106 protein-coding genes, 3 tRNA genes and 1 other RNA gene (2 of these 110 only partly in view) are annotated in these 114099 nt (G+C 61.9%); 81 read left to right on the top strand and 29 right to left on the bottom strand.

The genetic code is table 11. The features are described 5' to 3' along the window. The 6 genes from truB to AB0O87_RS08910 all read left to right on the top strand — a co-directional run. A protein-coding gene (gene truB / locus AB0O87_RS08885) for a tRNA pseudouridine(55) synthase TruB (RefSeq protein WP_363514318.1) crosses the window boundary here: on the top strand, window positions 1–717 show its 3' portion. 177 nt of this gene lie to the left of the window's left edge; 717 of the gene's 894 nt are visible here — the last part of the coding sequence; its start codon lies off the left edge, out of view; the stop codon is at window positions 715–717. Next, window positions 714–1082 carry a hypothetical protein gene (locus AB0O87_RS08890; RefSeq protein ID WP_363514321.1) on the top strand — a complete coding sequence of 123 codons (369 nt, stop codon included), beginning with the start codon at window positions 714–716 and terminating at the stop codon, window positions 1080–1082. Before truB ends, AB0O87_RS08890 begins: the two co-directional genes overlap by 4 nt. Window positions 1083–1137: 55 nt before the next feature. Beyond that, entirely contained in the window at window positions 1138–1575 is a 438-nt protein-coding gene (locus AB0O87_RS08895) for a hypothetical protein (RefSeq protein ID WP_363514324.1), read from the top strand. Then, entirely contained in the window at window positions 1572–2522 is a 951-nt protein-coding gene (locus AB0O87_RS08900; RefSeq protein ID WP_363514327.1) for a bifunctional riboflavin kinase/FAD synthetase, read from the top strand. The genes AB0O87_RS08895 and AB0O87_RS08900 overlap by 4 nt, the downstream gene beginning before the upstream one ends. A 171-nt stretch (window positions 2523–2693) precedes the next feature. After that, complete coding sequence (locus AB0O87_RS08905; protein ID WP_363514330.1) at window positions 2694–4838, top strand: DEAD/DEAH box helicase; 2145 nt, start codon at window positions 2694–2696, stop codon at window positions 4836–4838. 202 nt (window positions 4839–5040) lie between these two features. Then, window positions 5041–6069 (top strand): 6-phosphofructokinase, encoded by a 1029-nt coding sequence (locus AB0O87_RS08910; protein WP_363514333.1) that lies wholly within the window; start codon window positions 5041–5043, stop codon window positions 6067–6069. A gap of 28 nt (window positions 6070–6097) precedes the next feature. Here the strand turns inward: AB0O87_RS08910 and AB0O87_RS08915 are convergent, their stop codons facing one another. Together AB0O87_RS08915 and AB0O87_RS08920 are read right to left on the bottom strand one after the other, a co-directional pair. Then, entirely contained in the window at window positions 6098–8395 is a 2298-nt protein-coding gene (locus tag AB0O87_RS08915; protein WP_363514336.1) for an FUSC family protein, read from the bottom strand. Window positions 8396–8540: 145 nt separating this feature from the next. Beyond that, window positions 8541–10640, bottom strand: a complete 2100-nt coding sequence (locus AB0O87_RS08920; protein ID WP_363514339.1) for a S9 family peptidase — start codon at window positions 10638–10640, stop codon at window positions 8541–8543. Between the two features lie 155 nt (window positions 10641–10795). Between AB0O87_RS08920 and AB0O87_RS08925 the strand changes: the two genes are divergently transcribed. The 4 genes from AB0O87_RS08925 (at window position 10796) to AB0O87_RS08940 (ending at window position 14985) form a co-directional block, all read left to right on the top strand. Beyond that, window positions 10796–12157: an inorganic phosphate transporter gene (locus AB0O87_RS08925; RefSeq protein ID WP_363514342.1), complete on the top strand. Its 1362-nt coding sequence runs from the start codon at window positions 10796–10798 to the stop codon at window positions 12155–12157. Then, entirely contained in the window at window positions 12154–12489 is a 336-nt protein-coding gene (locus tag AB0O87_RS08930) for a peptidase (RefSeq protein WP_363514345.1), read from the top strand. Before AB0O87_RS08925 ends, AB0O87_RS08930 begins: the two co-directional genes overlap by 4 nt. Before the next feature lie 53 nt (window positions 12490–12542). Next, window positions 12543–13463, top strand: coding sequence for a phosphodiesterase (locus tag AB0O87_RS08935; protein WP_363514348.1), 921 nt, complete (start codon window positions 12543–12545; stop codon window positions 13461–13463). 61 nt (window positions 13464–13524) lie between these two features. Further along, window positions 13525–14985 (top strand): aspartate ammonia-lyase, encoded by a 1461-nt coding sequence (locus AB0O87_RS08940; protein WP_363514351.1) that lies wholly within the window; start codon window positions 13525–13527, stop codon window positions 14983–14985. 72 nt (window positions 14986–15057) lie between these two features. Here AB0O87_RS08940 and AB0O87_RS08945 read toward each other — a convergent pair whose 3' ends face one another. After that, window positions 15058–15927 carry a fumarylacetoacetate hydrolase family protein gene (locus tag AB0O87_RS08945; RefSeq protein WP_363514354.1) on the bottom strand — a complete coding sequence of 290 codons (870 nt, stop codon included), beginning with the start codon at window positions 15925–15927 and terminating at the stop codon, window positions 15058–15060. An 89-nt stretch (window positions 15928–16016) separates the two neighbouring features. On the opposite strand from AB0O87_RS08945, the gene AB0O87_RS08950 reads away from it, so the two are divergent. From AB0O87_RS08950 to AB0O87_RS08975, 6 genes are all read left to right on the top strand, one after another. After that, the gene (locus AB0O87_RS08950; RefSeq protein WP_363514357.1) at window positions 16017–17258 is read left to right on the top strand and encodes a PrsW family intramembrane metalloprotease; all 1242 of its coding nucleotides are present in this window, start codon (window positions 16017–16019) and stop codon (window positions 17256–17258) included. A gap of 234 nt (window positions 17259–17492) precedes the next feature. Beyond that, window positions 17493–17861, top strand: coding sequence for an FKBP-type peptidyl-prolyl cis-trans isomerase (locus tag AB0O87_RS08955; RefSeq protein ID WP_363514360.1), 369 nt, complete (start codon window positions 17493–17495; stop codon window positions 17859–17861). Window positions 17862–18039: 178 nt separating this feature from the next. Then, entirely contained in the window at window positions 18040–18594 is a 555-nt protein-coding gene (locus AB0O87_RS08960) for a YceI family protein (RefSeq protein ID WP_363514363.1), read from the top strand. 128 nt (window positions 18595–18722) lie between these two features. Beyond that, complete coding sequence (rpsO, locus tag AB0O87_RS08965; RefSeq protein WP_363514366.1) at window positions 18723–18992, top strand: 30S ribosomal protein S15; 270 nt, start codon at window positions 18723–18725, stop codon at window positions 18990–18992. 181 nt (window positions 18993–19173) lie between these two features. Next, on the top strand, window positions 19174–20055 hold the full coding sequence (locus AB0O87_RS08970; RefSeq protein WP_363514369.1) for a hypothetical protein: 882 nt from the start codon (window positions 19174–19176) through the stop codon (window positions 20053–20055). Then, window positions 20048–20362, top strand: coding sequence for a transcriptional regulator (locus AB0O87_RS08975; protein WP_363514372.1), 315 nt, complete (start codon window positions 20048–20050; stop codon window positions 20360–20362). Before AB0O87_RS08970 ends, AB0O87_RS08975 begins: the two co-directional genes overlap by 8 nt. Window positions 20363–20375: 13 nt before the next feature. Here the strand turns inward: AB0O87_RS08975 and AB0O87_RS08980 are convergent, their stop codons facing one another. Further along, window positions 20376–21380, bottom strand: coding sequence for a 2-oxoglutarate and iron-dependent oxygenase domain-containing protein (locus tag AB0O87_RS08980; RefSeq protein ID WP_363514375.1), 1005 nt, complete (start codon window positions 21378–21380; stop codon window positions 20376–20378). Window positions 21381–21526: 146 nt separating this feature from the next. Between AB0O87_RS08980 and efeU the strand changes: the two genes are divergently transcribed. The 3 genes from efeU to efeB are packed head-to-tail and all read left to right on the top strand — an operon-like array spanning window position 21527 to window position 25002. Next, complete coding sequence (gene efeU / locus AB0O87_RS08985) at window positions 21527–22471, top strand: iron uptake transporter permease EfeU (RefSeq protein WP_363514378.1); 945 nt, start codon at window positions 21527–21529, stop codon at window positions 22469–22471. Further along, window positions 22468–23700 carry an iron uptake system protein EfeO gene (gene efeO / locus AB0O87_RS08990; protein ID WP_363514381.1) on the top strand — a complete coding sequence of 411 codons (1233 nt, stop codon included), beginning with the start codon at window positions 22468–22470 and terminating at the stop codon, window positions 23698–23700. Before efeU ends, efeO begins: the two co-directional genes overlap by 4 nt. A gap of 6 nt (window positions 23701–23706) precedes the next feature. Next, window positions 23707–25002, top strand: coding sequence for an iron uptake transporter deferrochelatase/peroxidase subunit (efeB, locus tag AB0O87_RS08995; RefSeq protein ID WP_363514384.1), 1296 nt, complete (start codon window positions 23707–23709; stop codon window positions 25000–25002). A gap of 5 nt (window positions 25003–25007) precedes the next feature. Here the strand turns inward: efeB and AB0O87_RS09000 are convergent, their stop codons facing one another. Beyond that, complete coding sequence (locus AB0O87_RS09000) at window positions 25008–26138, bottom strand: acyltransferase family protein (protein WP_363514387.1); 1131 nt, start codon at window positions 26136–26138, stop codon at window positions 25008–25010. A gap of 85 nt (window positions 26139–26223) precedes the next feature. Between AB0O87_RS09000 and AB0O87_RS09005 the strand changes: the two genes are divergently transcribed. Next, window positions 26224–27453 carry an LLM class flavin-dependent oxidoreductase gene (locus tag AB0O87_RS09005; protein WP_363514390.1) on the top strand — a complete coding sequence of 410 codons (1230 nt, stop codon included), beginning with the start codon at window positions 26224–26226 and terminating at the stop codon, window positions 27451–27453. Window position 27454: 1 nt separating this feature from the next. Beyond that, complete coding sequence (locus AB0O87_RS09010; protein ID WP_363514393.1) at window positions 27455–28099, top strand: FMN reductase; 645 nt, start codon at window positions 27455–27457, stop codon at window positions 28097–28099. Between the two features lie 64 nt (window positions 28100–28163). Here AB0O87_RS09010 and AB0O87_RS09015 read toward each other — a convergent pair whose 3' ends face one another. Then, window positions 28164–28340, bottom strand: a complete 177-nt coding sequence (locus AB0O87_RS09015; protein ID WP_363514396.1) for a DUF5302 domain-containing protein — start codon at window positions 28338–28340, stop codon at window positions 28164–28166. Window positions 28341–28488: 148 nt separating this feature from the next. Between AB0O87_RS09015 and AB0O87_RS09020 the strand changes: the two genes are divergently transcribed. Further along, window positions 28489–30429: a glycosyltransferase gene (locus AB0O87_RS09020; RefSeq protein WP_363514399.1), complete on the top strand. Its 1941-nt coding sequence runs from the start codon at window positions 28489–28491 to the stop codon at window positions 30427–30429. 31 nt (window positions 30430–30460) lie between these two features. On the opposite strand, the gene AB0O87_RS09025 is transcribed toward AB0O87_RS09020, so the two are convergent. Continuing rightward, window positions 30461–31771: a UDP-glucose/GDP-mannose dehydrogenase family protein gene (locus AB0O87_RS09025; protein WP_363514402.1), complete on the bottom strand. Its 1311-nt coding sequence runs from the start codon at window positions 31769–31771 to the stop codon at window positions 30461–30463. Window positions 31772–32133: 362 nt separating this feature from the next. On the opposite strand from AB0O87_RS09025, the gene AB0O87_RS09030 reads away from it, so the two are divergent. The 5 genes from AB0O87_RS09030 to AB0O87_RS09050 all read left to right on the top strand — a co-directional run bounded on the left by AB0O87_RS09030 (window position 32134) and on the right by AB0O87_RS09050 (window position 37557). Then, entirely contained in the window at window positions 32134–34410 is a 2277-nt protein-coding gene (locus AB0O87_RS09030) for a polyribonucleotide nucleotidyltransferase (RefSeq protein WP_363514405.1), read from the top strand. 218 nt (window positions 34411–34628) lie between these two features. Beyond that, entirely contained in the window at window positions 34629–35657 is a 1029-nt protein-coding gene (locus AB0O87_RS09035; RefSeq protein ID WP_363514407.1) for an aldo/keto reductase, read from the top strand. A gap of 69 nt (window positions 35658–35726) precedes the next feature. Continuing rightward, on the top strand, window positions 35727–36329 hold the full coding sequence (locus tag AB0O87_RS09040) for a histidine phosphatase family protein (protein ID WP_363514410.1): 603 nt from the start codon (window positions 35727–35729) through the stop codon (window positions 36327–36329). A gap of 53 nt (window positions 36330–36382) precedes the next feature. Next, the gene (gene dapB, locus AB0O87_RS09045; protein WP_363514413.1) at window positions 36383–37123 is read left to right on the top strand and encodes a 4-hydroxy-tetrahydrodipicolinate reductase; all 741 of its coding nucleotides are present in this window, start codon (window positions 36383–36385) and stop codon (window positions 37121–37123) included. A 23-nt stretch (window positions 37124–37146) separates the two neighbouring features. Further along, the gene (locus tag AB0O87_RS09050) at window positions 37147–37557 is read left to right on the top strand and encodes a hypothetical protein (protein WP_363514416.1); all 411 of its coding nucleotides are present in this window, start codon (window positions 37147–37149) and stop codon (window positions 37555–37557) included. Between the two features lie 14 nt (window positions 37558–37571). Here AB0O87_RS09050 and AB0O87_RS09055 read toward each other — a convergent pair whose 3' ends face one another. From AB0O87_RS09055 to AB0O87_RS09065, 3 genes are all read right to left on the bottom strand, one after another. Continuing rightward, window positions 37572–37997: an OsmC family peroxiredoxin gene (locus tag AB0O87_RS09055; protein ID WP_363514419.1), complete on the bottom strand. Its 426-nt coding sequence runs from the start codon at window positions 37995–37997 to the stop codon at window positions 37572–37574. A gap of 84 nt (window positions 37998–38081) precedes the next feature. Beyond that, window positions 38082–38654, bottom strand: coding sequence for a DUF4395 domain-containing protein (locus tag AB0O87_RS09060; RefSeq protein WP_363514422.1), 573 nt, complete (start codon window positions 38652–38654; stop codon window positions 38082–38084). After that, window positions 38651–39088 (bottom strand): thioredoxin family protein, encoded by a 438-nt coding sequence (locus AB0O87_RS09065; protein ID WP_363514425.1) that lies wholly within the window; start codon window positions 39086–39088, stop codon window positions 38651–38653. The genes AB0O87_RS09060 and AB0O87_RS09065 overlap by 4 nt, the downstream gene beginning before the upstream one ends. 113 nt (window positions 39089–39201) lie before the next feature. Here AB0O87_RS09065 and AB0O87_RS09070 point away from each other — a divergent pair, with 113 nt between their 5' ends. The 3 genes from AB0O87_RS09070 to AB0O87_RS09080 are packed head-to-tail and all read left to right on the top strand — an operon-like array spanning window position 39202 to window position 41245. Beyond that, window positions 39202–40011, top strand: a complete 810-nt coding sequence (locus AB0O87_RS09070; RefSeq protein ID WP_363514428.1) for a thymidylate synthase — start codon at window positions 39202–39204, stop codon at window positions 40009–40011. Continuing rightward, window positions 40008–40484 (top strand): dihydrofolate reductase, encoded by a 477-nt coding sequence (locus AB0O87_RS09075; RefSeq protein WP_363514430.1) that lies wholly within the window; start codon window positions 40008–40010, stop codon window positions 40482–40484. The genes AB0O87_RS09070 and AB0O87_RS09075 overlap by 4 nt, the downstream gene beginning before the upstream one ends. Beyond that, window positions 40484–41245 carry an SDR family oxidoreductase gene (locus AB0O87_RS09080; RefSeq protein ID WP_363514433.1) on the top strand — a complete coding sequence of 254 codons (762 nt, stop codon included), beginning with the start codon at window positions 40484–40486 and terminating at the stop codon, window positions 41243–41245. Before AB0O87_RS09075 ends, AB0O87_RS09080 begins: the two co-directional genes overlap by 1 nt. A gap of 10 nt (window positions 41246–41255) precedes the next feature. Here AB0O87_RS09080 and AB0O87_RS09085 read toward each other — a convergent pair whose 3' ends face one another. Beyond that, window positions 41256–41756 carry an NUDIX hydrolase gene (locus AB0O87_RS09085; protein WP_363516174.1) on the bottom strand — a complete coding sequence of 167 codons (501 nt, stop codon included), beginning with the start codon at window positions 41754–41756 and terminating at the stop codon, window positions 41256–41258. 150 nt (window positions 41757–41906) lie between these two features. Here AB0O87_RS09085 and dapA point away from each other — a divergent pair, with 150 nt between their 5' ends. The 13 genes from dapA to dapF all read left to right on the top strand — a co-directional run bounded on the left by dapA (window position 41907) and on the right by dapF (window position 55234). Further along, complete coding sequence (dapA, locus tag AB0O87_RS09090) at window positions 41907–42884, top strand: 4-hydroxy-tetrahydrodipicolinate synthase (RefSeq protein WP_363514436.1); 978 nt, start codon at window positions 41907–41909, stop codon at window positions 42882–42884. A 53-nt stretch (window positions 42885–42937) separates the two neighbouring features. Then, window positions 42938–44614: a ribonuclease J gene (locus tag AB0O87_RS09095; RefSeq protein ID WP_363514443.1), complete on the top strand. Its 1677-nt coding sequence runs from the start codon at window positions 42938–42940 to the stop codon at window positions 44612–44614. Window positions 44615–44688: 74 nt separating this feature from the next. Further along, window positions 44689–47409, top strand: coding sequence for a DNA translocase FtsK (locus AB0O87_RS09100; RefSeq protein ID WP_363514445.1), 2721 nt, complete (start codon window positions 44689–44691; stop codon window positions 47407–47409). Continuing rightward, on the top strand, window positions 47409–47984 hold the full coding sequence (gene pgsA, locus AB0O87_RS09105; protein ID WP_363514448.1) for a CDP-diacylglycerol--glycerol-3-phosphate 3-phosphatidyltransferase: 576 nt from the start codon (window positions 47409–47411) through the stop codon (window positions 47982–47984). Before AB0O87_RS09100 ends, pgsA begins: the two co-directional genes overlap by 1 nt. Then, on the top strand, window positions 47981–48469 hold the full coding sequence (locus AB0O87_RS09110; protein WP_363514451.1) for a CinA family protein: 489 nt from the start codon (window positions 47981–47983) through the stop codon (window positions 48467–48469). Before pgsA ends, AB0O87_RS09110 begins: the two co-directional genes overlap by 4 nt. Before the next feature lie 141 nt (window positions 48470–48610). Then, on the top strand, window positions 48611–48919 hold the full coding sequence (locus tag AB0O87_RS09115; protein ID WP_363514454.1) for a helix-turn-helix transcriptional regulator: 309 nt from the start codon (window positions 48611–48613) through the stop codon (window positions 48917–48919). Between the two features lie 18 nt (window positions 48920–48937). Next, the gene (locus AB0O87_RS09120; protein ID WP_363514457.1) at window positions 48938–49162 is read left to right on the top strand and encodes a DUF3046 domain-containing protein; all 225 of its coding nucleotides are present in this window, start codon (window positions 48938–48940) and stop codon (window positions 49160–49162) included. 269 nt (window positions 49163–49431) lie between these two features. Continuing rightward, entirely contained in the window at window positions 49432–50481 is a 1050-nt protein-coding gene (recA, locus tag AB0O87_RS09125) for a recombinase RecA (protein WP_363514460.1), read from the top strand. Beyond that, on the top strand, window positions 50481–51260 hold the full coding sequence (locus AB0O87_RS09130; RefSeq protein WP_363514463.1) for a regulatory protein RecX: 780 nt from the start codon (window positions 50481–50483) through the stop codon (window positions 51258–51260). The genes recA and AB0O87_RS09130 overlap by 1 nt, the downstream gene beginning before the upstream one ends. A gap of 49 nt (window positions 51261–51309) precedes the next feature. Further along, entirely contained in the window at window positions 51310–52857 is a 1548-nt protein-coding gene (gene miaB / locus AB0O87_RS09135) for a tRNA (N6-isopentenyl adenosine(37)-C2)-methylthiotransferase MiaB (protein ID WP_363514466.1), read from the top strand. Then, window positions 52854–53768, top strand: a complete 915-nt coding sequence (gene miaA, locus AB0O87_RS09140) for a tRNA (adenosine(37)-N6)-dimethylallyltransferase MiaA (RefSeq protein WP_363514469.1) — start codon at window positions 52854–52856, stop codon at window positions 53766–53768. Before miaB ends, miaA begins: the two co-directional genes overlap by 4 nt. Window positions 53769–53802: 34 nt before the next feature. Then, entirely contained in the window at window positions 53803–54330 is a 528-nt protein-coding gene (locus AB0O87_RS09145; RefSeq protein WP_363514472.1) for a dihydrofolate reductase family protein, read from the top strand. A gap of 25 nt (window positions 54331–54355) precedes the next feature. Continuing rightward, on the top strand, window positions 54356–55234 hold the full coding sequence (dapF, locus tag AB0O87_RS09150; protein ID WP_363514475.1) for a diaminopimelate epimerase: 879 nt from the start codon (window positions 54356–54358) through the stop codon (window positions 55232–55234). Window positions 55235–55258: 24 nt separating this feature from the next. Here dapF and AB0O87_RS09155 read toward each other — a convergent pair whose 3' ends face one another. Next, the gene (locus AB0O87_RS09155) at window positions 55259–55900 is read right to left on the bottom strand and encodes a methyltransferase (protein WP_363514478.1); all 642 of its coding nucleotides are present in this window, start codon (window positions 55898–55900) and stop codon (window positions 55259–55261) included. Window positions 55901–55967: 67 nt separating this feature from the next. Here AB0O87_RS09155 and hflX point away from each other — a divergent pair, with 67 nt between their 5' ends. Together hflX and ssrA are read left to right on the top strand one after the other, a co-directional pair. Continuing rightward, window positions 55968–57479 (top strand): GTPase HflX, encoded by a 1512-nt coding sequence (gene hflX, locus AB0O87_RS09160; RefSeq protein ID WP_363514481.1) that lies wholly within the window; start codon window positions 55968–55970, stop codon window positions 57477–57479. A 117-nt stretch (window positions 57480–57596) separates the two neighbouring features. Then, window positions 57597–57966, top strand: a transfer-messenger RNA (tmRNA) gene (gene ssrA, locus AB0O87_RS09165). A gap of 67 nt (window positions 57967–58033) precedes the next feature. On the opposite strand, the gene AB0O87_RS09170 is transcribed toward ssrA, so the two are convergent. Together AB0O87_RS09170 and AB0O87_RS09175 are read right to left on the bottom strand one after the other, a co-directional pair. Next, window positions 58034–58603 carry a hypothetical protein gene (locus AB0O87_RS09170; RefSeq protein WP_363514484.1) on the bottom strand — a complete coding sequence of 190 codons (570 nt, stop codon included), beginning with the start codon at window positions 58601–58603 and terminating at the stop codon, window positions 58034–58036. An 18-nt stretch (window positions 58604–58621) separates the two neighbouring features. Further along, window positions 58622–59419, bottom strand: a complete 798-nt coding sequence (locus AB0O87_RS09175) for an inositol monophosphatase family protein (RefSeq protein WP_363514487.1) — start codon at window positions 59417–59419, stop codon at window positions 58622–58624. 158 nt (window positions 59420–59577) lie between these two features. Here AB0O87_RS09175 and AB0O87_RS09180 point away from each other — a divergent pair. Further along, window positions 59578–59653, top strand: a tRNA-Lys gene (locus tag AB0O87_RS09180). A gap of 235 nt (window positions 59654–59888) precedes the next feature. After that, window positions 59889–61508: an Ig-like domain-containing protein gene (locus AB0O87_RS09185; protein ID WP_363514490.1), complete on the top strand. Its 1620-nt coding sequence runs from the start codon at window positions 59889–59891 to the stop codon at window positions 61506–61508. 61 nt (window positions 61509–61569) lie between these two features. Here the strand turns inward: AB0O87_RS09185 and AB0O87_RS09190 are convergent, their stop codons facing one another. Next, window positions 61570–62355 carry an IclR family transcriptional regulator gene (locus AB0O87_RS09190; RefSeq protein WP_363514493.1) on the bottom strand — a complete coding sequence of 262 codons (786 nt, stop codon included), beginning with the start codon at window positions 62353–62355 and terminating at the stop codon, window positions 61570–61572. 103 nt (window positions 62356–62458) lie between these two features. On the opposite strand from AB0O87_RS09190, the gene AB0O87_RS09195 reads away from it, so the two are divergent. Genes AB0O87_RS09195 through AB0O87_RS09205 form a run of 3 tightly spaced genes read left to right on the top strand, consistent with a single transcriptional unit; the run spans window position 62459 to window position 65079 of the window. Next, on the top strand, window positions 62459–63232 hold the full coding sequence (locus tag AB0O87_RS09195) for a CoA transferase subunit A (RefSeq protein ID WP_363516177.1): 774 nt from the start codon (window positions 62459–62461) through the stop codon (window positions 63230–63232). 1 nt (window position 63233) lies between these two features. Further along, entirely contained in the window at window positions 63234–63908 is a 675-nt protein-coding gene (locus AB0O87_RS09200; RefSeq protein WP_363514496.1) for a 3-oxoacid CoA-transferase subunit B, read from the top strand. Continuing rightward, the gene (locus tag AB0O87_RS09205; protein ID WP_363514499.1) at window positions 63895–65079 is read left to right on the top strand and encodes an acetyl-CoA C-acetyltransferase; all 1185 of its coding nucleotides are present in this window, start codon (window positions 63895–63897) and stop codon (window positions 65077–65079) included. Before AB0O87_RS09200 ends, AB0O87_RS09205 begins: the two co-directional genes overlap by 14 nt. Before the next feature lie 16 nt (window positions 65080–65095). Here AB0O87_RS09205 and AB0O87_RS09210 read toward each other — a convergent pair whose 3' ends face one another. Beyond that, entirely contained in the window at window positions 65096–65395 is a 300-nt protein-coding gene (locus AB0O87_RS09210) for a hypothetical protein (protein ID WP_363514502.1), read from the bottom strand. Window positions 65396–65612: 217 nt separating this feature from the next. Here AB0O87_RS09210 and AB0O87_RS09215 point away from each other — a divergent pair, with 217 nt between their 5' ends. The 7 genes from AB0O87_RS09215 (at window position 65613) to ilvC (ending at window position 74396) form a co-directional block, all read left to right on the top strand. Continuing rightward, window positions 65613–66869, top strand: a complete 1257-nt coding sequence (locus tag AB0O87_RS09215; RefSeq protein ID WP_363514505.1) for an MFS transporter — start codon at window positions 65613–65615, stop codon at window positions 66867–66869. A gap of 65 nt (window positions 66870–66934) precedes the next feature. Continuing rightward, window positions 66935–68341 (top strand): trehalose-6-phosphate synthase, encoded by a 1407-nt coding sequence (locus tag AB0O87_RS09220; protein WP_363514508.1) that lies wholly within the window; start codon window positions 66935–66937, stop codon window positions 68339–68341. Window positions 68342–68394: 53 nt separating this feature from the next. Continuing rightward, window positions 68395–69192, top strand: a complete 798-nt coding sequence (gene otsB / locus AB0O87_RS09225; RefSeq protein WP_363514511.1) for a trehalose-phosphatase — start codon at window positions 68395–68397, stop codon at window positions 69190–69192. A 9-nt stretch (window positions 69193–69201) separates the two neighbouring features. Next, complete coding sequence (gene ilvD / locus AB0O87_RS09230) at window positions 69202–70920, top strand: dihydroxy-acid dehydratase (protein WP_363514514.1); 1719 nt, start codon at window positions 69202–69204, stop codon at window positions 70918–70920. A 51-nt stretch (window positions 70921–70971) separates the two neighbouring features. Then, window positions 70972–72774 carry an acetolactate synthase large subunit gene (locus AB0O87_RS09235; protein WP_363514517.1) on the top strand — a complete coding sequence of 601 codons (1803 nt, stop codon included), beginning with the start codon at window positions 70972–70974 and terminating at the stop codon, window positions 72772–72774. Window positions 72775–72777: 3 nt separating this feature from the next. Continuing rightward, a complete protein-coding gene (ilvN, locus tag AB0O87_RS09240) occupies window positions 72778–73287 on the top strand; it encodes an acetolactate synthase small subunit (RefSeq protein ID WP_363514520.1) in 510 nt (169 codons plus the stop codon). 80 nt (window positions 73288–73367) lie between these two features. Then, window positions 73368–74396, top strand: coding sequence for a ketol-acid reductoisomerase (gene ilvC, locus AB0O87_RS09245; RefSeq protein ID WP_363514523.1), 1029 nt, complete (start codon window positions 73368–73370; stop codon window positions 74394–74396). A 255-nt stretch (window positions 74397–74651) separates the two neighbouring features. Here ilvC and AB0O87_RS09250 read toward each other — a convergent pair whose 3' ends face one another. The 3 genes from AB0O87_RS09250 to AB0O87_RS09260 form a co-directional block, all read right to left on the bottom strand. Next, a complete protein-coding gene (locus tag AB0O87_RS09250; RefSeq protein ID WP_363514526.1) occupies window positions 74652–75281 on the bottom strand; it encodes a hypothetical protein in 630 nt (209 codons plus the stop codon). Between the two features lie 171 nt (window positions 75282–75452). Further along, a complete protein-coding gene (locus AB0O87_RS09255) occupies window positions 75453–75707 on the bottom strand; it encodes a toxin (protein WP_363514529.1) in 255 nt (84 codons plus the stop codon). Next, on the bottom strand, window positions 75700–75969 hold the full coding sequence (locus AB0O87_RS09260; RefSeq protein WP_363514532.1) for a ribbon-helix-helix protein, CopG family: 270 nt from the start codon (window positions 75967–75969) through the stop codon (window positions 75700–75702). Before AB0O87_RS09260 ends, AB0O87_RS09255 begins: the two co-directional genes overlap by 8 nt. 524 nt (window positions 75970–76493) lie before the next feature. Here AB0O87_RS09260 and AB0O87_RS09265 point away from each other — a divergent pair. Then, window positions 76494–77051, top strand: a complete 558-nt coding sequence (locus AB0O87_RS09265) for a hypothetical protein (protein WP_363514535.1) — start codon at window positions 76494–76496, stop codon at window positions 77049–77051. A gap of 289 nt (window positions 77052–77340) precedes the next feature. On the opposite strand, the gene AB0O87_RS09270 is transcribed toward AB0O87_RS09265, so the two are convergent. Then, window positions 77341–78027: a hypothetical protein gene (locus tag AB0O87_RS09270; protein ID WP_363514538.1), complete on the bottom strand. Its 687-nt coding sequence runs from the start codon at window positions 78025–78027 to the stop codon at window positions 77341–77343. A gap of 980 nt (window positions 78028–79007) precedes the next feature. Beyond that, entirely contained in the window at window positions 79008–81842 is a 2835-nt protein-coding gene (locus AB0O87_RS09275) for an FAD-binding and (Fe-S)-binding domain-containing protein (protein ID WP_363514541.1), read from the bottom strand. A gap of 72 nt (window positions 81843–81914) precedes the next feature. Between AB0O87_RS09275 and AB0O87_RS09280 the strand changes: the two genes are divergently transcribed. The 4 genes from AB0O87_RS09280 to serA all read left to right on the top strand — a co-directional run bounded on the left by AB0O87_RS09280 (window position 81915) and on the right by serA (window position 85178). Continuing rightward, window positions 81915–82577, top strand: a complete 663-nt coding sequence (locus AB0O87_RS09280) for a GntR family transcriptional regulator (protein ID WP_363514544.1) — start codon at window positions 81915–81917, stop codon at window positions 82575–82577. Window positions 82578–82628: 51 nt separating this feature from the next. Further along, window positions 82629–83114 carry a hypothetical protein gene (locus AB0O87_RS09285; protein WP_363514547.1) on the top strand — a complete coding sequence of 162 codons (486 nt, stop codon included), beginning with the start codon at window positions 82629–82631 and terminating at the stop codon, window positions 83112–83114. Next, window positions 83111–83446, top strand: coding sequence for a hypothetical protein (locus tag AB0O87_RS09290; protein ID WP_363514550.1), 336 nt, complete (start codon window positions 83111–83113; stop codon window positions 83444–83446). Before AB0O87_RS09285 ends, AB0O87_RS09290 begins: the two co-directional genes overlap by 4 nt. A gap of 127 nt (window positions 83447–83573) precedes the next feature. After that, window positions 83574–85178: a phosphoglycerate dehydrogenase gene (gene serA, locus AB0O87_RS09295; protein WP_363514553.1), complete on the top strand. Its 1605-nt coding sequence runs from the start codon at window positions 83574–83576 to the stop codon at window positions 85176–85178. A gap of 64 nt (window positions 85179–85242) precedes the next feature. On the opposite strand, the gene AB0O87_RS09300 is transcribed toward serA, so the two are convergent. Further along, entirely contained in the window at window positions 85243–85785 is a 543-nt protein-coding gene (locus AB0O87_RS09300) for a TetR/AcrR family transcriptional regulator (protein WP_363514556.1), read from the bottom strand. A 94-nt stretch (window positions 85786–85879) separates the two neighbouring features. Between AB0O87_RS09300 and AB0O87_RS09305 the strand changes: the two genes are divergently transcribed. The 12 genes from AB0O87_RS09305 (at window position 85880) to pepN (ending at window position 99755) form a co-directional block, all read left to right on the top strand. Then, the gene (locus tag AB0O87_RS09305; RefSeq protein WP_363514559.1) at window positions 85880–87415 is read left to right on the top strand and encodes an MFS transporter; all 1536 of its coding nucleotides are present in this window, start codon (window positions 85880–85882) and stop codon (window positions 87413–87415) included. An 81-nt stretch (window positions 87416–87496) separates the two neighbouring features. Next, the gene (locus tag AB0O87_RS09310) at window positions 87497–88552 is read left to right on the top strand and encodes a 3-isopropylmalate dehydrogenase (RefSeq protein WP_363514562.1); all 1056 of its coding nucleotides are present in this window, start codon (window positions 87497–87499) and stop codon (window positions 88550–88552) included. A gap of 47 nt (window positions 88553–88599) precedes the next feature. Next, a complete protein-coding gene (locus AB0O87_RS09315) occupies window positions 88600–89700 on the top strand; it encodes a branched-chain amino acid aminotransferase (RefSeq protein ID WP_363516180.1) in 1101 nt (366 codons plus the stop codon). 566 nt (window positions 89701–90266) lie between these two features. Then, window positions 90267–90884: a hypothetical protein gene (locus AB0O87_RS09320; RefSeq protein ID WP_363514565.1), complete on the top strand. Its 618-nt coding sequence runs from the start codon at window positions 90267–90269 to the stop codon at window positions 90882–90884. Window positions 90885–91010: 126 nt separating this feature from the next. After that, window positions 91011–91787 (top strand): fumarylacetoacetate hydrolase family protein, encoded by a 777-nt coding sequence (locus tag AB0O87_RS09325; RefSeq protein ID WP_363514568.1) that lies wholly within the window; start codon window positions 91011–91013, stop codon window positions 91785–91787. Further along, window positions 91784–93043 (top strand): MFS transporter, encoded by a 1260-nt coding sequence (locus tag AB0O87_RS09330; RefSeq protein WP_363514571.1) that lies wholly within the window; start codon window positions 91784–91786, stop codon window positions 93041–93043. The genes AB0O87_RS09325 and AB0O87_RS09330 overlap by 4 nt, the downstream gene beginning before the upstream one ends. Continuing rightward, the gene (locus tag AB0O87_RS09335) at window positions 93040–93804 is read left to right on the top strand and encodes a class I SAM-dependent methyltransferase (protein ID WP_363514574.1); all 765 of its coding nucleotides are present in this window, start codon (window positions 93040–93042) and stop codon (window positions 93802–93804) included. The genes AB0O87_RS09330 and AB0O87_RS09335 overlap by 4 nt, the downstream gene beginning before the upstream one ends. A 53-nt stretch (window positions 93805–93857) precedes the next feature. Continuing rightward, entirely contained in the window at window positions 93858–95363 is a 1506-nt protein-coding gene (gltX, locus tag AB0O87_RS09340; protein ID WP_363514577.1) for a glutamate--tRNA ligase, read from the top strand. A 103-nt stretch (window positions 95364–95466) separates the two neighbouring features. After that, window positions 95467–95541 (top strand) — tRNA-Gln (locus AB0O87_RS09345). Window positions 95542–95625: 84 nt separating this feature from the next. Beyond that, window positions 95626–96120 carry a hypothetical protein gene (locus AB0O87_RS09350; RefSeq protein ID WP_363514580.1) on the top strand — a complete coding sequence of 165 codons (495 nt, stop codon included), beginning with the start codon at window positions 95626–95628 and terminating at the stop codon, window positions 96118–96120. An 85-nt stretch (window positions 96121–96205) separates the two neighbouring features. Next, window positions 96206–97219: a DNA topoisomerase IB gene (locus AB0O87_RS09355; protein WP_363514583.1), complete on the top strand. Its 1014-nt coding sequence runs from the start codon at window positions 96206–96208 to the stop codon at window positions 97217–97219. A 49-nt stretch (window positions 97220–97268) separates the two neighbouring features. Then, window positions 97269–99755: an aminopeptidase N gene (gene pepN / locus AB0O87_RS09360; RefSeq protein WP_363514586.1), complete on the top strand. Its 2487-nt coding sequence runs from the start codon at window positions 97269–97271 to the stop codon at window positions 99753–99755. On the opposite strand, the gene AB0O87_RS09365 is transcribed toward pepN, so the two are convergent. Both AB0O87_RS09365 and AB0O87_RS09370 read right to left on the bottom strand, forming a co-directional pair. Then, on the bottom strand, window positions 99752–100276 hold the full coding sequence (locus AB0O87_RS09365; protein WP_363514589.1) for a GNAT family N-acetyltransferase: 525 nt from the start codon (window positions 100274–100276) through the stop codon (window positions 99752–99754). The genes pepN and AB0O87_RS09365 overlap by 4 nt on opposite strands. A gap of 2 nt (window positions 100277–100278) precedes the next feature. Continuing rightward, a complete protein-coding gene (locus AB0O87_RS09370) occupies window positions 100279–100917 on the bottom strand; it encodes an MBL fold metallo-hydrolase (protein ID WP_363514592.1) in 639 nt (212 codons plus the stop codon). 150 nt (window positions 100918–101067) lie between these two features. Here AB0O87_RS09370 and AB0O87_RS09375 point away from each other — a divergent pair. After that, window positions 101068–101140 (top strand) — tRNA-Glu (locus AB0O87_RS09375). Between the two features lie 531 nt (window positions 101141–101671). Here the strand turns inward: AB0O87_RS09375 and AB0O87_RS09380 are convergent. Next, window positions 101672–102328: a hypothetical protein gene (locus tag AB0O87_RS09380; protein WP_363514595.1), complete on the bottom strand. Its 657-nt coding sequence runs from the start codon at window positions 102326–102328 to the stop codon at window positions 101672–101674. 777 nt (window positions 102329–103105) lie between these two features. On the opposite strand from AB0O87_RS09380, the gene AB0O87_RS09385 reads away from it, so the two are divergent. Continuing rightward, window positions 103106–104119: a TerC/Alx family metal homeostasis membrane protein gene (locus AB0O87_RS09385; RefSeq protein WP_363514598.1), complete on the top strand. Its 1014-nt coding sequence runs from the start codon at window positions 103106–103108 to the stop codon at window positions 104117–104119. Here the strand turns inward: AB0O87_RS09385 and AB0O87_RS09390 are convergent. Both AB0O87_RS09390 and AB0O87_RS09395 read right to left on the bottom strand, forming a co-directional pair. Next, window positions 104105–104839, bottom strand: a complete 735-nt coding sequence (locus AB0O87_RS09390) for a response regulator (RefSeq protein WP_363514601.1) — start codon at window positions 104837–104839, stop codon at window positions 104105–104107. The genes AB0O87_RS09385 and AB0O87_RS09390 overlap by 15 nt on opposite strands. Continuing rightward, window positions 104836–106110: an ATP-binding protein gene (locus AB0O87_RS09395; protein ID WP_363514604.1), complete on the bottom strand. Its 1275-nt coding sequence runs from the start codon at window positions 106108–106110 to the stop codon at window positions 104836–104838. Before AB0O87_RS09395 ends, AB0O87_RS09390 begins: the two co-directional genes overlap by 4 nt. Before the next feature lie 152 nt (window positions 106111–106262). Between AB0O87_RS09395 and AB0O87_RS09400 the strand changes: the two genes are divergently transcribed. The 3 genes from AB0O87_RS09400 to AB0O87_RS09410 are packed head-to-tail and all read left to right on the top strand — an operon-like array spanning window position 106263 to window position 109394. Then, complete coding sequence (locus tag AB0O87_RS09400) at window positions 106263–107285, top strand: tripartite tricarboxylate transporter substrate-binding protein (RefSeq protein WP_363514607.1); 1023 nt, start codon at window positions 106263–106265, stop codon at window positions 107283–107285. Further along, complete coding sequence (locus AB0O87_RS09405; RefSeq protein WP_363514610.1) at window positions 107282–107875, top strand: tripartite tricarboxylate transporter TctB family protein; 594 nt, start codon at window positions 107282–107284, stop codon at window positions 107873–107875. The genes AB0O87_RS09400 and AB0O87_RS09405 overlap by 4 nt, the downstream gene beginning before the upstream one ends. A gap of 1 nt (window position 107876) precedes the next feature. After that, window positions 107877–109394 carry a tripartite tricarboxylate transporter permease gene (locus AB0O87_RS09410; protein ID WP_363514613.1) on the top strand — a complete coding sequence of 506 codons (1518 nt, stop codon included), beginning with the start codon at window positions 107877–107879 and terminating at the stop codon, window positions 109392–109394. Between the two features lie 54 nt (window positions 109395–109448). Here the strand turns inward: AB0O87_RS09410 and AB0O87_RS09415 are convergent, their stop codons facing one another. Next, a complete protein-coding gene (locus AB0O87_RS09415) occupies window positions 109449–110762 on the bottom strand; it encodes an LLM class flavin-dependent oxidoreductase (protein ID WP_363514616.1) in 1314 nt (437 codons plus the stop codon). Continuing rightward, window positions 110759–111961: a PLP-dependent transferase gene (locus tag AB0O87_RS09420; protein ID WP_363514618.1), complete on the bottom strand. Its 1203-nt coding sequence runs from the start codon at window positions 111959–111961 to the stop codon at window positions 110759–110761. Before AB0O87_RS09420 ends, AB0O87_RS09415 begins: the two co-directional genes overlap by 4 nt. A gap of 189 nt (window positions 111962–112150) precedes the next feature. On the opposite strand from AB0O87_RS09420, the gene leuC reads away from it, so the two are divergent. Both leuC and leuD read left to right on the top strand, forming a co-directional pair. Next, complete coding sequence (gene leuC / locus AB0O87_RS09425) at window positions 112151–113617, top strand: 3-isopropylmalate dehydratase large subunit (RefSeq protein ID WP_363514621.1); 1467 nt, start codon at window positions 112151–112153, stop codon at window positions 113615–113617. Continuing rightward, window positions 113617–114099: the 5' portion of a 3-isopropylmalate dehydratase small subunit gene (leuD, locus tag AB0O87_RS09430; protein WP_363514624.1), read on the top strand. Its footprint extends 114 nt past the window's final position; only the first 483 of its 597 coding nucleotides appear in the window; the start codon lies at window positions 113617–113619; its stop codon lies beyond the right edge, outside the window. Before leuC ends, leuD begins: the two co-directional genes overlap by 1 nt.

Consider the following 114099-nt stretch of genomic DNA (forward strand, 5'->3'; position numbering starts at 1 on the left):
TACATCGTGGGGGCTGACAAGACCTACCAGGCGACGATCCGGCTGGGACAGACAACGAGTACTGACGATGCCGAGGGGGAGGTGTGGGCCACCGCTGCCTCCGCCGACTGGGATTCGGTGACGGATGAGAGCGTGCGGTCAGGTATCGCGGCACTCACGGGGGCGATCTCACAGGTGCCAAGCTCTGTGTCGGCGATCAAGGTTGACGGCCGCCGTGCGTATGATCGCGTGCGGGCAGGCGAAGAAGTGGTGTTGGCGGCCAGAGAGGTCGTCGTTTCCCGCTTCGACCTGCTCAGCATGCGTCAGGGAGATGGGGTGCTCGACCTTGATGTGATTGTCGACTGCTCATCCGGAACTTATATCCGTTCGCTGGCACGCGACCTGGGCGCCGCGCTGGGAGTGGGTGGTCACCTGACCTCTTTGCGGCGAACCAGAGTTGGCCCGTTTGATGTCACAGATGGCGTCGAGCTCGAGGCGCTGGAAGGTGCAGCAACGCTGACGCCAGCGGCGGCTGCCCAACGGCTGCTGCAGACCTTGGAGATGTCGCGAGAAGAAGCACGCGACCTGCGCCACGGTAAGCGTCTCGCTGGCCAAGCGGGGCGACTCGATGGCGCTATTGCGGCGGGAATCGATCCAGACGGCGTACTGATCGGCATCATGGAGAAGAGAGGCGCCGACCTCAAAAGCGCAATGAACATGCCGGGGGAGCAACAGTGATCCTGTGGTTTACGATCGCGCAGATCGGCGTAGCGGTCGTCGCAGGGCTGTTCTGCCTCATCGTGGGAATGATCGGCCGCCGCCCCAGTGACTTCACCGTCGGTGCCCTCGCCATCATCGAGGCATTGCTGATTGCGCAGGTCGTCGTCGCGATCGTCGCTCCGCTCGCAGGCAATGCGCCAACAGGAGATCTGCTCGAGTACTGGGTGTATCTGGTCTCTGCGGTGCTACTCCCGGTCGGAGCCGTGCTGTGGGCGCTGATGGAGCGCAGCCGATGGAGCACGATCGTGCTCGGAGTCGCGGCTTTCGCCGTGGCGATCATGCTCTGGCGGATGCAAGTCATTTGGACTGTGCAAATCGCCTGAGCGCAGATGAGGGGGAAGTCCGACCCTCTCTCGCGGCTCTATGATTGAACGCGCTATGAGCTCCACTGCCCCTTCCACGCGGATGACCGGAATCGGTCGCGTCCTCGTGATCATTTATGCCGTGATGGCTCTTGCGGCGACCGGTCGTAGCTTTGTCCAGATCGTTCGTCGATTCGACGAAGCGCCGCTCGCCTACTCGCTGTCAGCGCTTGCAGCAGTGGTCTACATCCTGGCCACGCTCGCGCTCGTCCTCGCTCGGCGACGGGGCTGGTACACCGTGGCGTGGATTGCGATTGTGTTCGAACTCACCGGCGTCGTTGTCGTCGGACTGCTCAGCCTCCTGATGCCAGCGCTGTTTCAACACGAGACTGTGTGGTCCCTGTTCGGCCGGGGCTATCTCTTCATCCCGCTGGTTCTCCCCGTGTTCGGCATTTGGTGGCTGCGTACACACCGTCCGGTCCCTGTCGAGCAACCAGTCGAGGTTGCCGCGTGATTGTCTTTCGCAGCCCGCACGAGGTGCCGACCGATTTCGGGCCAAGTGCCGTCGCCATCGGCAAATTCGATGGCGTTCATGCCGGTCACCATGTCGTCCTTGCTCGCTTGCGCGAAGCAGCGGCAGCGAAAGGCAGTCGAGCGGTCGCCGTCACATTCGATCGCAACCCGCTGGCGATCATCCGACCAGATCGTTGCCCGGAGAACGTCGTCACGGTCGAGCGAAAGCTCGAGCTTCTCGGCGAGCGGGGTCTGGACGCGACGCTTCTGCTGACCTTTGATGAGGAGCTCGCTGCGCGGAGCGCTGAGTCATTCGTCATCGACATCCTGGTCAACGCACTGCAAGTCTCTACTGTTCTTGTTGGTCAGGATTTCAGGTTCGGATACAAAGGAGCGGGGACGCCGCAGCTTCTGCGCGAACTCGGACCGCAGTACGGCTTCGACGTGGAGGTCGTCGACGATGTGTACCTTCCAGGGTCTGAGCGACGCGTCTCGTCCAGCTGGATTAGGGAGTTGTTGGTCGAGGGCGATGTCGCGGCTGCGGCGAAGGTGCTGGGGCGCTACCCCGATGTGCGCGGTGTCGTCGTCCACGGTCTGAAGCGTGGTCGAGAACTCGGGTTTCCCACGGCCAACCTGTCAACGATCGTCGATGCTTTCGTGCCAGCCGACGGTGTGTACGCCGGGTGGCTGGTCGACCACGACACTGGCATCCGGCACCCCTCCGCGATCTCCGTTGGCACTAACCCCACGTTCGACGATGTCTTGGTACGTCAAGTCGAGGCGCACGTGCTGGGGGAGACCGGTCTCGACCTCTATGGGCATGACGTCAGTGTCGAGTTCGTTGAGAGGTTGCGCGGGATGGTGGCGTTTGAAGGCATCGACAAGCTCATGCAGCAGATGGCGGCAGATGTCACAGACGCTGCTCTCGCACTCGGAGTCACATCGTAGAAGCGTGATGACGTAGAATGACTATCGGCTCCCGTCGTTCCTCGCGCATTTTGCGCGCTTCGATGGGAAGAAGGTCCACTGTTCGTACGGTCCTGGCTCACGCCACACGCGGACAACGAGAACGGCTCGCGGCTTCATGGGGAAGCCAGAGCCTTCACGCTCAGGAGGAGCATGCCGACTACGGCAACCGCCGCCACGCGGCGCAAGAAGACATCTCGTCGTGACGACGAAGCCCCCCTCATCCCGATTCTCGCGCGCAAAGTGCGCGAGATCGAGGCGAAGTCTCAGAGGGGAAAGCTCGGACCGACGAACCGGGTGAAGTTCCAGGTCATCGCGTTCCTGGTGCGCGAAGAACGCGCTCGGGTCAAGGCTGATGCCGAGATCGGTGACCCGGCGCGCGTCGAGCTGCTCAAGCGTCTGGACGGCGTGGCCACGATCCTGGCGAAGACCGCTGCCCGTGACACGTCTCTCATCCAGCTTCTGGAAGCTGACCAGGCCACATCACCCGTTGCCAAGCGCATGCGACGCGACTGGTTGCTCGAATCTGGAGCTGAGTTGGCGCCGGAAGAGCTCATCATTGCTGATGCGGCGCCCGTGCAGATTTCCGTCGTGCCTGCCGCGATCGCTGAGCGTCAGGTCACTCCGCCCTCCGTCGAGGCGCGCCAGTTGGCTAACCCTTTCCTCGCGCCCGATCTGACCCCGCGCCCGAAGGAGACGCCGCGTCGTCGTCTCGATGGGTGGGAACTCATGGGCCCGCTCTACAAGGCGTTTGAAACCGGTGCAGGTGGCTCCGCCGCATCGATGGATCTGCCGCCGGCACCGGAACAAGATCATGTCTCTCCCAAGGGACGCGAAGTCATGGTGCACCAGTCCCGCTTCCTGGAAGCAGTCAAGGCAGGACACCGTAGCTTCCTCCTCGCGGATGAGCCGGGCCTCGGAAAAACCGCGCAGTCTCTCCTTGCGGCATCGGTCGCTGGGGCGTATCCGTTGCTTGCCGTCGTGCCCAACGTGGTGAAGATGAACTGGGCACGCGAGGTGGAGCGGTGGACACCGCAGCGTCGCGCAACGGTCATCCAGGGTGACGGCACCGATATCGATGCCTTTGCTGACGTGTTCATTGTGAACTACGAGATTCTTGACCGGCACTTGTCATGGCTGGCATCTCTCGGGTTGCGCGGCATGGTTGTCGATGAGGCGCACTTCATCAAGAACCTCACTTCGCAGCGCTCCCAGAACGTGCTCTCGCTCGCGGCTCAAGTTCGTGAGCGCACGCCGGGGCACGACCCCCTCATGCTCGCTCTCACCGGTACGCCGCTGATCAACGACGTCGAAGACTTCGATGCGATTTGGCGCTTCCTCGGCTGGACGACCGGAGAGAAGCCTGGTCCCGTGCTGATGGAAAAACTGGACGCTACCGGGTACACCCCGGCGGACAAGGCGTTCTACCCCGAGGCGCGCGATGCCGTGATCTCGATGGGTATCGTCCGTCGTAAGAAGAAAGATGTGGCAGCTGACCTGCCAGACAAACTGGTCGCTGACCTCCCCGTCCAGCTTGACGATGAGTTCGGCCGCAGTATTCGCCAGGCAGAGCGAGAGCTGGGGGAGCGGCTGGCAGCGCGATACCGGCGCATCATCGAGGCGCGTGGAGATCGCGGGTTGGCACCAGGCGAGATCGACGACGACATTGTTCGTCTTGTCGCGCAGAACGAGCTCGAGGAGTCAAAGGCTGCCGGCGCCGGAGGCGACAACGTCTTTACGATGGTTCGTCGAATCGGGCAGGCAAAAGCCCAGCTCGCCGCCGACTACGCGGCGCAACTGCAGCGCTCCGTCGGCAAAGTTGTGTTCTTTGCGAAGCACATCGACGTCATGGATCAAGCAGAGGCGCACTTCGCCGCCGTTGGCATCCGCTCGGTGTCGATCCGTGGGGATCAGACATCGACCGTACGTCAGCAGGCGATTGATGACTTCAACGGTGACCCGAGCGTGGGTATCGCCGTGTGCTCACTGACGGCGGCAGGCGTCGGTCTGAACATGCAGGCGGCATCCAACGTCGTGCTCGCTGAGCTGTCGTGGACCGCCGCTGAGCAGACGCAGGCAATCGACCGTGTGCACCGCATCGGGCAGGATGAGCCGGTGACGGCATGGCGCGTGATTGCAGCGCACACTATCGACACGAAGATTGCTGAGCTCATCGATCAGAAGCAGGGACTTGCCGCGCGCGCTCTCGATGGAGAAGCTGTCGAAGAGTCTGCTGCCGAACCGGTGCAGCTGGCAGCGTTGATGCACCTGTTGCGTCAAGCGCTGGGCAACGCCTAGTCCTCAAAAAGATCGATTTTTAGAGGCAGTTCCGCGCCGCCATCGAGGGATCTCGGGAATTTTCGCGATATCGAAGATTTGCGTTGTCAAGATTTGCGCTTTTCGTTCTCCTCGAATGGCGCGACGATGCGCGGGGGCGCTATGGTCGATCGAAGGCAGCGTCGCCTGTTCCCCCATCTCCTGAACGTCTGAAGGCACCAGCATGAAGATCGGCATCCTGACGAGCGGCGGCGACTGCCCCGGACTCAACGCGGTTATTCGCGGCATCGTTCTCAAAGGCACGACGTCATACGACCTTGAGTTCGTCGGCATCCGCGATGGTTGGCGGGGGCTCGTCGACGGCGACTTCATGCCTTTAACGAGGCACGAAGTGAAGGGTCTCTCCAAGGTGGGCGGCACCATCCTCGGCACCAGCCGCACGAACCCCTACGAGGGTGAGCGTGGGGGAGCAGAGAACATCGCCAAGACGCTTTACGGCCACAAAATTGATGGCATCATCGCGATCGGTGGTGAGGGCACTCTCGCCGCCGCTGACCGGCTCGCGAAAGACGGGATCAAGGTGGTCGGTGTCCCGAAGACGATCGACAACGATCTGCAGGCCACGGACTACTCCTTCGGTTTCGATACCGCGGTCAACATTGCGACAGACGCGATGGACAGGCTCCGTACTACTGGCGACTCGCACCAGCGGTGCATGGTCGCCGAAGTTATGGGGCGCCACGTAGGGTGGATCGCTCTGCACGCGGGCATGGCTGCAGGCGCTCATATCGTCTGCATCCCCGAGGTGCCGATGTCTATTGACGACATCACCAAATTGGTCACCAGCGCACACGACCGTGGGCGTGCGCCGCTGGTCGTCGTCTCCGAGGGGTTCAAGCTTCTCGGTATGGATGAGGCATACAGCGACAAGGGTCTCGACGCTTTCAACCGTCCGCGTCTCGGGGGGATTGGCGATCTGCTTGCCCCCGAAATCGAGCGCATTACGGGTATTGAAACGCGCGCCACCATTCTTGGGCACATCCAGCGCGGAGGCTCGCCTTCCGCTTTCGACAGGGTCCTTGCGACGCGCCTCGGCATGCACGCCGCTGACGCGATTGTAGAAGGCGCCTGGGGAGAGATGCTGGCTATGCAGGGCACCGACATCGTGCGGGTACCTTTTGCTGATGCGCTGGGCGAGCTGAATACGGTTCCGCGCTACCGGTATGACGAGGCCGCTGCGCTCTTCGGATGAGCGCAACGTAACACTCGCGGAATCAGGGTTAGCTGCGGGATCGGTTTCGATGCCATCTGGCCGAGAACGTCGAGGTCAGTATCGCCTGTGCATACTGCGAGACAGTTCCCGTGTTGCCGGCGATCCGCCGGAGTGCCCAGTTGATACGGCCAAGTGCGAGGACTGCGTCCCGCGATGCGACGTCGCCTGAGGCAAGGTCGTTCAGGTAATCGACGACGTGAGTATGCGACTCGCCGAGGGGCGTGCGGCGAGCATCTTGCTGGTCCCCTGACAGGCTCCCACTCGAGTGATCGGCGTGCAGCACCGCGTGAGCGGCAACCATCGTGGCAGAGACCTCTCTCACGGCGCTGTCGACGGCGGGGTCCATCGCCGCATCCTGTGCGGGCTCTGGCACCACGCCGATTTGGGCCTGCACAAGACGAGCGGCACCCCGTGTAGCGACATGCATCAGGTGGACAGCATCGATCTGAGTCAGCGATTCATCCGGACCAGTGACGATGAGGGCGGCCGATGAGGAGACGACCGCTTGCTCGAGATCAGACTGCACGCCCTCAAGTCTTTGTAGCGAGCGCATCAGATCTGTGCGGCTTCCCTGCCACCTGGTGCCCACCTGTGCAAGCAACTGACCGAACGCGTCAAAGTACGCGTCGACCTTTTCGAGGAGCACGACTCGCGAGTTGGTCGACAGGATGAGGTAGGCACACAGCACCCCGATCGCCGCGCCGGAGATTGTCTCGATCAGCCGAATCTCGAGAATCGACCCGTCGAGTACGCCGAGTATTCGATAAAGCGAGACGAGCAAGGTTGTGATGAAGGCGGAGGAGTAGAGGTAATTCAGCGGTCCAAAGTACAACATGCCGAACACTGCGACGAGGCACACCGCTACTAAAAGGTCAGTAGTGTGCCCGACGAGCGTCACCGCCCCGATACCGATCACAATGCCGATCGCGGTGCCGGCGACGCGATGATACGCCCGCGTCAAAACGCTGCCGCGTGTCGTCGCACCGATAAAGATGACGAACGCCGTCATGACAGCCCAGTACCAGCGTGATGCGGAGATTGCCTCACCAACCCCGGCGGCAACGCCAGCGGCGATCATCGCCTGCAGCGCCATGCGGCTGGTCGGTTCCCAAGAACGCCACGGCACCCAGCGCCCCCGAAGACCGAGTGCTGCTGGCTGCGCAGCTGATGCGTCCTTTTGTGCGACGGCTGGCGCGACCTCGAGCTGTCGAATGCCGTCGCTGAAGGCGGCCGTGCTCGGAGCCTGGGGGAGTGGGCGCAACGAGCGCGGCTCGCGCGGTCCGCGGGTCAGGTCTATCTCGCGGAGGCGTGCGTGGGAGACCACACTTCGAGCGAGAAGGTACGTCTCCACATCAAGAGTCACCGCACCGGTGCTGCCGAGAAGCTCCTCTGCAGCGGCGCGCGCAGCCCGCACGCGGATCGGCTTGGTGCGCTCATCGAGCACAGCAGAGAGAGCGGTCTGTGTGTGCGTCCGTCGTGGTTCGAAATCGGAGGCGTCCAGTTGGGGGAGATCAGCACGCTGAGCGCGCTCGTAACACGCCTCTTCAATATCGACACGGGCATCGAGTACTTGACCAGCGAGCGTCTGCTCATCAATGCCGACATGCCTGTCGGTCTCAAACTGATGTTGCCAGGTCGTGATCGCCCGGCCCACTTTGTCGAGTTGTGCGAGGGCGCTCTTCAGTGCGCGGGTGTTTCTGCCTTTCTCCGGCGATGTGCCAGAGACACGCACAGCCGCCCCGGATGCGGAACGAAGCTCTCGCAAAAGGACTGCAAGCTCGCGGCGCGGTCGCCTGATGAGAAGCACCGCGCGCACGATCAGCTGAGCGGCGGCGGCCCCGAATGCCACAAGCAGAAAAGCGGGGAGCTCCGAATCCGACGGCTTCAAGAAGAGTGTGAAGAAGTAGCCCATAAAACTCAGCGAGCCGATAGCCGCGGCGCGCGGCCCGAATCTTCGCACCCAGATAGCTCCGCCAGCGAGCAAGATGAAGCCGCCGATCACAACCGGCCGGTGCGTCGAAAGCAGGGCGGCCAGCCCGATAGTCGCCATGAGCGCAGGAATCAGAAGTGCTGTGGTGACCACGCGTGCCAGTGCGGTCGCGTCCTTCACCATGCTTCCGGCCTGCACAGATAAGAACATCGCCATAGCCAAGAGCCCCGTTTGGGCGTGAAAGGCGTGGACGATGAACTGCCCAAAGAGCGTGCTGATCAGCATTCCCGTTGTCACGGCAACCGCAGCGACCAGCCGCGCGTGCGCGGGGTCTTGGGTGGCGAAAGGCAGCCTGAATGCTCTGCGCGCTGTCACTTCACTTCCTCCCTGCGGCACACCGGCCTAAAGCGCTCAGTCTTTCGCTCTTCGTGCGCCCAGCGCAGAGAACGCCAAGGTTCTCACCGACGGAGGCACCTTGCGCGTCACCCTGGCGTCACCCGGATGAGGGGAGATGAAGAGGTCAGCTCTCGGCGAGCCCCAAAGTGTCTAGCAACCAGGCGAGCTCGAATGCGCGCTCTTTCCATGAGTTATAGCGCCCGCTCACTCCACCGTGTCCTGCCACCATCTCGCATTTCAGAAGCACATCTGATGCTCCCGCTTCACGCAGGCGCGCGACCCACTTTGCGGGCTCCACGTAAAGCACACGCGTGTCATTGAGTGAGGTGACGGCGAGGATCCGCGGATACTTGACGCCATCGCGCACGTTCTCGTACGGCGTGTACGACTTCATGTAGGCATAGACATCAGCATTGTGCAGCGGGTCACCCCACTCATCCCACTCGATGACGGTGAGCGGCAAGGAAGGATCAAGGATCGTCGTCAACGCATCCACAAAAGGCACTCCTGCCAGGATCCCCGCAAAAAGCTCGGGCGCAAGGTTGGCGACCGCCCCCATGAGGAGTCCTCCTGCGCTGCCGCCTTCGGCGACCAGACGTGCGGGAGTGGTCACCCCGGTTGCGATGAGGTGCTCCGCGCAGGAGACGAAGTCGGTGAAAGTGTTGCGCTTCTGCAGGAGCTTGCCATCTTCATACCACTGTCGCCCCATCTCGCCGCCTCCGCGGACGTGCGCGACGGCGAAGACCACACCTCGGTCGAGCTCAGAGAGCCGTGCGACCGAGAAGCCGGGATCGATGGAGTGTTCGTACGACCCATAGCCATAAAGATGTACCGGGCGCGCTGAAGCGCCGGGTTCCCCGAACGACCGTTTCCATACGAGCGAGATCGGAACACGGACGCCATCGGCTGCTGTCGCCCACTCGCGCCGCTGGTCGTACTCGGCGGGGTCGTAGCCGCCGAGAACAGGGACCTGTTTACGCAACACCAGTTTGTCTGTGGCGAGGTCGAGATCGTAGACGGTTCCAGGGGTGACGAACGAGGTGTAGCCCAGTCGAAGGAACGGAGAGTGCCATTCAGGGTTACCGCTGACGCCGGCGGAGTAGAGCGGCTCGTCGAATGTGAGCTCTCGGACCGTAGAAGTTTCGTAGTCCAGGAGGCCGACGCGTTCGAGACCTTCGCTCCGGTATTCCACAGTCGCGAAGTCACGGAATGCGTCGATACCGAGGAGTCGCTTGCCCTGCTCATGCGCGATCACTACGTGACGCTCGCCCTGAGGATCTGCCGCATCAACGGAGACCAGCTCAAAATCCAAGGCTCCGTCGTTGTGCAGTACCAATAGACGGTCCTGACCATTCACCACCGCGTGGTCGATCGAGTACTCGACACCTTCGCGGCGAGGCCACACCAGCCGAGGCTCCGCGGTCAGCGGGCCCTCCAGGTCAACCAAGTATTCCTCGCTCGTGATGCTGGAGCCGACTCCCACAACCAGGTACCGGCGGCTGCGGGTGATGCCAGCGCCCAACCAGAACTTTTCGTCCGGTTCGTGAAAGAGCGTGATGTCTTCGGATAGCGGGGTGCCGATCCGGTGGAGCCAGAGCGTGTCAGGACGCCATGCCTCATCTCGAGTCGTGTACAAGACTCCGGTGCCGTCCGGCGTAAAGAAGGCGCCGCCGGTGTTCGGGATCTCATCTGCAAGTGTTTCGCCCGTGGTGAGATCGCGCACATGCACTGTGTAGAGCTCATCGCCCTCAAAGTCGGTCGACCACAGCAGCTTGGTGGCATCGTCCGAGGTGTCAAAGGCTCCGAGCGAAAAGAACTCGTGTCCCTCGGCCTCCACGTTTGCGTCGAGCAGGACGACTTCGCCAGGCACCGGTACTCCTGCAGAGAGCACAGGCGGCGTCCAGTCGTCTGCGGCGGCGGCGGCGCGGCAGTGAATGCCGTACTGGGCGCCCTCCTCTGAACGGCTGTAGTACCACCAGTCACCCCGACGGGTGGGTACGGAAAGATCAGTCTCTTGAACGCGACTCTTGATCTCTTCGAAGAGGCGCCCCCTGAGCTCCGCAAGATGCGCTGTTTCTGCATCGGTGTGGGCGTTCTCCGCTTCAAGATGCGTGACGACCTCTGCGGCGTCTTTATCGCGGAGCCATTCGTACGGATCGTCCACGATGTCATCGTGATGGGTGCGGAGGGTCGAACGGCGGTCGGCGATAGGAGCATCAGTCACGTTCTCACGCTATCTCAGGTCAAGTTGACCGGCGCGGGGGAGGGTGGGAGGATTTACCGGGGCCGGTTAACGGAAGTCAAACCCGCGGTGAACTCTTCGTTCGTCACGTCGATCTCGTCGACACATCCTTCTTCCTCATCGACCGAAAGCGAACGGTGGAAACCGCAGCCCTTATTGTCGTGCTCGTTATTGCGCTGGCACTCTTCTTCGACTTCACCAACGGCTTTCACGACACCGCGAATGCCATGGCGACGCCGATCGCCACCGGCGCGCTGAAGCCGAAAACAGCCGTCCTTCTTGCCGCTCTGCTGAACCTCGTCGGTGCGTTCCTCTCGACTGAGGTGGCGAAGACCATCTCCGGTGGCATCATCAACGAAGATGCCATTGCCGGAGCGGGCGCTGAGCTGTTCCTCGCGCTGATCTTCGCTGGCCTCATCGGCGCGATTACGTGGAACATGCTCACCTGGTTGCTCGGGCTGCCATCGAGTTCTTCGCATGCGCTCTTCGGTGGGCTCATCGGAGCAACCCTGGTCGGTGCAGGACTCGGCGGCATCGATTTCGGGATGGTGATGTCGAAGATCGTGCTGCCGGCCTTGATCGCTCCGCTCACTGCCGGGCTGATTGCCTTCGCCGCCACGAAGATCGCGTACTCCGTGACCCGACGCTACGACGGAAAACCAGATGGCCGTGACGGCTTCCGTTGGGGCCAGATCTTCACTTCTTCTCTGGTGGCGTTGGCGCATGGAACGAACGATGCGCAGAAGACCATGGGAGTCATCACCCTCGCGCTGATCACGATCGGCTGGCAGTCTGGCGCGCGCCACGAGCCTGAGCTCTGGGTTATCGTCGCCTGCGCATTCACGATTGCACTCGGCACATACCTGGGTGGCTGGCGCATCATCCGGACCCTCGGCAAGGGACTCACCGACGTCAAGCCCGCGCAGGGCTTTGCCGCCGAGAGCTCAACGGCCGCCACGATTCTTGCGTCCAGCGCTCTTGGTTTCGCGCTTTCCACCACGCAGGTCGCATCAGGGTCTGTGATCGGATCCGGGCTCGGTCGCCGCGGTTCCACCGTGCGTTGGAAGACCGTGGGACGAATCGGTATCGGATGGCTCCTGACTCTCCCGGCCGCAGGTGCGGTAGGCGCTCTCGCAGCGATCTTGGTGGTGTGGTTCGGCACATGGGGTGTGGTCATCGACGCGATTCTTGCTGTTGTGATCATCCTGGGGCTCTTCATGCGTTCCCGTCATGATGCCGTCACCTCAGCGAACGCGATGAGTGACGTCGCGGAGTCTGGCATGGCGATCGAGCTTCCTGACATGCCGCCGCCCACTCGTCGCCAGCAGCGCATTGCGCAGGCAAAGGCTGAGGCGAAGGCGCGCGCCGAGGCGCGAGAGCAGGCAAAAGCTCAGAAAAAGGCGAAGTCAAAAGCGAAAGCCGCAGCGAAGGCGAGCGGCTCTTCGGCGCCCGGTGCTACGGCGTCAAAAGAGGCAGACAGAGATGAGGCGTCCGAATGAACGTTGTCATTGACTGGCTCGCCTTTCTTCAGGTTTTCGCTGTCGCACTTGCCGCTGCGGCCACGATCGTCACCTTCTACTCTCTCGGGCTCCGTTTGCTCGTGCGCAGTGGCCGCGCCCCTGTGGTGAGTCCTGCGGAGTTCACTGACGCCATCACGGTGATTTCGGATAAAGAACTCAAGCGTGCAGAGAAGCAGGCGGCCAAAGCGGCGCGGAAGAGCCCGTTGACCGAGGGGCAGAAGTTGTTCGCGCTTGTCGGCGCCTATGCGTGTTTCGCGCTGTGCGCTGCCGCAGTGATCAGTGGAATTTTGCTACTGGTGATCGGTCGCTGACGAGGCAGACGGATCTTGGGCACAAAGTCGGTGCCTACGTTTAGGCTGAGGCCATGTCTGTAGGAACCGACTCCTCATTTGTCTTCGGACGCAACGAGCCGGCGTCACACGTGATCGTCCATGTAAGTGACCCACACTTTCTCGCTGGGCATGCGTATCTCGGCGGCCGCTACGACGTCGAAACAAACTTTGCGCGCACGCTCGAAGCCATCAGCGCAGTGCATCCTCATCCTTCTGCGATCGTCATCACTGGCGATCTCACCGATTTGGGGGAGCCGGAGGCGTACCGGCGTCTGCGTGCGGCCGTCGAACCGGTGGCGGAGCAGCTGCGCGCACCCATCGTGTGGGTCGCAGGCAATCACGACGAACGGCCAGCACTCCGTGCTGGCTTGTTAGACCTGGAGCCGAGCGAACAGCCCGTGACGAGCGTGCACGACTTGGGCGGCCTCCGGCTGATCGCGTTAGACACTAGCGTCCCTGGTTGGCACCATGGCGATCTCGACGAGGCTCAGCTGGGGTGGCTTTCCGAGGTGCTAGCGACGCCTGCTCCGCTGGGCACCTTGCTAGCGATGCACCATCCGCCGATCCCGAGTCATTTGCCGCTGTTCGACATTTTGGAACTGCGGCACCAAGACGAACTTGCAGAGGTGATTCGCGACACCGATGTGCGGGGGATCCTTGCCGGCCACCTGCACTACTCCTCGAACGGGATGTTTGCTGGCGTGCCGGTGAGCGTCGCCTCAGCCACCTGTTACACGATGAATGTGGCGCGCCCCGCTGCCGACGTAAACGGCATGGATGCGGCGCAAGCCTTTCAACTGGTTCACGTATATCGGGATACGATCACGCACACCGTCGTCCCGGTGACAGACGCCGAGACCGGCGACACCTTCTCTGCCGCGTGGTTGGAGAGCATGTCCAGGCTCACACCGGAAGAGCGACTCGAAGCGTTCTCCCGCAAGTCGCCGCGCTGACCGGCGTAGACTGGACGCATCCCCCACCTTCTTTAACCGCCACGACCCACGAGGATGTGACATGGCTTCTGCCGCGCCTGCCCAGACCCGCACCGAGACCGATTCGCTCGGAAGCATGGAGATCCCTGTCGACGCGTACTGGGGGATTCACACCGCCCGCGCCGACGCTAACTTTCCGATTACCAAACGGCCTATTTCGGTCTACCCCGACCTGGTGGTCGGGTTGGCTATGGTGAAGCAAGCCAGCGCCAGGGCCAATCGTGAGATCGGTGTCCTTGACCCCGAACGTGCGGACTTGATTGATCGTGCAGCGCAGCGGGTCATCGACGGCGAATTTCACGAGCAGTTCACGGTCGGTGTTATTCAGGGTGGCGCTGGCACCTCGACAAACATGAACGCGAACGAGGTAATCACCAACATCGCGCTCGAGATGGCGGGGCGCGAGAAGGGGGACTACGCGTTCCTGTCTCCGATCGATCACACGAACCGCAGCCAGTCCACGAACGACGTGTACCCGACGGCGGTCAAGATTGGCTTGTCGCTGACGCTGCGCTCACTTCTCGAAGAGCTTGATCTGCTTCGGCTGTCGTTCCTCGGAAAGTCGCGCGAGTTCCACGACGTGCTGAAGGTCGGCCGTACCCAGCTTCAGGATGCTGTCCCGATGACGCTCGGACAGGAGTTCAATGGCTTCGCCACAACTCTGGGCTATGACCACAAACGTCTCACTGAGAACGCCTCTCTCATGTTCGAGATCAATATGGGTGCCACGGCGATCGGTACAGGCATCACGACGCACCCCGGCTACGCGCCGTCAGTGCTGAAGCACCTTCGCCAGATCACCGAACTTGATCTGCGCACCGCTGGTGACCTTGTCGAAGCCACAAGCGACACTGGCTCCTTCATGTCTTTCTCTTCGACGCTGAAGCGCAACGCGATGAAGCTGTCAAAGATCTGCAACGACCTTCGTCTTCTTTCCTCTGGTCCACAGGCAGGGTTCGGCGAGATCAACCTCCCCGCCATGCAAGCAGGATCCAGCATCATGCCCGGCAAGGTCAACCCTGTGATCCCGGAGGTTGTCAGCCAGGTCGCCTTTGCCGTCGCGGGAGCAGACATGACGGTGACGATGGCGGCAGAAGCAGGTCAGCTGCAGTTGAACGCGTTTGAGCCTGTCATCGCGCACTCAATTTTCCAGTCCATCACCTGGATGCGTCAGGCAATGTGGACGCTGCGCGTCAATTGCGTTGATGGCATCACTGCCAACCATGACCGGTTGGGTGCGCTTGTGGGGGCATCGGTCGGCGTGATCACCGCGCTGACGCCCTTCATTGGCTACGCGGCGGCCGCGGCTCTTGCCAAGACAGCCCTGCTAACGAACCGCAGTGTCGCCGACCTGGTCGTGGAGGCAGGGCTGATGTCGCGCGAAGAGGTTATCAAGCAACTATCGCCCGCACGGCTTTCCGGACTGGAGACAATCACCGCAGCGATTCCGGTCGTCAGGCCAGAAGACATCTCCGAGATCTGATCACATACACATCACATACACAATGAGGGGTGGATGCCGCGGCATCCACCCCTCATTGTGTATGAGCGTGTCTTAGTCGGTGATGCGGCAGTGGGTGGTGAGCTCGCCAATCCCATCAATCCCGACCGTGACGGTCGAGTGATCGCGCAGGAAGATCTGTGGGTCCCTCGAATAGCCCGCACCGCCGGGACTGCCCGTAGAGATGAGGGTTCCCGGTAGCAGGGTGAGTGACTGCGAAAGGTGCGCGATCAGCTTCGCGACCGAGCGCACCATCTGATCGGTGCTTGCATCCTGCACAGTGTGCCCATCCACAACGGCCCAGATATGCAGGTCTTGTGGGTCTGCTACTTCATCGGCGGTGACGGCGTAAGGCCCGGTGGGGGTAAACCCATCGAACGACTTGCAACGAGACCACTGCGCCTCAGAGAACTGGATGTTTCTGGCGGTGATGTCGTTCACCACGGTGTAGCCCCAGACATGGGAGAGGGCGTGAGCCTCGTCAACATCTTTCGCGGGAGGCCCGATGAGCACGCCGAGTTCTGCCTCATAGTCGACCGCCTCGCTGAGGCTGCGCGGCCAGGAGGTGGTTTGTTCGTGACCGGCAAGTGAGTTCGGCCACAGGGTGAACACTGTCGGAGCAGCGTCCGTCTTCAACCCGAGCTCGCTGGAGTGCGCAGCGTAGTTCAGGCCGACCGCGAGTACTGCGGGCGGAGCGAGGACCGCTGAGCTGAACACCCAGTCACCGAGCGGGTGTTTCACTGCGGTGTTCTGCGCTAGCGCAGCGCGCAGCGCGGTGAGAGCCTCATCGCCTCTTTCGATCAGCTGCTGCAATGTTGCAGGGGGGTCGGTCAAGAGATCAGAGACGAGGATGGCGTCCGGACCCTCGACAACGGCAAGAACCGTGCGAGAAGAGTCAGGACGGCGCAGGTGAGCGAACCGCATGGTTCTACGCTACCGGGTAGGCGCCATCCAGCGGGTAGGAGAGGAGTGCCATATCCGAGCGTTGCCCTTTGTGCCCATAAGCTTTGCCTATGAGTTCCGGAGGACCGTCGTACCCGCATCAGCCGTCGCCCTATCCACCTCCGCCCGCAGGCTATACGCCTCCTCCTGAGCGGTATGTGTCACCGCTCGCGCAGCCGACGCCTTATGCGCCGCCTGCGCCTGTGGCGCCATCGCCGGCAGAGTCGTTGCCTTCGCTGCCTATGCCGACCAAGAAAGGTCGCACGGTGTCACCCTGGTTGTTTGGGGCGCTTGGGCTGATTTTGATCGCGCTTATCGGTTACTTCGTGTGGGCACTGGGGTCGTATGCGTCGGTTGTCGGACTCGTGCTTGCGCTTATCCCATTGACGATCGTGTTTCTCGGGGTCCGGTTGATCGATCGGTGGGAGCCGGAGCCCAAACGACTTGTGGCCTTCGCTGTGGCCTGGGGCGCTATCGCGGCAGTCGGACTCACCCTGCTTTTTGATACCGCGTTGACGCTCCTGTTCGGCACGCGGTCAGAAGCTCTTGCGGCGGTCGTGCAAGCTCCGCTCGTCGAGGAGATCTGGAAAGGCCTCGGGGTCTTCCTTATCTTCCTACTCGCTCGGCGGGCATTCGACGGCCCCGTCGACGGCATCGTGTATGGCGCTTTGGTGGGGGCAGGGTTCGCCTTCACGGAGAACATTCAATACTTCGGCTTGAGTTTGATCGAGGGCGGCGGGCAGCAGCTGACGGTGACCTTCGTCGTACGCGGGCTCTTGTCGCCTTTTGCACATGCGATGTTCACCGCCGTCACGGGGTTCGCGATTGGTTTGGCCGCTCGTCGGCATGGTTCGGTTGCTGCCGCGTTTGGTGCAGGGGCGTTGGGAGCTGTCGGTGCCGTCTTGTTGCACGCGCTGTGGAATGGCTCCGCGACGTTTGCAGATTTCTTCGGTCTCTACTTCACGCTTCAGATGCCACTGTTCATCGGATTCATCCTGGGGATCGTTGCGTTGCGCCGAGAAGAGGCCAGGCTCACCCAAGCGCGACTAGCGGAGTACGCGGCGGCAGGGTGGTTCACGCCTGAGGAGGTCACCATGCTGGCGACTCCTGCCGGGCGCAAGGTAGGTCTCGCCTGGGCTGCGCAGTTGCGTGGCGACCGCCGACCGCTCATGCGCTCGTTCATCGCAGACGCGACGGCGCTTGCCGCAGTGCGACAGCGTGCGATCACCGGGCGCGATCCTTTGGCAGTAGGAGACGAGCGTGCGCTACTCACCCGCTCCCGTGCCACCAGGGCCGCGCTGCTGGCGTACTGACGGCGAAAAGAACAAGACTCAGCGCCCGGTGCTGCGGCGATGCCGGCAAGTCTCCCGAGCGCTGAGTTGATCTGTAACCAGGGTGCACCCGGCGATTCCGGCTGTCAAGACCTTCTTCCAACGCGTGCACTGAGCCTGTCGAACGTGCGTGCACTGAGCCTGTCGAACGTGCGTTCGCTGTGAGCAGGTGCCCGCGCGTTGACCCGGTTGGGCAGACTCGGGTTGGATAGAGCTATGACTGATCGCACAAAGCCTGAGTTTGATGCCCCCAGCAGCCCGGCTCCCACGGAGCTCGTCACCCGCGACATCATCGAGGGTGACGGCGCCGAGGCGAAGCCCGGCGACACTCTGACTGTTCACTACGCGGGCGTTGAGTTCGATTCCGGTGAAGAATTCGACTCTTCCTGGAGCCGTGGCGAGACCATCCAGTTCCCGCTCACCGCGCTTATTCAGGGGTGGCAAGACGGTATTCCTGGAATGAAGGTGGGCGGTCGTCGTGAGCTCATCGTTCCGCCGCACCTTGCATACGGTCCCGCCGGTGGTGGCCACTTCCTTTCCGGAAAGACGCTGATCTTCATCATCGATCTGGTTGCGGTTGGCTAATTCGCCTTCCGACTCAAAAGGCGCCGCTCTTCTTCGGAAGAGGGGCGCCTTTTGTTGTAAGCGGCGTATCTGCCCACCACGGGAATATATGCATCTGAATGCAAGTTGGCTTAGGTGTCGCGGCGATCGCGACAACTCGCGTTGCCGCACTGCGGCTGACCACCCCAGAGGAGAAATCATGACCAGCATCGACATCCCCGGCTACCGCTCAGGCACCTGGGTACTTGACCCTTCCCACAGCGAGGTCACGTTTAGTGTTCGCCACATGATGATCTCGAAGGTGCGCGGCAGTTTCGGTGTGAAAAGCGCCACACTGATCGCACCCGAAAACCCGCTGGAGGCCAAGGTTGAGGCGAGTGTGGATGTGACATCGGTCGACACCAACGATGAGGGTCGGGATGCGCACCTGCGATCGGCCGACTTTTTCGACACAGAGAACTTCCCCACGATGGAGTTCGTGTCGACGGGCACGCGCGTCGATGGGGGCGACCTTGTCGTCGATGGGAATCTCACCATCAAGGGCATCACTCAGCCCGTGAGCTTCGAGCTCGACTTCGGCGGCTTCGGCACTGACCCGTACGGCAACTACAAGGCGGGAGCATCTGCCAAGGCTGTGATCAACAGGGAAGACTTCGGCCTCACCTGGAACGCGGCGCTGGAGACTGGTGGCGTCTTGGTGGGCAAAGATGTCACGATCACCCTCGACCTTCAGGGCGCACTGCAGCAAGGCTAAGTATGTGTCGTCTGCGACGTTCTCCGACTGGTAGACTCTTTAGGTTGCCGTTTGATCGGCCGCGGATAAAGAGAGCTCACGCATTAGGCGTTGGGCGCCGCGCAACGAACTGAAAGGGGATCCCATCTATGCCACTCGAATCAGACGCCAAGAAGGCGATCATGGAAGAGTACGCGACGCACCCCGGTGACACCGGATCCCCCGAGGTGCAGGTCGCAATGCTGACGCAGCGCATCAAAGACCTCACCGAACACCTGAAGGAGCACAAGCACGACCACCACTCGCGTCGTGGCCTGTTCCTGATGGTTGGTCAGCGCCGTCGTCTCCTCAGCTACCTCCAGGACATCGACATCGCGCGTTACCGCGCGCTGATCGAGCGTCTCGGGCTTCGTCGCTGAGACACTGCGACCCTGCGTGCAATCGCGCAGAACATTCTTGAGAAGGCCGCCCCACGGTGTGGGGCGGCCTTCGTGTTTTCTTTAATGGTTTAGACGACAGTGTCGTCTTGACTTCGCTTCCCTCGTCGCCTAGAAATAGGGTTCATCGCAGGATGATCTGCAGAACAGGCGCCGGGGGGCGATGGTGGAGCACGTAGCCGAATTCGATCATGAGCTATTGGCCGCACCAGGCGCAGAAACCGCGCGTCGGTACTTGGATCACGCCGCGGCAATCCGCGAGCGGCGACAGCGGATCGTCGACGGCCGCGCATCAGCATGGGGAACAATCCTGCAAGCTGTCTTCGTTGCTGGCTTCATTGCGATCTTCTCCGCCGCTATGAAGCAGGGAACGGCATTGACCGCATTCCAGACGCTAATGGTGCCGCTGCTCCTCATGGGGCAGATTCTTGACGGGATCATCGCGCGTGGGGAGCGGCCGTCGAAGGCAAAGCCCAAACGGCGACTCGTGCGGGTCGGCTCTATCGTGCTCTTTCCCGTCATGCTGTTTCTTTTCCTGTGGCTTATTTTCAACGGTTCCGCTCTGCCAGGCGCGTGGAACATGCTTCCTGCTGCTTTCGTTTTTCTCAGTATGGGGGGAAGCGGGGTCCGCAAACTTGTCCGCGCGTCTTCCGGTCCGCCACCATTTTCCCCACCGCGAGCTGCACTAACTCCGGGCATCGGTTGGGCAACTGTCGCTGTCGGCATTGTGTTGGGCATTGCGACCGCGCTTGGTGCGGTGCGAGATGAGAATATTCGCAGTGCGATTCTGTCCGGGTTGCTGCTGATGTTGGTCGTGTGGTTCTCAGCTCCCGCCTCGGCTGTGGCGTTGCGGCTGATCGGTGCCTCGTGGCGGTGGCCACACATTTGTGTGTGTGCGGCGAGTGTCGGACTCGTTTTCGTGCTTCAGATTCCGACTCCTGATGGTGCGTCCTTCGCGCCCCCCGTTTATCTCGTCTCCGGGGCAGCCATCGCAGTGTCGCTGTGGGCGGCGTCGAGGGTAGAGGGGCGCGACCTCGATGCGTAGCACCGGAGTGACGCATGATGATTCCCGGCTTGACGATGTTTTCGCGTCGCCGCTTGTGTTTTCGGTGATGGCAGCGCTCACGGGAAATGTAGAACTGGAATTCCGCACTCTTCGACGGGTTTTGCAGTGCGAGAGTGCGGCGTTGAGCGGCGCGATCAATGCTCTGCGCGCCGCGCATTGCGTCAAGGTGCGCAAGGAGACGCTCGGCGATTTTTCGCAGAGCTGGGTGTGCGCGACGCTTCTGGGCGACGACGCATTCGTCGCGCACCTCAACGCCTTAGAAGAGATTGCAAGCGGTAGGGCATAGCCCCGTGGCGGCGTCAGACGGCGGCGTTCACCAGGTCTGGATGATGGATCGCTGCCACGTCGGGGTGCGCCCGCAGGCGTGATTTCAGGGCGTTGTCTCCGTGGAGAGCGTGGATGGGATTGCGGGGGTCTTCTGTCACGCCCTTGGCGTCGGCGGCGAGCTCGGGTGGCAGGTCAATCAGGGGCAGGCTCTTGTCGAGTGCCGGATTGAAGAAGAACGGAATCGAGATGCGCTCCTCTGGTGCACGGGGTGACACCACTCGGTGGTTTGTTGCCTTGAGGTAGCCTCCGGTGGCGTACTCCAGCAGTTCGCCGATATTGACAACGAAGGCCCCGGGCACCGGGGGAGCGTCAACCCAACTGCCATCGCGTTCGACTTGAAGACCGCCTCGTCCCGGCTCAACCCAAAGCAGCGTGAGCACTCCAGAGTCTTTGTGTGCTCCGACGCCCTGTTGTGGCTCCGGCTCATGGGTTCCTGGATAGCGAACGATTTTGATGAGCGTCGAGGGCTCTCCGAAGTGCTCGTCGAAGTATGTTTCTTCGGCACCCAGTGTTTGTGCCCAGGCGCGAAGGAGCTTTCTCGCGATTTCAGCAAGCGCGTCATGCCACTCCTCGACGACATCGCGCAACTCCGGCTGAGTGGCAGGCCATAGGTTGGGGCCGATCAGGCGATTGAACGCGGGGCCGCCGTCGACGGGTTCGCGTTCGGGGCCGATGTCAATCTGCTCGCGCCAGTCGACCTCTCCCTGGGTTCGTTCGCCGCCGATGCGGGTGTATCCGCGGAAGTGCGGGCTGTTCACATTCTCGATTGCGAGCTTGTCTGCCTCGGGGAGGGCGAAGAAGTCGAGCGCCGCACGGTGCAGGCGTGTTTCAAGTTCCGGGGAGATCCCGGTGCCTGTGAGGTAAAAGAAGCCGACGTCATGCGTTGCGGTCCGGAGGTCGTTACGGAACCGCGCCGCGGCAGCGGGGCCTTCGTCAAGCTGTGACAGGTCGAGGATGGGGAGCGAAAGTTCAGCCATGGACTGAGCGTAAGTCTGTTTTTCACCTGCGGGGCGCTCTGTTGCGTTTGGTTACTTTTGTTTCACGTCGGAGACGCGGCATCCACAGTGCTAAGGTCTTTGAGGTAAGGGATGCCTTACCTCACTTATCACTAGAGGGTTTCTCTGTGCTTGCCACTTTTCTCATCGGACTCCGCGAAGGGCTCGAGGCCGCCCTTGTCGTCGGCATCCTGGTCGCATACCTCCGTCGCCTCGGTCGGCAGGACGCCCTTCCTAAGATGTGGGCGGGGGTAGGCCTCGCCGTTGCGCTAGCGCTGGGTATCGGCGCTGTGCTCACCTTCGGCGCCTACGAACTCACCTTCCAAGCCCAGGAACTCATCGGCGGGAGCCTGTCGCTGCTCGCCGTTGCGATGGTCACCTGGATGATCTTCTGGATGCAGCGTGCAGGGCGCACCATGAAGGCGACGCTTGAAAGCGGGATCGACCGCGCTCTCACCGAGGGCAGCTTGTGGGGGCTCATCGCCATCGGCTTCGTGTCGGTTGCGCGGGAGGGGATCGAGACCACTCTGCTGCTGTGGTCGATGGTGCAATCGTTTGGCGATGCACCGTCAGCCCTGCTGGGGGCGTTGCTCGGTTTGCTGACGGCCGTGGTCATCGGCGCGCTGATTTCTCGTGGAGCGTTGCGACTCGACTTGCGTCGCTTTTTTGCCTGGACAGGGGGCTTCCTCGTGATTGTCGCCGCCGGAGTGCTGGCTTATGCCCTGATGGATCTCCAAGAGGCTGGCGTTGTGCCCGGACCATTCACGGCTCTTGCACCCATCGACGCTGTCACCGGCGGGGTCGCCGTCGGCTGGGCAGCCTTCCCTTTCGGTTGGGCCTTTGATGTCTCTGCGGTGATTGCTCCCGGTGGGGCGCTTGCTTCCGTCTTGCAAGCGACCGTGGGGTTCATGCCGGCTATGACATGGATACAGGTCATCGCCTGGGTGGGGTACGTCGTGATCGTCGGTGGTCTCTACCTTCGTGGATTTCGCGCAAAGACCCCGCTGAAACCGGCCACCAAAACTACCCAATCTTCCGATTCTCCCTCTCTCTCACAGCTAGGAGCAGCATGACAAACTCTCACCGAATCCTCGGGGTTATGGCGGCGACGGGAGCCGCGGCCCTCGTTTTGAGCGGTTGTGTGGCGAAGAGTGATGCAGCGGCCACCGGAGCTTTCGATGTTTCTTCGACAGACAGTGACTGTGCAGTTTCCGCCTCGACTGCGCAGAGCGGGACCCTCACGTTCGATGTCACCAACGACACCGATCAGATTTCAGAGTTTTACCTGCTCGCGGAAGATGGACTGCGCATCGTCGGTGAGGTGGAGAACATCGCACCAGCGGCATCTCGCACTCTTACTGTGGTTGCCCAACCGGGGGAGTACTTCACCCTCTGCAAGCCGGGAATGATCGGCGATGGCATCGGCAAGACTGCGTTCAGCGTCTCCGGTGATCGCGTCGAAGTTGACGGACCTGACGCCGAGCAGAAGCAGCAGGCTGTCGATCTGTACGCCGCGTTCGTGAAGGATCAGGTTGGACAGCTTGTCCCCGCTGTCGAAGACTTCGTCGCAGCGTATGAGTCCGGTGATGATGAAGCCGCACGGACGATGTTCCCGCAGGTGCGCGCGTACTACGAGCGTATCGAGCCGGTAGCGGAGGCCCTCGGCGATCTCGACCCGCGCATTGACTACCGCGAGGTCGACGCCGTCGCAGAGGACCTGGAGTGGACAGGGTTCCACCGCATCGAGAAAGACCTGTGGGTGCCGGAGCAAGGCGCTCTGAACTCCGACGGGGAGACTCCTGCGTGGCAAGATTGGGCGCCTTCCACGCCGGAAGAGCGAGCAGACTACGGCGATCTTCTGCTGGCTGACGTGCAGGAGCTCTACGACTACGTCCACTCGGACGATTTGACGACCGCTCTCGATGACCAGGGAATCGGCGGCATCTCCAATGGGGCGATTGCTCTGCTGGATGAGGTTGCCACAGGCAAGATTTCTGGGGAAGAGGATTGGTGGTCTGGCACAGACCTCTACGACTTCGCAGCCAATGTTGAGGGCTCCAAAATGGCATTCTCGCTTGTACAGGATTTCGCGGTTTCGCAGGGCGAAGAGGGGCAAGCGCTCGTCACAGAGATTGAGGACGGATACGAAGCGCTCGACGAGTCGCTCGCGGCTCACGGATCGTTGTCTGACGGCTTCGTCAGTTACGACGAGCTGACAGATGAGGATAAGCGCGAGTTCACTGATCTCATCAATGCCCTGGCAGAGCCGCTCTCGCAGCTGACCAGCACCGTGCTCGACTGATCAGCGTTGAGCACAGACAGAACGGAAGCGGTCACGGACGTGGACGAAGCATCGACACCGCAAGGCCTCAGTAGGAGAGGCCTTCTTGGCCTCGCCATCGGTGGCGGTGTTGCGAGCCTTGCAGTGGGCGCCGGTGCGGGCCTTGCAGGCGGGGTGGCATTGGGACGCGCGCGCGCCGCAGAAGACGCGCACTCTGCGTACGAGTTTTTCGGAGCACACCAGGCGGGCATTACGACCCCAGTGCAGGATCATCTGCACTTTGCGAGCTTTGACATGATGCCGCGTACCGATCGTGACGACCTGATCTCGTTGTTGCAGGACTGGTCATATGCTGCTTCGCGGATGTCGCAGGGCCTGGAGGTGAGTGCAAGCGGCGCCGTTGGTGGCTCCGCAGACGCGCCACCAGATGACACAGGTGAGGCGCTAGGACTCCCGGCCGCTGGTCTCACGCTCACCTTCGGGTTCGGCCCCGGATTGTTTGAGAATGAAGAGGGTGACCGGTACGGGATTGCCGCGCGCAAACCCGCAGGTTTGGAGCGACTGCCCGCTTTTCTGGGAGATGATCTCGACCCAGAAAACTCCCACGGAGACCTCTGCATCCAGGCTTGCTCTGATGATCCGCAGGTGGCGGTGCACGCGATTCGAAATTTGAGCCGCATCGCATTCGGGCGTGCACGGTTGAGGTGGTCGCAGCTCGGATTCGGTAAGACCTCCCGTACGACGGCCGCCCAGGCCACCCCAAGAAACCTCTTCGGTTTCAAGGACGGCACGGCGAATATCCTCGCGGACGACTCTGCGGCGCTCGCGGAGAGTGTGTGGGTCGGTTCAGACGACGAGCCAGCGTGGCTCGCTGGCGGGTCGTATCTCGTTGCGCGCAAGATCGCGATGCTGATTGAGACGTGGGATCGAGTGCGTCTCTCCGAACAGGACTCGATCATCGGACGCGACAAGGGGGAGGGGGCTCCGCTCTCCGGCGGCGATGAGTTTACCGAGCCCGATTTCAGCTCGGCCGCCATCGATGCGCACAGCCATGTGCGGCTCGCGCACCCGGATCAAAACGATGGAGTGCGCATTCTCCGCCGCGGATACAACTACGTCGACGGAAACAACACCCTCGGACGCCTGGATGCGGGGTTATTTTTTCTGTCGTATCAACGGGATCCTGCGCAGTTCATCGCCCTACAGCGAAAGCTGTCGACAGACTTGATGAACGAGTACATCCAGCATGTGGGTTCGGGTATCTGGGCAGTACCTGCAGGCGCCAGCGCTGGCTCGTACGTCGGCGCTGAACTTTTTGCGTAGCGGGGTCACGGCGAGCGTCGTGAACCCGTCGGGTCGTTTCGACGGCCTTCTCGTGAGGCAAGTGCAGGATCGGTGAAAAGCCAGCGCGGTCGCGGCTCAACGAGGGGTCGAAAGACCAGCCTGACCGGTTTGGTGGCGAGCGCGAGGGCAATCAGTACCGACAACACGGTGACGATGGGGAGCCAGATCCAAGTCGGCTCGAGGTTTCGCAGCACCCCGCTTTCGCGGAACGGGTACAGCACGAACGAGTGCAGCAGGAAGACGTACATCGTGTACTGGCCGAATGACGTCCACCAGTGTCCTCCTCGCGGCACGAGCGCGAAGAACGCGGCGCTAAGCACGACAGCGAGCATCATCAGCGCGATACGGCTGGCACCGGCCCACCACTGCTCGCCGCCGAGGTCCGCGTACGACTCTTCATAGAACAGCCAGTGCCGGAGGTCGATTGCTTGCCAGAGCGGCAGCCATTTCCACGCGGCCCATCCGGTGGCAGCGAGGACGGCGACGGCGCTGAGGCGCAGCCACCAAGGGCGGAAGTCGAGAAGTCGGAAGCGCTCGACGACATCGTGCTCACGCAACCACCAGCCGAGAGCAAAGAAAGGCAACAAACCAAGCGTGCGCGAGAGGGAGAACGTGCTGTCGACGTTGGGCATGTAGCCCACGCCGACCGAAATTATGACGGTCCACAGCAACGGCCAGCGCAACAACGCGAGATACGGCAGTACGAGGCGGAAGATGCCGAGCGCCAGCAAGAACCATAGCGTCCAACTCGGCGTCGTGATGTTGGGGTTCGCTTGCCCCTCGATGAGCCACTTGGTCAGTGTCCACAGAGCTTCGAAGATTACGTAGGGCACCAGGATGTCGGTGATCACTCGCGCCATCTGAGTCTTGGTGGGGGAAGAAGACTTGGAGAAGTATCCGGAGATGATCGCGAACGCTGGCATGTGGAATGCATAAAGCGCGAGGTACACCGCGAACGCGATGTCGGAGTCATAAGTGAGGCGCTGGATCGCGTGACCGAAAACAACGAGCACGATGCAGGCATACCTGGCGTTGTCCCAGAACGGCACCCGCCGGCGCTTGCGCGCAACTGTCCCTGTGGTGGGCCCTGAAGTATCCGCCCCGGTACTGCTCATTGTTCGAGATTACAGCGGGAATAAAGTTGTTCTTAGCGCGTTCTCACAGATACATGCAAATGAATAGAATGGACACGGAGAGATCATGAACGAGCAGTCAGACGCGCAGGCGATGCAGTTCGGCATCATGTCGGTCAGCGACATCACCCGCGACCCCACCACCGGCATCACCCCCAGCGAACAAGAGCGCATCAAAGCGACGACGGCTATCGCTCGGCATGCGGAAGAGGTCGGCCTCGATGTGTTCGCGGTCGGAGAGCATCACAACCCGCCGTTCTGGTCTTCGAGCCCCGCCACGTTCCTGGCCTCCGTTGCTGCCCAGACACAGCGCCTGATCGTTTCGACATCGACGACCCTCATCACCACAAACGACCCTGTGCGTATCGCGGAAGAATACGCGATGCTCCAGCACGTTTCAGACGGACGCATGGATCTCATGCTCGGCCGGGGGAACACGGGCCCTGTCTACCCCTGGTTCGGACAGGACATTCGTCAGGGGCTACCGCTCGCGATCGAGAACTACGCACTTTTGCACAAGCTGTGGCGCGAGGACGTGGTGGACTGGGAAGGAAAATTCCGTACGCCGTTGCAAGGCTTCACCTCGACGCCGCGTCCACTCGATGGCATTGCGCCTTTTGTCTGGCACGGATCGATCCGCACACCGGAGATCGCTGAACAAGCTGCCTACTATGGCGACGGCTTCTTCGCCAACAACATCTTCTGGCCCAAGGAGCACTACCAGCGGCTCATTGAGCTGTATCGGCAGCGCTTCGAGCACTACGGACACGGCACCAGGGAGCAGGCGGTCGTCGGGCTCGGCGGGCAAGTGTTCATGGCAGCGAACTCCCAAGACGCAGTGAACACGTTCCGCCCTTACTTCGATAACGCACCGGTGTACGGGCACGGTCCGAGCATGGAGGACTTCACCGAGATGACTCCGCTCACCGTCGGTTCCCCGCAGCAGGTGATTGATCGCTACGCCGCCATGCGGGACTACTACGGGGACTACCAACGCCAGCTGTTCTTGATTGATCACGCTGGCCTTCCGCTGAAAACGGTGCTGGAGCAACTCGACATTCTCGGCGCCGAGGTGGTGCCAGTGCTACGTAAAGAACTTGCCAAGAACCGCCCGGCATCGGTACCGAATGCGCCGACTCACGCGGCCCGAGTTGCCGCAGAGTTCGGAGACGGGCCCACCCGCCAGGCGCGACCTGGCGCCAATCGCGGAGACAACCTCACAGGGGACTCGCCATACCAAGACGACGCCCCCGCAGCTGCTGGCGCGGGGCTGGGCCTCGGACACAAGGAGAACTGAAATGAATGTGCGACGTATCGCGGTCGTCTCAGCTGGCCTTTCGAATCCATCGTCGACTCGGATGCTGGCAGACAAGCTCGCGGCCGAGACCGTAAAGAAACTCGCGGAGAAAGACATCGAGGCGAGTGTCGACGTGATCGAGTTGCGTGACTATGCGCACGACATTACAAACAACATGCTGACCGGTTTTGCGCCGCCAGCGCTAGAGACGGCCATCAACACGGTTGTCTCTGCTGACGCACTTATCGCCGTCACACCGATCTTCTCCACGAGCTATTCCGGCCTGTTCAAATCGTTCATCGACGTTCTCGACCCTGACGCGCTCACCGGCAAACCCGTATTGATCGGGGCCAATGCGGGGACCGCACGCCACTCACTCGCAATCGACTACGCGATCAGGCCGCTGTTCGCCTACATGCACGCGGAACCCGTCTCTAGTGGAGTCTTTGCGGCCTCGAGCGACTGGGGTGGCTCCGGTGACCAGGTGGCCACGCTCGGCAAACGAGTGCAGAAGGGAGCGCAGGAGCTGGCAGACGCCATCGCTCGCCGCGATTCTCTCTCCGCCGTCGACCCATACGACCCCGCGACATATCTGGGTGAGGGACGCTCATTCGGACACCTGCTGGGTGGGCTCGCGGGGGAGTGACCCGCACGACGATCACGAGTGAGGGATGCGGGAGTCCAACAAAGCGGCTCCCGCATCCGTGTGGTCAACCGCTCTTGCGTCGGAACTCGCGCCGCGTTTGCGGGGCGGCGGCACTGTGCACGGCGGAGTCTCCGTCGAGGTGTGCCTCGCCCTGCCGGTGGTGCGCATTCTTCTTCTCGAGCGCTTCCTTGAACTTGCGCTTCATCTCCTCAGGGGAGGCCGCGCCTTCTTCGGTGCTCATGCCCTGAGCCTAGAGCACCAGCTATCGCGAAGCACGCCATAGCCAAAGACCGGATAGCGGGTGACGCACTCCCCAGCATCTGGTGAACATCCGGTACGAAAGGTGATTCTCCGCCACAGAGACGGCACTCCGCAGGCATCCTTGGCGTGTGAGAGTAGCGATCGTCGCGGAATCCTTCCTTCCCCACATGAACGGCGTCACCGGATCGGTGTTGCAGATCTTGCGTCACCTGGAACGGCGAGGCCACACTGCGCACGTCCTCGCCCCTGCGGCGAACGGCGCTCCCTCGGAAGTCAACGGCGCGCAGGTAACGGCCATCCCCAGCATTCCGCTCCCGGGGTACCGACACGTCAGGGTCGGAACTTCCAGTGCGCGCTATATCGCCTCATCGCTCCGAGAGTTCCAGCCAGACATTGTGCACCTGGCATCCCCATTCGCCCTCGGATGGCGCGGAGTGCTGGCAGCCGAACGCCTCAACATCCCCGCTGTCTCGGCGTACCAAACCGACGTCGCCGCATACACCGAGCGGTACGGCGTGGCCGCAACAACAGCCCTCGCACAGACCCACATCGCCCGACTACACAGACGCGCCACCATGACGCTGGTGCCCTCTGCCGAGTCAGCACGACAGTTGGCAGAGCTGGGAGTAGACCGCGTCAGACGATGGGGACGAGGCGTCGATGCCGAACGCTTCCAACCAACCAGACGCGACCCCGCGCTCCGATCTACCTGGAATGCCGACGTAGTCATCGGCTACGTCGGGCGTCTCGCACCAGAAAAACAAGTCGAAGACCTCGCCGCACTCCGTGACATCCCGGGATCGCGCCTCGTGATCGTGGGCGACGGACCCAGCAGAGCGCGTCTGGAAACACTCCTCCCAGATGCCATTTTTCTCGGCCACCTCGACGGCACCGACCTAGCCGCCGCAATGGCATCCTTTGACCTCTTCGTACACCCAGGAGAAAGCGAGACCTTCGGGCAGACGCTGCAAGAAGCCCACGCCAGCGGCATCCCCGTGATCGCCACCGGCCGCGGCGGACCACTCGACCTCGTGCGCATGGGAATCGACGGCTGGCTCTACCGCCCAGGGGACCTCGACGATATGCGAAATAGGGTGACCGATCTCGCCGGCGACGCGCGTAAACGCCGTGCCTTCGGTGAAGCGGGCAGAGACGCGGTCCAGCACCGCAGCTGGGAGACCGTCTGCGACCAGCTCCTTGACTACTTCGAAGAGGCGACAACACTCCACGGAGTTGATACGCAAGCGCGCGCTCGCCGTGCCACAAGGCCAGAGCCGTCAGTGCCTGCACGCCCCGCACAATGGCGACGCTACGTGGCGCTCGGCGACTCGCTTACGGAGGGGCTGTGCGACCCCGCCCCAGATGGAGCACTGCGCGGGTGGGCCGACCGTCTTGCACTGCTGCTCTCCGCACGCGGCGAACTCCACTACGCGAACCTCGCCATACGCTCAAAACGTGTTCGCGACCTCACCCAGGTCCAGCTCCCTCAGGCACTGAAACTCCGCCCCGACCTCGTCTCGATCTTGATCGGTGCAAACGACATGGTCAAACATCACGTCGATATTTCCGCGCTCGCCGCGGAAGTAGAGAGTGCGGTGGCTCAACTACGAAACATCGGAGCCGATGTGTTGTTGGTGACGCCGTTTCTTCCCGGACGGCGCGCGGCATCGATCTACACCAGGAGGTTCGCAGCATTTGCGACCGCACTGTCTGGTGTCGCGGCGCGAACCGGCGCCATTTTGGTCGACACCGATCTGTATCCCGAGCTGGCTGAGCGTCCGCATTGGGGAGAGGATCTTGTGCACTTGAGTAGCCGAGGGCATCGTTTTCTCGCGTACCGCGCTGGCGAGATTCTGGGTGTGCCTGACGCAGAGGCGCTGGGGGCGCTAGACGCCGCAATGCACGAGCATGAACCGATTACGACGGGTGCGTGGTGGCTCACCCACGCTTTGCCGTGGGTCTGGCGCCGCTTGCATGGCAAGGCAGCCGGCGACGGTCGATCCGCGAAGCACCACGACTACATCTATCTTGGACGCTCGTCGAGCACACAGCAGACGGTCGCACACTGACCTCGCCTCGCCTGCGCGACGCATGGGGCCGTCAGCGACGTCCCATGCCGTGATACTGCCATCCCGCTGCGCGCCAGGCATCGGAGTCGAGACAATTTCTGCCATCGACGATGATCCGTCCCCGCACCAGTCCTCCTGCGTGTTCGGGAGTGAGGTCGCGTCGGTACTCATCCCACTCCGTCACGACCACGACGGCATCTGCCTCTCGCAGAGCTTCGTCGCGACTTTGTGTATAGCCAAGCTGAGGATGCGCCGACTTTGCATTTTCAATCGCCGCGGGGTCGGTCACGATGACGTCGGCACCCAAGCCGCGCAGACGCACAGCAACATCCAGGGCGGGGGAGTCGCGAATGTCATCGCTGAACGGCTTGAACGCCGCACCAAGCACAGCAATGCGGCGGCCGAATACCAGCCCGCCGAGAGCGTCGACGACGAGGCTTACCGCTCGATCGCGACGGCGGAGATTGATGGTGTCGACCTCGCGCAGAAACCCGACCGCATCGCCCCGCCCTAACTCTTCCGCGCGCGCCGTGAACGCGCGGATGTCTTTCGGGAGACACCCTCCGCCGAACCCGATACCGGCGCCCAGGTAGCGCCTGCCGATCCGCGTGTCGTACCCCAGCGCATCAGCGAGCAGGGTCACGTCCGCGCCTGAGGCTTCGGCGAGCTCTGCCATTGCGTTGATAAACGAGATCTTGGTGGCGAGGAATGCGTTCGCGGCGCCCTTGACGAGCTCTGCAGTGGCGAGATCTGTCACGAGAAATGGCGTGCCTGCAGCGATGGCCTCTGCATAGACCTCACGAATCACCGCGACAGCACGCTCGCCTGCGCCGTCTGCTTCGGCGCCGACAACCAGCCTGTCGGGCGTCAGAGTGTCATGTACCGCCCACCCCTCTCGAAGAAACTCGGGGTTCCAGACCAAGGTTGCCCCGCTGTCAGCGAGCTGACTCACCAGTGCCGTCGCGGTCCCCACAGGAACCGTTGACTTACCTGCCACTACGTCACCGGCTCGCAGGTAGGGGATGAGGCCGGCAACCGCCGCGTCTACATACCGGAGGTCCGCGGCGTGGCCACCGGCGATTTGGGGGGTGCCTACGGCGAGGAAGTGCACTTCACACCCCTCCGCGTCCGCCATCTCCGTGCTGAACCTCAGGCGTCCAGACTTTATGCCTGCAGCAAGAAGCTCCGGCAGCTGGGGCTCGAAGAAGGGGGCTGTTCCCGCCTCCAGAGCGGCAACCTTTTGCTCGTCGACGTCGATCCCGATGACGTCGTGTCCGATAGAGGCCATCGCGGCGGCATGTACGGCACCGAGGTAACCGCAGCCAATCACTGACATGCGCATGGAATCACCACAGCGCAGACGCGCCACGAGCCGGCATCTGTGCGATGAACGGATGATGGCCAGGACATGGCTCCTCTGAAATGCCAGCAAAGCCGCGTGATCTGAGGAACGCGCTGGTAGGGTTGACGGGGTTGGCTTGTGCCAACTTCACAACTTCATATCGACTCATGGAGCGAGCGGCAGAGAAGCTGGTCCCCTGTGGTGGGTTCCTCGGCGGGAGAAGCCGGGTGGCTTTCTACTGGTGGCCAGCGCAGGTGACATTCGCGGGAGTGCCCGCGCGCCCGAACCCTTCCGTTCCGCTCCTTTGAACACGCTCGCGCGTCATATGGATTCGCGAGTCTAAACAAAGAAGGAGAGACCTCTTGGAAGGTCCAGAAATCACCGCCACCGAGGCCGTTCTCGACAACGGCCGCTTCGGCACCCGCACCATCCGCTTCGAGACCGGCCGCCTCGCGCAGCAGGCTCAGGGCGCAGTCGCCGCCTACCTTGACGGCGAGACCATGCTCCTCTCGGCCACGAGCGCAGGAAAGCACCCGCGTGAGGGCTTTGACTTCTTCCCGCTGACGGTCGACGTTGAAGAGCGCTCGTACGCCGCAGGCAAGATCCCTGGCTCGTTCTTCCGCCGTGAAGGACGCCCCTCGACAGAAGCCATCCTCGTCTGCCGCCTGATTGACCGCCCGTTGCGCCCGTCGTTCGTGAACGGCCTCCGCAACGAGGTTCAGATCGTCATCAGCGTTCTCTCGATCGCTCCAGGCGAGTTCTACGACGCGCTCGCGATCAACGCAGCATCTGCGTCGACGCAGATCTCCGGTCTGCCGTTCTCCGGTCCTGTCGCCGGTGTGCGCCTCGCGTTCATCGCTGGCCAGGGCGAGCACGCCGACCAGTGGGTTGCATTCCCGACTGCTGAGCAGGTCTCTGAGGCAGTGTTCGACCTGATCGTCGCTGGACGCGTCGTCACCAAGTCCGATGGCACAGAAGACGTCGCCATCATGATGGTCGAGGCCGAGGCTACCGAGGGCAGCTGGAACCTGATCAAGGCTGGCGCTACGAAGCCCAACGAAGACGTCGTTGCCCAGGGCCTCGAAGCTTCGAAGCCTTTCATCGCCCAGCTGGTCAAGGCACAGGCTGAGCTTGCTGCGACCGCATCGAAGGAGCCGGGCGTCTACCCGGTCTTCCCTGCACACAGCGACGAGGTCTACAACTTCGTGGCAGAGCGCGCATTCGACGATCTCACCAGCGTCTACCAGATCGCCGACAAGGCCGAGCGCCAGGCAGCGGACGACGCAATCAAGGATCGCGTCAAGGCTGAGCTTATCGAGGCTACCGAGGCTGGAACGCTTCCCGCCGCGGCTCCGCTCGAGTTCTCCGCCGCCTACAAGTCGGTCACCAAGAAGATCGTCCGCGGTCGCATCCTCACCGAGGGCGCTCGTATCGACGGCCGCGGTTTGGCAGACATCCGTCCGCTGGACGCAGAGGTGCAGGTCATTCCTCGCGTCCACGGCTCTGCGATCTTCCAGCGCGGCGAGACCCAGATCATGGGTGTCACCACGCTGAACATGCTCAAGATGGAGCAGCAGATTGACTCGCTGTCTCCGACCACGAGCAAGCGCTATATGCACCACTACAACTTCCCGCCCTACTCGACGGGTGAGACCGGTCGAGTAGGTTCGCCGAAGCGTCGCGAGATCGGGCACGGCTTCCTTGCCGAGCGCGCACTCGTGCCGGTGCTGCCGAGCCGCGAAGAATTCCCGTACGCAATCCGTCAGGTGTCTGAGGCTCTCAGCTCCAACGGTTCCACGTCGATGGGTTCTGTGTGCGCTTCGACGCTGTCGTTGCTCAACGCCGGTGTGCCGCTGCGCGCTCCCGTTGCAGGTATCGCGATGGGTCTTGTCTCCGACGAGGTCAACGGTGAGACCCGCTACGCGGCGCTCACCGACATCTTGGGAGCAGAAGACGCTCTCGGCGACATGGACTTCAAGGTTGCAGGTACCAGCGAGTTCGTGACGGCTATTCAGCTGGACACGAAGCTCGACGGAATCCCGACATCGGTGCTCACCGGCGCGCTTACGCAGGCCCGTGACGCTCGTCTGACGATCCTCAACGTTCTGAACGCTGCGATCGACGCTCCTGATGAGATGGCGCCCACCGCGCCTCGCGTGATCAGCGTGCAGATCCCGGTCGACAAGATCGGTGAGCTGATCGGCCCGAAGGGCAAGACGATCAACTCGATCCAGGACGAGACCGGCGCGCAGATCTCTATCGAGGAAGACGGCACCGTCTACATCGGCGCAACCGACGGGCCTTCGGCCGAGGCGGCCCGTGCCCAGGTGAACGCCATCGCGAACCCGACCAACCCGGAGATCGGGGAGCAGTTCCTCGGCACCGTCGTGAAGATCGCCACCTTCGGCGCATTCGTCTCGTTGCTTCCGGGCAAGGATGGCCTGCTGCACGTCACCGAGGTGCGCAAGCTCGCCGGTGGCAAGCGGGTGGAGAACGTCGATGACGTACTCTCGGTCGGCCAGAAGATCCTCGTGAAGATCACGAAGATCGATGACCGTGGCAAGCTCTCGCTTGAGCCTGTGCTCGACGATGCACCTGCCGCCGACGCCGCTCCGGCAGAGGATGCCGCTGCCGAGTAAGGCCAACGCCTCACCAGAACCCGGGTCCGTCCGTACAGGGCGGGCCCGGGTTCTGTCGTATCTGATGTGACCGAATCGTTATTAGACGTTTTCTCGCCGTTCCCAGTAATGGTCAGGGCAATCCTCGAAGTCGCATACTCTCGAAGTACGCACCGGGGGGTGCAGAGTCAGCAGGTACGCAGGTCGGAACGCACCGATCGACGTGGGGGTGAGAGAGTATGCGGTTGTTTGGCGTAAGCACAGCCACGACAGAAGTTCGCGCCCCGCAAGAGGCAGCGGAGCATCCGTCCGCGCCGATTCCTGTCGTGGGACCAGGCGTGGGAGAACACATCCGCGTCGCGCTGGGGGAGACAGGTTTCGAGACTTTCCCGCTCATGCTCGGAGCGGCGGAGTTCGGATGGAATGTCGACCTCGAGACCAGTCATGCGATCCTCGACCGTTACGTCGAGTTCGGTGGCAACGCAATCCACACGGCAGACGGCTTTTCCGGCGGGCGCAGCGAGCACATCATCGGGCAGTGGTTGCGGTCAAGGGGTGGTCGTGACCAGGCGCTTCTGAGTGTGCGCATTGGTGCCCATGCCGACAACCCAGGTCTGGGATCCGTGAACCTCGTCCGTGCGGTGGAGGGGTCTTTGACTCGGCTGGGCGTCGAACGTATCGACGTTCTCTACCTCGATGCCACGCTCGACTCGACGACAAACCTTGAAGACACCCTCGCCACGGTCGAGTGGATGACGGATGCAGGCAAGATTGGTGCGCTCGGCGCTTTCGGCCTTGCCCCAGAGCGCCTCGTCGAGGCCCGTATCCTCGCGGCAGCAGGTTATCCCCGCATCCAGGTGATTGACGAGCCATACAACCTGATCAGGCGCCGACCGTTCGAAGGTGATCTGCGGCTCGTCGCTGGCGCGCAAAACCTGGCCGTCACGCCCTCTCATGCCCTCGAGCATGGCTTTTTGTCCGGACGCCACCGCAGCAAAGCGATGACCTCGCAGGGCGTTCGCGGAGATCAGTTGCGTGAGCACCTGAACCGTCGGGGCACCAAGATTTTGCGGGCACTGGATCAAGTGGCCGAAGAGCTGGCAGTCCCTGTCGCGGCTGTATCGGTCGCGTGGTTGCTCGCGCAACGCACGGTGGCGGCCCCCATCGTGAACACGTTTGCGACCGACCATGTCGAAGAACTTATGCAGGGGGCAGGGATCTCGCTCTCCCGCGCGCAGATCTCTGAGCTGACCAGAGCTGGCAACTGACCGCTGTCCCACCCGTGGCATAGGGTGGATGTAAGGACCGGCGGATGCTGGCGATGAAGCGAGCGAGTTGTGACGCATTACATATACCTGGTCAGACACGGAGAACACCAAGACGCCGAGTACGGTCTGACTGACGGACCCTTGTCAGCTCGGGGGCAACGGCAGGCAGAATTGATTGCCGACAGGCTCTCTGGTCTTCCGCTCGATGCTGTGTGGCATTCGCCGCTTCTGCGGGCAAATGAGACTGCCCGTGCCGTAGCTGAACGGCTGCCATCGGTCGTGCCAGAGCCCACAGCGCTTCTTTTCGACTGCGTTCCCACCGGCATGACAGAGGACACCCCCTCGGTGTTCGAGCCATTCTTCGGCTCCGTCACCGACGCGGAGATCGACGCAGGGCGCGCGCAGATGTTCGATGCGGTCAACGAGTTCCTTGTGCGTAAACCCGGCGACGTGCATGAGGTGTTGATCACCCACAACTTTGTCATCTCTTGGTTTGTCCGCGAGGTTCTTGCGGCTCCAGAGTGGCGCTGGATGACTTTGAATCAGTCGCATTGCGGTCTCACGGTGATTGCTCAAAAGCAGGGGAGGCCGTGGACGCTTCTCACCCACAATGACACGGGGCACTTGCCCGTCGAGTTGCGCACAGGGATTCCTGACACGCTCCTGGTCTGAGCCCCACCGCGCGCCCCGGCCTGGTGCCTCTGAGGGCGAAATAGACTGGTCACATGACCACGCAGGTAGCCCTCGTCGGCGGAACCGGGAAACTCGGAACGATTATCGGAGCAGTAATCGACGATCTCGACGGGTTCGAGGTGAGCCGGGTACTGAACTCCGCGAGTGACTTCTCTGAACTCGACGGTGCTGACCTGGTGGTCGATGCATCGACTCCGCAGGTAAGCGTCGAAGTGGTTCGCGCTGCTGTTGACCGTGGCATCAATGTTCTCGTGGCGACATCAGGGTGGTCGGCCGAGCGGATCGCGCTCGTTCGTCCGCTCGTGGAGGCGGCAGGAACCGGCGTCGTGTTCATTCCGAACTTCTCGCTCGGTTCCGTGCTGGGGTCCGCCCTAGCCGCGACCGCGGCACGCTTCTTCGGTTCGGCAGAGATCGTGGAAGCCCATCGAGACACGAAAGTCGATTCGCCGAGCGGTACCGCAGTGCGCACCGCCGAGTTGATTGCGCAGGCCCGCACGGAGCAGGGGCCAGTGAGCGCGCCGCACGCAGATCAGCGGGCACGCGGACAACAGGTGGGCAGTATCCCTATTCACTCGCTACGGCGACCGGGAGTGGTGGCCAAACAAGAGGTCATTCTGTCTGGCCCTGGTGAATCGCTGTCGTTCGTGCACGACACCACAGACCCGGCCCTCGCTTATGCGCCGGGCATACGTCTGTCAGTGCCATTCGCTCTGAACGCACAAGGCGTGGTTGTCGGTCTCGAGAACATGATCGATATCGGCGTCTCATCGTGATGTCGCGACTTGGGGTTGGTCTGATGGCCGCCGCGCTGCTGCTCTACCTCGCTGTCGCGATCTGGCTGGGGGTGATGTTTGTTTCTGTCGGCACCGTCGTGTCGATCGGAATGGGCATCACGCTCTTCGTGCTTACGCCGATCGGTGCGTGGGCGCTGATTCGTGAGATGCAGTTTGGGTTCGCCGCAGACAGGTTGGGACGGCTTCTTGATTCCGAGGGTGGAATGCCGCAGGTCGAAACCGATCTGACGCCCAGCGGCAGGATCGCGTCAGCCGATGCTGATCCGCTGATTGCTCGCTATTCCGCTGTCGCTGATGAAACGACGACAGACTGGCGCGCTCGCTATCGGCTTGGCATCGTGCAGGATGCCGCAGGGCGCCGAAAGGATGCCAGAGCGAGCATCCGTGAGGCTATTCGCGTCGCGCGCGGCTGAGATCAGAGGCGCAATTACGCGAGCGTCGCCTCGAGCGTAATTTCGACGCCCGCGAGCGCCTGAGACACGGGGCAACCTGATTTGGCGCCGTTCGCGATCTCTTGAAAAGCCTCGGCCGTCAGGTTCGGGACCACGGCATTGACGTTGATGTGGCTGCCTGTGATGCCTACGCCCGGCTTTAGGGTGACCGATGCAGTGGTGTTGACGCGCTCCGGTGGCGTTCCGTTTTCCGCGAGTGCATGGGAAAGCGCCATGCTGAAGCACGAGGCGTGCGCAGCAGCGATCAGCTCTTCCGGAGTGGTCGTCGTGTCGCTACCTTCGCTACGTGCCTTCCAATTAATCGGAAATGTGCCGAGGTTCGAAGACGAGAAGGCGACGGTGCCAGACCCCTCCATGAGCGATCCGGTCCACGTGCTGGCGGCTTCGCTGGTGACGGGCATGATTCCTCCGGTTCTCGCGCTGCAGGAGAGCAGCGTCGACTCTTGGTCAGCCTACCGAGGGTCCGCCAGTGAGGGAACCGTCGGTCACGACGTTGAGACTGTGCGACCGATCACTCCGACTCGCTGAAGTACCAGGTAGAGCTGGCAACCCAAGCAGAACGCAAACGCCGCATTGAGAAAAGCGGCAAGGAACGCGGCGGCGGTAGCGAGGGGAAGAGCCCACGGGACTCCCGCGAGGTGCAATACCAGGCCGATGCTGAGGACGAAGAGGCCGACACCTTGCGAGAAACGCGGAGGCCGTGGATCTTCCCACTCGGTCGTTGCCGCGAGGCGGGGGCGGATCAGCCTACGAAAGACCACGGCCCACGGAGCAGAGTGGGGCGCGACTACGCCCCACAGAAACAAGACCGCAAGAAAGAAGGTGAGAAGGAATCCGGGATCGACCGCGCGCTGCAACACGGTTGCATAGCTAATCGCCCAGATGCTTCCCGGGATGAACGCCAAGGAGGAGGATCCTGAGACAGCGAACCAACTCGGCTCGGCCTTTGTGGTCGACAGCCCGACCAGCGCTAGATAGGTCGCCCCGAGCAGAAGGATGGAAGTCACTCCGGCCGCGAAGCGGGGCATGCGCGCATCGATCGGTGCGGGGCCGCTCACGCCGATACCTGTGGTCGATCTGAGATTTCGGCGACAGCAGCGGCCAGGTTTTGGCGGCTCGGCACACCATGAAAGCGGCTGAGAACTGCACCTCGTCCATCGACGACGAAGGTTGTCGGCGTCTGCAAGACCTTGTAGCGCGCAGAGAGGTCTGGCCGATGGGACAGGTCGATTTCGATGTGGCGGACGTCATCATGTTCTGCCGCGTACTGCGTCAGCAGCCGGCGCACCTGAGGGCAACGCGCGCAGGTCTCCGTACTGAACTGCACCAGGGTGGCGCGCCCGCCGAGTTCGGCGCCGCCGGCGTCTTCTGGGGCGAAATGGACGGTATCCGACGTGGTGCGTCGACCGTCGGACAGGCGCACCACAAAGCCGAGAGTCAGGCCGATGATGAGGAGCACACCGATAGCCCCGAGAGCAAGCAATGGCGACATACATCGAGCCTAAGCCGCCATAGAGCGGTACGGCGCGATGTGTCTGACCATGACGATTCTCGGTCGCAGACCAGAGCCTCCAGAACGAGGAATAGGGCGGTATCGTGGGCTGTATGAGTGCAGCCGTTCCGACTCCGTACGAAGATTTGCTCCGTGATGTCGCAGAGACCGGCACGCACAAGTCGGATCGGACGGGTACAGGCACAACAAGTGTTTTCGGGCGCCAGATTCGCTTCGATCTCTCTCGAGGTTTTCCGCTGATTACGACGAAGCGCGTGCATTTCAAGTCGATCGCATACGAGCTCTTGTGGTTCCTGCGGGGCGACTCGAATGTGGGCTGGCTTCGCGAAAACGGCGTCACCATCTGGGACGAATGGGCCGATGAATCGGGTGACCTCGGTCCTGTCTACGGTGTGCAGTGGCGTTCGTGGCCGGCGCCGGATGGCAGGGGCATCGATCAGCTATCCGAGGTCATTGAGCAGATACGTCGATCACCTGACTCACGTCGGCTCATCGTCTCGGCGTGGAATCCTGCAGATATCCCCGACATGGCGCTTGCTCCCTGCCACGCGCTGTTCCAGTTTTATGTCGCTGACGGCAAGCTCTCCTGCCAGCTGTACCAGCGAAGCGCTGACATGTTTCTGGGCGTGCCGTTCAATATCGCCTCGTACGCGCTGCTAACGATGATGATCGCTCAGCAGACAGGGCTTGAGCCGGGTGACTTCGTCTGGACGGGAGGCGACTGCCACATCTACGACAATCATGTCGAGCAGGTGCGCGAGCAGCTCAGCCGAGAGCCTTACGAGTATCCGTCGTTGCGTTTCGCTCGCAAGCCGGAGTCAGTCTTTGACTACCAGTACGAAGACTTCATCATTGAGGACTACCAGCACCACGCCCCGATTCGTGCGGCGGTGGCGGTATGACGTGGGTCGGCCTGATTTGGGCCGAAGCGAAAGGTGGCGTGATCGGTGCTGAGGGCGGAATGCCTTGGCACGTACCGGAAGACCTCGCGCACTTTAAAGACGTCACCCTCGGGGCTCCTGTGGTGATGGGCCGCAAAACGTGGGACTCGCTTCCCGAGCGCTTTCGCCCACTCGCTGATCGCGAGAATATTGTCGTAACCAGACAGCAGAACTGGTCCGCAGCCGGCGCGCGCCGGGCTGCAACAGTCTCAGACGCCGTCAGAGGCCTGGACAAGGTCTGGATCATTGGCGGCGCGGAGATCTTTCGCCAGGTGATCGGCGGAGCTGACCGACTCGAAGTCACCGAACTCGATCTTGAAGTGCCCGGAGACGCGCATGCGCCATCGACCGCAGGGTGGCGGCTCGTAGACCAGGGGGAGTGGCAGACTTCACGTACCGGAACCCGCTACCGATTCTTAGGATACGAACGCTGATGCCTACTGCACTGATTACTGGAGCGAGCGCTGGCCTGGGTGCCGAATTCGCCCGCCAGCTTGCTCGCCGCCGCGCCGACCTCATTCTCGTTGCTCGATCAGAAGATGCCTTGGAATCGTTGGCGCGTGAGCTTCGGAGCGAATACGGCGTCGCCGTGGAGATCATCGTTGCTGACCTCGCCGACGAGGCGGGGGTAGAGCAGGTCGCTGACCGGCTACGCGATGCTACTGACCCGATCGATCTGTTGGTCAACAACGCAGGCTTCGGCCTGCCGTTGCAGTTTGCCGACAACAGCATCGACGATGAAGTACGTCACCTCCGCGTGCATGTCGAAGCGTCGATGCGTCTCATGCACGCGGCGTTGCAATCGATGCGCGGGCGAGGTGGCCGCATCATCAACGTCGCCTCTGTTGCGGGGTTCATTTCTCGATCGACATACTCTGCGTGCAAGGCGTGGCTGATCGGCTTCAGCCGCTGGGCAAACAACGAGTACGCGCGAGATCGGGTTTCCGTCACCGCACTCTGCCCCGGCTTTACGCACACGTCCTTCCATGAGCGGATGGGGCTCGCCGTTGGCAACGAGGGCGTACCCGAGATTATGTGGCTCAACGCACGCGATGTCGTTCGGACCGGCCTGCGGGATGCAGCGCTGGGCAAGTCAGTCTCGGTGCCTTCACTGCGCTACAAAGCCCTCGTCGCTGTGGCGCGGTTCTTGCCAGCCTCCGTGACGGCAGGGGTCGCCAGCCGCGGCCGAGTCTGATCGCTCAGTCTCAGGCAAATCTTCCTAGTCGCACTCCGACCTTCGCGATCGCAGCGATCGTCTCGCCGTCGGTGATCGAACCGTCTGCGATCATCGTGAGTACATCTGCGAACGGTACCCATGTGACGGCATGGATGCCTTCCTCTGCCTGAGTCAGAGCGGCGTCTTCGCCCGACATGGATGGTCGGAGGTTGCGTGCGAGAAAGACGTACTCGGTCGCCTCCGCGATGCCGTTCAGGGCGTGCATGGTGCCGAGGAAGGTCCAGTCCTTCGCCTCAAACCCCGTTTCTTCATGGAGCTCTCTCTGCGCGGCCAACAGAGGGTTCTCCCCATCGGTGCCTCCTGCTGGCACCTCGGTGGAAGGTCCAACGGTGTAGCGGTCGATGGTCACGAGGCACACCCGGTCTTGATCGTCTAGCGCGACGATGAACACCGCGGGGTTCTGCATCGCGACGACACCGTAAATGCCTTCACCTCCGGGGCCGGAGATCTGATCTTCACGCACTCGAATCCAAGCGTTTTCATACTTGGTCTCAGAATCTCGGGTTACTCATGCCATGTGTCGAGCGTAGATCGAAGGCGCACATTGCGTCCTATTGCGGTGAACCGCCACCGGCTGTTTCGTCCGTACGGTGTGCATGCGAACCGATACGCTGGGTCTATGACGCACTCGGGCAACCCATTCGGACAGGTTCTCGTCGCGCTCGTCACTCCGATGACGGCGGACGGCGAAGTTGATTGGCCCGCCGTTGAGAAGCACATCGATGACGTAATTACGGCCGGCGCTGACGGCATCGTTGTGACGGGAACGACAGGCGAGACCTCGACCCTGACTGACCCTGAGAAACTCAAGCTTGTCGAGGTCGGTAAGTCCGTCTCTGCGGGGCGCGCCAAGATCATCACCGGCGGCGGATCTAACGAGACCGCACACGCGATCGAGCTCTACAAGGCCAGCGAGAAAGCTGGCGCCGATGGCATCATGATCGTCACTCCGTACTACAACAAGCCAACCCAGGCCGGAATCCTCACGCACTTCCGCCTCGTGGCTGACGCGACCGATCTGCCGGTGATCTTGTATGACATCCCCGGGCGTACTGGTGTGCCGATTAAGTACGAAACGATCCTGCGACTCGCAAAGCACCCCAACATCCTTGCCGTGAAGGATGCAAAGGGCGATTTTTCTGAAGTGAGCCGCGTGCTCAACCAGACAGACCTCATGTATTTCTCTGGTGATGACGCGAATGTTCTTCCCCATCTCGCCATTGGTGCGAGCGGGCTCATCGGCGTGACCGCCAATGTTGCCGCAGGGCCTTACCGCACGATCATCGATGCGGTGAACGCAGGAGATTTGGCGACTGCCACTGCTGAGCACAAGCGGCTAGAGCCACTCGTGCGTGCAGTGATGACCCACGTACCGGGCACCGTCGCGGCAAAGTACATCCTGCATGGCCTGGGCCGTATCTCGAGCCCTCGCGTGCGGCTTCCCCTTGTCGGACCAGAGGAATGGGAGGCCGCGCTCATCGAAGATGAACTCGACCTCGTCAAAAATGTTCCGGGTGCCGACTTCTCAAACTTCCGCCCAGACCGCAATGCGGCCGCGGGTGGTGCCTTGCCGAAGGTGCACGGCACGACGCGCTGAACCGCGTCACCATGAACGAACGGACGCGCAGAGTGTCCGACTGAGGAGACAGCATGTCTATTCCCCTAGCTGAACCATCCGCTCTCGAAGAAGGAGCGCTTCGCGTCATTCCGATCGGCGGTCTCGGCGAGATCGGTCGAAACATGACCGTTTTTGAGTATGACGGCAAGCTGCTCATCGTTGACTGCGGAGTGCTCTTCCCCGAAGAGCACCAGCCGGGCGTCGACCTGATCCTGCCGGACTTCGAGCCGATCCGCGATCGCCTCGATGACATCGTCGGCGTGATGCTCACCCACGGGCATGAGGACCACATCGGCGCAGTGCCGCACTTGCTTCGCCTCAAGAGCGACATCCCGCTTATCGGGTCTGGGCTCACGCTCGCGCTTGTCGAAGCGAAGCTCAAGGAGCACCGCATCAAGGCTTTCACTCTGACGGTGAAAGAAGGGGAAAAAGAGCAGGTCGGCCCGTTCAACCTCGAGTTCGTCGCGGTCAACCACTCCATTCCTGATGCGTTGGCTGTGGCCATCCGTACGCCTGCGGGTATGGTTCTCGCCACCGGCGACTTCAAGATGGATCAGCTCCCGCTCGACGGCAGGATCACGGACCTCCGTGCGTTCTCGCGCCTGGGCGAGGAGGGCGTCGATCTCTTCCTCGTCGATTCCACGAACGCGGATGTTCCTGGATTCACCCCGACGGAGCGGTCGATCGGGCCGGTGCTTGACCAGGTCATCGGTAAGGCACCCCGACGCGTTATCGTTGCCAGCTTCTCCAGCCACATTCATCGGGTGCAGCAGGTGGTCGATGCGGCCCACGCGCATGGACGCCGAGTCGCTTTCCTCGGTCGCAGCATGGTGCGCAACATGACGATTGCCGAGCAGCTGGGCTACCTCAAGGTGCCAGATGGCGTGCTCATCGACTTCAAGAAGGCGCGCGATCTGCCAGACGAGAAGATCGTCTACATGTCTACTGGCTCGCAGGGAGAGCCCATGGCAGTGCTCAGTCGGATGGCCAACATGGATCACGCGATCGAGGTCAGCGAAGGGGACACAGTCATCCTCGCGTCCAGCCTGATTCCTGGCAACGAGAACGCCGTGTACCGCGTGATTGATGGCCTCACGAAGTTGGGCGCGAACGTCGTCCACAAGGCCAACGCACGCGTCCACGTTTCTGGGCACGCTGCCGCTGGCGAGCTGATCTATTGCTACAACATCCTCAAGCCGAAGAATGTTCTCCCCGTGCACGGCGAATACCGCCACCTCATCGCGAACGCCAAGCTCGCACAGGACACCGGTATTGCTGAAGAGAACACGATCATTGCTTCCAACGGCACCGTCATCGACCTGAAAGACGGTGTCGCTCGGGTTGCTGGCCAGCTTGATCTCGGATTTGTGTATGTCGATGGCTCGACCGTCGGTGAGATCACAGACGCAGACCTCAAGGACCGCCGAATCCTGGCGGAGGAGGGGTTCATCTCTGTGATTGTGGTGGTGGATGCGGGTACCGGTCGCATCATCTCTGGTCCGGAGATCCACGCCCGTGGTGTTGCCGAAGACGACTCGGTGTTTGATGACGTCACCCCGAAGATTGTGGCGGCCCTCAAAGAGGCATCGGGCAACGGCGTCCGTGACACGCACGCGCTGTCGCAGGTTGTGCGCCGCACGATTGGTCGCTGGGTCAACCAGCGGCTCCGTCGACGCCCGATGATCGTTCCGCTCGTCATCGAGGCGTAATACCTAGACCGTCAGAATCCGCAGAATGCCGCGTCATTACGTGGGATGTCTGCGGTTGGACGTAACGTGAAGGCATGGCCAGGAGTACCACGAAGACTGAGCGCGCGTCGAGTAGCGCACCGTCGCGCCCCAAGCGGCAGACGGCTCCCAAGGCCCAGCCCGCGCCGAAGAAGTACATCGACGAGGCAGACAAGCCCCCGGTGATTGTTCGTGCCTGGATGGGACTTGCGCACGGTGTCGGAGGGCTGTTCCGCGCGTTCGGCCCAGAGAACCTCGAGAAAGACGACCGACGCGACGGTTTTCCTTTCTTTCTCGTTCTCTTGGCTGTCGTTGGGGCGGTCAACGAGTGGGTCTTCATCGGCAACGAAGTAGCGGCAAATGTCAGCGCCTACTCTTTCGGGCTGCTGATTGGGCGCGTGGCGTTCATTATGCCGCTGCTGTTGCTTGTACTCGCCGGGTGGCTTTTTCGTCATCCTGCCTCGGTGCATGACAACGGGCGCATCGGTTTTGGGTTTGGCCTGTTCGTCATTTCCCTCGCGGGGATCTTCCATGTGGCGGCGGGCAAGCCGCAGCCGCAGCCCAACGTTGCCGCCCTGAGTACCGGCGGTGGCCTGTTCGGCTGGATCGTCGGGGAGCCCCTGTCATTCCTTACTGATGTCGTGGCGTACATCGTATTGAGCCTGTTGATCGGGCTCAGCATCCTCATCCTCACCAAGACGCCGCCCAACCGAATAGGCGAGCGCCTCGGAGACCTGTATGCCTGGATGTTCGATGCGGAGCGTCCAGAAAAGCCCGTGAAGGGTTCGCCCACCTTCGAAGACTCAGACAAGGTCGATGACCCCGACGTCTTGCCCTGGTGGCGACGAAACAAAACGGGTCGAGAAGAAGATCCAGACGACGAGGGAAACCTCGGTTCTGACGACCTCACTGCGCTGCTTACGACGTCTGACCCGACGCCTGCCTACGACAAGGCTGTTGTGGTCGAGAACCCTTACGAGGCGGCAACGGAGGTGCTTTCCGATGTTCGCTCTGTCACAGACAAATTGGCTGAGCAACAGAACACCGCCCTGCTCGACGATTCTTCCGACACCGGAGAGGTTCAAGAGCTCGGGGGACTAGACGGTTTCGGCACAGACGGGCCTGGCGACCGTGGGCCGCAAGCGCCCGTAACTCCGTATGTCTTGCCGTCGCCCGGATTGTTGGTTGAAGGACCGCCGCCTGTACTGCGGTCAGAGGCCACAGACAAGGTCATCGAACAGATCACGAGCGTGCTGTCGCAGTTCAAGGTAGATGCGAAAGTTACCGGCTTCTCGCGTGGACCGACAGTGACCCAGTACGAGGTGGAGGTTGGGCACGGAGTCAAGGTCGAGAAGATCTTGCAGCTGAGTAACAACTTCTCGTACGCCGTGGCTTCCAACGACGTGCGAATTCTCTCGCCGATCCCCGGCAAGAGCGCGATCGGCATCGAGATCCCTAACGCCGACAAAGAGATGGTCGCTTTGGGTGATGTTCTCCGGTCACCGGCCGCGCAGAAGAGCACCCACCCGATGACCATCGGCGTCGGAAAAGACGTCGGTGGAAACATCGTGATCGCTAACCTCGCGAAGATGCCCCACCTGTTGGTCGCCGGTTCTACAGGTTCGGGTAAGTCCAGCTTTGTGAACTCGATGATCACCAGCTTGCTGATGCGTGCGCGACCAGCAGACGTTCGCATGGTGTTGATTGACCCGAAGCGAGTCGAGCTCACCAGCTACGCTGGCGTTCCTCATCTGATCACCCCCATCATCACCAATCCCAAGAAGGCTGCCGAGGCCTTGCAGTGGGTCGTCAAAGAGATGGACATGCGCTACGACGACCTCGCGTCGTTCGGGTTCCGGCACATCGATGACTTCAACCGCGCGGTCCGCGCGGGCGAGATCCAGTTGCCAGTCGGTAGTGAGCGAGTGCTCAAGCCGTATCCGTACCTGTTGGTCGTCGTCGACGAATTGGCAGACCTCATGATGGTCGCCCCGCGAGATGTCGAAGACTCGATTGTTCGTATCACTCAACTCGCGCGAGCGTCGGGTATCCACCTGGTTCTCGCCACGCAGCGGCCAAGCGTCGACGTCGTCACCGGGCTTATCAAGGCGAACGTTCCTTCTCGACTCGCGTTTGCTGTCACCAGCGTCACTGACAGCCGCGTCATCCTCGACAGTCCTGGGGCCGACAAGCTCATTGGTCAGGGTGACGCACTCTTCTCGCCCATGGGTTCCTCGAAGCCATTCCGGTTGCAAGGCGCGTGGGTCGACGAGAAAGAGATCGACGAGGTTGTAAAGCACGTCACCCGCCAGGCGCGGCCGGATTATCGTCCTGATGTGCAAGAGGCGATGGAGCCGACGAAGAAGAAAGAAGTCGACGAAGACATCGGCGACGATCTCGAGCTACTTCTTGCCGCTGCGGAGCTCATCGTTTCGTCTCAGTTCGGTTCGACCTCGATGCTCCAGAGAAAGTTGCGCGTCGGCTTCGCGAAGGCGGGACGACTCATGGACCTGTTGGAGTCTCGCGAGATCGTGGGACCGTCTGAGGGGTCGAAGGCTCGCGACGTTCTCGCCACTGCCGAGCAATTGCCTCAGGTGATGGCGAAGCTGCGCGGAGATGACGTTCCACAGCCTGCGGCAGCACCGTCTGCTCCCGTTGCAGAACCGCAGCAGTCGGAGCCGCCGGCTCCCGATCCGATCGCTGCGCAGTATGAAGGTCTTCCTGAAGTGGAAGCCGAGAGCGACGACGATGCCTGGGGCCTGACGGGACGCGATTGATGACAATTCCACGGCAGCTACCCAATGCCATTACTATCGCGCGCATTCCGCTCGCGGTCATCTTTTTCGTACTGCTGTTGCTCGGCGGGACGTTTGGGCTTGCAGAGCCGGGGCTTCGCTGGACGGCCGGGATTCTCTTCATCGTTGCGATCTCCACTGACTGGGTCGACGGCTACCTGGCGCGAAAATACAACATCGTTAGCGATTTTGGAAAGCTATGGGATCCCATCGCCGACAAGCTGCTGACCGGAGCAGGCTTCGTCGGCCTCGCCATCCTGGGTGAGGTCAGCTGGTGGATCGTTGCGATCATTCTTGTCCGCGAATGGGGGATCACCATTCATCGGCTCATGGTCGCAAGCGAGCATGTCGTTGCTGCGGCGTGGATGGGCAAGATCAAGACGGCTTTCCAGGGTGTTGCTCTTGGATGGGCGTTGCTGCCATTGCACTTCGTCATCGGGCTGGGCCCATGGACGCTGGTCACGTTCATCTTGATGTTGATCGTGGTGATCCTCACCATCGCCAGCGGAATTGACTACATCGTCGCGCAAGTCCGAGGGGCACGGCAGAAGTCGTGACAGAAGCGGCCGCGTCAGCTGTGCTCTCGGAGCTCTCTGAGCGGGGCTGGACGCTAGGCATCGCCGAATCGCTCACCGGCGGCGCGCTGTGTAGCGAGTTCGTCGCGGTCCCCGGGGCATCGACTGTTCTGCGCGGGGGAGTAGTGGCGTACGCCACACACATAAAGGCGTCTGTTCTCGGCGTCGATGCCGATCTGCTCGACGAGAGCGGACCGGTGTGTCCGCGCGTTGCTCTGCAGATGGCAGAAGGCGTTCGTAAAGTAATGAGCGCACACGGGTCAGCGGCCGATGTAGGCGTGGCGACAACGGGGATTGCGGGTCCGGGGCCCGCTGGCGGACACCCAGCGGGGACTGTGCACATTGGGGTGGTGACGCCGAAGGTGTCCCAGGTGAGGTCGTTCGCGTTCGCTGGCGATCGAGCCTCAGTTCGTGACCAGACAATCCACGCAGCACTCAGCGTCATGCGGGACGCGCTTGCGGAATAGTGGCGAGGGCTCGGCGGTTATGAGATGTGTGCTCACACTTAAACCACAGAGTGCAGGGGTAGATTTGGGGCAAGCCAGGCGTATTAGACTGGCTGTCGCATCGAGGGAAACCTCGTACGATCACTTGGAGAGGAGGTTCCGATGATTCTTGTACGACAAGAAATCGGCGATGTGCTGAGGGACTTCCGCCTGCAAAAGGGGCGCACGCTCCGGCAGGTTGCGAGCAAAGCTTCTGTTGCGCTCGGCTATCTCAGTGAGGTAGAGCGGGGACAAAAAGAGGCATCGAGCGAGATCCTCGCATCGGTTGCTGAAGCGCTCGATGTGCCCATCTCCACCATCATGCGCGAGGTCGGTGACCGTATCTCGGTGCTCGAAGGTATTCAGGTGTTCCCTGACGTCGTTCCCGACGACCTCGTTGCGTCGATTGAACCGCAGCTTTCGTTGCACTAGTCCTCACCAGTCCTGCAGATGCGTCGAAGCGAATTTTTCCGCGCTGTCGAAGATGAGTTTCAAGCGCGAGCTTCATCGCTTGTCCACGACCTTGGTCTCGGTGCTCTCGGTGGACGAACCGCGACCGAGGCGCTCGATGATGGCACGCCGCCGCGATCTATCTGGCTCGCGCTCTGTACGGAGATGGAAGTGCCGCCAGAGCGTCGCCATGGCGTAGGGCGACAGGAACCTCGCGGCCGTTGAGCGGTTGCGACATGTCCAGTTGTGTGCGGTGTTCGAGCGTCGATATTCGGCGTGTCATCGAATATTCGTTCGAAGCGCGGGTAGTGTTCTACACAAGTAGTTCAACAGGCTTTTTCTGCACGTAAGGCGCGATCTCGATGTCAATGTCGGTGGCCTCTCTTACTGTGTGAAACAGGCCCAAGAGCCACACGCCTTGTCGGAGAGTGTTTCCCAGCCGGGAGAGCCGCGACAGCCTACAGGCGGCCCCACCCGCGCAAAAGGAGCAGACCATGCCATCACCCGCAGACCGCGAAAAGTCCCTCGAAACGGCACTCGCGCAGATTGATCGCCAGTTCGGCAAGGGGTCAGTGATGCGGCTGGGTAGCGACGAGCGCGCCCCCGTAGCCGTCATTCCGACGGGGTCGATTGCTCTCGATGTCGCACTCGGCGTTGGCGGCATTCCGCGTGGTCGAATTGTCGAGATCTATGGTCCTGAGTCCTCGGGTAAAACGACACTGACTCTCCATGCGATTGCGAACGCTCAACGTGCCGGCGGTATTGCCGCCTTCATCGACGCGGAGCACGCGCTGGATCCTGATTATGCAGCCAAGCTTGGCGTTGACATCGACGCGCTCTTGGTTTCACAGCCAGACACCGGTGAGCAGGCGCTTGAGATCGCTGACATGCTTGTCCGTTCGGGGGCTATCGACCTCATTGTCATTGACTCTGTGGCTGCCCTTGTTCCTCGCGCTGAGATCGAGGGAGAGATGGGTGACTCGCACGTTGGTCTGCAGGCTCGTCTGATGTCCCAGGCGCTTCGTAAACTCACCGGTGGTCTGAGTCAGACAAACACCACCATGATCTTCATCAACCAGTTGCGTGAAAAGATCGGTGTCTTCTTCGGCTCCCCTGAGACCACAGCAGGTGGTAAGGCTCTGAAGTTCTACGCGTCAGTGCGCATGGACATTCGTCGAATCGAAACCTTGAAAGACGGCACAGACGCCGTGGGTAACCGCACCAGGGTCAAGGTCGTAAAGAACAAAATGGCGCCGCCGTTTAAGCAAGCAGAGTTCGACATTCTCTATGGTGTCGGCATCTCCCGCGAAGGTAGCTTGATTGACTTCGGTGTGGAGCACGCGATCGTGAAGAAGTCTGGGTCTTGGTACACCTACGATGGCGACCAGCTGGGTCAGGGTAAAGAGAACGCGCGTTCCTTCTTGCTAAGGAATCCTGACGTCGCTCTCGCCATCGAGACGCAGATCAAACAGAAGCTTGGCCTCGGAGGCCCGGGGGATGCCCCCGCGGCAGCCGATGAGCTTGCTGAGCGTCGTCCGGCCTGATGAACGATTCTCGTGGGGGCGATCTTGATCGGATCGCCCCCATCATTCCCCTTTTTGGTGGCGGAGTGTCCAAGTCGGTTCCTACACCACTTGTTCCGAAGGCTCCGCTAGAAGATTCTGCGGACGCGGGCACCCCGAGTGACCGGCACCCTGCGCGCGGTGGACGCACCGGGGCTCGCAGCACGGCACAGTCTCCGATGAATTCTGTCCCTCATCTGCGCGCCCTCGGTGGTCCAGAAGATGGCGCTGATGAAACGGAAACGGCGTCGCTCGACGAGGTTCGTCTCGCGGCGGAGGAGGCTCTGGTGCGTAAGCTCCGCGCGCGGTCACTCTCGGTCTCGGAATCTAGACAGGTACTGAAAGGGCAGGGTCTCAGCGGAGAGATTGTTGATGATGTGATCGACGATTTCACCCGGCGTGGTTACCTAGACGACCTCGCTCTCGCCGAGGTCCTTGTGAGGTCTGGCGTGGAACGCAAAGGTCAGGGTCGAGTCGCGCTGTCTCGATCACTAGCTCAGCGGGGTATCCCGCGAGACGTTATCGAAGGCGCGCTTGATCAACTGCCAGACGATGATGACGACCGTGCACTGGAGTTTGCTCGGAGTAAGGCCCAGTCGCTCAGCCGCCTAGATCACGACACGGCTCTCCGGCGTCTGGTCGGACAGCTCTCGAGACGTGGATATAACGGCTCAGTGGCGATGAAGGCCGCCAAAACGGCGCTACGGGAAACAACGTTCGGTGGGTCCACTTCTGGTGTTCGTTTCGTCGATTCAGACTGAACGCTCGACGAGCCGTTCCCTCAGCAACGGCTCGTAGAATGGGAGCATCATGACTATCCCGCGCAGCGAACCGACGATCATCGACCCGTCGTCGGCAGCCGTCGACGCCGACGGAAGACAGCGATCGTATGAAGTGCGCACCTTTGGGTGCCAGATGAACGTGCACGATTCGGAGCGGCTTTCCGGTTCGCTGGAGAGTGCTGGCTACGTTCAGGCGCAAGCTGGGGCAGAGGCTGACGTCGTGATCATCAATACCTGTGCCGTGCGTGACAACGCTTCGGGCAAGCTGTATGGCACTCTTGGCCACCTTGCTTCCGTGAAGCGACGCAAAGATGGCATGCAGATCGCCGTCGGCGGTTGCCTCGCACAAATGGACCAGCAGGCAGTCTTGGATAAGGCGCCGTGGGTTGATGTGGTCTTCGGCACACACAACATGGGCTCGTTGCCAGGTCTTCTTGAGCGCGCAAGGCACAACGGCGACGCGGAGCTTGAGATCCTCGAGTCGCTCGAAGTCTTCCCCTCCACGCTGCCAACGAAGCGTGACTCCGCACATAGCGGATGGGTATCAATCTCGGTTGGCTGCAACAACACCTGCACGTTCTGTATCGTGCCGAGTCTGCGCGGTAAAGAGAAAGACCGCCGACCAGGCGACATCCTGAATGAGATTCGCCTTCTTGTCGAAGACGGCGCCATCGAAGTGACCCTTCTGGGGCAGAACGTCAACTCGTACGGTGTCGAGTTCGGCGATCGGCAGGCATTCGGCAAGCTTCTGCGTGCAGCCGGAGAGATCGAAGGGCTGGAGCGCATCCGGTTCACCAGCCCGCACCCCGCGGCTTTCACGGACGATGTGATCGATGCGATGGCTGAGACACCCAACGTGATGCCACAACTTCACATGCCACTTCAGTCCGGGAGTGACCGTATCCTCAAGGCGATGAGGCGCTCGTACCGTAGCGAACGGTTCCTGGGGATCCTCGACCGGGTGCGGGACCGGATCCCCGATGCCTCGATCACCACCGACATCATCGTCGGTTTCCCCGGTGAGACGGAGGCCGACTTTGAAGACACGATGCGCGTCGTCGAGCAGTCACGTTTCGCGAGCGCGTACACCTTCCAGTACTCGATCCGTGAGGGAACACCCGCGGCAACAATGGAAGACCAGATCCCGAAAGAGGTTGTCCAGGAACGCTACACGCGGCTGACGGCTCTCCAGGATCGGATCTCCCGTGAAGAAAACCAGAAGCAGGTAGGGCGGGAAGTGGAGCTGCTTGTCTCGGGCAGCGACGGCAAGAAGCATGCCGAAACTCACCGTCTCACCGGCCGTGCCAGAGACAACAGGCTGGTGCATTTTGAAGTCCCAGAGGGGTCTGAGGTGCCGCGTCCTGGTGATGCCGTGACGGTCACGATCACACAGGCAGCGTCGTTCCACTTGCTCGCAGACGACACCACCGGAGAACCGCTTCGTATCCGTCGCACGCGTGGCGGCGATGCATGGGATCGCGCCCAAGCCGCCTCCTGTGGGGTGCCTGCTGCCGGTGGTGAGGGTGGAACCAGCGCTGTCTCCCTTGGCCTGCCTACCTTGCGTGTGGGCGTGTGACCTCACCACGTCTCTGGGTAGTCGCCGGGGCGACGGGCACAGGAAAGAGCGATCTCGCTATCGATCTCGCACTGGCGCTTCGAGAGCGCGGCAATGCAGCGGAGATTGTCAATGCCGATGCGATGCAGCTCTATCGCGGCATGGACATCGGCACGGCAAAGGTCACGCCAGCGGAGCGCCAAGATATCCCGCATCACCTCTTTGATGTCAGAGAGGTAGACGAAGATGCCGCGGTTGCCTGGTACCAGCCACGCGCTCGGGCAGTGATCGAGAAGATCCATCTGACCGGTGCCGACGCGATCCTCGTCGGCGGGTCGGGGCTCTACGTCTCGGGCGTGGTCTACGACTTCCACTTTCCCCCGCGCGACCCTGCGGTTCGTCAGCGAATTGAACGGGAGCTGGAGCACGAGGGGCCTGATCGACTGCTGGAGCGTTTGCGTGCGCTTGATCCAGAAGCTGCCGCGCGAGTGGACCCACGCAACACGCGACGAATCGTTCGTGCGCTTGAGGTCTGTGAACAGGGGAGTGCTACGCATGGAGCCGCGCTGCCAGAGAAGCCAACCCTCTGGTATCCGCATACCCGCATGATTGGCCTTCGTGTTGATCGGGCCGCCCTCGTCGAGAGACTCGACGCCAGAGTGGAGCGGATGTGGCAGGACGGGCTTCTCAACGAGGTGGCTGAGCTTCGAAGTCGTGGTCTCGAACGTGGTACTACAGCACCCCGTGCCATCGGCTACGCGCAGGCTTTGGCGCAGCTCGATGGTGTGTTGGCGGAGCGTGAAGCGATCGAACAGACGCAGGCACTTACGCGGAGGTATGCGCGCCGGCAGGTCTCCTGGTTCAAACGCTATCCAGAGCTTGAGTGGGCAGATGCGCCGTTGAGCGCAGCGGCATTCTTGGGTGACGAATGACCGCGATGTCTGTGCCATGTGCGAACGTGGCCGGATGACGACCCACTACTACACGGCGTCGAGCCTCGATGGTTTTATCGCCACCGATGATCACTCGCTGGACTGGCTTCTGACGCAAGACATCGACGACGAGGGGCCGATGGCGTACACGGCCTTCGAAACGACCATCGGCGCCGTAGCGATGGGGGCATCGACTTATGAGTGGGTAATGCGCCACGAAGCGGGGCGCTGGGGCTATAGCCAACCCACGTGGGTGTTTACGCACCGTGAGCTGGTGTTGCCTCAAGAGGGCGACGTGCGGCTGACGCAGGCCGACGTGCGGACGGTCCACGCCGAGATGCTCGATGCTGCCGGCGCGAAGGATGTATGGATCGTTGGTGGGGGAGACCTGGCCGGACAGTTTGCCGACGCGGGGCTTCTTGATGAAGTGTGGGTGCAGTACGCACCGGTCATGCTGGGCTCTGGCGCTCCGCTTCTTCCGCGCAGACTCGATCTGGAGCTCATCGAAGTCGCACGCAACCGCAACTTTGTCTGCGGAAGATTCCGCGTCGCGCGTCGCTGAACGGTCGTTGATAATCCCTAGACTGGTGAGCATGGTCGCATTCACCAAAGGGCACGGTACGGGCAACGATTTCATCATCATCGCTGATCCGGACGGCGAGCTTGACCTGACTGTTGAACAGGTGGCCGTGCTGTGCGATCGGCGTTTCGGAATTGGTGCAGATGGCATTCTCCGCGTAGTGCGCTCGTCTGCCATCGCCGATGGTGCTGCCTCGCTCGCAGAAGAACCAGACGCCGAGTGGTTCATGGATTACCGCAATGCAGATGGTTCGATCGCGGAGATGTGCGGCAACGGTGTGCGTGTGTTTGTGCACTACCTTGTTCGATCCGGTCTTGCCGTGATTGAGCAGGGATCGACGTTGCCGATCGGGACGCGAGCTGGCGTGCGTGACGTGACGAAGAGCGCGACCGGTTACCAGGTTGACCTCGGCCCGTGGAAACTCTCGGGAGACGATCCGCTTGTGCGCGTCGACGGCCTATCTGTCACCCGCCCCGGGCTCGGAATTGACGTCGGCAACCCGCATGTAGTTGTGGCCCTCGCCTCGGAAGCCGAACTCGCCTCGCTCGAGCTGCACCGCGCACCTGACCTGGACCCTGCTCCGGGTGAGGGAGCAAATATCGAGTTCGTTGTGCCGGGGGAACCACTCGTCCGCGATGGGGTCGGTCATGTCAGCATGCGCGTGTACGAACGAGGCGTCGGTGAGACCCTCAGCTGCGGCACGGGAGTTGCCGCGACAGCCCTGGCTGTGCGCTACTGGGCGGGGGAGAAGGCGCCCAACAACTGGCAGGTTGAGGTGCCAGGAGGAACACTCGGCGTTCGCATGTTCCCCGCCGAAGATGGCGAACATGTCGCACTTTCCGGACCAGCGCAGCTCGTCTATCAGGGTGAGATCGACCTCATCTGATTCGCGTATTCGTGCGCTCGTCACTCAGCTGAGAAGGATCGGCTCCGTAGGGGGTGAGCCGTGTTTGCGCACGCGGAGGATGCGGTAGCCCTTGCCTGTAGCGGTGCGGAAGACGCTGTACCCCGGCTGGAAAGTCGATCCGATCCATCGCTGCAGTGAATCGGCGCCGAGGTTGCGCTGAACGACAAGCCAGGCGTCGCTACGCTCGTCGAGCCGCGGTATCCAGCGCTCTAGCAACCCATGAAGTTCATTCTTTCCGACGCGGATCGGCGGGTTCGAACGAATCGTGCGGAACGAGACGTGCTCGGGAACATCGTCGGGCAAAGATGCGTTGACGTTAGTGAGCCCGAGGGAAGCAGCGTTGCGACGAACAAGGTCAAGCGCACGTTCATTAACATCAACGGCCCAAACGGTAGCGTGCGGAGACGCCAAAGCCATTGAAATGCTCACGGGCCCCCAACCGCTTCCGAGGTCGAGAAGATCGCCACCCGGGGGAACCGGGGGCATGTTGGCGAGGAGCACTGCAGTGCCGGCATCCAGACGATCGGGGCTGAACACACCACCAGCGGTGGTGAGCTCTAGCTCTCGGCCTGCGAGCGATACATGGATCTTACGCAGATTCTCGGGGCTTGCCGGGGCCGCAGTGAAGTAATGATCTGACCCCATACGGCGAGCGTACCGGACACCGCGGGCTAAGGTTAAGGCTCGATACAAAACCCAGAGACAGGAACGGATGACGGACCCCACGACACCTGCCGCCGACGACGACTCGGTCGATCGCGTGCTTGCCAACGCAGCGAAGCGTTCTGACGTGCACGTTTTCGGTGCAGCTCAGGCACTGCAAGATAAGTCCACGGCCTCTCACACCGGCGCGGACGGCGCGCAGTGGGACCTCGAAGACCGGCACGCGTTGCGGCGTGTAGGCGGACTTTCTACCGAACTTGAAGACGTTACTGAAGTCGAGTATCGGCAGCTTCGGCTAGAGAACGTTGTTCTCGCCGGCGTTTATCCTCAGGGTGCCCAGGAAGACGCAGAGAACTCGCTTCGTGAGCTCGCCGCATTGGCGGAGACAGCCGGGGCAGTCGTGCTTGATGGCGTGCTCCAACGGCGTCCGCACCCGGACCCTGCGACCTACCTCGGTCGCGGCAAGGCGCAAGAGCTGAAAGACATTGTGGCCGCCGTCGGCGCAGACACGGTGATCGCCGACACCGAGCTTGCCCCGAGCCAGCGACGTGCACTCGAAGACGTCGTCAAAGTGAAGGTTATTGACCGCACCACGGTGATCCTCGATATCTTCAGCCAGCATGCCAAGAGCCGCGAAGGTAAAGCGCAGGTCGAGCTTGCGCAGCTCGAGTATCTGCTCCCTCGTCTACGTGGCTGGGGTGACTCGATGAGCCGCCAGGCTGGTGGACAGGTGGGTGCAGGCGGTGCGGGAATGGGATCTCGCGGGCCTGGTGAGACGAAGATCGAACTCGATCGCCGCAGAATCCGCACGAAGATGGCGCTCCTTCGTCGACAGATTCGCGACTTTGGTCCGGCACGCGAGGCAAAGCGGGCTGAACGTAAGCGCAACACAATCCCCTCGGTTGCCATCGCTGGTTACACAAACGCAGGCAAGTCCAGCCTCCTCAATGCACTTACCAGTGCCGGTGTGCTGGTCGAGAACGCACTTTTCGCGACGCTTGATGCGACCGTGCGTCGTGCTGAGACGGAAGACGGCCGCGTGTATACGTTGACCGATACCGTCGGTTTTGTGCGCAATCTCCCGCATCAGCTGGTGGAGGCCTTCCGTTCCACCCTTGAAGAGGTGGGCGAAGCCGACGTGGTCCTGCACGTGGTGGATGGTGCTCACCCAGATCCTGCCGGCCAACTTCAGACCGTCCGCGATGTGCTGGGTGACGTCGGTGTTCGGGATATGCCCGAGATTGTCGTCTTCAACAAAGCTGACTTGATCGACGAGGACGAACGGCTTGTTCTTCGAGGGCTGCAGCCGCATGCTCACTTTGTGTCTTCCCGCTCCGGTGAGGGAGTGGAGGCCTTGCGCGCAGCGGTCGAGGAGGCTCTTCCTCGACCAGCTGTCGAAGTCCATGCGGTGATTCCCTATGACCGGGGTGACCTCGTCGCGGCGATTCATGAGACAGGAATGCTGCTCGACGTGACTCACGGAGAAGACGGGACAGTTGTGCACGCTCGTGTCTCTGAGAGACTTGCCGTCGATCTTGCGTCTTTTGTGCAGAAAGACTAGACCCTCTCTAGGAATGGCGAGAGGCGTCTGAAGGTTGTAGTCTTAGATGCTCGGGTGAAGTTGACCCGAGGTAGTAACTACACAGTGTGACAGCGGCTCCTTCGAGAGAAGGACCACGGGGCTGATCGGTTTCGACAGCGCCTGTGAATCCACGAGAAGCGGGCCGAGGATGCAGAGTTATCTCGTTAACGCTCTCTGCAAAACAATAGTTGCCGAAACCAAGCGCAACGACTTCGCCCTCGCTGCATAAGCGAGCCCGATAGTCCGTCAGGCCGTATGTGATTCCGGTACGGATCCTGGCGTCATTTAGGAATCTTGCTACGTGATGGCGTCTGGACGTCACGTGGGACTCTTCCCAGGCTGGGCTTGTCGACTTAGGTGTCTGTGACAAAGGTCGAAGCCGAGTAGAACGTCTTTACAGACTGCGCCCGGAGAAGGCGTGGAGACTCAGCGTTGGACGGGGGTTCGATTCCCCCCAGCTCCACCACGTCGCTGTCACACAAAAAGAGGCTCACACCCCGACTGGGGGCGTGAGCCTCTTTTCGTATGCCGGTCTAGCGAGGCCACTCGATAAGGATGAGGCCCTGACGGGTATCGGCTAAACGCACCCATCCGTCTCCGAAGAGGTAGGTCATGCCGTATCCGTCTTCGTCAGTCCCCATGGAGTACTCGATGTCTTCCGTTACATAGGTGCCGTCTGACCCATCCTCGAGCGTCCAGCCTTCGTCGAGGAGTGCCTGCTCTGCAGCTTTGGCATCCGCGCTCGAGAGGGGAGACCACCCGTAGAGCTGTCCATGGTCTGACCCAACGGTGTAGTCCGCCCAGAAGCACAGCAGGCCCTCTGGCAGCTCGATACCACCGACCACGAACTCTTTGGTCTCTGCGCTCCAGCCTGCGTCAGAAAGTGCCGCGACGGTCCGCGCCGAGATCATCGATTCGCAGCTGAGGCCCTCTGGTGCCCCATCCGTTGACGGCGACGTCGTAGGTGCGGTGCTCGCATCCCCTTGGGCCGCTGTTTCGGTCGGAGTAGGTGACGTTGTCGACAGCGAGGGAGACGCGCAGGCGGAAAGCGCCACAAGAACAAGCGCGAGGCCAGCGATGGCGGGCAGAATGCGAGGGGTCATGGTGCCTCGTTGTTCGGCTTAGTCCTGCAGGAGTGTGATGAAGTCGGCATGGAGACCACCGTTGGTGGCCAGTACTGAACGAGCGGAAAGCGTTTCTGTCCCATCAACGGCCGTCATCTGACCGCCAGCCTCGCGCACGATGGGCACAGCGGCGGCGATGTCGTATTCCTGGATCCCGAATTCCGCGACCATGTCGATCCGGCCCTCGGCGAGAAGCATGTATGCGTACACGTCTCCGTATGCGCGGTCGCGCCACACCTGGGAAGCGATCTTCAGGAGCGAGTCGAGGCGGCCGGCCTCGGACCACTGGGCGATGCTTTGAAAGCTCACACTGGCTTCGCTGAGTGACGACACTTCCGATGTGTGAAGCTGACGTGGCTTTCCTTCGAGCGTCGTCCAGGCGCCTTCGCCGGTCGCTCCCCACCAGCGGCGTCCGATGGCTGGCATGCTGACGACGCCCACCTGCGGCACTCCGTCGATGGCGAGCGCGATCATCGTGCCCCACAGTGGGACGCCTCGCAGAAAATTCGCCGTCCCGTCGATTGGGTCGATGATCCACTGCCGATGCGTGCTTCCTTCCGTTCCATACTCTTCGCCGAAGATGCCGTCATCCGGGCGCTCAGACGTGATGATGCTTCGAATTGCCCGCTCGGTCGCGAGGTCAGCGTCTGTCACGTACGACTTGTCTGCTTTGGTAGAGATCTCGAGGTCGGCAGCATCAAACCGGGGGAGCGATTGGGCATCGGCTGCGTCGGCGAGACGGAGGGCGAGCGCGAGGTCGCTCGCGAGGACATCGGCGGAAGAAGAAGCAGTCACTCTCCCAGGGTAGTCGCCTCTGCCGCGGGCTCTACGTGTCGATTTTCAGACCATCCCGTCCCTGACTGCGGTCGGCCACGCCCGGATGCCCGCCTCGATTTCGCACCGGACCGCTCGGCTGGTAATGTAATTCCTCGGTCGGGGTTATCCCGGGCCACGCACCTCTAGCTCAATCGGCAGAGCAACTGACTCTTAATCAGTGGGTTCTCGGTTCAAGTCCGAGGGGGTGCACCAGAAAGGTCTTGAAACTCTCGCCAGTTTCAGGGCCTTTCGTTGTTTTTAGGGCTCAGCTCATGCGTTTTCGATGCCCCGCGACGTTCATGCGAAAAAACTTTTCTCGGGTTCGCGTAATGAAGTTGTCACTACACCGTCTCTCAGGTGGGGACAAACGCGTCTCACTTTTTCAACGCAAAGCTGCTCGGCAGTTGGTCGAAGAAGCAGACGCATCATCGAGAGACTGGGATCTATTGTGAACAAGCGCATCGGGCACGCAAAAGCTCGCCGAAAAGCCACCACCTTCATGGCCGCTGCCGCAGCGGTGCTCACAGCTACTTTCACGCTCGTCGGCGCTGGTGCCGCGAGCGCGGCTGAGTACGACTACCCGGCCGCCATCGATCCTACGTCGATCGTTGTGACAACTTCGGACGGTAGCGACACCGTAGCTCAGGAAGAGCGAGTACGTATTGACGCTGCGTGGTCAGTGCCTGATGGTGCAATGGGTGGCGAGACTTTCGGGTTCACGCTTCCTCCCGAGTTCGAGCGCGTGAGTATGAGCTTCTCGGTACCGTCCTTGGACGACCCGAACCAGACCGTCGCGGAATGCGTCGTGAGTGACGACGCTCCGGCAGTCGTGACCTGCACGCTCACCGATTACGTGAACGGCCGCACCGACGTAAATGGCACTCTCTGGTTTGAGGCCAGAGCGCACAGCGCAACCACGAACAGCACGGTGGACTTCACTGTCGACGGCAGTCTCACTCCGGTGCAGCTTCCTGGTGACGGGACCGGCATCGTTGTGCCTGACCCCGCCTCGCCGCTGCCCACCGACCCGGTTAAGTGGTCGTGGCAGTCGGACAACGGCAGTATCGCTTGGCAGCTCGTGCTCCCAGGAGCGAGTTTCCAGGATTCCGACTCGATCGTCATCACTGACACGTTGGTCCCTGCAGACGGCGAATACGCAGAGCATCACAACGAAGACGGTCAGCTCCTGGTCTGGAGTACTGACCTGATGGACCAGAACGCTCAAGACATCACGGACTGGACCGGTGGATGGAACGACGAGGGAACTGCCTTTGAGATCGAGATTGCAGGCCCGATCAATCCCGAGCGTGTCTACCTTGTGAAGTACTACACCGTCCCGAGCTCGACGACCGCTGGATCTACCTATAGCAATATCGCTAACGTCAACGGGGTTACCATCGACGACGACTTGTCGTGGACCGTTACAGGCGGTGGCGCGGGCAATGGCAACACCTCTGGCGCATTCGTGCTGAACAAGGTTGTCGAAGGATCTGGCGTCTCCGATGTGCCGACCGACACCACGTACACCGTTCGCTACAGCTACGGAGACCCGGCCGTCGAGGCCACGGTCGATTTGACCGCTGGCGTGTTCTCTTCGCCCGTGCAGCTTCCCACCGGGACTGTCGTCACGCTGGAAGAAATCACACCGCAGGCGATCGACGGCGTCGAATGGGAAACACCGGTCTTCTCCGGTGCAGGAGTGACAGTGCTGGACAATGGCGACGCGCAGATCACCATCGGAAATGCGTCACCGACCGTTGTCACGCTCACGAACACTGCCTCGATGATTCCCGCACTTGATCCGCCGATCGTGGACCCGCCTGTCGTGGACCCACCCGTTGTGGACCCGCCTGTTGTGGAGGAGCCCGTTGAGCCGACCGTCGTGGTGACGCCGCCCAGCATCGATCTGCCAACCGAGCTGCCTCTGACAGACGGATCTTCGCTTGCCCGCACCGGTGGGGACGCGCCGGCAGGGATGCTGTGGATCGGTGGAGCTGCGCTTGCACTCGGCATCGCGCTGACTGTTCTCGGTGCTGCGCGCTCGCGCGCACGTCAGTCCCAGGACTAATCAACGACAAAAGCCGGTGTGGCGGGAGGTTTATCCTCGCGCCACACCGGCTTTGTTGGCGCTATCGGCGAGTGTTGGCGATGCGGGCTGAGAGCTGATGCGCATGCGAGAGTAGGATTCGCCCCAGCTCGACGCGGCGTTCAGGCGCGAACCGAAACTCAACACCTGTGAGGCTGAGTGCCCATTCCGGGCGACCAGCCCGGTCGAACACGGCAGCGCCGAGGCCCCAGCTTCCTTCGACGATGAGGCCGGGATTGACGGCATAACCCCGCGACTTTGTGTCCATGAGGCGCTCCCGCAACGGGCGCTCTGCGTGCTTCTTTCCCCAGTTGCTCGCTAGTTCAGGGTGGCGTTCAAGGTAGGCATCCACATCGTGGTCGGGGAGAAAGGCCAGAATGGCAAGGCCAGCGCTGGCAACGCCAAGAGGAAAGCGCACCCCCTCACTCAAGACGAAAGAGCGAATAGGGAACGACCCCTCCTCGCGGAGCAGGCAGACCGTTTCATCCGCTCGACGTACGGAGAGGAAGGCGCTCTCCTCTGTTTTTACCGCGAGTGAGCGCACAATGTCGCGGGCAAGTCCCGTCACGTCATAACGTGCAGCGGCAACAGATCCCATCAGAAAGAGCTCTGGCCCAGGCCTCCAGCGGGCGTCCGCCTCATCGCGATCCACGAGGCCTTCAGCCTTCAGCGCGCTGAGGAGGCGATGTGCGGTTGAGCGGGAGAGGTCCGCCGCACCAGCGAGGTCCTGCAAAGTGGCGCCCGAAGGGCCTCCCGCTGTGACCAAACGCAGCAGTCGAGCAGCCCTCGCCACGGCTTGCGCGCCAGGTACTGGTATCGAAGATTCCATAATGTGGACGCTAGTCTCGCTGTTGGCCACATGGCAAGATGCGACTTCCTTCTTGCAGGGCAACCCGTGGATGCTGGGGGAGTACCGACGCAAAGGAGCCGACGTGATCGACAAGCAATGGGAGTCAGCGGCGGCGGCAGTCGCCGATATTGAAGACGGATCGTCGCTTGCCGTCGGCGGATTCGGCCTCTCGGGAAACCCGATCGCGCTGATCGAGGCCGTGCTCGCTCAGGGCACAAAAGACCTCAGCGTTGTGAGTAACAACTGCGGCGTCGACGACTGGGGTCTCGGGATCCTGCTCGGCGCCCAACGCATCCGCAAGATGACATCGTCGTATGTGGGGGAGAACAAGGAGTTCGAGCGGCAGTTTCTGAGCGGAGAACTCGAGGTGGACTTGACGCCGCAGGGCACGCTCGCGGAAAAGCTCAGGGCAGGAGGCTCGGGAATTGCGGCGTTCTTTACCCAGACCGGGGTCGGCACTCAAGTAGCTGAGGGTGGGCTTCCGCGAAAGTACAACACCGACGGCAGGGTTGATGTTGCTTCGCCACCGAAAGACGTGCGCGCATTCGAGGTGAATGGACAGATGCGAGAGTTCGTTCTCGAAGAGGCGATCGCGACCGACTTTTCGCTGGTGCACGCCGCACGCGGGGACCGCCATGGCAACCTCGTCTTCAACAAAGCGGCACGCAACTTCAATCCGCTCGCCGCGATGGCCGGGCGCATCTGCATCGCGCAGGTGGAGGAGCTCGTAGAGCCCGGCGAGCTCGACCCAGACAGCGTGCATCTGCCGGGAGTATTCGTGAACCGCATCGTGGAGGTCGGCCGCGACATACCGAAGCGTATCGAGCGACGAACCGTTGCAGCGGAAGGAGTCTGACGTGGCACTCACGCGCGACCAGATGGCGGCACGCGCCGCCGCGGAACTTCGAGACGGCGCGTACGTCAACTTGGGCATCGGGTTGCCGACGCTCGTACCCAACCACGTTCCCCATGGCGTCACGGTGGTGCTGCAATCGGAAAACGGCATTTTGGGTGTCGGGCCCTATCCGCATGAAAGCGCCGTTGACCCCGACCTCATCAACGCAGGCAAAGAGACGGTGACGACACTCGATGGGGCGAGTTTCTTCGACTCCGCGATAAGTTTCGGAATGATCAGGGGCGGCAAGATCGACGCGGCCATCCTGGGGGCGATGCAGGTTTCGGCTTCAGGAGATCTCGCGAATTGGATGATTCCAGGCAAGATGGTGAAGGGCCCTGGTGGCGCGATGGATCTCGTGCACGGCGCTGGCCGAGTTATCGTCCTGATGGAACACGTGGCACGCGACGGGTCAGCGAAGATCGTCAATGAGTGCTCGCTTCCGCTGACTGGCCGACAGGTCGTTGACCGGATCATCACCGATCTTGCCGTTATCGACGTCACTCCCGATGGGCTGATGCTCGTGGAGACAGCAGAGGGCGTCACTGTTGACGAAGTGGTTGCGGCGACCGAACCGCGGCTGACTATCTCTCCCGCTTTGCAGAACGAAAGGACTCACGACCATGACACACACTGACATTGTCATTGTTGCCGCCGCCCGCACGCCACAGGGCCGTCTCAAAGGGCAGTTGGCTGCGTTCACCGCGCCCCAGCTCGGATCGTTCGCCATTCGCGGAGCGCTGGAGCTGGGGTCGATCGGTGCTGCCGACGTCGATGCTGTGATCGTTGGCCAAGTGCTCGCCGCCGGATCAGGACAGAACGCCGCGCGACAGGCAGCTATCGGCGCTGGCATTGGATGGGATGTTCCCGCGCACTCTGTCAACAAGGTGTGCCTGTCTGGGCTGACCGCCATCATCGACGCGGCCAGGATGATTCGCACCGGAGACGCAGGCGTTGTTGTCGCAGCCGGGATGGAGTCGATGACACGGGCACCGCACCTGCTGATGGGCTCTCGCGACGGGTGGACGTACGGGAGCATCGAAGTGCTCGACCATATGGCCTACGACGGTCTCACCGACGCTTATGACCGCGAGAGCATGGGCGCATCGACCGAACGGCATAACGCGCGGTTCGAACTCACGAGGGAGGCGCAGGATCGCGTCGCCGCGCTGTCGCACCAACGCTCAGCGGCGGCGCAAGAATCTGGCGTCCTGGATGCGGAGATCGTTGCGGTCGAGGTTCCGCAGCGCAAGGGAGATCCGGTGCTCGTGAGGAAAGACGAGGGAATCCGGCCCGACACGACGGTCGAGACGCTGGCAGGACTGCGTGCCGCCTTCGCCGATGGTGGCTCTATCACCGCGGGAAACTCGTCGCAGATATCTGATGGAGCATCAGCGGTCGTTGTCACAACGCGCGGCATCGCGGAGGAGAAAGGGTGGACTGTTCTCGCTACAGTCGGCGCGAGTGGCCAAACGGCTGGACCAGATAACTCGCTTCAGGCTCAGCCTGCGCGAGCGATCGAGCGGGCATGCCAGAAGCAGGGCATTGCTGTCGCTGATCTTGACGTGGTGGAGATCAACGAAGCATTCGGCGCCGTTGTCGCGCGATCTCAAGCTGAACTAGGCCTTGACGAGAGTGTCGTCAACATCCACGGAGGCGGTATCGCGATCGGACACCCCATCGGAGTGTCTGGCAACCGACTCGTCGTGCACGCCGTGCATGAGCTTGCGCGGCGAGGCAGCGGCACCGCTGCGGTGGGACTCTGCGGCGGCGGAGGTCAAGGCGAGGCCCTCATCCTCACGCGGTGAGCTGAGGGCGCCTCAATCAGTGGCGCTTATCTTTCGCGTGGTCCTGGGTGTCGGCCAGCGCCTTCTGCGAGCGGAACTGCAGGCGCTGAGCCTTCTTCGCCTTTTTGACAGCCTGAGGAGAGTCAGCATCCACAAGCACTCCGCGACGCTCGCGTTCCATATCAACCACGGCGCCGACAGCGAGTGCCATGGTGATGCTCCAGCTCAACCATGAAAGAACGGCACGCCAGGTGATCGGCTGCTCACGGGTACCGCGCAACAAAGAAATGCCCGCCGAGATCGCAGCGATAAGTCCGGTACTGAAGAGGTAGCGCATTCCCCCACGCTACCTTCCCTCGGCACCAGACGCATCGAGCCTTGACAACCGGGGTGCTCTCCTGGCAGTCAGGCGGAACAGCACTCGTTCAGGGGTGGGCGGTAACATGGGGGAGTCGCGGATCATCCGCGGCCGCAAAACCGTGTATCTACCGGCCGTCGTTTCTTTCGGCGGACAGCGGCGGCACCCGACATCGCGTCTTTGACGCGCGAGAGCCATGACACGCGCTATTTCATCGCAACAACTCACCGAGCCGAGCCTTCTGCGGCTGGCCGGTCTTCCTTATTTTCTGATCGCCTTCATCGCGCGACTTCCGTTCGCGATGATGGTCGTTGGCGTTTTGACAGTGGTGGTATCTGCCCGCGGATCGCTATCGCTCGGCGGGCTCACCTCGGCCGCCGTCGGTCTGGGCACAGCCTGCTTCGGCCCGCTTCTCGGCGCTGCCGCTGACCGCTTCGGCCAGCGAGTGGTGTTGGTGTCGCTCGCACTCGCGAACGGCACGATGTTGCTTCTTTTCACTGCTGTCGTCTACGGCACAGCCTCAGACGGCTTCGTCCTACTGGCCGCCGTCGGCATCGGGGCGACTGCACCACAGGTCGCCCCGCTTTCGCGGTCCCGTCTGGTCACGCTCATCAGTGAACGGATGCCAGAGTCGCGGCGCGCGAAAACAGTGTCAGGGACGATGGCCTACGAGTCGGCCGCGGACGAGACCGTCTTTGTCTTCGGGCCGTTCTTTGTCGGTATCCTCGCCTCCGCTATCGCGCCATGGGCTCCGCTTGTGGGGGCGGCCGTGCTGACCATCGTCTTTGTCGGCGCATTCGCGTTGCACCCGAGCGGGCGCCACGTGTCGCAGGAACGCGACATCGATGGCAAAGCGCTTTCTGCGGTGTCTGAGCTGTTCCGCCCTCAGCTGCTGATCGTTGTCTTGGGAATCCTCGGCGTGGGTATCTTCTTCGGCACGATGCTCACCTCACTCACATCCTTCATGGCCGACCGTGGCGCACCAGAGCAGGCTGGCCTTCTCTACGGCGTGATGGGTGTCGGCTCGGCCATCTTGGCGCTGGGCGTTGCATGGTTGCCACCGGCGTTCTCGCTGCGGGCACGCTGGTTGGTGTTCTCTGGAATCCTCTTCTCAGGATCCCTCCTGCTGGGTTTCGTCACGTCTCCGGCGACGATGGCGCTGGCACTGGCGATCATGGGAATCGGAATCGGGCCCACCCTGGTGACGCAGTACAGTTTCGGAGCTGCTCGCAGTCCGCGCGGGCGATCAGCAACGGTCATGACGATGCTCGGCTCAGGGGTGATCGTCGGACAGTCCATCGGAGCGGCTGTGGCTGGTGAGCTCGCAGAGAACGTGGGCACTTCCGCCGCACTCCTGCTGCCGATGATCGCTGCGTTCATCGCGTTTGCCGCTGGCGTGGCCAACTGGGTTCTCAGCGGCTCCGGAACACGACGCGCTGCTGCTGCGGTGTGATATCGCGGGGGAGTAGCTTGCCAGCCCGGTAGATTGGATTCAACCGCTGGTGTGAGGAGCCCCACTTGACAGCCGCAGATTTCGTCGTCGTCGCTAACCGACTGCCCGTAGACCGGGTTGAAGGACCACAGGGCGAGGAGGTCTGGCGCACCTCACCAGGAGGACTCGTCGCGGCCCTCGAACCCATGATGCGGGGCGTCAACGGCGCCTGGGTGGGTTGGCCTGGCCAGCCGGATGTCCAGCTGGAGCCGTTTGAAGCAAACGGCATTCAACTGATACCCGTGCACTTGAGCGAAGAAGAGATCGCCGAGTACTACGAGGGTTTCGCAAACGACACCATTTGGCCGCTCTACCATGACGTAATCGCTCCTCCGCAGTACCACCGCGAGTGGTGGGATGCATATGTCAGAGTGAATCGCCGTTTCGCCGAAGCCGCCGCTGCTGCCGCCGCACCAGACGGCACTGTCTGGGTGCACGACTACCAACTGCAGCTGGTGCCGCAGATGGTTCGCGAACTGCGTCCAGACGTCACGATCGGCTACTTTCACCACATTCCGTTCCCGGCGCACGGCCTCTACGCTCAGCTTCCGTGGCGGGATCAGGTGCTGCGAGGACTCCTTGGTGCTGACGTCATCGGGTTCCAGCGGGCACAGGATGCGACCTACTTCCTCACCGCCGTGCGACGTCGACTCCGGTACGAGGTGAAGGGCTCGCAAATTTCGGTGCCGGATGGCGAAGGCACCCGCACGGCGGTTGCCCGTGCTTTCCCTATTTCTATCGACACGTCGCCATACCTCGAGCTCGCAGCCAGAGAAGATGTACGCGCTCGCGCTGCAGAGATTCGCGAGAGCCTCGGCAACCCGAAGCGCATTCTCCTGGGCGTGGACAGGCTCGATTACACCAAAGGTATTCGGCACCGCATCAAGGCATACGGCGAGCTCCTGGCGGAGGGGCGACTCAACGTGGAAGACGTCACCTTGATTCAGGTCGCAAGCCCGAGCCGCGAGCGCGTTGACGCCTACGTGCAGCTGCGCGACGAGATTGAACTCTCGGTTGGTCGCATCAACGGCGACACCGACACGATGAATCACTCGGCCATCCGCTATTTGCACCAGGGATACCCGCGTGAAGAGATGGTGGCGTTGTATCTCGCCGCCGACGTGATGCTCGTCACGGCGCTGCGCGATGGCATGAACCTCGTCGCCAAAGAGTACGTGGCTACTCGCGTGGACGACCGCGGCGTGCTCGTGCTGAGCGAATTCACCGGAGCCGCGGATGAGCTTCGGCAAGCCGTTCGGGTAAACCCGCACGACATCGAAGGACTCAAGAACGCCATTATGACGGCCGTCGAGATGCCGCCTGCCGAGCAGGGGCGCCGTATGAGATCCCTCAGACGGCGAGTCCTTGACAACGACGTTGATGCCTGGTCATCCTCGTTCCTTGCCGCGCTCGCTGAGGCGCGCAAGCGTTGAGTCGCTTCACCGAACAGGTAGATGAGAGTGAATACCAGTCGAATGGAGAACCTATGACCCGCGCCTGGACCCCGGGAACCGCAGACGATGATCTGAGCGCTTTGGCAACAACGCCACGTCTGGTTGTTGCTCTCGACTTCGACGGCACCGCATCGCCGCTGGTGGCTGACCCGATGGCTGCCCGTGCGCTCCCAGAAGTGGCGGCACAGGTTGATCGACTTGCCGCTTTGCCGAACACGGTGGTGGCGTACGTATCCGGGCGCAGTATGCATGACCTGCGTGTCATCACAGAACACACCGACGACTCGCCGATTGTGCTGGCGGGGTCGCACGGTGCCCAGTACTGGTTCCCGGGGGAGGGCGCAGCCGATGCGCCAGGCGAGGCGACCGAAGAAGGTGCCAGGGAAGAACTATGGGCCGCAGCCAAGCCCATCATCGAGCGTCACGAGGGGGCAGAGTTCGAGCCCAAGACGTTCGGCATGGGGGTGCACACCCGCCGTACCGATCGCGACACGGAGGCGCGCGTTTTCGCAGAGATAGACGCGCTCGTCGCCGAGCGTTTTCCGCACTGGCGCCGGCGCTCCGGTCATCGCGTGTTGGAGTTCTCTTCCCGCACAGAGGGGAAGGATGCGGCGATGGCCGTTCTTCGCGAAAGGTTCGATGCAACGGGGATACTTTTCGCCGGAGACGACGTGACGGATGAAGACGCGATGAAGGTGCTCGCCGCCGGTGATCTTGGCGTTCGCGTGGGTCCGGGAGAGAGCGTGGCGACGCTGCGTGTGGACACTCCACAAGAGATCGCGCAGCTTCTGGAGGCGTTGGCGAACGAACGAGCCTCCGCGCCGCAATAGACTGCCGTCATGTCCTCGCATGATCCCTCCAACAGCGCGCCCACCGATATCAAGCCCCGAAGCCGTGTCGTTACTGACGGTATAGAGGCCACCACGTCCCGAGGCATGCTTCGTGCCGTCGGCATGGGCGATGCGGATTGGGATAAACCACAGATCGGGATTGCCTCGAGCTGGAACGAGATCACCCCCTGCAACCTGAGCCTGGATCGGCTGGCACAGGGCGCGAAAGAGGGCGTGCATTCTGGTGGCGGCTACCCGCTGCAGTTCGGCACGATCTCTGTCTCTGACGGTATTTCGATGGGGCACGAGGGAATGCACTTTTCCCTGGTTTCTCGCGAAGTCATCGCAGACTCCGTCGAAACCGTGATGATGGCCGAGCGCCTCGACGGTTCCGTCTTGCTCGCGGGCTGTGACAAGTCAATCCCTGGCATGCTGATGGCCAGCGCGCGCCTCGACCTCTCCAGCGTGTTCCTGTACGCCGGGTCGATCGCGCCAGGCTGGGTCAAGCTCTCGGATGGCACCGAGAAAGACGTGACGATCATTGACTCGTTCGAAGCCGTCGGCGCGTGCCGTGCTGGCCTCATGAGCGAGGAAGACCTCAAGCGCATCGAGTGCGCCATTGCGCCAGGTGAGGGCGCATGTGGCGGAATGTACACCGCCAACACGATGGCCTCCGTTGCAGAAGCGCTCGGGCTGAGCCTTCCAGGCTCCGCAGCGCCGCCCGCCGCCGACCGCCGCCGCGATTACTTCGCGCACCGCTCAGGCGAAGCCGTCGTCAACCTGCTCCGGCAGGGAATCACGACGCGCGACATCTTGACGCAAGAAGCCTTCGAGAACGCGATCGCATTGGCGATGGCCCTCGGCGGATCGACAAACGTGGTGCTGCACCTGCTGGCCATCGCACGTGAAGCCGAAGTGGAACTCAACCTCCACGACTTCAACCGCATCGGCGATAAGGTGCCGCACGTCGCAGACATGAAGCCGTTCGGTAAGTACGTCATGAACGACGTCGACCGTCACGGTGGCATTCCCGTCATCATGAAGGCGATGCTCGACGAGGGACTCCTGCACGGCGATGCCCTCACCGTCACCGGGAAGACGCTGGCCGAGAACCTCGCAGATCTTGACCCGCTGCCTATCGACGGTGAAGTGATCCACACCTTCGATAACCCGATTCACGCCACTGGCGGCCTGACGATCCTGCACGGTTCGCTCGCTCCAGAAGGCGCCGTCGTGAAGACGGCTGGCTTCGATGCAGCGGTATTCGAGGGCCCAGCCCGCGTGTTCGAGCGTGAGCGCGCCGCGATGGATGCCGTCGCCAACGGTGAGATCGAGTCTGGCACCGTCATCGTCATCCGCTACGAGGGTCCGAAGGGCGGACCTGGTATGCGGGAGATGCTCGCCATCACCGCAGCCATCAAGGGCGCTGGGCTCGGAAAAGATGTACTACTCTTGACTGACGGACGATTCTCAGGCGGCACAACCGGCCTGTGCATCGGCCACATAGCACCCGAAGCGGTGGACGCAGGTCCTATCGCCTTCGTGCGCGATGGTGATCTGATACGGGTCGATATCGCAGCTCGCTCTCTCGATCTACTCATCGATGAGGCGGAGCTCGCATCCCGCCGCTCTGGCTGGGAACCACTGCCCCCGCGCTACACCCGAGGCGTTCTTGCCAAGTACTCGCGACTCGTGCGGTCCGCCGCTGAGGGAGCGACCACAGGCTGACTTGGACGCTCCGGCATCCGGCGTCCTCCCCAGATCATCAGAAGGAAAATTATGACTGCTGACACTGCCTCGGCTGTGCCGAGGCCGCCCGCCCGTCAATCCTCTGCTCCGGAGCTCACCGGAGCTGAGGCCGTCGTCCGTTCGCTTGAGTTGCTCGGTGTCACCGACGTCTTCGGTCTGCCTGGCGGAGCGATCCTGCCCGTGTATGACCCGCTGATGGACTCCACCGCTCTGCGGCACATCCTGGTGCGCCACGAGCAGGGAGCAGGTCACGCCGCCGAAGGCTACGCCTCGGCATCGGGCAAGGTCGGCGTGTGCATCGCGACGTCTGGTCCTGGTGCGACGAACCTGGTTACGGCCATCGCAGACGCCTACATGGACTCGGTTCCGATGCTGGCCATCACCGGTCAGGTTTTCTCGACCCTGATGGGCACCGACGCGTTCCAAGAGGCGGACATCGTCGGTATCACCATGCCGATCACGAAGCACTCTTTCCTTGTGAAAGATGCAGCAGACATTCCTGGTGCCATCGCCGCGGCCTACGAGATTGCGGGCACCGGCCGACCAGGCCCCGTGCTGGTAGACATCACGAAGGATGCGCAGCAGGCGACAGCACCGTTTGTGTGGCCGCCGAAGATCGACCTGCCAGGCTACCGTCCGGTGACGAAAGCACACGGCAAGCAGATTCAAGCTGCTGCCACGTTGCTCGCCGAAGCGAAGAAGCCGGTGCTGTACGTGGGCGGCGGAGTAATCCGCGGCAAGGCTGCGGCCGAGCTGCTCGAACTCGCCGAGTCCACTGGCGCACCGGTGGTAACCACTCTGATGGCGCGTGGTGCCTTCCCCGACTCCCACCAGCAGCATTTGGGCATGCCGGGTATGCACGGAACGGTTCCGGCCGTGCTGGCACTCCAGGAAGCAGACCTTCTGGTCTCGCTCGGTGCACGATTCGACGACCGAGTGACTGGCAAAGCGGCTCTGTTCGCTCCAAATGCCAAGGTCGTACACGTAGACATCGATCCGGCTGAAATCTCTAAGATCCGTACCGCCGATGTCCCGATCGTGGGAGACGTGCGCGACGTGCTGACCGACCTAGACGCTGCGTTCCGCGTGGCGATCGGCACCGGAAAGCCGGATACCGAGGAGTGGTGGTCGTACCTCGATGGGCTCCGCAACGAGTTCCCGCTCGGCTATGCGCCTACCACCGATGGTCTGCTTGCACCGCAGCACGTGATTCAGCGAATCGGTGAGCTCACAGGGCCGGAGGGCATCTTCGCTTCCGGCGTGGGACAGCATCAGATGTGGTCGGCGCAGTTCATCAAGTACGAGCGCCCCAACGCCTGGCTGAACTCCGGTGGTGCGGGAACGATGGGGTACTCCGTCCCCGCAGCGATGGGCGCAAAAGTCGCGGAACCGGAGCGCCCCGTGTGGGCGATTGACGGCGACGGTTGCTTCCAGATGACCAACCAAGAGCTCGCGACCTGCACGATCAACAACATTCCGATCAAGGTGGCGATCATCAACAACTCGTCGCTCGGAATGGTGCGCCAGTGGCAGACGCTTTTCTACGACGGTCGCCACTCAAACACTGATCTCAACACGGGCCACGGGTCTATTCGCATCCCCGACTTCGTCAAGCTCGCAGAGGCATATGGGTGCCTCGCGATCCGCGTAGAGCGGGAAGACGAGGTGGATGCCGCTATCCAGCTCGCGTTGGAGACGAATGACCGACCAGTGGTTATCGATTTCGTGGTGAGTGCTGACTCGATGGTGTGGCCGATGGTCCCGCAGGGAGTCAGTAACAGCTATGTCCAGTACGCCCGCGAGCACGCGCCCGCTTTCGACGAGGAGGACTGATCCATGTCGACCCACGTGCTGAGCCTGTTGGTGGAGAACACCCCCGGCCTTCTTACCCGTGTCGCCGGGCTCTTCGCCCGTCGCGGCTTCAACATCGATTCGCTCGCCGTCGGCGTGACGGAGGTGCCGGGAATTTCTCGCATCACCGTCGTTGTCGATGTCGACGAACTCCCTCTCGAGCAGGTCACTAAACAGCTCAACAAGCTGATCAACGTGATCAAGATCGTGGAGCTCGATTTCCCCACGTCGGTGCAGCGAGAGCACATGCTCGTCAAGGTGCGCACCGACAACGCCACCCGGTCGAACGTGATCGAGGTCGTGAATCTCTTCCGTGCGTCCGTCGTCGACTATGCCGCTGACGCTCTCGTGATTGAGGTCACGGGCGACAAAGGCAAGGTCGAAGCGATGCTCCGCGCTCTTGAGCCATTCGGAATCAAGGAGATCGCACAGTCTGGCCTGCTGGCCATCGGCCGCGGTGGCAAGAGCATCACCGAGCGCGTACTGCGCGGCTGAGGACACAAATACCTATACCTGCGCTGCTGTCGTATGACAGACAACGCGAGAACCACCGTCACGAATAAGGAGAAACACCAGTGAGCACCGAGATCTTCTACGACGCCGATGCAGACCTGTCCCTGATCCAGGGCAAGAAGGTCGCGATCGTCGGCTACGGTTCGCAGGGTCACGCCCATGCGCAGAACCTGCGCGACTCTGGCGTCGAGGTTGCAATCGCCCTCAAGGAGGGCTCGAAGTCAGCCCCGAAGGCCGAAGAGGCCGGTTTCCCGGTGAAGACTGTCGCCGAGGCAACGCAGTGGGCCGACGTCATCATGATCCTCGCGCCAGACCAGCACCAGCGCACCATCTACAGCGAGTCCATCGCCCCGAACCTCACCGAGGGCAAGACGCTCGCGTTTGCACACGGTTTCAACATTCGGTTCGGATACATTGACGCGCCAGAAGGCGTCGATGTTATCCTCATCGCCCCGAAGGCGCCCGGCCACACGGTCCGTCGCGAGTTTGTCGCTGGTCGCGGCATCCCCGACATCATCGCTGTCGAGCGCGATGCATCCGGTCACGCGTGGGCGTTGGCTCTCTCGTACGCGAAGGCGATCGGTGGCACCCGCGCTGGCGTCATCAAGACCACCTTCACCGAGGAAACAGAGACTGACCTCTTCGGTGAGCAGGCTGTTCTGTGCGGTGGCGTCAGCCACCTCGTCCAGGCCGGTTTTGAGACGTTGACCGAAGCCGGCTACCAGCCGCAGATCGCCTACTTCGAGGTTCTGCACGAGCTCAAGCTCATCGTTGACCTGATGTGGGAGGGCGGCATCGCCAAGCAGCGCTGGTCGATCTCTGACACGGCTGAGTTCGGTGACTACGTCTCGGGCCCCCGCGTCATTGACGAGCGTGTCAAGGACAGCATGCAGGGCGTGCTCGCCGACATCCAGTCCGGCGCGTTCGCGAAGCGCTTCATCGACGACCAGGACAACGGTGCAGAAGAGTTCCTTGCGCTGCGCGCCAAGGAAGAGTCGCACCCGATTGAGGTCACCGGCAAGGAGCTGCGTTCGCTCTTCGCCTGGAAGCAGCAGGACGAGGACTACATCGACGGCAGCGCCGCTCGCTGATCCATCGTCAAAAAAATGGGCGCCCCGCTGGGGCGCCCATTTTTTCGTGTGTGCCGTGTATGTGGACACGATACGGCTGTCGATGTCCGAAGTCGTCGACACTTCTGCCGGAAGTCCTCAACACTCGTGTGCATCAGCCGATCCCACGGGCAGGTCAACTGTCTCGAATTTCATGGGATGCGAGACGCCGAGGAGTTACGCGCTACCGGTCGTATGAACGGCATGGCGCGGATACGCAACCAGAATTAGTAGGCGCTAGTCTCCTGCGCTCCGCGGCATAACATCGAAGCCCACTCGAACAGGAACCGTGTCGATACGCGGATCGCAGTGCAGTCGCTGCACAGCCTCCGGTTCGGCAGCGACCACAAAAGAGTCCCCATAGAGCCGCGCACCCCACGCCACACGGCCGCTAGCGTCCCAGGCGAATTCTGGGATTCGACGACCGATTTCTAGATCGGATGGCCGCACGGTGGACGGATAGTAGTCGTCGCCGAACACACGAACGGGTTTTCGCGTCCGAAGCCCTTCCGGATATCCCATCCATCGCAACGATGACAGATTGATTGAGCCGATCGCGTCCACCAGGGCCCCTCGGGTTTCAGCATCCACCTCACCCATCGCAGGAGCATACTCCTGAACCCATGGACGATCTTCGCGGACCTTCTCAACGACGTCCCACCACTCAAGCGAGGCCGTTTTGTCGTCCAGCGACATGAACTCAGACCAGTGCGCGAGCTCGTCGATTTCACGGCTTACGGGCAAGAACACTCGCAGCATCGGAAGATGCTGGTGGTGTTCGGGGATGAGGTCGCTTACGAGGTGCGGGTGCCCTTGCTCCGGGAACGGACTTTTGAAGAGAGTCCTAGACCTTTTGAAGAGAGCCATAGACGTAACCTACCGGCAGGGATTCGAGCTCGGGGCTATCGAACAGGTGAGGGAAGACGCCCTTACGTGTCACCTGCCCGGCGGGCGGAACGCGCGACGAAAGGGACGTATCTCCTCAATCGCAGATGGCAATGGCGGAGGTTCGACGCGTGAGTACCGACCTAGCCTGGTCTACAGTTCATCGAGGAACTGAGCTCGCGCCTTCATGGCGTGGATGATCAACTCGTAACCGTCGTCGTAGATCAGGGCGACGAGCTCGATCAGACGACCTGCTGGGTCGGCGCCGACCATGAGCCACCTGCGTGGGTCATCTTCGTCGTCGAGCGGGCGCGAATGCAGAACGTGCGCGGTGGCGTAGAGCACAACTGAGTCGTCAAGCTGGTCACGCCGGTAGTGCTTGCGGGCCGATTTGTGTAGGTCAGGCAACGTGTGCCCACTCGCGCACCGCGGCGCGGATCGCATCAGAGCGCGTGGTGATGCCCTCAGCTTCAGCTCGCGCGGTCAGAGCCGCGATGGTCGACGCGTCGAGTCGCACGGGAATGACGGCACCTGGGCCATCGCCTACGGGTGGCCGACCGCGTCGAGGCTTGGGGAGTTTCGACAGGTCATAACCGGCCTCGGCCTCGTCCGCCCACGCCTGAATCTGCTCGTCGGTCACAGGGTTGCCGTGCAATAGATGCTCACTCATACCATTAGCGTATACGAAACTCACAAGATTGTGTATACGAAAACTTGAACCTGAACCGCCTCGGCATCGAACCTGAGGCGTTTCGTCGCCCTCCTCGGCGTCTCGCATCCCATGGGTTATGCGCCGCCGAGATTATGAGACACCTCGACCGGTTGAAACCACGGACCAACTGAGGAAGTCCACAAGGCGCGGGGCAGAGGCGTTCGTCCCGGAGAGCTCGATTGATGATGAGATTTGCCATCGCACCACGACGGAGATGGCGAGAGCAGTGAAGCTAACCCATCTGTAGAAGCTGCTAGTGCCCCGGCGTAATCGTGACCGTCGTAATTGACGTCGAGAGTAGCTGTCGGCACTCCGCCGAATATCTACCACACGCGTTTCGGCGCGACTAGGTTTCGGCAGGGGGTTTCAGCGGGTCATCTCCGGCGTGTCGCGGACTTGAGCTTCAGCATCGGCGTGAACGCCGGAAACGATCGTCTACGGCGGAGGCCCGTCCACCGCTTGTGCCTCGCTAAGCTCTGCTGATGAGCGCGAAAGCGGAGCAGATGGACGCCAAGATTCACGGTCGTGCTGTTTCGACAACGGCGACTAGCGCGGTGCTGCTTGGGTGCATCATCGCAACGGTTCACCTCGTTCTTGGCGGGACCACGTATCTCGCGCTTTCAACCGCCGATCTTTTCGTGGCTTGGCCGTACTTCCTCGCACTCGCCTTTGTAGTCGCCGGACTCGTCATTCACGCAGGCGCACCGGTCAGCGGCTGGCCACACGTCGTCATCACGGTCGGGTCCGGCATCATCGCAGCACTCGCTCTTCCAGTCGCCTGGTTCTATTTCGGCTTGGCCGGAATCGGACTCGAGAACGACGCCGACCAGCAGATCGTAGCTCTCATGGGAGTCTTCAGCGCATCCGTGCTCCCCGTGGTGGCGGCCTTCGTCGGTGGCGTGTTCTCCTGGCGCAACCTGACCCAGCCCGCACGATTCCGGGTGCGTGGCATGGTGATCATCGCCGTCACCTCGATCGCACTCGCCACCGCGTGCATCATCTTCGCGCGCCTGTCATACCCTGTGCCAGATTGGGTTTAGTGACGGGATCCTTCGCGCAGCTTCGCCGCACGTAGTCGCATGGGGGCACTCGCGTCGAGCCATTCCACGGCCGGGCGCGTCCTCCTTTGCGACGATCGGGGCTCCACGCACAAGAATCGTTCGACACCGCTGAGGACGGCCCGTCTCGCTCGGTTAGGTACCCCTCGCTGCGTCGGATTCGTCGAGTTACTCGCTCCGTCCTGACAGGCGAGCGGCACGCGCTGACACAACGGGCTCCCGCGGTGATCGCCACCTACACCTCGGCAGGCGTTCTGAACCGTGGCCGGTGTCAGGAGAAGAGCTGGCGAAGCGCGTCGAGATCACCGGAGTCGACCACCTTTTGGACCACGTCAATGGTCTCCTGGTTCAGGAACATGCCCTTGAGGGTGTCGTTCCAAATTGCCCGTACGGTGTCCACATCACCGGCGTCAACTGCCCTGCCCGCGGACTCGATGGCCTGCTGATACGGAATCTGCTGGAACCCGGCAGGCGCGTCATCAGGGCTGTAGTACGGCACCCAGGGAAGGTCGGGGTTGGGGGTGAGCCAGAGCACCTGCCCGGGCTGGATCACGCGCACGTGGTTCATCTCGCCGAGAGTAGGCCACGCGCAAAGCCTTTCAGCGATCACAGCCTCGACGTCGCCAGGTTCAACGGTATAGGTCACGGGAGTGCCGTCCTCATCGACTGCCACCTCGCCCCGCGCGAACTCACGTGCGCCTAGATCCCGGAGAATCCCCTGCCTCTCCCAATACAAACCACCGCCGTCGCCGTATACCTCAGACATGCCGGAACAGGTTTCCGACTCGGTCGATTGCGGCGTCAGCGTACTCTCGGTCATCGGCTCGGTGTCAGCCGTGGGAGCGGAGGCTTCAGACGTCTGAACTGACGCTGGTGCTGTGGCGGTGCACCCGGCCAGCGCGGCAGCCGTCAAGGCGAGTGCGGCGAGTACAGGGGCGAGCTTGTGCGTGCCAGACATGACGCCATACTGGCAGACCGGCACCACCTTCTCGACGTCAGCTCGACGTCAGTCAGGCGGGCACGCGTCGATGCGGCTGGTGCTCAGCGCCACATCTCATGTGAACTCACTGATCGAGATCACCGTTGCAACTCGTGGAGCGGGGCCGCTGCGCGCGTCAACAGTAGGCAGTTGACGCCCAGCCGAAATCCTCTGCCGATTGGCGGTTCTGGAAGACGTTAGCGGCGACCCTTCCGCCCTGTTTCGCGACTTCGCGCCGGAAACGATCGTTTACGGCTGGCCGATGACGATCAGCTGTCGACCGCTCGTCCCCATACGACCAGGAAGGTGCCCGTAGGTTACGCACCCCGCGGTACGCCCATCGGGGGGTTGAGGGAAGGACCCGAGCTTGTCTGAGAAGTCCACCGCGCTCCTCATGGATGCTGTCGCGTCTAGGACCGACTGGCGTCTGGTTCGGACCTTCTCGTGTGAAGTCATCGTGCAAAATCCAGGCGAAGAGCTGCAGACCTTCGAGCTTCACACCGAACCGATGCACTCGTCGTATGTCCTCATTGACCCTCGAACCGGCAGTCGGCAGTCCTATGACGACACCACCCGCTCGTTTGACACCGACGGGCAGATAGTGCGCCGATCTGGGGGCGCCGTCACGATCTCTACCGCATGGTTGATGCCGAACGTGTGGGCAACCGGGCAACAGTCAGTTTGCAGGGGTGTGCGGATGCGAGCCTGTTGGGCACGCTCACCATTGATCTCAATCGAGGCCTCGTTGTGCGCATCTATGCCCCGACACTTCACGTGGAGTATCGGGGCATAGCGCCGGCGCGTAGCCGATTCGGAGTCTCCTCTATTTAGAGGCCCACTTCTTCCTCTCGGCGGACGCCGACAGCGGGTCACGGACAGCCAGATCCGCAACGCGCTCAGCACAATGCCCGAAATACTAGGGCCAGCTGTGCCGCTGACTTCGCACACTCACAACGGCACTAGGGTCGGGTGAGCTCTTCCAATACCTCGATGACGTGACGATACGGGCGGCCCGTTGCCCGCGTCATTCCGATTTCGCAGGTGCGGTTGGCAGAGACAAATGCATCGAATTCACCACGCTCGACTTCTGCGGCGGCAATCTCGGCCGATTCCTGAGCGGTGGCGCTCTTGGTGAGTTCGGGGTGCAGCATCCCACGGTCTCCCGCGAAGGCGCAGCAGCCCCATCCTTCAGGAACGAATACTTCGTCTGCGACAGCCGCTGCGATCTCGGTCAAGGCTCCTGTCGCTCCCAACGCGGTCGTCGAGCAGGTCGGATGTACGGCAATCGTCGGGAGCTTCGCGGAGACGTCCAACCGTGGCAACACTTCTCTGGCCACGAAAGTCGTCGCGTCTTCGATCTTCAGTCCTTCGTAGCGGGGATTGTTCGCGATGGACTGTGCAAGCATCACATCTAGCCCCTCGGTGCACGAGGCCGCATCGCACACCACCGGAAGCTCACCCTGTCTGCTGGCTTCCCAGAGCGAGTCCAGCACCCGGTCCGACATGAGCGCATAGCCGTCGAGGTGACCTTTCGACTTCCACGGCGTTCCGCAGCACAGGCCGCCGTTCTCCTCAGGAATCACGACCGGGATCCCTGCTCGTGAAAGGAGTTCCTGCAACGCGTCTCGGGAACCCTGACCTTCGCCCTCTGCGCCGAACATCGTGCCGATACACGCGCCAAAAAAGACGGCGCGCGCGTCGGACGGTGCCGTAGGTCGTGGCGGCTTGGATCCGCCGCGGGGGAGCCCCGCATCGTATAGCGGCATAGTGTCGCTGCCGAGTACTGCTCGGCCGACCTGTGTCACTGATCGAATCAGCGGGGCAGGAAGCGCATCGGCGACCGTCAGCGCCACCCCGCCTGCGCGGGTCACCGTGCTCCAGTGCTTGGCTGCGGTGTTCCATGCCGCGCCCTCGACAGCGTGGGACTGCTCCGCACGCAATCGGCGCACCAAGTCGCCGGTGTTGATGTCGACGGGGCAGGCGACGCCGCACATGCCGTCAACCGCACAGGTCTGCACGCCGTCGTAGTCGTAGTCCCGTTTCAGATCGTGCAGCAGCTCGGTATCGCCCTGTTCTTCGGCCCACGCCATGTCGCGGCGGATCACAATCCGTTGACGCGGCGTGAGCGTGATGTCCTTGCTCGGGCAGGTCGGTTCGCAGTAGCCGCACTCGACGCAGCGATCGACTTCTTTTTCTACGGTGGGAACGCGCTTCAGATCGTGGAGATAAGACTCGGGGTCGTCTGAGAGCACCACACCGGGATTGAGAATGTGGTCGGGGTCGAACAGGTTTTTGATCTCCCACATGACATCAGTCAGCTCGTCACCGTACTGACGGCGAACGAACGGCGCCATGATGCGACCAGTTCCGTGCTCTGCCTTGAGTGATCCCTGCTGGGCGAGCACCAGGTCGACCAGGTCGTCGGTGAATCGACGGTAGCGCGCGACGCTTTCTGGATCGTCGAAGCGTTCATTGAGGAGGAAGTGGATGTTTCCATCCTTGGCGTGCCCGAAGATGACAGAACCTTCGTATCCGTGGGCTTCGAACAATTCGATCAGGCGCTCGCACGTCGCCAGCAGGTGGGGAACCGGTACGACGATGTCCTCCAGCAATGCCGTCGTGCCGGAAGGTCGGGCGCCGGCCACAGCCGTGTAGAGCCCCTTGCGCACCTGCCACAGCGCCGCGCGCTCTGTGGTGTCAGTGGTCAATTTTGGGGGGACAGAAAGGGGGAGTTTCTCAAAGCTGGTCTGAGCCGCCGTGCTGGCGTCGGTGAGTTCCTCTGCGCTGGACGCATGTACTTCGACAAGGAGGGCGGCGTGGCCCGCAACCTCAATCTCGGCAATAGCCGCCGGGACTTCGCTCAACCCCTGCGCGACCCGCAACGAGGCGGCATCCATGAGTTCGATGGTCGCGAGCCCGAGTTCGGTGAGGCCAGGAAGCGCCGTCATCGCTGCGGAAAGAGTGTCGAACACCAACAACCCGGTGGCGATCGACGGGCGAACCTCAATCGTGCGAAAACGGGCTTCCGCGACGAACGCGAGTGTGCCTTCTGATCCGATGATGAGGTGCTCGAGAATGCGCACGGGGTCGTCGAAGTCGAGGAGCGCGTTCAGTCCGTACCCCATCGTGTTCTTCATGGAGAACTGTTGACGAAGAAACGTGACGTGCTCTGGTGAGCCAAGCAGTCGCTCTCTGAGCGAGAGGAGACCATCGACGAGTGCGGGTTCCGCTGCACGCAGCAGCTCGTTCGCCTCCGGGTGCCCCGTGTCGAGAATCGTTCCGCTCGGGAGCACAATCGTCATTGACTCGATGGTCTGATACGAGTTCTCTGTGATCCCGCACGCCATGCCAGAGGAGTTGTTGGCCACGACACCCCCGATGGTGCACGCGATCTCACTCGCGGGGTCGGGGCCGAGTTTGCGTCGATACCGCGCCAGGCGGGTGTTTACTTGGCGCACAGTCGCTCCAGGGCCCACTCGAACAGTTGCGCCGTCTGCTTCGACACCAATGCCGCGAAAGTTGCTCCGGGTATCGACCAAGATGTCGCCGCTAATGCTCTGGCCGGACAGGCTCGTGCCACCAGAGCGGAAGGTGAGTGTGCGACCGGCCGCGCGCACCGCTCCAAAAGCGCGGGCCACGCCCTCAGCATCAGCGGGGGAGAGCACCGCGTCCGGAATCAGCAGGTAGTGGGAAGCGTCGTGCGCTCTGGCGAAGCGGTCGATAGAGCGGGTATGCACCTGTGTAGTCGGCCCCAGCAGCGCGGCGTCTAGCGGTTCAGCGAGTGTGGTCGACACGGTGCTCCTCTGCTCCGGTAAAGATTGTCTGACAAGTGTACCGAAAGGGTCTTCCATAGATATGCTGGCGTCATGATCACGTCTTCAGGAGCTCCGCTTGGCGTGGTCGGTGTCGTGGATGCCGTCACCGCCCAGTTGCGCCTGCGGATTCTGAGTGGAGAGATGCCAGCGGGGGCGCCGGTGACAGAAGCGGCAGTAGCTCAGTCGTTCTCGGTTGCGCGACCGAGTGCGAAAGCAGCGATCGAACAGCTTGTCGCCTCCGGACTGCTTGTGCGAACGGCGCATCGCAGCGCACGCGTGGTAGACATCGATCCCGCGACCGTGCGAGATGTCTACCGCACGAGAACGCGTCTCGAGAGCGCTGCCCTGCGAGAGCTCGCAGCCACCAGAGAGGTTCCGCAGGCCGCGGTCGAAGCCAACGCCGAAATTCTTGCCATGCCGCCAGGACCGGACCAGGCAACTGTCGATCCTGATCTGCGCTTTCACACCGCCCTCATCGATGCGCTCGACAGTGAGCGGACTGGACGGATGTACCGCAGCGTTCTCGATGAGGTGCGGCTCTGCATGGCGCAGGTACAGGGGCGACGCCTGCTGGATGCTGCGGCCATCGCGGCGCAACACGAAGAGATTCTCGCAGCCGTCGCGTCGGGGGAGTCTGAGCACGCGGCACGCCTGCTAGAAGAGCATCTCTCGTCTGCCGAGCAAAGGCTCGTCGACGCTCTGCTCGTCCGCTGATACGGGACCGACGCTGCCTTCGCACAGTGCAGCGTGACCTACGCTGGAAATATGACGACCGACTCCGACGACGCTCTGAGCTGGGAAGGTGACGACGTCACTGAGCCGGCGCCTTCCCGCGATCTTCCCGGCGGTTGGAATGCCGTAGGCAAGGGCAGCGAAAACGTCAGCACTACTCAGGAACATGGCACTGCTGAAGTACACGGCGCGGTCGATGCCGTGCAGGCAGAAGAGCCAGAGGGACTCAGCACGCCGATGTTGCTGACACTCGGGGTCATCGGAGGCGTGTACTTCCTCTACACGGTCGGTTGGGTACTGGGTGGCCTGCGCCTGCAGCCTCTCGCTTCGTTTCTCGTTGACGACGCGATGTTCTTGCCCTGGTTCGTGCTGGCAATTGTTGCTCCCGCGTTGTGGTTCCTCGCGAGCATTGTTCTCACACGCGGGCGCGCCGCGTGGGTTCGCGTAGCCGTGTTGCTCGCAGGTGCGGTGCTTCTCGTTCCCTGGCCCTTCGTCACGGTGGGGGTGATCGGATCATGAGCACGGTAAAACCCACTCGCCAGGTCTCGGCGGGATCACCCCGCTGGCTGGTCGCACTCGTGATCGGGCTCGCAGGCTTGTTCTACTCGTATGCGGTCTGGAACGCTGTCGCCCATCTGGTCACGATGGCGCAGACGGGGCTCTCTGGGAGCGGATGGGCCACCCTTCTGTTCGGCGTTGTGTTTCCGGCGATTGTGTTTGCCTTCGCCTTCGTGATTGGGCGCCGACGCAGAGTCGGCGAACTCGCTCTCGTCTTTCTGGCAGGACTGGGTATCGTCGCGGTGTTCTGGATGAGTCTCATTGCGCTGAGCCTCACGATGCCGACCGCGTAAGTCGCGATCCACGTCACACGGAACGAACCTCGTCGAGTGCTCCGGTAGAGTTGACGCGATCGCGCCCCCATGGTGTGCGGCGCATCGGCCACTCCCGCCTGCCGCGCTGTACCGAAGGATTTTCACTGTGCCGAAGCCCGTCGTGCTTATCGCCGAAGTTCTCTCTCCTGCCACTATCGAGGCCCTTGGTCCCGATTTCGACGTTCGTGACGTCGACGGAACCGATCGCGAGGCGCTGTTCTCTGCGCTTGCCGATGCAGACGCCGTGCTGGTCCGCTCTGCGACCCGCATCGACGAAGAAGCGTTGAGTCACGCGCCGAAACTCAAGGTCGTTGCCCGTGCAGGAGTCGGCCTCGACAACGTCGACATCAAAGCAGCGACTGCGGCTGGCGTCATGGTCGTCAACGCACCAACGTCCAACATCGTCTCGGCTGCTGAGCTCACGGTTGGTCACATCCTCAGCCTCGCGCGTCGGATCCCGGCCGCGCACGCATCGCTCTCTGCCGGTGCATGGAAGCGGAGCTCGTTCACCGGAGCAGAGCTGTTCGAGAAGACGGTGGGTATCGTCGGGCTCGGACGTATCGGCGCGCTGGTGGCTGCCCGTCTCGCGGCGTTCGACATGCGCGTCGTTGCCTACGACCCTTACGTCACTTCTGCCCGTGCGCAGCAGCTCGGCGTGCAGTTGCTGTCGCTGGAAGAGCTCGTCGCCGAATCTGACTTCCTGACCATTCACATGCCGAAGACGCCGGAGACGACCGGCATGATCGGTGCGGAGCAGTTCAAGGCGATGAAGCACACCGCATTCGTCGTCAACGTCGCGCGCGGTGGCTTGATCGACGAAGAGGCGCTTTACGCAGCGCTTGTCGCCGGCGAAATCGCGGGGGCCGGGCTCGATGTCTTCACTTCGGAGCCACCGGCAGAGGGTGGCACGGCTCGTCCGCTGCTCGACCTCCCGAACGTCGTGGTTACCCCGCACCTTGGTGCCAGCACCGAAGAAGCGCAGGAGAAGGCAGGCGTATCCGTTGCACGCTCGGTCCGTCTCGCGCTTGGTGGCGACCTGGTGCCCGACGCCGTCAACGTCGCGGGTGGCGTTATTCACCCATACGTGCGCCCCGGAATCTCGCTCGTCGAGAAGCTCGGACAGATTTTTGCCTCGCTTGCTGCCTCGCCGCTGACGAGTCTCGATGTCGAAGTTCATGGTGAGCTCAACGAGTACGACGTGAGCGTGCTGAAGCTGGCGGCGCTCAAGGGTGTCTTCACAAACATCGTGAGCGAGAGCGTCTCCTACGTCAACGCTCCGTTGCTTGCCGATCAGCGCGGTATCGCCGTGCGCCTGCTCAAAGACGATGTCAGCGACGAGTACCGCAACGTGATCACTCTTTCCGGTGCGCTCTCCGACGGCTCACAGCTTTCGGTTTCTGGCACATTGACCGGCCCGAAGCAGATCGAGAAGTTGGTCGGCATCAACGATCACACTCTTGAGCTTCCGATCGAAAAGCACCACGTCATGATGCTTTACACCGACCGCCCCGGCATCGTGGCCGTCTATGGCCAGAAGTTTGGCGAAGCGGGGATCAACATTGCCGGCATGCAGATCGCACGCCAGGCTGCCGGCGCGCAGGCGCTGAGCGTGCTGACGCTGGATTCGCCGGTTTCCGACGAGCTGCTGGTCGATGTCAGCAATGCGATCGACGCAGACCTGTTCCGCCAGATTGAGATCACCGAGATCTGATCGGCTGAGACAACGAAAGAGGCCGGAAGCAATGCGCTTCCGGCCTCTTTTTTGCTGAAACGTCCTACGCGGTGGCGGTGAGGACCAACTTGATCAGCGCTGAAAGTTCTTCGCTGCGGGGGACCATGCGATCCGGTCCATGCACGTCGAGTGAGTTGTTGAAGTAGAGGCCGTCGCTGACGAGCATGACCAGGTCGAGGCTTGCAGTGTCGCGCACATGGGGGCGGATCGTCTCCGCCCACCGGTGCCGTGTGTCTCTCAACATCTCGGCCGCGGGGATTGATCCTCCCTGCGCCAAGCGTGTGGTGGCGATGAGGACGCGGTCGAGGGCATCATCTTCCATCACGGAGGTACGCACGTAATAGGCGACGGGGCCTTCCGATGCCGACGTCATCCGCTCAAGGTCGAGGGTCGTCAGCTGTTTCAGGCGCTCGAGCAGTCCAGCCTCCAGCTCGTCCTTGGAGCCGAAGTGGTACAGCAGGCCTCCTTTAGAGACGCCTGCGGCTTTGGCTGTCGCGTCGAGTGTGGCTGTTCGTTCGCCGTCGGCGACGAGAATCGCCTCGAAAGCATCGAGCACTTTCTCGCGGGCGAGGGGAGGGCGGGGCATCGGGGATCCTCTACGCAGCTGTGGACGGGAACTCTGTTACTATACCATCTGGACGGTTCACTAACCGCTCCACCCTGTTCTTGAGAGGTGTTCCATGACCCGTACTGCGTCGATTCCGACGGCAGAGACGGATGCTCCCCGCGTGGGAGCCCGCGGTTGGGCGGCACTTGTCGTCCTGATGCTCCCGGTGTTGTTGGTGTCGGTAGACAACACAGTGCTGAGCTTCGCGTTGCCAGAGATCTCTATCGCGCTCGCTCCCACGGGTGCAGAACAACTGTGGATCATTGATGTGTACCCGCTGGTGCTCGCGGGGCTGCTGGTAACCATGGGCACTTTGGGTGATCGCTTCGGTCGCCGCAAGATGCTCCTGATCGGCGCCGTCGGTTTTGCCGCTGTCTCCGCTCTTGCCGCGTTCGCTCCGACGGCTGGCCTCTTGATCGCCGCCCGTGCGCTCCTCGGTTTCTTTGGCGCGATGCTGATGCCGTCAACGCTTTCGCTTCTGCGTTCCATCTTCCAGAACCGCGATCAGCGGCGCATGGCTATCGCCGTATGGGCTTCAGCATTTTCTGCCGGTTCAGCACTTGGCCCCATCGTCGGGGGGTTTCTGCTGGAGCACTTCGCCTGGGGATCTGTTTTCCTCATTGCAGTTCCCGTGCTCATCCCGCTCCTGATCGCCGCACCGTTGCTCGTGCCAGAGAGCCGCGACCCTCACCCCGGTCGGATCGACCTGATCAGCATCGCGCTCTCGATGGCCACGATGATCCCGATCGTCTACGCGATCAAGTCGCTGGCAGTAGACGGGCTGAGCCTGTCGGCCGGTGGCTGGGCCCTGCTCGGGTTTGGCATGGGGTATCTGTTCGTGCGTCGTCAGCTCCGCTCCAAAACACCGATGCTCGACATGAAGTTGTTCCGTCGAGGCTCGTTCTCTGGGGCGATTCTGGTGAATCTGCTCAGCGTCGTCGCGCTTGTGGGATTCCTGTACTTCGTCTCACAGCACCTGCAGCTGGTGCTTGGCCTTTCTCCGATGAACGCTGGCCTTGCGCTGGTGCCTGGCATGGTCGCGATGATTATCGCTGGGCTCTCCGTCGTACCGGTTTCTCGGCGCGTCCCACCGCATATTGTCGTGCCAGCTGCGCTGGCATTCTCCGTCGTCGGGTATCTGATCGTGGCGTTCACCACCGATGCACACGGCGTGCTCCCGCTCGTCATTGCGTTCGTGGTGCTGGGTATCGGAATCGGTGCGGCTGAGACCATCTCCAACGAGTTGATTCTCTCGAGCGCCCCTGCCGCGAAGGCCGGTGCGGCGAGTGCCGTGTCAGAGACCGCATACGAATTGGGCGCCGTGCTCGGCACCGCGGTCTTGGGCGGCATTATCACGGCGTTCTATCGCGGCGCGCTGGTGCTCCCGGATGGGCTACCGGCCGACGTCGCGAACGCCGCGGAGGAGACCCTCGCCGGCGCCTACACAGCGGCCCAGACGCTGCCGACCCAACTCGGCGACGCTTTGTGGGAGGCAGCGGCTACTGCTTTTGATTCTGGCGTGATGGTCACCTCGTTGATCGGAGCAGGCCTCGTTCTGGCGGCTGGAATCATCGCAGCCGTCACACTGCGCAAGGCCCCATCGCACTGACCAGTACGCTGGGAGAACCTGCGGGCGCGGCCGAGCGGCGGTTCCGACAGGTCCATCCCAGAGCAGTGCGCAAGGAGTGTCATGTCGCGTGTCGTGAAGCTGGCCGTCATCCCCGGTGACGGCATTGGTCCCGAGGTTGTCGCCGAGGCAGAGAAGGTGCTCGACGCCGTCACTGCCCAGAGTGGTGTGACCTTTGAGAAGAATCGTTTCTCGCTGGGAGCCGGCCGCTTTTTGGAGACCGGAGACACTCTCACTGACGACGACCTTGCCGCGATCACCGAAAACGACGCGATTCTGCTGGGCGCTGTCGGAGGAACCCCAGGGGACCCTCGTCTCAAAGACGCCAACATTGAGCGGGGCTTGCTGTTGAAGCTACGCTTCACGCTCGATCACTACGTGAACCTTCGCCCCTCCAAGCTGTTTGTCGGAGCGTCTGGGCCGCTGTCTGATCCTGGCGAGATCGACTTTGTGGTCGTTCGCGAAGGCACAGAGGGTCCGTATGTAGGCAACGGCGGAGCGATTCGCCAGGGAACCCCGCAGGAAGTGGCCAACGAAACGTCGGTCAACACGGCCTTCGGCGTCGAGCGAGTCGTGCGATACGCCTTCGAGCTCGCAGAGCGCCGCCGCAACAAGCTCACTCTCGTACACAAGACCAACGTGCTCGTGCACGCGGGGGCGATCTGGCAGCGGATCGTGAACCAGGTGTCGGCGGAGCACCCAGACGTCGCGGTCGACTACCTGCACGTTGATGCAGCGACAATCTTCCTCGTGACTGACCCTGCACGTTTCGACGTGATCGTGACCGACAACCTGTTCGGCGACATCCTGACTGATCTCGCCGGAGCAGTCACTGGTGGCATCGGGCTGGCGGCTTCCGGAAACATCAACCCTGACGGTGCCTTCCCCTCGATGTTCGAGCCAGTGCACGGTTCGGCTCCCGACATCGCGGGACAGCAGAAGGCTGACCCCACCGCCGCGATTCTCTCGGTGGCGTTGCTGCTCGATCACCTCGGTCTCGCGGCGGAGTCCGCCCGCGTAAGTGCTGCCGTTGAGGCAGACATCGCTGCCCGCAGTACGGCCAGAACGACGGCAGAGATCGGCTCTGCAATCACCGCGCGTCTCGCCCAGCAGGCGTAGGCTGAGACGGCGCGAAGTTGCGTAAAGAACGAGGAATGGAAGACGAGATGACGACCATCGATACCGAAGAGACCGTGGCTCCACTGGGGTTCCTCGTCATGAAGAATCTTCAGGCGGCTTCGCCTGAGAAGCTCGCAGAAGCTCTGGAGAATCCGGGTTTCGGTGTGGTCTTTACCGATCACATGGTCGATATCTGCTGGTCGGTCAAGGGCGGATGGCACCGTCCGCGCGTGCAGCCGTACGGTCCGATTCCGCTGGACCCCGCCGCGTCGGTATTGCACTACGCGCAGGAGATTTTCGAGGGCATCAAGGCATACCGTCACGCCGACGGCTCGATTCACACCTTCCGTCCTGACCGCAACGCCGCTCGTATGCAGGCAAGCGCCCGTCGAATGTCACTGCCGGAGCTTCCCGCGGAGTACTTCATCCAGTCTCTGCGCGAGATCATCGCGGTCGATGGGCGTTGGGTTCCCAGTGGGGAAGACCAGAGCCTGTACTTGCGGCCGTTTATGTTCGCCAAAGAGGCCTTCCTCGGTGTGCGTGCCGCGCAGAAGGTCGCGTACTACGTGATTGCGAGCCCGGCCGGAGCCTACTTCTCCGGGGGAGTGAAGCCTGTACGCATTTGGCTTTCCGAGGAGTACTCGCGCGCAGGCAAGGGCGGCACGGGCAAGGCCAAGACCGGTGGCAACTACGCGTCCAGCTTGCTTGCCCAGAGTGAGGCAACTGCGAAGGGTTGCGATCAGGTTGTGTTCCTCAACGAAGAACGCAATGTCGAAGAGCTCGGCGGCATGAACGTGGTGTTCGTGTACAAAGACGGACGCATCGTGACTCCGGAGTCCGACAGCATTCTCGAGGGCATCACGCGCGATTCGATTCTGCAGCTCGCAGAAGACCGAGGCTACAAAGTCGAGAAGCGCCCGATTTCGATCGACGAGTGGCGTGAGGGCGTCGCTTCTGGCGACATCGTTGAGGTGTTCGCTTGCGGCACTGCCGCCGTGGTCACCCCGATCGGCTCCTTGGTTGGTGAGGGCTTCGAGGAGCCGCAGCCGCTCGGCGAGCTTGCTCTTTCGCTCCGCGAGGAACTCACCGACATCCAGTACGGCCGTCGTGAAGACAAGCACAACTGGCTCCTCCGCCTAGACGCCTGACCCTCTTCGCCGAGACCCCGCTTTCCCGCCGAGACCCCGGCCTCCCTGCGTTGGGAGGCCGGGGTCTCGACGCTTAACCGGGGTGTCGGAGACTGGCAGTTTTCCTACACATTCATCTTCACGAGATGGTGGTTGTGGGTGGAGGCGTGGATGGAGGGGTGGGGGGCGTGGGACGGGGTGGGATGGGGCAAGAATGATGGATGCCACGTCGAATCGATCTTGCTCAGGCCGCGAACATGCTTCAGTCACGGGAAGATCTTCTTCGAGAAGGATCGCCGGAGCGATCATTGAGGGATGCCGTTGATCGAGGTGCATTGCGGCGCGTCCACCGGGGATCCTACGTTGACGGCCCAGCGTGGGAGGATCTGTGGACGGAGGGCAAACATCTCGTGCGTCTGCTTGCTGTTCGCCGGGTGACCCCTGGCGATGGACCCGTCTTCTCTCATCTCTCCGCCGCGGCTCTTTGGGGATTACCGTTAGTTGGGCCAGTCCCGGATACGGATGTTCACACGGTTATTCGCGGCAGACGGCACACCCGAACAGAAGCCGGCGTAGTGCGCCACGGTATGGCACTCAGCGCGGACGACATCGTGATCCGGCACGGGATGCTCTGCACCTCGCTCGTGCGCACGGTTTTCGACCTCGCACGAACCTTGCGAGCTGAGGCAGCAATTGCTGCGGGGGATTCTGCGCTTCGTCTGGTTTCGGTGAGTGGATACCGCGTCGATCTTGACGCTGTTCTGGCCTGGCGCCAAGAAATCGCGAAGCGGTGCAGACCCGGGCTGCGTGGTGTGCGGCGCGCACGCTGGGTGGGTGAGTTTGCAGACGGCCGCGCGCAGCTACCAGGAGAGAGCGTGAGCAGGCTTCAATTACACAGGCTGGGCTTCCGAGACGTCGATCTCCAGGTGCCGATCGATGGCGCTGCGGGGGCCCGATACTACGCAGATTTCGGATTTCGTCGTTCCCGCGCCTTTGGTGAGTTCGACGGAGAGGGCAAGTACCTCGATGCGGAGCTGCGAGAGACGCCGACTCCGGCCGACGCGGTGCTTGCGGAGAAGCGTAGAGAAGACGACATCCGTGGTGTCACCGGCTGGCGAGTCGTGCGATGGGGCACCGCTCACATCCGCACGGCTGGCGATCTCGGCGCACGCCTAGCCGCGTTCGGCATCCACCCTCCAGGCTGAATCTGATGCCGACGCCCCGGGTTCGCGGCGAGACCCCGGGGCATCTCCGTCGTTTAGCCGGGGCCTGAACTGCACCCCGGGGTCTCGGCCATGTGGGTCGGGGGAGGTGGGAAGTAGGGTGGAGGGATGAAGATTGCGCGGTTCAGCCACGACGAAGCCATCACGTACGGAATCATCGACGAGCGCGAGCTCGTGGTGCTCGCGGGAGATCCGATGTTCACCGGCTACGAGCCGACGGGGACCAGGGTTCCGTTGGCGGATGCAGCACTTCTCGCACCCGTGATTCCGAGGTCGAAAGTCGTGTGCGTCGGCAAGAACTACCACGATCATGCCGCTGAAATGGGTGGAGTCGCCCCGGAGGAGCCGCTTCTCTTTTTGAAGCCAAACACCTCAGTCATCGGTCCAGGCGACGCGATCGTGCGGCCAACGCTCTCCGAGCGCACCGAGTACGAGGGCGAGCTCGTTGTCGTCATCGGCAAGATCGCCAAGAACGTCAAGGCAGAAAACGCCCTGGACTACGTGCTCGGCTACACGATTGGCAACGACGTCACGGCACGTGACCTGCAGCGCAAAGACGGCCAGTGGTCGCGTGCGAAAGGCTTCGATACCTTCTGCCCGCTCGGCCCCGTGATCGAAACCGACTTTGACCCCGCCACCGCGACCATCGAGACGCGAGTAAACGGTGAGGTGCGCCAGCATGCACCGCTCACGGACATGATTCACTCGGTGCCGGCGATCATCGAATACGCCTCCGCCGTGTTCACCCTGCTGCCGGGCGATGTCATCATGACCGGAACGCCTGCTGGGGTGGGAACGTTCGATGCGGGCGACATTGTTGAGGTCGAGATCACTGGCCTGGGTATTCTGCGCAACTCTGTGCGCGACGCCGTTCCTATGCCATGACGAATGGTGCCCTGACTGCGGAGCAGCAGGGGAGGGTGCAGCGACGCACCGTTCTGGTGCTGTCGACCGGACAGGTGCTGGGCGGTATCGCCTTCGGAGCGACGGTCTCGCTCGGAGCGCTGTTGGCGGCGGACATCTCGGGCAACGACGCGCTCTCCGGTCTCGCGACGGCGTCGGTAACACTGGGAGCCGCTGCTTGCGCCATCCCGCTGGCCCGTATGGCCGCTCGCGTTGGTCGTCGACGCGCGCTCACTCTGGGCAACCTGTTCGCGCTGGTCGGGATCGCTGTTGTGATCCTCGCCGCATCCCTCCGCGTGTTTCCGCTGCTGCTCGTCGGAATCCTCATGATCGGAGCCGGAAATGCGGGGAACCTGCAGTCGCGCTTCGCCGCTACAGACCTCGCCCTCCCGCAACATCGAGGGCGCGACCTCTCCATCGTCGTATGGTCGACCGCCATCGGTGGCGTCGCCGGACCACTGCTCCTCGGCCCGGGCGAGATCGTCGGGCAAGCGGTCGGGATGCCACCGCAGACCGGGTCCTATCTGTTTTCGTTCGTGGCGCAGTGCGCGGCGCTCGTGCTCTATGTTGTCGCGCTGCGGCCCGACCCTCTGCTAGCGGCGCAGCAGCTGGCGAAGGTGTCGTCCGCTACGACGGCAGTGAACGCGGATGACCGCCCGCAGGTCGCGCGCTATGCAATGTTTGCGATCGCCGGCTCACATGTGGTGATGGCCTCCGTGATGGCGATGACACCGGTGCACCTGTCCGGGATGGCGCATGGAGCGAACGGGATGGCTCCCACTCCGGCGGATGTCTCGGCGCTCGTCGGCATCACAATCGCTCTGCACGTGGGCGGCATGTACGCGCTTTCTCCCGTTTTCGGTGTGCTCGCTGACCGCTGGGGTCGACTCCGGACCGTCCTGCTCGGGCAGGCGCTCCTCGCGGCGGCACTGGTGTGTGCGATTTTCTGGAGTACAGAGGTGTGGGGAGTGATCGCGGCGCTCATTCTGTTGGGATTGGGCTGGAGCGCGGCAACGGTGGCTGGTGCAGCGCTGCTTACCGAAGCATCTGCCCCAGAACTGCGCACCCGCAGGCAGGGACGCAGTGACTCGCTGATGAGTTTGTCGGCTGCGGTCGGCGCCGTGCTCGCCGGTGTGGTTCTTGCGAACTTTCAATATTCAGGGCTGGGCATCGCAGCGCTGGCGCTTGTCGTCGTGATCGTGGCGTTTTCGCCGCGAGGACGCAGCGCCGCACGATGAAGCAGTGGGGTGGTGTGGGGGAGGCATACTCCGCCTCCTATGCCGCCCTCTGCGCAGGGACCTTCGCCGTCATGCGCAACGCGCTCGGCGATGCGCGCGGGCGCACCCTGCTTGATGTCGGCTCGGGTGACGGCACCCTCGCCGCGGCATGGGCAGCGTCGGGATGGAGCGTCACGGCCTGTGAACCGGAGGCGACGATGCGCACGGTTTCTCGTCGCAATCATCCAGAGGTGCGCGTGGTCGATGGGGGACTTCCCGATCTTGCTTTCGCCGATAAATCTTCGGATGTGGTTGTCGCCAACTTCGTGTTGAATCACGTCGACGATCCGCGCGAGTCAGCGGCAGAACTGCGCAGAGTCAGTTGCGACGCCGTCGTGGCAACGACCTGGACTCGGTCCCCATCGTGGTTCTGGGCAGAGATCGTCGAGCGCGCAGGTATCACCCCACAGGTCGGTACCCGGTTGCCCGCCGCCAAAGATTTCGAACGCACCACGCAAGGATTCGGTCAGCTGCTGACCGAGGCGGGATTGGACGGCGTGGTCGTTTCCGAGCGCCAGTGGGTGTGGGAAGCAACTGCAGCCGCGCTGTGGACGTCCGTTGAAGGCGGTGTCGCGGGAGCAGGCGCTCTCTACGGTGCTCTCGATTCCGTTGAACGGACGAAGTTTCGCGTCGCTTTCGAGGCCGTAGTGGAGGAGCGTTCACAGGGCGGATTGATTCCGTTGGAGCATCGAGCCGTGATCGCAGTGAGCACCTCTACCTGAGAGACGACTGCCCTTCCGCGCTGCGGCGGCAGTCCCCGTAGAATCGAAGGGCTATGGCTACCCCTCATCCCCTCACCACGACTGTTAGTGGTGCAGACGTCCGCGTCCGCTTCTGCCCATCACCGACCGGATTGCCGCACGTCGGCATGGTCCGTACGGCGCTCTACAACTGGGCGTATGCCCGCCACCACGGCGGCAAGATGGTGTTCCGCATCGAAGACACCGATGCTGCCAGGGATAGTGAGGAGAGCTTCCGTCAGCTCGTCGATGCGCTTACCTGGCTGAAGATCGACTGGGATGAGGGTGTCGAGGTCGGTGGCCCGCATGCCCCGTACCGCCAGTCGGAGCGTCATGACATTTACCGTGAGGTGATCGACAAGCTTCTTGCGACCGGCGCGCTCTATGAGAGCTACTCCACGGCAGAAGAAATTGATGCACGCAACGAGGCCAACGGCCGTGCGAAGCAGCTCGGCTACGACAACTTCGACCGCAACCTCACCGACGAGCAGAAGGCGGCGTTCCGCGCCGAGGGTCGTCAGCCAGCACTGCGGCTGCGCGTTCCGGATGAAGACGTCACCTACGTTGACCTCATTCGTGGCGAGGTCACGTTCCCTGCGGGGTCTTTCCCCGACTTCGTGGTCGTGCGTCCGAATGGTGTGCCGCTGTACACGTTCGTGAACCCGGTTGATGATGCGCTCATGGGGATCACCCACGTTCTGCGCGGCGAAGACCTGATGCCGTCGACTGCTCGTCAGCTTTCGCTCTACGCCGCACTGGTCGACGCGGGAGTGACGACATTTGTGCCGCGCTTTGCGCACATGCCGCTGGTGCTGGGGGAGACCGGCAATAAGAAGCTTTCGAAGCGTGACCCGCAGGCAGACCTGTTCCTGCACCGCGATCGCGGTTTCATTCCAGAGGGTCTGCTCAACTACCTGGCGCTGCTCGGGTGGTCAATCGGTCCTGACCGCGACATTTTCTCGCTCGATGAGTTTGTCGCTGCCTTCGACATCGAGAATGTGAACCCGAACCCTGCGCGCTTCGATCAGAAGAAGGCGGAGTCGATCAACGGCGACCACATTCGGATGCTGGGGGAGAAGGACTTCGCTGAACGGACGATTCCGTACCTCGCTGCAGCCGGCCTCTTCAACGAGCCGACCCATGAGCAGTTGGTGATGGCGTTCCGTGTCGCGCCGCTCGTGCAGGAGCGCGTCCAGCTCTTGGGCGATGTGCCAGGCATGGTCGGCTTCTTGTTCACCGACGATGTCTCCTACGACGCAGATGCGCTCAAGGGCTTGCCGGCGAACGCCGCAGAGGTGCTTGATGCGTGTGTGCTCGCCCTTGAGTCCGTCGACGACTTCGCGCCTGAGAAGGTTCAGGAGGTTCTGGCCACGGCGTTGGTAGAGAAGCTCGAGCTGAAGCCCCGTATTGCATACGGCCCGCCTCGCGTTGCGATCACCGGTCGCCGCGTCTCGCCGCCCCTGTTCGAGTCGATGGAACTGCTGGGCAAAGAAGAGTCACTGCGCCGGCTGCGTGCTCTCTCCGCGTTTCTCGCTCACTGAGTAGCCGCGCGACGCGCCCGAGCGGCGGCACACGCCATGGTTTTGGTGTTCTGCCGCCGCTCAGGTAAGCTTGACTCTCGGTGCGAGGTTCAGATTTCGCCCTTGGGGTATGGTGTAATTGGCAACACGGCGGTTTCTGGTACCGTTGTTCTTGGTTCGAGTCCAGGTACCCCAGCCACACAAAAACCCCCGCTCAGTCGGGGGTTTTGTCGTTCCAGCACGGAACTTCGTTGCGGGATGGCACACGCAATAAGCTCGCAGTATGGCTTTGGAGACACTCTTCCTCCGACTGGATCGAATCGCCGGCGGACGTCAGGCTGGCATCGCCATCAGCGAGGAAAATCGCACGCACCCCAAAACGTTGCGTGCTTTTACCTGGATCCGCTGGCTTCTGATCGCAGAGTTCGTGCTGGGCATCGGTGCTGTCGTGATCGCGTTGACGCTGGCGGTAGACGGCACGTCGGTGTCGCTCGCCGTGTGGATGCGCACCCTGGTGGTGCTGGCGATGACTGCCACGCTCTTCTACTTCTCATGGCGGGCGAGCAAAGGTTGGCGCTGGGCGTATCAGCGCTTGCGCCTCTTCGCGCAGATCTTTCCCGTGGTCACTCTCGTGATGGCCGCGATTCCCGGCCTCTACCCTGTCTGGATGGTCTCGGAGCAGATCATTTTTAGTCTGATCATGATCGGGATCGCCGACTTCCTCACGAGCGACCATATGCGTGGCGCCTTTGCGGCTCCTGTCGCCGACGTGAACTAGCACGGCGACGCGCGAGAAGCCACTCCCTTCCGCCGCGCCTGGGCTATCGGCATCCTCGATCGAGAGAGTTCGAGAGAGGACGACGATGGCACGATTGATTCGCGTGGTTCCGGGGGAGGACCCGGGGTTTCGCCGAGTGCGTTCCGGGTCTGGGTTTCGTTACGTTGATTCGGCAGGCGCGAAGGCACCAGAGCCCGACCGTGAGCGAATCAACGATCTGGTGATCCCGCCAGCATGGCAGGACGTGTGGATCGCTGCCGATCCACTGGCGCATATCCAAGCGGTGGGAACGGATGGAGCGAGTCGCAAACAGTACCTGTATCACCCGCTGTGGCGCGTTACCCGTGACCGTCGCAAGTTCGTGCGTGCGCTGGATCTCGCAGCCGCTCTGCCCAGTGCCAGGCGAAGCGTGACTCGAGCGCTTCGCGAAGAAGGTCAGACAAAGGATCGGGCCCTCGCCATCGCATTTCGGCTGTTAGACGATGCCGCGTTGCGCATCGGTTCGGAACGCTACCTGGCGCGGCATGGCAGTCGAGGTCTCACCACCCTCCGGCGTCGTGACGTGAAGGTGTCTGGGAGCGATGTCTCACTGTCGTTTCCTGCCAAGAGCGGACAAACCGCGGCGATTGAGATCTCTGACGAGTTGCTCGCCATTGCACTCACCGACTTTGCTGCGGGAAAATCCAGGGCTTTCTTGCTGTCTTACCGTCGTGGTCGTCGGCGGGTGCGCATTTCGCCTGCCGAGGTCAACAACTACCTGCGCCAGATCACAGGATCTTCCTTCACGGCGAAAGACTTTCGCACGTTGCACGGCACATTGATCGCCGCAGACGCACTCGCGCGTATTGGCGAGCTCGATCGCCGGGATCAGCGCAGTCGCGCAGAAAGGTTGGCGGTCCAGGCAGCAGCAACGGCGCTGGGAAACACCACAGCCGTTGCGAGAGGAAGCTACATCGATCCCCGCGTTTTCAGTCAGTACGCGCGTGGCCGCACCCTCGATCTGTCAGTGACTCCAGAAACGGCGATCCGTCGGCTCCTGGGTGGTCCGGAGATATCTCGGAAGTCCACGCGACGATCTGATAACAAACGAAGACGATAAGCAGGCATACACACCCACCCGCCTGCTGATGCAATGAAAGGATGGATGCATGAACAGCGCCAATCTGACTCGCGAGGAGACCGCTGCGCGGTCCACAACTGTCACCGTTCATCGCATTCGTGTGGAACTCGACCTCACCGGCGCACCTGAACGGGCCCGCACAGGCTTTCCCACCGTGACGACACTCGAATTCGATGCCACAGGTGCAGAGACGTGGCTCGACTTCATCGGTGAAGATGTGAGTCGTGTGATCGTCAACGGCGCGGAACAGAGCGTCGTTTACGACGGGGCACGAATCTCGCTGACGGGGCTCGCGCCGTCCAATGTCGTTCGAGTAGAGGCCGTCGGAGCCTATAGCCGTTCTGGTGAAGGACTCCACCGGTTCCACGACCCGGCTGATGACGCCACCTACCTCTACACGCAATACGAGCCCGCAGATTCGCGACGGGTGATGGCCTGTTTCGAGCAGCCAGATATGAAGGCCGAATACACCTTCGTCGTCGACGCGCCGACCGGGTGGCAGGTGCTCTCGAACCAGTCCGCAGCAAACGTCGATCTGGGCGTGGGAGTCCAGCGGGTGGAGTTCGCACCGACACTTCCTATCTCTAGCTACATCACCGCCATCGCGGCCGGCCCATACACTCGCGTCGACGGTGAATGGACGCGCGATGAACAGCACATCGCGTTGGGAGTGTTTGTGCGACGGTCCCTCGCTCCTCACCTTGACGCTGAGGAGGTGCTGGAAGTTACCGGACAGGGCCTCGACTTCTTCACCGATGCGTTTGCATATCCCTACCCCTGGGGAAAGTACGACCAGATCTTCGTGCCGGAGTACAACCTCGGAGCCATGGAGAACCCCGGACTGGTCACCTTCACCGAGTCGTATCTCTCACGTGGGGCCGCCACTGAAGCACAACGCGCCGCCCGGGCCAACACGATCCTGCATGAGATGGCGCACATGTGGTTTGGCGATCTCGTCACCATGACCTGGTGGGATGATCTGTGGCTGAAAGAGTCGTTTGCCGACTACATGGGCGCTCATGCGTCTGCCGTGGCAACGAAGTACCACGATGCGTGGGTCAAATTCGCGGCCAGTCGAAAGGCGTGGGCATATCAGCAGGACCAGCTTCCGACGACGCATCCGATCGTCGCCGACATTAAGGATCTTGAGGCGGCGAAGCTGAACTTCGACGGGATCACATACGCCAAGGGGGCCGCTGCCCTGAAACAGCTGGTCGCGTTCGTGGGGGATGACGCGTTCTTCGAAGGTGCGAGAAGGTACTTCGCGGCAAACGCGTTCGGCAACACAACCCTCGACGACTTCCTGGTGCAGTTGAGTGCCGTCTCAGGACGCGACATGAGCGATTGGTCGGCGGCGTGGCTCCAGACCTCGGGGGTCTCCACGCTGTGGACAGAGGATGACGATAAGGGCCACCGCGTTCTTCGCCAAACGGATCCCCGTCCGCATCGCCTCCGCATCGGTTTTTATGACCGCGTCGATGGTCGAGTCGTCAGGCGTGAGCAACGCGAGCTTGATGTAACCGATGAGCGGACCGAGCTCGATCTGCCAGAAGCCGACCTTGTGCTTCTCAACGACGACGACCTCACCTACGTCAAAGCCCGTCTGGATGCGCGATCGCTCGGCACAGTGGAGGAGTCACTTTCGGCGATCGATGACCCACTGGCGCGTGCGATCGTCTGGTCTTCGCTCTGGAACGCGACGAGAGACGGCGAGCTCGATCCGGTGCGCTACCTCGGAATCGTCCGAGCACATGCACCGGAAGAGTCGAACATTGGACTCCTCACGGGCGTTCTCGAGAACGCGATTTACACGATCACGCGCTTTGTCGCCAGCGAAAAGCGCAGCGAAGAACAGCAGCGCTGGACGGATGCAGTGTGGAGCGCTTTGCAAGCTGCCGAGCCTGGCAGCGACAGTCAGCTTTCGTGGGCTCGAGCTTTTGCCACGGCTTCTACCTTCGATGACTCGTTGCACTCGCAGGTGCGCGCCCTTCTTGACGGGGCGATTCCGGAGGGTCTCACGGTTGACCCCGACCTGCGGTGGCAGCTGCTGACGGCGCTCGTCGTCACGGGTCACGCTGAAGTTTCAGACATCGACGCCGAGCAAGAGCGCGACGATACCGGCGACGGGCGAACAGCGGCCAAGCGTGCTCGTTCTTCCCAGCCCGACGCAGGGGTGCGGCGTGCCGCGTGGGAATCTGCATGGACCGACGCCACGTTGAGTAACGACCATCTCAGCGCGGAGATCAGCGGTTTCCGTGCCGGCGGCAGGCGCGACCTGACATCCGGATTCGATCAGGAGTACTTCACCCGCATCTGGCCGGCATGGAACGACCGCAGTATCGAAATCGCGCGGCGGCTAGTGCTGGGGCTGTTTCCCGCCAGTGATTCGACGGATCTCGCGACAGCCTGGCTCAACGCAAACGAGGCGGCGCCTGCGGCGCTTCGTCGGCTCATCATCGAGCAGCGAGACCACCTCGAGCGCGAGCTTCGCGTGCGTAGCGCGCGGCAGGGTTAGGCGGACGCTACCTGCATGCCCATGACCGTGCGCACGATCCACGGATGCGCACGGTCATCGTCGATGTGGGTCATGCCGAGCTTTGCCGCCACCGCAAGCGATGCGGCGTTCTCCGGATGGATGATCGCCGTGAGGAGTGTTGGTGCCAGTTCCTGTGCGACAAGCTCGACGCATGCGCGAGCCGCTTCGGTGGCATAGCCGCGACGCTGTAGCTCGGGGCGGACGTGGTAACCCACCTCGAGCATCGGCACATCGTTCGCGGATTGCCAGGTCACCCCGCATTCACCGACGAACCCTCCATCGTGAGTTTCGATGATCCAGAGCCCGTGACCGTCTTCTTCGTACCGCTGTTGCATACGCGCAATCCATGCGGCGCTTTCTGCTCGCGTCTTCGGCGCAGGGTAGAACGCCATGACCTCGGGGTCGCCGATCAGATCGGCGATGAGGTCGAGGTCATCCATCGTCATTTCGCGGAACGACAGCCGCTCGGTCTGTGTGGGCAGAAGCCGCCGCGCCGACATGCTTACAGGTCGAGCTTGTCGCCGGGCTCCAGCAAGAAGAACTCGCCGCCGCCCTGTTCCGCTGCCCACTGCAGCCGCTCACGATGCATCTTCTTGCCGATCACCGAGAGCGTCATATCGTGTGTGCCGAAAGCACGGCGCGGGGCGACCGCCAGCACGAAGTCCATGGCCTCGCCGATTTTTAGCCAAGGGGCACCGAGCGGGGCGGCGAGGACGTCTACCTCGATGCCTTCCGGCACCGCGTAGGAGTCTCCGGGGTAGTAGAGCTCGTCATTGACGAGCACGCCGAGGTTTTCCATTGCCGGGAGTGACGAATGGATGACTTCGTGAGTGCCGCCGAAGAACTGCAGCGTGAATCCGTTGATCTCGATGGTTTCGCCGGCAGCCGCGATCGAGATCTCGTACCCGTCCGCTGCGCGCGCCACGCCTGCTGGTGCGTAGATGGGAGTTCCCGGGGCCGCACGAAGAATCCGATCCAGGTGCTCAGGGGTCCAATGGTCGGGGTGCTCGTGGGTAATCACGATTCCGACGAGGGCGCTGAGATCGTGCAGGGGAGCAGTGAAGGCCCCCGGATCGATGAGTAGAGTCTTCTCGTTCGCATCGAGGCGAAGTGTGGCATGTTCAAACTTGGTGACGCGCATGAGAAGAGTCAACCTCTTCCCCAGCCACACAGCAAACAAAATTCGTTCGCCACGCCCGGGGAACAAGCGCCGACGGCGTCGATTTTGCGCACTGAGAATCGTCGTGGCATACTTGAACGGTTGTCGCGCGACGGAAACGTTTCGCCAGACGGCCCCATCGTATAGCGGCCTAGTACGCTGCCCTCTCACGGCGGTAACGCGGGTTCGAATCCCGCTGGGGTCACACAACAGCAGAAAGCCTCCGGTTCTCCGGGGGCTTTCTTCGTTTCCCGCAGAATGTTGCGAGGTGCTACGGGGTTCTATGTGCCCGATCTGATCGGTGGGAGCGGCGATAGCACTGAAATGCTTCTAGTTATGCCGACTCCCCACCTTGACGAGCTCCGAACCGGACCACCGATCCGGTGATTTTCGACAGAGAGCCTCGCATTCCCGTGCCGACCGGCGAACCGCCGGAGGCGCTTCGTTTATGCCTGGCAGCGTCGCACGCAACAGATGATTCAGTCGCCATCATGCATGTCAGCTCGGTATCGCTACAAGGTGTCGCGTTTGTGACACACGGCTTGCCGCCGCATCGCAGACGCTCGTTACCGACTCACCAACATCCCTCGGGTTGCAGCCGACGAGAAAGCCGAAATGCGAGAGTTCCAAGAGCAGATTCAGAAAGTGCTCGCCATCGTTGAGACAGGCTTTTCGAGAGGGAGCAGACCCTGAGCGTATTGTTCGCGAGTTCCTTACCTACAACGAACAGGGCTGACTAGTCCCAGATTTCTATCTCGTTGGGATGGCCGAGCTCAATCTGCGTCACAACTTCCTCGTGGAGGTAAATGTTGCCAGAAGCGCAGATAGTTGAACTGGCAGGGATCGGCTCAAGCTGCCAATCGCCCCAGATCACGAAGGTGAACCTGTCCGCGGAGGGGTAGTCCAGACCAATGTTCACGAACACGCCGTAGTCGAGAACCCGGACGCTCTTCAGCGGACCGCAAACCCGTTGCCAGCTGCCCGCATGGCTACGTGCTTCATCCCAGCCGAGTCCACCGTCCGGCCAAGTCGGTTTAGGCGGCGCTACGGGCTCGTCTGAGCAAAGACCATCTTCCCGAAGCAGCCTGACCGGTTCATCACCAATCTCGGGATTTCTCCAGTGGTCGCAACTCTGCACACCCTGTTCAACGGTGTCGAGGACAATCTCAATGTAATCGGTATAAGCCTTGTATTCTGCAGGGCAACTCCGGTACATCGATTCAACTCGGTCAAGCAAATCTTGAGATGTGACACCTTGCCGCTCAAGTGCAAGAGCCCTCTCAAAGGTATGGCGACAATCCACTGAAGCGGAGGAGTTCGAGCTTGAGGTTGTTCCACCATAGGAGGAACAGCCTGCTGCTAAGAGGGGCACAACGAGAACTGCGGCAATCACTTTAGACCGGATTGAGTCTCGAACGTCTCCCATGTTTTCCCGCTCTCCGCCCTCTCAAGATACTTACAACTCTATTCAATTGGTCACCTCGACAGACTCCCTAACGAGAAGGCTCGATCGCTACCCCCGACCTGCATGCCGGTGATCCGAGTTGGCAACTCCAACCCGTGAACGGGCACCGAACCGAGATAGCAGGTCTGGCGCTCTGCAGCGAGCTGCACTGCGCTGTGCTCGATTCCGGAACGTGAGAAACGCTCCATCGCAGTAGCTCGCTAGATCGCCACATGCAAGTATCTGGTCTGGAACAGAAGCCGCTCCCGAGGTAAAGGGACGCTATCGCTGCGAACCCCGTCGGCGGGTGAGGGAAGAAACGTGCCCACCATGACCAGATCAAGCAAGGGGTGGACTACTTTCTGATCGCCAGCATCGAATCACCCGAGGTGGGGGTCGACCTGTGGACGCTGGTCTACAAGCAGGTGCGACTCACGACTCAAATTTTGACGTGAGAAAGCCGCCTCGTTGGGCAGCACCAGGCCGAGACGACACGAACTTTCTGGTCACACTTGACCCAATCGGGAGGCCCGGAAACACGGCGTCTCGGTTCAGACTGCCGTTGCGGCTCCGGTAGCATTGCCCGAGCGAGAGGGAGTATCCCAGTTCCGCGCGTAACGTCATCACGAGCATCGGCATTGCTGCTCCGGGCGCGCGACGCACATCTGTGTGGGGGAGAGACTTTCGATTTTTTCCGTACCCCTCCGCGAAAGGTGCAGTGCACCCTTGGAAATTCCCGTCTGGTTCGAGATCACCTCGATGGTCGTGCTCACGATCATTCTGATTGCCGATTTGTTGCTCATTCGGCTGCGCCCTCATATTCCCTCAACCAAGGAGTCCACTCTCTGGGTGGTTTTCTACGTGGGACTCGCGCTGCTGTTTGCTGTGCTTCTCGGCACAGTGAGCGGGTGGAGCAACGCGGGAGATTTCGTTACCGGCTGGGCGCTGGAATACAGCCTCTCGATTGACAACCTGTTCGTGTTCGTGCTGATCATGGCGCAGTTTGCGGTGCCTCGACGCTTGCAACAGCAGGTGCTGATGGTCGGGATCATCATCGCGCTCGTGCTTCGTGGACTCTTCATCCTGGTGGGCGTCACCATCGTGGAGAACTTCTCTCCCATCTTCTACATCTTCGGTGCGTTCCTGATCTGGACCGCGATCAAGCAGGCGATGCCGGACGGAGACCACGACGGCGAGGTGCAGCGCGAGAACTTCATCGTGCGCACGGTGCGCCGCCGCGTCGAGATCAGCGAGACCTACGACGGATCAAAGATCCGCACCACGGTTGATGGCACACGCATGTGGACGCCGATGATCATCGTGTTCATCACCATCGGTGTGACCGATCTGATTTTCGCCATCGACTCGATCCCGGCGATCTTCGAGATCACGACGAACGGCTTCTTGGTGTTCGCGGCGAACATCTTCGCGCTCATGGGACTGAGGCAGCTCTACTTCCTGCTCGGTGATTTGCTCGATCGTCTGCGCTACCTGCACTACGGCATCGCCGTCATCCTCGGATTCATCGGCATCAAGCTGATCCTGCACGCGCTGCACGTCAACGAACTGCCGTTCATCAATGGCGGCGAGAACGTGGAGTGGGTACCAGACATCAGCAACATGGTTTCACTGGGAGTGATTGTTGCCTCGATGACCATCGCCACCATTGCGAGCGTCATTGCTGCTTCACGAGACAAGCGTCTGGCGAAAAAGGCTGCGGAGAAGTCACCCCTTCGGTGAGGGCGTCAACCGATAAAGCACCTGTGGACGCCCCCGCTTCCCGTAGCGGTGCGACAGGTCGATGACGTTGGTCGACTCCAAGTAGTCCAGATATCTCCGAGCTGTTGCTCGGGAGATGGAGCATTTCTCGGCGACCTGTGTGGCCGATGACGGCGTGACTGGATCAAGGGCAGCAACAACACGCACAAGGGTGAGGTCCGCGAGCCCCTTGGGGAGACGCTTCGAGGGCTCCGCTGTGCTGGTCGTTGAGGAAGACCGCTGCACGCTGGCGCTGCCTGTGGCGAGTAGCCGATCGATCTCGCCCTGAGCGAGTGGAAGGTCTCGATAGCTCCGCTCGCGGTTGCGTCGTTGCAGTCGGTACGCTTCGAGGCGTTCCTGAAAAAGCTCCTGTGTGAAGGGCTTGATGAGGTACCCAGACACATGCGCGGCGAGCGCCTGACGCACGGTCACCTGATCACGAGAAGAGCTGATTACCAGCACATCAGGGCGCTCTGTCTCCAGGGTGCGGAAGCGGTGGAGGACTTCTACGCCACTGATGTCGGGGAGGCGCATGTCGAGCAGAACGAGGTCGACTCCCTGGCCGCACTGCGCAAGCGCCGATTCGCCTGTGCTCGCTGTGCCCACGAGTACGAATCCGGGGGTCGTTTCGACGAACCTGCTGTGCAGGAGTCGCGCTCCTGGGTCATCGTCTACGACAAGCACACGGACCGCATCGGTCACGATGTCACCGCCATTTCGAAAGTGAATCTGGCCCCACCCCAGGGTGATCTTGCCACTTCGATTGTGCCTCCGCGAGAGACAATCGTGCGGCGCACGAGGTCAAGTCCGATTCCTCTTCCGACGCCGGTGGGGTCTTGCTTTGACGAATGCCCTCGTTCGAACACCTGCTCTGAGTCGCGTGGATCAATCCCAGGACCGTCGTCTTCGACGGCGCCGATAACGCGTCCTTCACTGGTGCGCAGAATGCATCGGACGCGGGAAGCCCCGGCCTCACCAGCATTGCGGCACAGGTTCGCGAGCACGAGGACCATCGCTTCATCGGTCTCGATGTCTGGCTCAAAGTCAATCTCGAGGTGCACCCCGAGCACCGTGAGTTCTGAGCGAAGAGCGTCCATCGTCGCCCACAACAGCACCGGGCTCGAGAGGTCTCTGTCTTTCGTTGCGGTGAGCACAGGCACGATGCTGTCGACGTAGTGCAGCGCGTCTGCAGAGTCGCCGTGCGAGACAAGGCCATGAATGACGTGGAGGTGCGTGTTGAACTCGTGCGACTGCTCCCGGAGCGCGGCCGCGGTGCGCCGAAGGTTCTCGTGGGCAGCAGCTTCTCGGTCGAGACGTCGGAATCGTCTTTCCGTAGCCACTGCGAGCAGCGACCCGACGACGGTGGCCACGACGAGTGCTCCCAGAATCCATGGCACGAGGTTGCCGCTTGCCTCTTCTCTCTCGGCCGAGATGCTCGACTCCAAGACGCCGACGGCAACCATTCCAATCACCGTGCCGTGCTCGCTGCGCACCGGGACTTTGGCTCTGAGCGATGCCCCGGAGGCTCCCGTCTCCGTTCCGAGAAAATCTTCGCCAGCGAGAACGGACGCATTCGTTGTCGACACGATTACGCCGCGCTCCGACGCTCGCGGGTGCGTAATGCGCACGCCCTCGTCGTCGGTGATCACGACGTAAAAAACTCCGGCTGCGCGTTCTACGAGGTCGGCCAAAGGCTGGAGGGTCGTTGTTGCCTCGGAGAGGTCGACGGCGTTGGCCAACTCGTTCTCGGATCCCGCGTCTACGTTTTTCTCGAGAGTTTCCTGCACTTCGCTCAGTTCGGCGAGGCTCGCCGCGACGGACTGTACTCGCTCTGCTGTCATGGCGCGGATGCTCTGCGCTTGCACGGTCACAGCGATGCCCGCCGTCGCTGCGACAGAGGCAAGCACGATGAGGCTCGGGAGTATCAGCATCGTCAGCCGCACAGCGCGCGGCCTGAGCCTGATTCCCTCCATGGGCACCTCCTCGTGCCGAGCTCATGGGCGAGCCAACCGGCGGCCGTGCGCACTTATGAGCACAACTCGGCAATCGAGTGCTGTGCACGCCCGCCGCTGACAGTCTAATGACCGTCTTGCGGCGACAACGATGTCCGCACGGAGAGGTAAAGATGAGCGAAAAAGTACCCGACTCTGCGCCAACACAGAAACACGGGCGAACACGCTTCGCTGCGCGGGTCGTTGGCGGCGTATGCGCGGCAGCGATCATCGGTATTGCAAGCTACGGCTCGATCACGTCGGCCGCAGCTGGACAGGATATCCAGGCGTCGATGACCATCATCGCCCCGGCTGCGGCAGGTGGCGGCTGGGATGGCGTCGCGCGCGAGCTGCAGCAGGCGCAGAAGGCCAATGGACTCGTCAACAACGTGCAGGTGGTCAACATGCCTGGTGCGGGCGGAACCATCGCACTCGGCAACGTCGCCATGCTGAACGGCCAACCCAACAACATTCTCGTCGGAGGCACGGGACTGATGGCCGCGACGATTCAGTTCGATTCAGCTGCGACCCTCGACGATGTCACCCCTCTCGCGGTGATTGTCGAGGAATACGACGTGATCGTGGTGCCTGCGGATTCTCCCTACCTCACGCTCCAAGATCTCGTGGATGCGTGGAGGGAAGACCCAAAATCGATTCCGTGGACAGGGGGAGGATCGTTTGACCAGCTCGTGGTCACCGACTTCGCTATCGCCGCCGGTATTGAGCCGATCGATACGACTTACATCTCCTCTGACGGTGGTGGCGAGGCGATCCAGGCGCTTCTTAACGGCACGGCCGACGCAGCAGCTGGTGGCTATCCAGACAACATTGACCAAATCGAGGCAGGCAGACTGCGCGCCCTGGCGCTCGTCGCGAAAGAGCCGGTCGACGGCATCGACATCCCCACGGCGGCCGAGCAGGGGTACGACATCTCGCTCACGAACTGGCGGATGTTGGCCGCCCCCGCTGGGCTCAGCGAGGAAGAGACGAATCAGCTGACCGATCTCGTGCTCGACTCGCTTGCGACGCCGGAGTGGAGCGAAGCAATTGACCGCTACCGGTGGGCCGAGCGAGTGATTACCGGTTCGGACCTCACTGACTTCCTTGCAGCGGAGCAAATCCGCATCGAACAGCTTTACGAGGAGATGGGGCAATGATGTCATCGAACAATCCGACCGCGGCTTCCGCGGTTGTTGGCGAGAAACTGGCACTGGTGCCTGGTTCAGGTTCGGCAGCAACGCTGGTGAAGCAGCTCACGATGCCTGTGTTGCTCATTGGTTTCGGGAGCTACCTGCTCGTAGGAATCTTCACGATGAAGGTGCCTCCGGGAAGCGCGTTTCCTGGGCCGCAGTTCTTTCCCGCCCTCATCACCGCTGGGCTCTTCTTTTTTGCTGCTGTGCTCGGTGTCGGGGCATTCCGAAACCAAAGCACGGGCGCTCGCGTCACCTCTTCGCGCGAGGATGCGGCGAATAACGATGGCGCTTTGACACAGCGAACAGTGCGCGTCGACGGGAAGTCGATGGCGTGGGTTGTGGGTTCCTTTGCAGGATTCGCGTTGCTGTTGAACTTCCTGGGCTGGATTATCGCCGCAGCGCTGCTGTTTTGGTGCATCGCCCGCGGGTTCGGTTCGAGGCGAGCAATCTTGGGCCTCGTTGTCGGGCTCACGATGAGCTCGCTCACTTACATTGCATTCGATATGGCGCTCGGCTTGTCGCTGCCGTCTGGTGTTCTCGGAGGGGGATTCTGAGATGGATACGCTTCAACTTCTCGCCGAAGGATTCGCCGCGGCGCTTACCCCACAGAACCTGCTGTGGGTGTTCATCGGTTGCTTGCTGGGTACTGCGGTAGGCGTCTTGCCAGGACTCGGATCGTCGATGGCTGTCGCGTTGCTCCTGCCGATCACTTTCTCGTTGGAGCCGACTGCCGCGTTCATCATGTTCGCCGGGGTCTACTTCGGCGGCCTCTTCGGTGATTCCACCATGGGCATCCTGATGAACACTCCGGGCCAAGCTTCTGCCATCGCCTCTACTTTTGAGGGACACAAGATGGCTCTCAACGGACGAGCCGCTCAAGCTCTCGCTACCGCGGCTATTGGCGCGTTCATCGGGGGAATCGTCGCCTGCAGTCTGTTGGTCTTTGTTGCTCCAGCGCTCGCTGAGTTTTCGAGCAAGTTCGGGCCGGCGGAGTTCTTTGCTCTTGCCGTGGTCGCGTTCGCCGTCACCTCCTCGGTTGTGACGGATAACGTCGTCAAAGGTCTGACGTCGCTGTTTCTCGGGCTGGGAATCGCCGTCATCGGTGTCGACGGAGTGTCTGGCGCACCGCGCTTCACGATGGACTCTCCGTACCTCTTCGATGGAGTGTCGCTGATTACAGTGACTGTTGCGATCCTCGCGCTCGGTGAAGTGATCTATGTTGCGGGTCTTGAGCGGCATGTAATCGACAAGTCGCTCATCAAGCCGACCGGCCGGCCCTGGCTTTCACGCAAGGAGCTTGCGGAGGCCACGCCTGCGTGGTTGCGCGGAACAGCCATCGGTCTCCCATTTGGCGTCATCCCCGCAGGTGGCGCAGAGATCCCTACGTTCCTTGCCTATGGTTTGGAAAAGCGGCTTGATGCGAAGCGGAAGCCGCCGAGGTTCGGCTCGGGTGCGATTCGTGGATTGGCGGCACCGGAAGCCGCGGGCAACGCGACGACAGGTATGGCGATGGGAGCGCTTCTCGCGCTCGGACTGCCGATCTCAGCCACGGCTGCGATCATGCTCGCTGCGTTCAGACAGTATGGATTGCAGCCAGGACCACTGCTGTTCGAACGGGCACCGGATTTGGTCTGGTCGCTCTTGGCGAGTTTCTTCGTCGCCATGGTCGTACTGCTGATCCTGAACCTGCCTTTCGCCTCACTCTGGGCGAAGCTTCTCTTGATCCCTCGCCCTTTCCTTTACGCGGGGATCACCGTCTTCTGCGGACTAGGTATTTACGCCACCTCTGGGTCGACGTTCGATCTGATGCTGTTATTGGGGATCGGGATCGTCGGCTTCCTGATGCGCGCGCTTGAGTATCCGCTCGCCCCGTTGATCATCGGCATGGTGCTCGGGCCGCTCGCGGAGACCAGCCTGCGTGACGCTGCGATGAGCGCCAACGGCGATTTCACTGTGCTCTTCCAAGGGCCGATCGTGATCACCCTCTACTTGGTGTTGCTGCTCGTTCTCTCCCTGGGCGTGCGTAATCGTGCCGTCGCCAAGAAGCGCGAGAAGTCGCTCGTCACTCAGTAGCGGATGGGCCAGGCAGCGCGCAAAGTGCTGCCTGGCCCGTTCTGCTTTGACACGCTAAAACGCGTGCAGGTTCGCGTGCAGACCGCCGTCGACATACTCACGGCGGAGCAGTCCGCGTCGACGCAGCACCGGCACCAGCTCGTCAAGCGTGCGGTGCAACGTGACAGGGTGAAAGTCACCCCACAACAGCACGCCGTCGTTGCCCCAGTCGCCGAGTTCTTCGACCATGTCGGCGAACTCCTCTGCGGTGCCGACAAAACCGGTGCGATCGCTGATCCGTCCCATTCGGGCAAGGGCTGTCAGATGAGCGCGTAGCGGCGCAGTTTCCCCCCGGTCACCGAGCAGGCGTTGGATGCTTCCTCGCGAGACATGGTCGCCGAAGATCGAGATATCGAGTGGGCGATCGAGATCGAGCGACGTCAGATCAGTCTCGAGATCACTGGATTGCTTTCGTGCAATCTGGACCAGCGCGCTGTCGTCTGGGCGCGCACTTGACGCGACTATGCGATCGGCTTCTTCCGCAGACGGCGTGATCACGGGCTGCACGGCGAACAGGACTTTGATCTCGTCTGGGTGCCGGCCCCGCGCAACTGCTGCCGCATGCACCTTCGCGCGATAGTCCCGGACGGAAGCTTCGTTCAGCGGCGCCAGAGCGAGTTGCACATCTGAATTCGTGCCCGCAAATGCCAGTCCACGAGGTGATCCGCCGGGGGAAACAATCGCCGGATCGCCGTCACTGAAAGGCAGCGCGTTCAAGGGTCCGTCAAATGAGTAGTGCGTCCCGCGGTGGCGCACCGGCCGCAACTTCGATCCCGCAGCGTAGACCCCGGTCGCGCTGTCGGCGATGAGGGCGTCGTCTTCCCAGCTGTGCCAGAGTGCGCGCACTCCGGCGAGCCATTCTTCTGCTCTGTCGTATGCCGCATCGTGACCGAGAGGGGGAGCATCAGAGAAGTGCCTCGCGCTGCCGGTGTCCGTGACGACGTTGAGCCCTAAGCGGTGCCCACTCAAATGCTGCAACGTCGCAAACTGACGCGCAGCCGTATACGGAAGGTAAGCGGCGGGGTTGACCGTGGGGACGACTCCCAGATGCGAAGTCGCGTCAAAGAGTGAAGGCGCCAGCAGAAGCGGGTCGTGCTTTGGTCCACCGAAAGCATGTCGCACTCGAAGATCGATCGTCGACGGCGAACCCAACGACGGAGCGTCTTCAATGATCACCAGATCGAAGCCCGCATGCTCGAGCAGACGGGCGCCCTCGCGATACACCTCAGGGCGAGTCCAGTCGTAGTCCCAGTCCAGCGCAGGCTGGCCCCACCCTTGGGGCCCAAAGCCGCGGGCGAGAAACCATCCGAAGTGCTGCAGCCGGGTCATGCGATCAGCTCTCGTGAGCCCTCAAGAGCACGATCGAGGTCGGCGACGAGGTCTTCAATATCTTCGATGCCGATCGACACTCTCAAGGTTCCCGGATGCACTCCAAGCGTCTGGCGCTCCGCAGCAGTTCTTTGCGTGTGACTGGTCGATGCCGGATGCAACACCAACGATCGAACGTCACCGATATGGGTCATATGGGTGAAGACGCCAACATGCTCGACAAAGTGACGTGCGGCGGCCAGCCCGCCACGCAGCGTGAAGGTGAACACCGAACCGAATCCGACGTCGAACGAGCGGGCGGCCCTCTCATGCGACGGATGTGTGGCGAGCCCGACGTAGTCCACACTTTCGACCGCATCGTGGGTGCTCAGCCATCGTGCGAGCTGCAGCGCCGTCTGAGACTGACGCTCGACGCGGAGTTTCAGCGTTTCGACCCCTTGGCCGATGAGGAACGCATTCAGCGGAGAGGGGGAGGCGCCAAACCGTGGCACGACCGACTCTCGCGCGTAGGCGATTCGCGCCAGAGTATCTCCCACGATCACACCACCCAACACAGAACCGTGCCCGGCGAGAAACTTTGATGCGGAGTGGACCACCATCGCCGCACCGTGTTCGAGTGGTCGCAGCAGCACCGGGGTCGCCAGGGTGTTGTCGATGATCAGGGGAACAGCGAACTCATCCGCAAGTGCGCTGATAGCGGCGACATCGATCACATCGTTGCGTGCGTTGGCCAACGACTCGGCGAAGAATGCGCGAGTGTTCGGACGCACGGCTGCACGCCATGCCTCCGGGCTGTCGATGTCGTCGACAAATGTCGTTTCGATGCCGAATCTGGCCAGGTTCTCCACCAGGAGCCCGCGAGTGCCTTCATAAATGTGCGTCGACGAAACGATGTGATCACCAGCGCCCGCAACGGAGACAAGAGCGGTGGCCACGGCGGCCTGGCCGCTCGCGACAAGAACGGCGTCGGCGCCGCGTTCTAGAGCGGCAAGTTGACGCTCCACCGCCTGCACAGTGGGGTTTCCTGTGCGGGTGTATCCAAAGCCAGCGCCGGTATCGAAGTGATCAGCGGCGTGCTCAAAGTCGGTGAACTCAAATCCAGCGGTCAGATAGATCGGGGTCGCACGAGACGATGCGGTCTCTCGCACTCTGGCGGAATGAAGAGCGCGGGTCGCAAAGCGCGTGGTCTCGACGGTCATGCTGTGCCTCCGGTCGTTCGGCTGGTGAACACAGTGTCATGACGCATCAGGGCACGTCGCGGCGGTGGTAACCTGGCGTCATGCGGACCGTGCTCCTTCTTCTTAGGCGCCGCGACGAGACCTCGTTCTGAGCCCTTTCTCGTCGCGGAGTTCATCGTGGGCCGATCTGCCAGCCACAGGAGACACGTCATGACCACACCCGTAAACGGTGCCGATTCCGCACGCCGCAGAACCCTCGCAGAGAAGGTTTGGGACGACCATCTGGTCGTCAAAGGCGAGAACGGCGAACCGGACCTCATTTATATCGACCTGCACCTGGTGCACGAGGTCACCAGCCCTCAGGCGTTCGATGGACTTCGCAGCGAGGGACGGCCGCTGAGGCGTCTCGATCTCACCATCGCGACAGAAGACCACAACACTCCGACGTGGGATATCGACAAGCCGATTGCCGACTTGACGAGTCGCACGCAGATCGAGACGTTGCGCCGCAACGCCTCGGAATTCGGGGTGCGGCTGCATTCGCTCGGCGATGCGGAGCAGGGCATTGTGCATGTCGTCGGCCCGCAGCTCGGGCTAACCATGCCGGGCATCACGGTGGTCTGTGGCGACTCGCACACCTCGACGCATGGGGCATTTGGTGCCATGGCGTTCGGCATTGGTACCAGCGAGGTCGAGCACGTCATGGCGACGCAGACGCTGCCGCTGAAGCCATTCAAGACGATGGCGATCAACGTCGACGGCACCCTGCGCCCTGGTGTTACGGCCAAAGACATCATCCTCGCGGTTATTGCCAAGATCGGTACAGGCGGCGGTCAGGGCTACGTGCTCGAGTTCCGCGGCAGTGCGATTCGCGCTCTCTCGATGGAGGGGCGCATGACGATTTGCAACATGTCGATCGAGGCCGGCGCCCGCGCGGGTATGGTCGCCCCAGACGAGACAACGTTCGCGTACCTTGAGGGGCGCCCACACGCCCCGAAGGGACAGGACTGGGACGACGCTGTGGCCTACTGGCGCACGCTTCCGACAGACGAGGGCGCGGTGTTCGACGCCGAGGTCTTCATCGATGCCGATGATCTCGAGCCGTTCGTCACCTGGGGCACCAACCCGGGCCAGGGCAGCTCACTGTCGGCCTCCGTTCCCAACCCGGCCGAGATCGCCGACCCGAATGAGCGCGCCGCCGCAGAGCGCGCCCTCGAGTACATGGCCCTTACCCCCGGCACGCCGCTGAAAGCGGTGCCGGTCGATGCCGTCTTCATGGGCTCGTGCACGAATAGCCGCATCGAAGACCTTCGCGCATTCGCCTCGATTATCGAGGGCAAGAAGAAGGCAGACGGCGTGCGAGTGATGGTCGTACCTGGCTCGGCCCGCGTGCGCTTGGAAGCAGAGGCGGAAGGCCTAGACCGCATCATCAAAGACTTCGGGGCGGAGTGGCGATTCGCCGGATGCTCCATGTGTCTCGGAATGAATCCCGACCAGCTTTCGCCGGGGGAGCGGTGTGCCTCGACCTCGAACCGCAACTTCGAAGGTCGGCAAGGAAAGGGCGGGCGCACGCACCTCGTGTCTCCACTGGTGGCAGCCGCAACGGCGATCCGTGGCACCCTGTCGAGTCCCAGCGATCTGACGGACGCGAGCTCCGCAATCCAGGAGGGAAACTGATGGAAAAGTTCACCACTCACACGGGCATTGCTGCCCCGCTGAAGCGTTCGAATGTCGACACCGATCAGATCATTCCTGCGGTGTTCCTCAAGCGGGTAACAAAGACGGGTTTTGAAGACGCGCTGTTCTACGGATGGCGTCAGGATCCCGATTTTGTCCTGAATCAGGCACCATTCCAGGGGGCATCTGTGCTCGTTGCCGGTGCGGACTTCGGTACCGGCTCCAGCCGCGAGCACGCCGTGTGGGCGCTCAGGGACTTCGGTTTCGCTGTGGTGCTGAGTCCGCGATTCGCCGATATTTTCCGTGGAAACGCGGGCAAGCAGGGATTGCTTGCTGCAACGGTCTCCGAAGAAGATATTGAGCGTATCTGGGCGGAGATTGACCGGAATCCCGGGGCACAGGTCACTGTGAACCTTGAGGCGCGCACCGCATCGATCGGTGATGTCCAGGCCGACATCGAGATCGACGATTACACTAGATGG

The sequence above is a fragment of the Microbacterium sp. NPDC076768 genome, assembly GCF_040687205.1.
GTDB lineage: Bacteria > Actinomycetota > Actinomycetes > Actinomycetales > Microbacteriaceae > Microbacterium.

What these genes read in the sequence shown, in the direction of transcription:
- AB0O87_RS09005 (WP_363514390.1), top strand. Translation starts at nt 26,224, where the DNA reads ATGAACGAGCAGTCAGACGCGCAGGCGATGCAGTTCGGCATCATGTCG.
- AB0O87_RS09075 (WP_363514430.1), top strand. Translation starts at nt 40,008, where the DNA reads ATGACGTGGGTCGGCCTGATTTGGGCCGAAGCGAAAGGTGGCGTGATC.
- AB0O87_RS09395 (WP_363514604.1), bottom strand. Translation starts at nt 106,110, where the DNA reads ATGGAGGGAATCAGGCTCAGGCCGCGCGCTGTGCGGCTGACGATGCTG.
- pepN (WP_363514586.1), top strand. Translation starts at nt 97,269, where the DNA reads ATGAACAGCGCCAATCTGACTCGCGAGGAGACCGCTGCGCGGTCCACA.
- AB0O87_RS09315 (WP_363516180.1), top strand. Translation starts at nt 88,600, where the DNA reads ATGACGACCATCGATACCGAAGAGACCGTGGCTCCACTGGGGTTCCTC.
- AB0O87_RS09050 (WP_363514416.1), top strand. Translation starts at nt 37,147, where the DNA reads ATGGCCGCCGCGCTGCTGCTCTACCTCGCTGTCGCGATCTGGCTGGGG.
- AB0O87_RS09250 (WP_363514526.1), bottom strand. Translation starts at nt 75,281, where the DNA reads ATGGCTCTCTTCAAAAGGTCTAGGACTCTCTTCAAAAGTCCGTTCCCG.
- AB0O87_RS08945 (WP_363514354.1), bottom strand. Translation starts at nt 15,927, where the DNA reads ATGCGGTTCGCTCACCTGCGCCGTCCTGACTCTTCTCGCACGGTTCTT.
- AB0O87_RS09000 (WP_363514387.1), bottom strand. Translation starts at nt 26,138, where the DNA reads ATGAGCAGTACCGGGGCGGATACTTCAGGGCCCACCACAGGGACAGTT.
- AB0O87_RS09410 (WP_363514613.1), top strand. Translation starts at nt 107,877, where the DNA reads ATGGATACGCTTCAACTTCTCGCCGAAGGATTCGCCGCGGCGCTTACC.
- AB0O87_RS09010 (WP_363514393.1), top strand. Translation starts at nt 27,455, where the DNA reads ATGAATGTGCGACGTATCGCGGTCGTCTCAGCTGGCCTTTCGAATCCA.
- AB0O87_RS09285 (WP_363514547.1), top strand. Translation starts at nt 82,629, where the DNA reads ATGACGACCGACTCCGACGACGCTCTGAGCTGGGAAGGTGACGACGTC.
- otsB (WP_363514511.1), top strand. Translation starts at nt 68,395, where the DNA reads ATGACCCGCGCCTGGACCCCGGGAACCGCAGACGATGATCTGAGCGCT.
- recA (WP_363514460.1), top strand. Translation starts at nt 49,432, where the DNA reads ATGCCATCACCCGCAGACCGCGAAAAGTCCCTCGAAACGGCACTCGCG.
- AB0O87_RS09415 (WP_363514616.1), bottom strand. Translation starts at nt 110,762, where the DNA reads ATGACCCGGCTGCAGCACTTCGGATGGTTTCTCGCCCGCGGCTTTGGG.
- efeO (WP_363514381.1), top strand. Translation starts at nt 22,468, where the DNA reads ATGACAAACTCTCACCGAATCCTCGGGGTTATGGCGGCGACGGGAGCC.
- AB0O87_RS09115 (WP_363514454.1), top strand. Translation starts at nt 48,611, where the DNA reads ATGATTCTTGTACGACAAGAAATCGGCGATGTGCTGAGGGACTTCCGC.
- AB0O87_RS09170 (WP_363514484.1), bottom strand. Translation starts at nt 58,603, where the DNA reads ATGACCCCTCGCATTCTGCCCGCCATCGCTGGCCTCGCGCTTGTTCTT.
- dapB (WP_363514413.1), top strand. Translation starts at nt 36,383, where the DNA reads ATGACCACGCAGGTAGCCCTCGTCGGCGGAACCGGGAAACTCGGAACG.
- AB0O87_RS09265 (WP_363514535.1), top strand. Translation starts at nt 76,494, where the DNA reads ATGAGCGCGAAAGCGGAGCAGATGGACGCCAAGATTCACGGTCGTGCT.
- AB0O87_RS08970 (WP_363514369.1), top strand. Translation starts at nt 19,174, where the DNA reads ATGGTGGAGCACGTAGCCGAATTCGATCATGAGCTATTGGCCGCACCA.
- AB0O87_RS09370 (WP_363514592.1), bottom strand. Translation starts at nt 100,917, where the DNA reads ATGCGCGTCACCAAGTTTGAACATGCCACACTTCGCCTCGATGCGAAC.
- AB0O87_RS08910 (WP_363514333.1), top strand. Translation starts at nt 5,041, where the DNA reads ATGAAGATCGGCATCCTGACGAGCGGCGGCGACTGCCCCGGACTCAAC.
- AB0O87_RS09330 (WP_363514571.1), top strand. Translation starts at nt 91,784, where the DNA reads ATGACGAATGGTGCCCTGACTGCGGAGCAGCAGGGGAGGGTGCAGCGA.
- AB0O87_RS09365 (WP_363514589.1), bottom strand. Translation starts at nt 100,276, where the DNA reads ATGTCGGCGCGGCGGCTTCTGCCCACACAGACCGAGCGGCTGTCGTTC.
- AB0O87_RS09405 (WP_363514610.1), top strand. Translation starts at nt 107,282, where the DNA reads ATGATGTCATCGAACAATCCGACCGCGGCTTCCGCGGTTGTTGGCGAG.
- hflX (WP_363514481.1), top strand. Translation starts at nt 55,968, where the DNA reads ATGACGGACCCCACGACACCTGCCGCCGACGACGACTCGGTCGATCGC.
- AB0O87_RS09065 (WP_363514425.1), bottom strand. Translation starts at nt 39,088, where the DNA reads ATGTCGCCATTGCTTGCTCTCGGGGCTATCGGTGTGCTCCTCATCATC.
- AB0O87_RS09035 (WP_363514407.1), top strand. Translation starts at nt 34,629, where the DNA reads ATGCGGTTGTTTGGCGTAAGCACAGCCACGACAGAAGTTCGCGCCCCG.
- AB0O87_RS09350 (WP_363514580.1), top strand. Translation starts at nt 95,626, where the DNA reads ATGGCTTTGGAGACACTCTTCCTCCGACTGGATCGAATCGCCGGCGGA.
- AB0O87_RS09080 (WP_363514433.1), top strand. Translation starts at nt 40,484, where the DNA reads ATGCCTACTGCACTGATTACTGGAGCGAGCGCTGGCCTGGGTGCCGAA.
- AB0O87_RS08940 (WP_363514351.1), top strand. Translation starts at nt 13,525, where the DNA reads ATGGCTTCTGCCGCGCCTGCCCAGACCCGCACCGAGACCGATTCGCTC.
- AB0O87_RS09305 (WP_363514559.1), top strand. Translation starts at nt 85,880, where the DNA reads ATGACCCGTACTGCGTCGATTCCGACGGCAGAGACGGATGCTCCCCGC.
- AB0O87_RS09260 (WP_363514532.1), bottom strand. Translation starts at nt 75,969, where the DNA reads ATGAGTGAGCATCTATTGCACGGCAACCCTGTGACCGACGAGCAGATT.
- AB0O87_RS09130 (WP_363514463.1), top strand. Translation starts at nt 50,481, where the DNA reads ATGAACGATTCTCGTGGGGGCGATCTTGATCGGATCGCCCCCATCATT.
- AB0O87_RS09100 (WP_363514445.1), top strand. Translation starts at nt 44,689, where the DNA reads ATGGCCAGGAGTACCACGAAGACTGAGCGCGCGTCGAGTAGCGCACCG.
- dapA (WP_363514436.1), top strand. Translation starts at nt 41,907, where the DNA reads ATGACGCACTCGGGCAACCCATTCGGACAGGTTCTCGTCGCGCTCGTC.
- AB0O87_RS08950 (WP_363514357.1), top strand. Translation starts at nt 16,017, where the DNA reads ATGAGTTCCGGAGGACCGTCGTACCCGCATCAGCCGTCGCCCTATCCA.
- AB0O87_RS09155 (WP_363514478.1), bottom strand. Translation starts at nt 55,900, where the DNA reads ATGGGGTCAGATCATTACTTCACTGCGGCCCCGGCAAGCCCCGAGAAT.
- AB0O87_RS08905 (WP_363514330.1), top strand. Translation starts at nt 2,694, where the DNA reads ATGCCGACTACGGCAACCGCCGCCACGCGGCGCAAGAAGACATCTCGT.
- ilvN (WP_363514520.1), top strand. Translation starts at nt 72,778, where the DNA reads ATGTCGACCCACGTGCTGAGCCTGTTGGTGGAGAACACCCCCGGCCTT.
- miaB (WP_363514466.1), top strand. Translation starts at nt 51,310, where the DNA reads ATGACTATCCCGCGCAGCGAACCGACGATCATCGACCCGTCGTCGGCA.
- rpsO (WP_363514366.1), top strand. Translation starts at nt 18,723, where the DNA reads ATGCCACTCGAATCAGACGCCAAGAAGGCGATCATGGAAGAGTACGCG.
- AB0O87_RS09280 (WP_363514544.1), top strand. Translation starts at nt 81,915, where the DNA reads ATGATCACGTCTTCAGGAGCTCCGCTTGGCGTGGTCGGTGTCGTGGAT.
- AB0O87_RS09095 (WP_363514443.1), top strand. Translation starts at nt 42,938, where the DNA reads ATGTCTATTCCCCTAGCTGAACCATCCGCTCTCGAAGAAGGAGCGCTT.
- AB0O87_RS09320 (WP_363514565.1), top strand. Translation starts at nt 90,267, where the DNA reads ATGGCACTCAGCGCGGACGACATCGTGATCCGGCACGGGATGCTCTGC.
- AB0O87_RS09400 (WP_363514607.1), top strand. Translation starts at nt 106,263, where the DNA reads ATGAGCGAAAAAGTACCCGACTCTGCGCCAACACAGAAACACGGGCGA.
- AB0O87_RS08975 (WP_363514372.1), top strand. Translation starts at nt 20,048, where the DNA reads ATGCGTAGCACCGGAGTGACGCATGATGATTCCCGGCTTGACGATGTT.
- gltX (WP_363514577.1), top strand. Translation starts at nt 93,858, where the DNA reads ATGGCTACCCCTCATCCCCTCACCACGACTGTTAGTGGTGCAGACGTC.
- AB0O87_RS09420 (WP_363514618.1), bottom strand. Translation starts at nt 111,961, where the DNA reads ATGACCGTCGAGACCACGCGCTTTGCGACCCGCGCTCTTCATTCCGCC.
- AB0O87_RS08935 (WP_363514348.1), top strand. Translation starts at nt 12,543, where the DNA reads ATGTCTGTAGGAACCGACTCCTCATTTGTCTTCGGACGCAACGAGCCG.
- AB0O87_RS09325 (WP_363514568.1), top strand. Translation starts at nt 91,011, where the DNA reads ATGAAGATTGCGCGGTTCAGCCACGACGAAGCCATCACGTACGGAATC.
- AB0O87_RS09290 (WP_363514550.1), top strand. Translation starts at nt 83,111, where the DNA reads ATGAGCACGGTAAAACCCACTCGCCAGGTCTCGGCGGGATCACCCCGC.
- pgsA (WP_363514448.1), top strand. Translation starts at nt 47,409, where the DNA reads ATGACAATTCCACGGCAGCTACCCAATGCCATTACTATCGCGCGCATT.
- AB0O87_RS09300 (WP_363514556.1), bottom strand. Translation starts at nt 85,785, where the DNA reads ATGCCCCGCCCTCCCCTCGCCCGCGAGAAAGTGCTCGATGCTTTCGAG.
- AB0O87_RS09205 (WP_363514499.1), top strand. Translation starts at nt 63,895, where the DNA reads ATGACACACACTGACATTGTCATTGTTGCCGCCGCCCGCACGCCACAG.
- AB0O87_RS08895 (WP_363514324.1), top strand. Translation starts at nt 1,138, where the DNA reads ATGAGCTCCACTGCCCCTTCCACGCGGATGACCGGAATCGGTCGCGTC.
- leuC (WP_363514621.1), top strand. Translation starts at nt 112,151, where the DNA reads ATGACCACACCCGTAAACGGTGCCGATTCCGCACGCCGCAGAACCCTC.
- AB0O87_RS09210 (WP_363514502.1), bottom strand. Translation starts at nt 65,395, where the DNA reads ATGCGCTACCTCTTCAGTACCGGACTTATCGCTGCGATCTCGGCGGGC.
- AB0O87_RS09270 (WP_363514538.1), bottom strand. Translation starts at nt 78,027, where the DNA reads ATGTCTGGCACGCACAAGCTCGCCCCTGTACTCGCCGCACTCGCCTTG.
- AB0O87_RS09310 (WP_363514562.1), top strand. Translation starts at nt 87,497, where the DNA reads ATGTCGCGTGTCGTGAAGCTGGCCGTCATCCCCGGTGACGGCATTGGT.
- AB0O87_RS09145 (WP_363514472.1), top strand. Translation starts at nt 53,803, where the DNA reads ATGACGACCCACTACTACACGGCGTCGAGCCTCGATGGTTTTATCGCC.
- AB0O87_RS09355 (WP_363514583.1), top strand. Translation starts at nt 96,206, where the DNA reads ATGGCACGATTGATTCGCGTGGTTCCGGGGGAGGACCCGGGGTTTCGC.
- AB0O87_RS09015 (WP_363514396.1), bottom strand. Translation starts at nt 28,340, where the DNA reads ATGAGCACCGAAGAAGGCGCGGCCTCCCCTGAGGAGATGAAGCGCAAG.
- AB0O87_RS08980 (WP_363514375.1), bottom strand. Translation starts at nt 21,380, where the DNA reads ATGGCTGAACTTTCGCTCCCCATCCTCGACCTGTCACAGCTTGACGAA.
- AB0O87_RS09235 (WP_363514517.1), top strand. Translation starts at nt 70,972, where the DNA reads ATGACTGCTGACACTGCCTCGGCTGTGCCGAGGCCGCCCGCCCGTCAA.
- ilvD (WP_363514514.1), top strand. Translation starts at nt 69,202, where the DNA reads ATGTCCTCGCATGATCCCTCCAACAGCGCGCCCACCGATATCAAGCCC.
- AB0O87_RS08930 (WP_363514345.1), top strand. Translation starts at nt 12,154, where the DNA reads ATGAACGTTGTCATTGACTGGCTCGCCTTTCTTCAGGTTTTCGCTGTC.
- AB0O87_RS08955 (WP_363514360.1), top strand. Translation starts at nt 17,493, where the DNA reads ATGACTGATCGCACAAAGCCTGAGTTTGATGCCCCCAGCAGCCCGGCT.
- AB0O87_RS09215 (WP_363514505.1), top strand. Translation starts at nt 65,613, where the DNA reads ATGACACGCGCTATTTCATCGCAACAACTCACCGAGCCGAGCCTTCTG.
- AB0O87_RS09190 (WP_363514493.1), bottom strand. Translation starts at nt 62,355, where the DNA reads ATGGAATCTTCGATACCAGTACCTGGCGCGCAAGCCGTGGCGAGGGCT.
- AB0O87_RS09025 (WP_363514402.1), bottom strand. Translation starts at nt 31,771, where the DNA reads ATGCGCATGTCAGTGATTGGCTGCGGTTACCTCGGTGCCGTACATGCC.
- AB0O87_RS09120 (WP_363514457.1), top strand. Translation starts at nt 48,938, where the DNA reads ATGCGTCGAAGCGAATTTTTCCGCGCTGTCGAAGATGAGTTTCAAGCG.
- AB0O87_RS09335 (WP_363514574.1), top strand. Translation starts at nt 93,040, where the DNA reads ATGAAGCAGTGGGGTGGTGTGGGGGAGGCATACTCCGCCTCCTATGCC.
- AB0O87_RS09055 (WP_363514419.1), bottom strand. Translation starts at nt 37,997, where the DNA reads ATGCCCGTCACCAGCGAAGCCGCCAGCACGTGGACCGGATCGCTCATG.
- AB0O87_RS09070 (WP_363514428.1), top strand. Translation starts at nt 39,202, where the DNA reads ATGAGTGCAGCCGTTCCGACTCCGTACGAAGATTTGCTCCGTGATGTC.
- AB0O87_RS08960 (WP_363514363.1), top strand. Translation starts at nt 18,040, where the DNA reads ATGACCAGCATCGACATCCCCGGCTACCGCTCAGGCACCTGGGTACTT.